The 115,343-nt window shown below is 47.5% G+C and carries 97 protein-coding genes, 2 pseudogenes and 1 riboswitch (1 of these 100 running past the window's edge); of the genes and pseudogenes, 79 read left to right on the plus strand and 20 right to left on the minus strand.

Annotated features, from left to right (window positions below; translation table 11 throughout):
- Positions 1-555: 555 nt before the first annotated feature.
- Together EWH91_RS00010 and EWH91_RS00015 are read right to left on the minus strand one after the other, a co-directional pair.
- Positions 556-2,676, minus strand: coding sequence for an SA1320 family protein (locus tag EWH91_RS00010; protein ID WP_129927937.1), 2,121 nt, complete (start codon positions 2,674-2,676; stop codon positions 556-558).
- 47 nt (positions 2,677-2,723) lie between these two features.
- The gene (locus EWH91_RS00015; protein WP_129927938.1) at positions 2,724-3,587 is read right to left on the minus strand and encodes a DUF1672 family protein; all 864 of its coding nucleotides are present in this window, start codon (positions 3,585-3,587) and stop codon (positions 2,724-2,726) included.
- Positions 3,588-4,341: 754 nt separating this feature from the next.
- Between EWH91_RS00015 and EWH91_RS00020 the strand changes: the two genes are divergently transcribed.
- The gene (locus tag EWH91_RS00020; RefSeq protein ID WP_129927939.1) at positions 4,342-5,061 is read left to right on the plus strand and encodes a hypothetical protein; all 720 of its coding nucleotides are present in this window, start codon (positions 4,342-4,344) and stop codon (positions 5,059-5,061) included.
- 687 nt (positions 5,062-5,748) lie between these two features.
- Entirely contained in the window at positions 5,749-7,470 is a 1,722-nt protein-coding gene (locus EWH91_RS00025) for a purine-cytosine permease family protein (RefSeq protein WP_129927940.1), read from the plus strand.
- A 78-nt stretch (positions 7,471-7,548) separates the two neighbouring features.
- Here the strand turns inward: EWH91_RS00025 and EWH91_RS00030 are convergent, their stop codons facing one another.
- Entirely contained in the window at positions 7,549-8,361 is an 813-nt protein-coding gene (locus EWH91_RS00030) for an ATP-binding protein (RefSeq protein ID WP_129927941.1), read from the minus strand.
- A 750-nt stretch (positions 8,362-9,111) separates the two neighbouring features.
- Here EWH91_RS00030 and EWH91_RS14900 point away from each other — a divergent pair.
- The 7 genes from EWH91_RS14900 (at position 9,112) to EWH91_RS15150 (ending at position 15,899) form a co-directional block, all read left to right on the plus strand.
- Positions 9,112-11,142 carry a dipeptide ABC transporter ATP-binding protein gene (locus EWH91_RS14900; RefSeq protein WP_129927942.1) on the plus strand — a complete coding sequence of 677 codons (2,031 nt, stop codon included), beginning with the start codon at positions 9,112-9,114 and terminating at the stop codon, positions 11,140-11,142.
- Positions 11,143-11,234: 92 nt separating this feature from the next.
- Positions 11,235-11,480 (plus strand): hypothetical protein, encoded by a 246-nt coding sequence (locus EWH91_RS00040; RefSeq protein WP_129927943.1) that lies wholly within the window; start codon positions 11,235-11,237, stop codon positions 11,478-11,480.
- Positions 11,481-11,483: 3 nt separating this feature from the next.
- Entirely contained in the window at positions 11,484-12,833 is a 1,350-nt protein-coding gene (locus EWH91_RS00045) for a tripartite tricarboxylate transporter permease (RefSeq protein ID WP_129927944.1), read from the plus strand.
- A gap of 123 nt (positions 12,834-12,956) precedes the next feature.
- A complete protein-coding gene (locus tag EWH91_RS00050) occupies positions 12,957-13,538 on the plus strand; it encodes a uracil-DNA glycosylase family protein (RefSeq protein WP_129927945.1) in 582 nt (193 codons plus the stop codon).
- A 66-nt stretch (positions 13,539-13,604) separates the two neighbouring features.
- A complete protein-coding gene (gene uvrC / locus EWH91_RS00055; protein WP_129927946.1) occupies positions 13,605-14,699 on the plus strand; it encodes an excinuclease ABC subunit UvrC in 1,095 nt (364 codons plus the stop codon).
- A gap of 31 nt (positions 14,700-14,730) precedes the next feature.
- A complete protein-coding gene (locus EWH91_RS00060; RefSeq protein ID WP_240697207.1) occupies positions 14,731-15,588 on the plus strand; it encodes a hypothetical protein in 858 nt (285 codons plus the stop codon).
- A gap of 200 nt (positions 15,589-15,788) precedes the next feature.
- Positions 15,789-15,899 (plus strand): hypothetical protein, encoded by a 111-nt coding sequence (locus tag EWH91_RS15150; RefSeq protein WP_483315811.1) that lies wholly within the window; start codon positions 15,789-15,791, stop codon positions 15,897-15,899.
- Positions 15,900-16,115: 216 nt separating this feature from the next.
- On the opposite strand, the pseudogene EWH91_RS00065 reads toward EWH91_RS15150, so the two are convergent.
- Positions 16,116-16,346: pseudogene (locus EWH91_RS00065) on the minus strand (helix-turn-helix domain-containing protein); the annotation flags it as partial.
- Positions 16,347-16,915: 569 nt separating this feature from the next.
- On the opposite strand from EWH91_RS00065, the gene EWH91_RS00070 reads away from it, so the two are divergent.
- The 5 genes and pseudogenes from EWH91_RS00070 to EWH91_RS00095 form a co-directional block, all read left to right on the plus strand.
- Positions 16,916-17,488, plus strand: a complete 573-nt coding sequence (locus EWH91_RS00070; RefSeq protein WP_129927947.1) for a ComF family protein — start codon at positions 16,916-16,918, stop codon at positions 17,486-17,488.
- Between the two features lie 22 nt (positions 17,489-17,510).
- Positions 17,511-18,047, plus strand: a complete 537-nt coding sequence (locus EWH91_RS00075; RefSeq protein ID WP_129927948.1) for a hypothetical protein — start codon at positions 17,511-17,513, stop codon at positions 18,045-18,047.
- A gap of 307 nt (positions 18,048-18,354) precedes the next feature.
- Positions 18,355-18,543 carry a hypothetical protein gene (locus tag EWH91_RS00080; protein WP_240697208.1) on the plus strand — a complete coding sequence of 63 codons (189 nt, stop codon included), beginning with the start codon at positions 18,355-18,357 and terminating at the stop codon, positions 18,541-18,543.
- A gap of 147 nt (positions 18,544-18,690) precedes the next feature.
- Positions 18,691-19,677, plus strand: coding sequence for an IS1595 family transposase (locus tag EWH91_RS00085; RefSeq protein WP_129927949.1), 987 nt, complete (start codon positions 18,691-18,693; stop codon positions 19,675-19,677).
- Between the two features lie 439 nt (positions 19,678-20,116).
- Positions 20,117-20,692: pseudogene (locus tag EWH91_RS00095) on the plus strand (YdeI/OmpD-associated family protein); the annotation flags it as partial.
- Between the two features lie 152 nt (positions 20,693-20,844).
- On the opposite strand, the gene EWH91_RS00100 reads toward EWH91_RS00095, so the two are convergent.
- The 8 genes from EWH91_RS00100 to EWH91_RS00130 form a co-directional block, all read right to left on the minus strand.
- Positions 20,845-22,143, minus strand: coding sequence for a (Fe-S)-binding protein (locus tag EWH91_RS00100; protein ID WP_129927950.1), 1,299 nt, complete (start codon positions 22,141-22,143; stop codon positions 20,845-20,847).
- Positions 22,140-23,549: an FAD-binding oxidoreductase gene (locus EWH91_RS00105; RefSeq protein ID WP_129927951.1), complete on the minus strand. Its 1,410-nt coding sequence runs from the start codon at positions 23,547-23,549 to the stop codon at positions 22,140-22,142. Before EWH91_RS00105 ends, EWH91_RS00100 begins: the two co-directional genes overlap by 4 nt.
- Positions 23,550-23,818: 269 nt before the next feature.
- On the minus strand, positions 23,819-25,075 hold the full coding sequence (locus tag EWH91_RS00110; RefSeq protein WP_129927952.1) for an L-lactate MFS transporter: 1,257 nt from the start codon (positions 25,073-25,075) through the stop codon (positions 23,819-23,821).
- A 177-nt stretch (positions 25,076-25,252) separates the two neighbouring features.
- Positions 25,253-25,993 (minus strand): LytR/AlgR family response regulator transcription factor, encoded by a 741-nt coding sequence (locus EWH91_RS00115; RefSeq protein WP_129927953.1) that lies wholly within the window; start codon positions 25,991-25,993, stop codon positions 25,253-25,255.
- A gap of 3 nt (positions 25,994-25,996) precedes the next feature.
- Positions 25,997-27,631, minus strand: a complete 1,635-nt coding sequence (locus EWH91_RS00120) for a sensor histidine kinase (protein WP_129927954.1) — start codon at positions 27,629-27,631, stop codon at positions 25,997-25,999.
- A gap of 89 nt (positions 27,632-27,720) precedes the next feature.
- The gene (locus EWH91_RS00125; RefSeq protein WP_129927955.1) at positions 27,721-28,728 is read right to left on the minus strand and encodes an acyltransferase family protein; all 1,008 of its coding nucleotides are present in this window, start codon (positions 28,726-28,728) and stop codon (positions 27,721-27,723) included.
- A 548-nt stretch (positions 28,729-29,276) separates the two neighbouring features.
- Positions 29,277-29,423: a hypothetical protein gene (locus EWH91_RS14365; RefSeq protein WP_165364192.1), complete on the minus strand. Its 147-nt coding sequence runs from the start codon at positions 29,421-29,423 to the stop codon at positions 29,277-29,279.
- Between the two features lie 32 nt (positions 29,424-29,455).
- The gene (locus EWH91_RS00130) at positions 29,456-29,926 is read right to left on the minus strand and encodes an RpiB/LacA/LacB family sugar-phosphate isomerase (RefSeq protein ID WP_129927956.1); all 471 of its coding nucleotides are present in this window, start codon (positions 29,924-29,926) and stop codon (positions 29,456-29,458) included.
- Positions 29,927-30,234: 308 nt separating this feature from the next.
- On the opposite strand from EWH91_RS00130, the gene EWH91_RS00135 reads away from it, so the two are divergent.
- The 3 genes from EWH91_RS00135 to EWH91_RS00145 are packed head-to-tail and all read left to right on the plus strand — an operon-like array spanning position 30,235 to position 32,772.
- Complete coding sequence (locus tag EWH91_RS00135; RefSeq protein ID WP_129927957.1) at positions 30,235-31,137, plus strand: metal ABC transporter solute-binding protein; 903 nt, start codon at positions 30,235-30,237, stop codon at positions 31,135-31,137.
- A gap of 26 nt (positions 31,138-31,163) precedes the next feature.
- On the plus strand, positions 31,164-31,934 hold the full coding sequence (locus EWH91_RS00140) for a metal ABC transporter ATP-binding protein (RefSeq protein WP_129927958.1): 771 nt from the start codon (positions 31,164-31,166) through the stop codon (positions 31,932-31,934).
- A 25-nt stretch (positions 31,935-31,959) separates the two neighbouring features.
- Complete coding sequence (locus EWH91_RS00145; protein WP_129927959.1) at positions 31,960-32,772, plus strand: metal ABC transporter permease; 813 nt, start codon at positions 31,960-31,962, stop codon at positions 32,770-32,772.
- 28 nt (positions 32,773-32,800) lie between these two features.
- Here the strand turns inward: EWH91_RS00145 and EWH91_RS00150 are convergent, their stop codons facing one another.
- Positions 32,801-33,667, minus strand: coding sequence for a CvfB family protein (locus tag EWH91_RS00150; protein WP_240697209.1), 867 nt, complete (start codon positions 33,665-33,667; stop codon positions 32,801-32,803).
- 395 nt (positions 33,668-34,062) lie between these two features.
- Between EWH91_RS00150 and EWH91_RS00155 the strand changes: the two genes are divergently transcribed.
- The 4 genes from EWH91_RS00155 to EWH91_RS00170 all read left to right on the plus strand — a co-directional run bounded on the left by EWH91_RS00155 (position 34,063) and on the right by EWH91_RS00170 (position 40,146).
- Positions 34,063-36,972 carry a 2-oxoglutarate dehydrogenase E1 component gene (locus tag EWH91_RS00155; RefSeq protein WP_240697210.1) on the plus strand — a complete coding sequence of 970 codons (2,910 nt, stop codon included), beginning with the start codon at positions 34,063-34,065 and terminating at the stop codon, positions 36,970-36,972.
- Positions 36,973-36,989: 17 nt separating this feature from the next.
- Positions 36,990-38,228, plus strand: coding sequence for a 2-oxoglutarate dehydrogenase complex dihydrolipoyllysine-residue succinyltransferase (gene odhB / locus EWH91_RS00160; protein WP_129927962.1), 1,239 nt, complete (start codon positions 36,990-36,992; stop codon positions 38,226-38,228).
- 171 nt (positions 38,229-38,399) lie between these two features.
- Entirely contained in the window at positions 38,400-39,122 is a 723-nt protein-coding gene (locus EWH91_RS00165; RefSeq protein ID WP_129927963.1) for a Crp/Fnr family transcriptional regulator, read from the plus strand.
- An 88-nt stretch (positions 39,123-39,210) separates the two neighbouring features.
- Positions 39,211-40,146: a thermonuclease family protein gene (locus EWH91_RS00170; RefSeq protein WP_129927964.1), complete on the plus strand. Its 936-nt coding sequence runs from the start codon at positions 39,211-39,213 to the stop codon at positions 40,144-40,146.
- 117 nt (positions 40,147-40,263) lie between these two features.
- Here EWH91_RS00170 and yvfG read toward each other — a convergent pair whose 3' ends face one another.
- A complete protein-coding gene (gene yvfG, locus EWH91_RS00175; RefSeq protein ID WP_129927965.1) occupies positions 40,264-40,506 on the minus strand; it encodes a protein YvfG in 243 nt (80 codons plus the stop codon).
- Between the two features lie 29 nt (positions 40,507-40,535).
- Positions 40,536-41,204 (minus strand): B3/B4 domain-containing protein, encoded by a 669-nt coding sequence (locus EWH91_RS00180; RefSeq protein WP_129927966.1) that lies wholly within the window; start codon positions 41,202-41,204, stop codon positions 40,536-40,538.
- A 290-nt stretch (positions 41,205-41,494) separates the two neighbouring features.
- On the opposite strand from EWH91_RS00180, the gene EWH91_RS00185 reads away from it, so the two are divergent.
- The 6 genes from EWH91_RS00185 to lepB (EWH91_RS00210) all read left to right on the plus strand — a co-directional run bounded on the left by EWH91_RS00185 (position 41,495) and on the right by lepB (EWH91_RS00210) (position 47,029).
- Positions 41,495-42,025 carry a methylated-DNA--[protein]-cysteine S-methyltransferase gene (locus EWH91_RS00185; protein ID WP_256359825.1) on the plus strand — a complete coding sequence of 177 codons (531 nt, stop codon included), beginning with the start codon at positions 41,495-41,497 and terminating at the stop codon, positions 42,023-42,025.
- A 66-nt stretch (positions 42,026-42,091) separates the two neighbouring features.
- Positions 42,092-42,994, plus strand: coding sequence for an amidase domain-containing protein (locus EWH91_RS00190; RefSeq protein ID WP_240697211.1), 903 nt, complete (start codon positions 42,092-42,094; stop codon positions 42,992-42,994).
- Positions 42,995-43,138: 144 nt separating this feature from the next.
- Positions 43,139-43,612 (plus strand): tRNA (uridine(34)/cytosine(34)/5-carboxymethylaminomethyluridine(34)-2'-O)-methyltransferase TrmL, encoded by a 474-nt coding sequence (gene trmL, locus EWH91_RS00195; RefSeq protein WP_129927967.1) that lies wholly within the window; start codon positions 43,139-43,141, stop codon positions 43,610-43,612.
- Positions 43,613-43,771: 159 nt separating this feature from the next.
- Positions 43,772-45,667: a PrkA family serine protein kinase gene (locus EWH91_RS00200; protein ID WP_129927968.1), complete on the plus strand. Its 1,896-nt coding sequence runs from the start codon at positions 43,772-43,774 to the stop codon at positions 45,665-45,667.
- A 52-nt stretch (positions 45,668-45,719) separates the two neighbouring features.
- A complete protein-coding gene (gene lepB / locus EWH91_RS00205) occupies positions 45,720-46,289 on the plus strand; it encodes a signal peptidase I (RefSeq protein ID WP_129927969.1) in 570 nt (189 codons plus the stop codon).
- A 176-nt stretch (positions 46,290-46,465) separates the two neighbouring features.
- Positions 46,466-47,029, plus strand: a complete 564-nt coding sequence (lepB, locus tag EWH91_RS00210) for a signal peptidase I (protein ID WP_129927970.1) — start codon at positions 46,466-46,468, stop codon at positions 47,027-47,029.
- 137 nt (positions 47,030-47,166) lie between these two features.
- Here lepB (EWH91_RS00210) and yhbH read toward each other — a convergent pair whose 3' ends face one another.
- A complete protein-coding gene (gene yhbH, locus EWH91_RS00215; RefSeq protein WP_129927971.1) occupies positions 47,167-48,324 on the minus strand; it encodes a sporulation protein YhbH in 1,158 nt (385 codons plus the stop codon).
- Positions 48,325-48,734: 410 nt separating this feature from the next.
- Here yhbH and EWH91_RS00220 point away from each other — a divergent pair, with 410 nt between their 5' ends.
- The 5 genes from EWH91_RS00220 (at position 48,735) to EWH91_RS00240 (ending at position 53,880) form a co-directional block, all read left to right on the plus strand.
- Positions 48,735-49,409 (plus strand): HAD family hydrolase, encoded by a 675-nt coding sequence (locus EWH91_RS00220; protein WP_129927972.1) that lies wholly within the window; start codon positions 48,735-48,737, stop codon positions 49,407-49,409.
- Between the two features lie 129 nt (positions 49,410-49,538).
- On the plus strand, positions 49,539-51,281 hold the full coding sequence (locus tag EWH91_RS00225; protein ID WP_129927973.1) for a phospho-sugar mutase: 1,743 nt from the start codon (positions 49,539-49,541) through the stop codon (positions 51,279-51,281).
- 157 nt (positions 51,282-51,438) lie between these two features.
- Positions 51,439-53,016, plus strand: coding sequence for a peptide chain release factor 3 (locus EWH91_RS00230; RefSeq protein ID WP_129927974.1), 1,578 nt, complete (start codon positions 51,439-51,441; stop codon positions 53,014-53,016).
- Positions 53,017-53,272: 256 nt separating this feature from the next.
- Positions 53,273-53,617 (plus strand): hypothetical protein, encoded by a 345-nt coding sequence (locus EWH91_RS00235; protein WP_129927975.1) that lies wholly within the window; start codon positions 53,273-53,275, stop codon positions 53,615-53,617.
- 23 nt (positions 53,618-53,640) lie between these two features.
- A complete protein-coding gene (locus tag EWH91_RS00240; RefSeq protein ID WP_129927976.1) occupies positions 53,641-53,880 on the plus strand; it encodes an RNA polymerase sigma factor in 240 nt (79 codons plus the stop codon).
- A gap of 109 nt (positions 53,881-53,989) precedes the next feature.
- Here the strand turns inward: EWH91_RS00240 and EWH91_RS00245 are convergent, their stop codons facing one another.
- Both EWH91_RS00245 and metE read right to left on the minus strand, forming a co-directional pair.
- Positions 53,990-54,400, minus strand: coding sequence for a DUF1259 domain-containing protein (locus EWH91_RS00245; protein WP_129927977.1), 411 nt, complete (start codon positions 54,398-54,400; stop codon positions 53,990-53,992).
- Positions 54,401-54,623: 223 nt separating this feature from the next.
- The gene (gene metE, locus EWH91_RS00250; RefSeq protein WP_129927978.1) at positions 54,624-56,930 is read right to left on the minus strand and encodes a 5-methyltetrahydropteroyltriglutamate--homocysteine S-methyltransferase; all 2,307 of its coding nucleotides are present in this window, start codon (positions 56,928-56,930) and stop codon (positions 54,624-54,626) included.
- A gap of 91 nt (positions 56,931-57,021) precedes the next feature.
- Positions 57,022-57,138: riboswitch (SAM riboswitch) on the minus strand.
- Positions 57,139-57,302: 164 nt separating this feature from the next.
- Between metE and EWH91_RS00255 the strand changes: the two genes are divergently transcribed.
- From EWH91_RS00255 to EWH91_RS00410, 34 genes are all read left to right on the plus strand, one after another.
- The gene (locus EWH91_RS00255) at positions 57,303-59,165 is read left to right on the plus strand and encodes an EAL domain-containing protein (RefSeq protein WP_129927979.1); all 1,863 of its coding nucleotides are present in this window, start codon (positions 57,303-57,305) and stop codon (positions 59,163-59,165) included.
- A 144-nt stretch (positions 59,166-59,309) separates the two neighbouring features.
- Positions 59,310-60,593: a protoglobin domain-containing protein gene (locus tag EWH91_RS00260; protein ID WP_240697224.1), complete on the plus strand. Its 1,284-nt coding sequence runs from the start codon at positions 59,310-59,312 to the stop codon at positions 60,591-60,593.
- A 239-nt stretch (positions 60,594-60,832) separates the two neighbouring features.
- Positions 60,833-61,798, plus strand: coding sequence for an AAA family ATPase (locus tag EWH91_RS00265; RefSeq protein WP_129927981.1), 966 nt, complete (start codon positions 60,833-60,835; stop codon positions 61,796-61,798).
- Positions 61,795-62,991: a DUF58 domain-containing protein gene (locus EWH91_RS00270; protein ID WP_129927982.1), complete on the plus strand. Its 1,197-nt coding sequence runs from the start codon at positions 61,795-61,797 to the stop codon at positions 62,989-62,991. Before EWH91_RS00265 ends, EWH91_RS00270 begins: the two co-directional genes overlap by 4 nt.
- Positions 62,984-65,269 (plus strand): transglutaminase TgpA family protein, encoded by a 2,286-nt coding sequence (locus EWH91_RS00275; protein ID WP_129927983.1) that lies wholly within the window; start codon positions 62,984-62,986, stop codon positions 65,267-65,269. Before EWH91_RS00270 ends, EWH91_RS00275 begins: the two co-directional genes overlap by 8 nt.
- Positions 65,270-65,420: 151 nt before the next feature.
- Positions 65,421-66,836 carry a SpoVR family protein gene (locus EWH91_RS00280; protein ID WP_129928310.1) on the plus strand — a complete coding sequence of 472 codons (1,416 nt, stop codon included), beginning with the start codon at positions 65,421-65,423 and terminating at the stop codon, positions 66,834-66,836.
- A gap of 256 nt (positions 66,837-67,092) precedes the next feature.
- Positions 67,093-67,248 (plus strand): hypothetical protein, encoded by a 156-nt coding sequence (locus tag EWH91_RS14370; protein ID WP_165364195.1) that lies wholly within the window; start codon positions 67,093-67,095, stop codon positions 67,246-67,248.
- Between the two features lie 246 nt (positions 67,249-67,494).
- Positions 67,495-68,352 carry a 3-hydroxybutyryl-CoA dehydrogenase gene (locus tag EWH91_RS00285; protein WP_129927984.1) on the plus strand — a complete coding sequence of 286 codons (858 nt, stop codon included), beginning with the start codon at positions 67,495-67,497 and terminating at the stop codon, positions 68,350-68,352.
- Entirely contained in the window at positions 68,339-69,142 is an 804-nt protein-coding gene (locus EWH91_RS00290) for an enoyl-CoA hydratase-related protein (protein ID WP_240697212.1), read from the plus strand. The genes EWH91_RS00285 and EWH91_RS00290 overlap by 14 nt, the downstream gene beginning before the upstream one ends.
- Before the next feature lie 73 nt (positions 69,143-69,215).
- Entirely contained in the window at positions 69,216-70,400 is a 1,185-nt protein-coding gene (locus EWH91_RS00295) for an acetyl-CoA C-acetyltransferase (protein ID WP_129927985.1), read from the plus strand.
- An 89-nt stretch (positions 70,401-70,489) separates the two neighbouring features.
- Positions 70,490-72,079, plus strand: coding sequence for a long-chain-fatty-acid--CoA ligase (locus EWH91_RS00300; protein ID WP_129927986.1), 1,590 nt, complete (start codon positions 70,490-70,492; stop codon positions 72,077-72,079).
- A 39-nt stretch (positions 72,080-72,118) separates the two neighbouring features.
- Positions 72,119-72,886: an electron transfer flavoprotein subunit beta/FixA family protein gene (locus tag EWH91_RS00305; RefSeq protein WP_129927987.1), complete on the plus strand. Its 768-nt coding sequence runs from the start codon at positions 72,119-72,121 to the stop codon at positions 72,884-72,886.
- Positions 72,887-72,949: 63 nt separating this feature from the next.
- Positions 72,950-73,921 carry an electron transfer flavoprotein subunit alpha/FixB family protein gene (locus EWH91_RS00310; protein WP_129927988.1) on the plus strand — a complete coding sequence of 324 codons (972 nt, stop codon included), beginning with the start codon at positions 72,950-72,952 and terminating at the stop codon, positions 73,919-73,921.
- Between the two features lie 25 nt (positions 73,922-73,946).
- Positions 73,947-76,148, plus strand: a complete 2,202-nt coding sequence (locus EWH91_RS00315) for a heterodisulfide reductase-related iron-sulfur binding cluster (RefSeq protein WP_129927989.1) — start codon at positions 73,947-73,949, stop codon at positions 76,146-76,148.
- Between the two features lie 79 nt (positions 76,149-76,227).
- Entirely contained in the window at positions 76,228-78,006 is a 1,779-nt protein-coding gene (locus EWH91_RS00320; RefSeq protein WP_129927990.1) for an acyl-CoA dehydrogenase family protein, read from the plus strand.
- A gap of 822 nt (positions 78,007-78,828) precedes the next feature.
- Positions 78,829-79,344, plus strand: a complete 516-nt coding sequence (locus EWH91_RS00325) for a PTS transporter subunit EIIC (protein ID WP_129927991.1) — start codon at positions 78,829-78,831, stop codon at positions 79,342-79,344.
- A 17-nt stretch (positions 79,345-79,361) separates the two neighbouring features.
- Entirely contained in the window at positions 79,362-81,284 is a 1,923-nt protein-coding gene (locus EWH91_RS00330; RefSeq protein WP_129927992.1) for a glucose PTS transporter subunit IIA, read from the plus strand.
- 180 nt (positions 81,285-81,464) lie between these two features.
- Positions 81,465-83,858, plus strand: a complete 2,394-nt coding sequence (locus tag EWH91_RS00335) for a glycoside hydrolase family 31 protein (RefSeq protein WP_129927993.1) — start codon at positions 81,465-81,467, stop codon at positions 83,856-83,858.
- 617 nt (positions 83,859-84,475) lie between these two features.
- Positions 84,476-86,299: an ABC transporter substrate-binding protein gene (locus EWH91_RS00340; RefSeq protein WP_165364196.1), complete on the plus strand. Its 1,824-nt coding sequence runs from the start codon at positions 84,476-84,478 to the stop codon at positions 86,297-86,299.
- Positions 86,300-86,363: 64 nt separating this feature from the next.
- On the plus strand, positions 86,364-87,356 hold the full coding sequence (locus EWH91_RS00345; protein WP_129927995.1) for an ABC transporter permease: 993 nt from the start codon (positions 86,364-86,366) through the stop codon (positions 87,354-87,356).
- 6 nt (positions 87,357-87,362) lie between these two features.
- On the plus strand, positions 87,363-88,280 hold the full coding sequence (locus EWH91_RS00350) for an ABC transporter permease (protein ID WP_129927996.1): 918 nt from the start codon (positions 87,363-87,365) through the stop codon (positions 88,278-88,280).
- Position 88,281: 1 nt separating this feature from the next.
- Positions 88,282-89,313, plus strand: a complete 1,032-nt coding sequence (locus tag EWH91_RS00355; RefSeq protein WP_129927997.1) for an ABC transporter ATP-binding protein — start codon at positions 88,282-88,284, stop codon at positions 89,311-89,313.
- The gene (locus EWH91_RS00360) at positions 89,300-90,310 is read left to right on the plus strand and encodes an ABC transporter ATP-binding protein (protein WP_129927998.1); all 1,011 of its coding nucleotides are present in this window, start codon (positions 89,300-89,302) and stop codon (positions 90,308-90,310) included. The genes EWH91_RS00355 and EWH91_RS00360 overlap by 14 nt, the downstream gene beginning before the upstream one ends.
- 39 nt (positions 90,311-90,349) lie before the next feature.
- A complete protein-coding gene (locus EWH91_RS00365; protein WP_129927999.1) occupies positions 90,350-91,207 on the plus strand; it encodes a MurR/RpiR family transcriptional regulator in 858 nt (285 codons plus the stop codon).
- 13 nt (positions 91,208-91,220) lie between these two features.
- The gene (locus EWH91_RS00370) at positions 91,221-92,285 is read left to right on the plus strand and encodes a serine hydrolase domain-containing protein (RefSeq protein ID WP_240697213.1); all 1,065 of its coding nucleotides are present in this window, start codon (positions 91,221-91,223) and stop codon (positions 92,283-92,285) included.
- A 14-nt stretch (positions 92,286-92,299) separates the two neighbouring features.
- Positions 92,300-92,425 carry an anhydro-N-acetylmuramic acid kinase gene (locus EWH91_RS14685; protein WP_240697214.1) on the plus strand — a complete coding sequence of 42 codons (126 nt, stop codon included), beginning with the start codon at positions 92,300-92,302 and terminating at the stop codon, positions 92,423-92,425.
- 5 nt (positions 92,426-92,430) lie between these two features.
- A complete protein-coding gene (locus tag EWH91_RS00375) occupies positions 92,431-93,387 on the plus strand; it encodes a GNAT family N-acetyltransferase (RefSeq protein ID WP_129928312.1) in 957 nt (318 codons plus the stop codon).
- A 109-nt stretch (positions 93,388-93,496) separates the two neighbouring features.
- A complete protein-coding gene (gene murQ, locus EWH91_RS00380) occupies positions 93,497-94,402 on the plus strand; it encodes an N-acetylmuramic acid 6-phosphate etherase (protein ID WP_129928001.1) in 906 nt (301 codons plus the stop codon).
- A gap of 31 nt (positions 94,403-94,433) precedes the next feature.
- Positions 94,434-95,366, plus strand: coding sequence for an N-acetylglucosamine kinase (locus EWH91_RS00385; protein WP_165364197.1), 933 nt, complete (start codon positions 94,434-94,436; stop codon positions 95,364-95,366).
- 45 nt (positions 95,367-95,411) lie between these two features.
- Positions 95,412-96,563, plus strand: coding sequence for an exo-beta-N-acetylmuramidase NamZ family protein (locus EWH91_RS00390; RefSeq protein WP_129928003.1), 1,152 nt, complete (start codon positions 95,412-95,414; stop codon positions 96,561-96,563).
- Positions 96,564-96,584: 21 nt separating this feature from the next.
- Complete coding sequence (nagZ, locus tag EWH91_RS00395) at positions 96,585-98,165, plus strand: beta-N-acetylhexosaminidase (RefSeq protein WP_129928004.1); 1,581 nt, start codon at positions 96,585-96,587, stop codon at positions 98,163-98,165.
- Positions 98,166-98,196: 31 nt separating this feature from the next.
- Positions 98,197-98,907, plus strand: a complete 711-nt coding sequence (locus tag EWH91_RS00400) for a PIG-L deacetylase family protein (RefSeq protein ID WP_129928005.1) — start codon at positions 98,197-98,199, stop codon at positions 98,905-98,907.
- Between the two features lie 60 nt (positions 98,908-98,967).
- Entirely contained in the window at positions 98,968-99,936 is a 969-nt protein-coding gene (locus EWH91_RS00405) for a GNAT family N-acetyltransferase (protein ID WP_129928006.1), read from the plus strand.
- Between the two features lie 187 nt (positions 99,937-100,123).
- The gene (locus tag EWH91_RS00410; protein ID WP_129928007.1) at positions 100,124-100,450 is read left to right on the plus strand and encodes a TFIIB-type zinc ribbon-containing protein; all 327 of its coding nucleotides are present in this window, start codon (positions 100,124-100,126) and stop codon (positions 100,448-100,450) included.
- A gap of 62 nt (positions 100,451-100,512) precedes the next feature.
- Here the strand turns inward: EWH91_RS00410 and EWH91_RS00415 are convergent, their stop codons facing one another.
- Together EWH91_RS00415 and EWH91_RS00420 are read right to left on the minus strand one after the other, a co-directional pair.
- Positions 100,513-101,334, minus strand: a complete 822-nt coding sequence (locus tag EWH91_RS00415; RefSeq protein ID WP_129928008.1) for a Cof-type HAD-IIB family hydrolase — start codon at positions 101,332-101,334, stop codon at positions 100,513-100,515.
- Positions 101,324-102,097 (minus strand): DeoR/GlpR family DNA-binding transcription regulator, encoded by a 774-nt coding sequence (locus EWH91_RS00420; RefSeq protein ID WP_129928009.1) that lies wholly within the window; start codon positions 102,095-102,097, stop codon positions 101,324-101,326. The genes EWH91_RS00415 and EWH91_RS00420 overlap by 11 nt, the downstream gene beginning before the upstream one ends.
- 196 nt (positions 102,098-102,293) lie before the next feature.
- Between EWH91_RS00420 and EWH91_RS00425 the strand changes: the two genes are divergently transcribed.
- The 13 genes from EWH91_RS00425 to EWH91_RS00485 form a co-directional block, all read left to right on the plus strand.
- Positions 102,294-105,122 carry a sigma-54-dependent transcriptional regulator gene (locus tag EWH91_RS00425; protein WP_165364198.1) on the plus strand — a complete coding sequence of 943 codons (2,829 nt, stop codon included), beginning with the start codon at positions 102,294-102,296 and terminating at the stop codon, positions 105,120-105,122.
- 226 nt (positions 105,123-105,348) lie between these two features.
- Positions 105,349-105,780, plus strand: coding sequence for a PTS sugar transporter subunit IIA (locus tag EWH91_RS00430; protein ID WP_129928011.1), 432 nt, complete (start codon positions 105,349-105,351; stop codon positions 105,778-105,780).
- On the plus strand, positions 105,780-106,277 hold the full coding sequence (locus EWH91_RS00435; protein WP_129928012.1) for a mannose/fructose/sorbose PTS transporter subunit IIB: 498 nt from the start codon (positions 105,780-105,782) through the stop codon (positions 106,275-106,277). Before EWH91_RS00430 ends, EWH91_RS00435 begins: the two co-directional genes overlap by 1 nt.
- Before the next feature lie 60 nt (positions 106,278-106,337).
- Positions 106,338-107,150 (plus strand): PTS mannose/fructose/sorbose transporter subunit IIC, encoded by an 813-nt coding sequence (locus tag EWH91_RS00440; RefSeq protein ID WP_129928013.1) that lies wholly within the window; start codon positions 106,338-106,340, stop codon positions 107,148-107,150.
- A 14-nt stretch (positions 107,151-107,164) separates the two neighbouring features.
- Positions 107,165-108,025 (plus strand): PTS mannose transporter subunit IID, encoded by an 861-nt coding sequence (locus EWH91_RS00445; protein ID WP_129928014.1) that lies wholly within the window; start codon positions 107,165-107,167, stop codon positions 108,023-108,025.
- 93 nt (positions 108,026-108,118) lie between these two features.
- A complete protein-coding gene (locus EWH91_RS00450; protein WP_129928015.1) occupies positions 108,119-108,574 on the plus strand; it encodes a DUF986 family protein in 456 nt (151 codons plus the stop codon).
- A 500-nt stretch (positions 108,575-109,074) separates the two neighbouring features.
- Positions 109,075-109,278 carry a cold-shock protein gene (locus EWH91_RS00455; protein ID WP_129928016.1) on the plus strand — a complete coding sequence of 68 codons (204 nt, stop codon included), beginning with the start codon at positions 109,075-109,077 and terminating at the stop codon, positions 109,276-109,278.
- A 227-nt stretch (positions 109,279-109,505) separates the two neighbouring features.
- The gene (locus tag EWH91_RS00460; protein WP_129928017.1) at positions 109,506-110,054 is read left to right on the plus strand and encodes a beta-class carbonic anhydrase; all 549 of its coding nucleotides are present in this window, start codon (positions 109,506-109,508) and stop codon (positions 110,052-110,054) included.
- A 121-nt stretch (positions 110,055-110,175) separates the two neighbouring features.
- The gene (locus EWH91_RS00465) at positions 110,176-110,370 is read left to right on the plus strand and encodes an alpha/beta-type small acid-soluble spore protein (RefSeq protein ID WP_129928018.1); all 195 of its coding nucleotides are present in this window, start codon (positions 110,176-110,178) and stop codon (positions 110,368-110,370) included.
- A 126-nt stretch (positions 110,371-110,496) separates the two neighbouring features.
- Positions 110,497-111,639 carry a DUF445 family protein gene (locus EWH91_RS00470; RefSeq protein WP_129928019.1) on the plus strand — a complete coding sequence of 381 codons (1,143 nt, stop codon included), beginning with the start codon at positions 110,497-110,499 and terminating at the stop codon, positions 111,637-111,639.
- Between the two features lie 93 nt (positions 111,640-111,732).
- Positions 111,733-112,572, plus strand: coding sequence for a Cof-type HAD-IIB family hydrolase (locus EWH91_RS00475; protein WP_129928020.1), 840 nt, complete (start codon positions 111,733-111,735; stop codon positions 112,570-112,572).
- Positions 112,573-112,749: 177 nt separating this feature from the next.
- The gene (locus EWH91_RS00480) at positions 112,750-114,027 is read left to right on the plus strand and encodes a metallophosphoesterase family protein (RefSeq protein ID WP_129928021.1); all 1,278 of its coding nucleotides are present in this window, start codon (positions 112,750-112,752) and stop codon (positions 114,025-114,027) included.
- On the plus strand, positions 114,024-115,343 hold the 5' portion of the coding sequence (locus EWH91_RS00485) for an ATP-binding protein (RefSeq protein WP_129928022.1). Its footprint extends 1,467 nt past the window's final position; 1,320 of the gene's 2,787 nt are visible here — the first part of the coding sequence; it begins with the start codon at positions 114,024-114,026; the stop codon falls past the right edge of the window. The genes EWH91_RS00480 and EWH91_RS00485 overlap by 4 nt, the downstream gene beginning before the upstream one ends.

Here is a 115,343-nt window from a genome sequence, read left to right on the forward strand (position 1 = left end):
AAACCCTTCGTAAGTACATGCCTATATTATATTACAGGTGAGTTTCAACATCAAGCATAGTTATCCACAGATGTGTGCCTATGGATAACTTTTGGATGACCTATTATGCACATGTGGATAATTTAAATAAATCCCTAGAACAAGGGATTCTTTTAATCGCTCACTTGAAAGATTGTGCCTACAACTGTCGAAGTCGAGTTTAACTAAATTTAGTTTACGATGAACAGATATCACGGAAAGCCCATGGTGCAACGGGTAGCACGGCACGGGAAACACAGTGGTGAGCACTTCCCGGGCTGCTCGGGATTCCCGAAATGCAGATACACAGAAAAGGAGAAGTTCTCTAAGGAAGTAGATGAGGCTTCAATTATTTGGAAGCTGGGAATTCCTCGACTTGGTCAGGTTAATAAAATCCTGAAAACATAGGGTTTTTACAGTGGCAGATGTGGATCTGAAACATGCGACTTTTAAGCTGCTTTGAGTTCATAGTTCAGTGCGGGATATCATTCAGAAGATGTTTCTTGTGAGTGATCGTTTAACTACTTTTACCCGGGTTTATGGGATTGCAGCACGAGAAACATCCTCGTGGAGGAGCTGTATATTTTTCAGCACGCTTCTCGATGTCTCACAGAGGGCGGTTATCGATTTGGCTTCCTGACCGGATAATTGATAAACAATATCCTGGAAGAGCAGGGCGGTTTCATCGAGAATATCGGAGGCAGCAGTGTTGTACAGGGCGACATAAGAATAGTTGTTGGAATCAAAGATTGCCTGATCTATAAAGGGTTTATACTGCTGAATGAGCGCCGGTACATTAGCTTTTAAATGGTTGATTCCGGTCCGAAGCCCTTCAATTGTATTTGCAAATTCGTCGAGCGGTTTTAATGCCTGTTTGACCTGCAACCGTAGCCTGTCGTCCCAGTCGGTAAATAATCCAATCAAGATGGCGGGCGGACTGGAGTACCAGACGCCATAACTCGCCGCTTTAACTGTAGCAGAGGTGGCCTCTGTAATTGTTTCTAAAGCCCATAAATGCCCGGTAAGAAGAGTGGACAATGGAGTGATTGCCCTGTTAATCGAGGCGGATAAACGGGTCATTGATCCATTGAGATGCCGTTCTTTGGTATTCATTCCATAAGGTAAATCGCTGGATGACTTCAGCTGAGTATGATCAGCCGTCGGGATCGTGACAGATCCGCTTTGCAGGGAACCCTGATTGATTCCCTGAGCAAGAGACTGATCTGCCGATTGAAACTGATCACCAACGGCCTGGACCTGCTTCTGGAATTTAACGAGCTGCGCCAATAACTGATCTTTGTTCTGCCCGACAATTTGGAAATGATTATAGAGCTCATCGACAACGGCATCGGCAAGCCCTCTTGCTTCATCCGCCAGAAGGCGAGGGATGACCTCCCTGGTAAATTTATCTGCAAAATTGACTAAATCATCGATTTCCATTTTTACATTCCGTAAAATTTTTTGAGCCTCACGCAGTTGATCGCCGACATGAAAGGTTCTAATGGTCATATATTCCAGCAGTTTATCCGGACGATTTTTAACCGTTTTTTCAATATAAAGGCAATATGTTTCCGCCTGAGATAACAAATGGATCAGGTGGTCGATGATTCCTTTTGTCACATACCCGCCTGTTGTGATCCCTTTGAACCAGGATGTATTGCCGAAGCTGTTTTCGAGAATATCTTCGAATTTGCGTTGAAGCTCATTCAGCCGCGCAGGCATACGAGCCTTGACGTCGATGACAATTTCGGTGGCATGATTGATGTATTCAACCACATACCCAATTCGGCCAATGACTCCGTTTTTCAATGCATCCGACAAGGCGGTTATGCTCTCCTGGTTAATGCTGATCCTTTCCCAGGAACCGCTTCGATAAAGTGGCTCTCCGCTCCAGATACTCGTCACAATATGATCGTCCGCCGCAATATAGATCTTTCCATAGCCGGGTTGTCCTTCAATCCCCACATTGATCGACTGATTGTCCGGGCTGTCACCGATATACCCGGTGTGGTTTGAGCCAAATGCCCGGGAGAAATGGGGAATCCCATTGTTGATCCGATAAATGTTTCCGGGGAATCGATCGTTTAAATTGAGTGCTTCTTCGCCACGTGTCAGTCCATCGTACTTGCTGAAATAGTTGGTTACGTTGGCATAATTCTGATCAGCTTTAACCTGTCCTTCGGGTAAAATCGCAGGATTCAGTGTTACCGCTTTCACCTCAGGGTAATGAACACCCACCGTATTCGCTAAGGCTCCGCCAAGCGAATTTCCGCAGACGGATTGAACCCCATATTTTTCGTTCATATCTTCAAAATAGTCACGTGCAGCTTGTAATTGCGCGGGATCATAGTTGCTCAGGAGCTGGACATTGGTGAGCATATCCTGAATGCCATATTCTGATTTCATTTGAGTACCCTGGTAGACGATGGTAAATTCTCCAGATTTGATATTTTGTACAGTCATGGCGTTGAGACCGGTTTTTAATTCTGATCCATCTTCTTTAATATCAATAATATCAATAACTCTGTAATTTTTCCCGTTAACTTTGACAATATCAGCATCATCATAGTGTTGGTAAGCATGGAATCCGGCTAACTCTACTAAATCTGGCTCAGTAGTTTTATTTACCTCAGCTACTTTCTGAACTATTATTGGCATTAAGTTATTCCCCCTACCGGATAATTATTTTTCTACTTCTATTATTGCTAATTCTTTATAATCTCGTTAGGGACTCCCCGTTCTAATGTATTCTCTCTTGCCGCTCTTCCAGTTCTTTTACCAATACGATTATCATGAAGGAGTATGCTATAGCTACCTGGTGGCAAGTTATCCATCTTCTCAACATCGGAAACTATATTTTTAAAAATATTATTGTCTGGTTTTGTACCTGGTTCTTTCATAAACAGTTGCAGCGTCACAAAAATTAAGGTTGGATCGAGATTTACATTTGTTAATGCTTTTTTCCATTCCTCGCGGGTCCAATCTGGATTTGTAAGATACATTTCAGTTAAATTGGCTTCAAATGCATCATCTGTAATGTTTATATAATAATAGGGTGTACTAAATCCATGACCTCCTACTTTTTTCACAGCCTCATCTCTCCTGCCTACAACAGGATTTTTCGATATAAATTCTTTTAAATAGTTATCCAGATTTTGAATTTCAGTATTATAAACCATTGCATAAATTCCACTAATTATATCGCCTTCAACCTGACCTTCTTGCGACCAAACCTTGTCAGTCAACACTTTATTTGAGGCGACATCGATTGGAACAACCGCAAATGTGTAAAAATGTGGCTCACCCACCGATTCAACAAATACCGTGACACCGTCAATATTCCCGACCAGGTTATGAACGATCACTTCGGTTTTATATTTCTCTCTAAAAAACTTTTCCACTGCATGAACGACTTCATTTCGATGGGCTTCGGCTATTTTATCGGTTTCTACTCCACCTTCAAGATCATAACCCTGACCGGTGTAGTCCTGGACACGGGCAAAGACATTTTCATTTTGTTCATTCCGATTTTCTCCGGTGATCGAATTTGGATCGTTTGTCTGATTCATAAACGAGCAACCTCCCAGTAATAACGATATACATATAATTGGCGTTAATATTTTTTTGTGTTTCAAAGTGGGATCCTCCTCAGATGAGGTCTGCAGATATGTAAGCGATTACGAATATGAAACAATTGTAGAACATTATGTGAAAGATGTGTATTGTCAGCTCATATTCTCATCAAAAATCAGTCTATAGAACTATGGGGGAAGGGAGGTCAAAAGTAACGAATTGAGGAATTAGTCCAGGTAACATTGGTAACATTAGCTGCAATATGCCAAATGAACACCCACCGTATTCGCTAAGGCTCCGCCAGGTGAATTTCCGCAGACGTATTGTACACCGTATGCTTTATTCATATAGCCACGTACGGCTTGTAACTGTGCGGGATCATAGTTGCTGAGGAGCTGGGCATTGGGGGAACATATCCTGCATGCCATATTCTGATTTCATTTGGGCGCCCGGTAGACGATGGTGTAGTCGCCTGTTTCGACGTTTATCGTCATTATTTGGAGTGGTAAAATGAAAATATTGAGTGAAATTCAGATGAATTCAAATTCAATAGACAATGTATGAAAAAATATCTCAAGTAGTTTGTTAATGCATAAGTGCAGAGTTTTGGTTTGTTGAACTTTATATGTAAGCTTTTAAAAAAATTGATGAACTACGCGGCCGTAATAGAACAACTGCTATGATCATAATTCAACGACTTTGATGCTGAACAAGGCGAACCATTATACTAACAATAAAGAGGTTACAGAAATGGACAAAAATTCTGATGAATTTTTAAGTGCCTTTAATCGAATTGAAAAACAATGCAACAATATATTGAAAACAACATCATATATACCGTTTTCACACTTGATAGATGAAGCTGCTAAGCAAAATAAGGTTGTGAAGTATTATGAAAAGCCATTAAAAGCATTTGCTGATCTTCGTAACGCGATCGTGCACAATGAAATAGAACCGGGATATGTTCTTGCCGAACCACATGATTCAGTTGTTAAAAATATTGTGGAAATAGCAAAGAAACTCAAATCGCCAGAAATTATTGGCAATGTAATCCACCAGAAGATCAGCTCATTTTCTACAGAAAATGAGCTGGATGATGTACTTACAGAAATTGAACATAATAATTTTACCCAATTTCCTATCTTTTCACATAATGGATTTGAGGGACTTCTTACTGAAAACGGTATCACGTATTGGTTAGCTGCAAATATGAAAGAAGATATTATTTCATTATCCGAAACGAAGGTAAAGGATATTTTGTCTTGTGAAGAGAGTAAAGAAAATTATCGGTTTATTAATCGAAAAACTCCCATCTATGAAATTGAAGGATACTTTCAAAAATTTATTAATAACGGTCAAAACAATGGTTGTTTGCTAATCACGAACGATACTAAGCGTGTAAAAGAAGCAAAAGACATTTTGGGTATTGTGACCCCTTGGGATTTAACCAAGATAAATAAGCTTAAGTAAAAATTTGTCAATTGCAGTAAACCTGAATTTTGCTTGCATACGTAATGGCTCAGGGCTACGAGCGAAATGGTAATCACACCCAAGTTTCTGGTTTTGAACCTAAACTTGGAGAGAATCCTCAGGGTCTCTCTGCGCTTTTAAACTTTTTACGAACGCCCCTTCTATTTTCGACGGGTTTTGGATGATTTTCAGGTCACGTGTTGTCTGAATATTATAATTACCGAAAAACGGGATTGGTTCAGCAAACCCTACATAAGCTGATGCTGGCTTTTTTCCTCTTCCTCGTAAACACCGTTCATGACTCAAGCGGGCCCGATCATTTGAAAGCAGTGCCTCACTATTGTATAGTGTAAATGAAACAATTTTTCATTTGTTAATCTGCGATTGAAAATATTTCTTTGGCAGCATTCATATTTCATGATCATATCAGTCCGTATGATCGTGCCCATTTCGATTTATCCCTCCTGGTTTTCTTCTGAAGCAAGCGCCAGCCAAAACAATTTCACAAGATTTGAGTTATAAGCATTTTTTCTGCACGATACTCTGTTGATCCGATTCGTTAAGAACCCTGAATGGGTACTCTTTGCCGGGAAGGGCAAAAAGGTCTTCAATTGTGGATCACACTCGCCATTTTGTCTGAGTGTCTAATAAATAAGGAGGAATCTCACAATCTACAATTCTTTATCATTGGAGAAGGGGAATGAACAGGAAGAGATACTGGAGAGCATACCTGAGCAGGATAAACCTGTATCAAAGTATAAAGCGCAGAAACTGTCTTACTTTCTTGGGTTGTATGGGGGCGAGCACGTCTCCGGAACGGAATTTGTCGTTGGCGCCAGCCTGGTTTTATGGGGCGTCAGTATCGGCGATGTCATTCTTGGCTTGATTATCGGGAACGCGCTCGCAGTCCTGACCTGGGGGCTGATCTGTGCACCGATTGCCACCAGCACCCGGCTGACGGTTTACGCTTATCTGAAAAAAATCGCCGGTCCCTGGATGCAGAAAATCTATAATATTGTAAATGGAATCTTATTTGTTTTCTTTTCCGGAGCGATGGTCACCATCTCTGCGTCGGCGATCCGTGTGCTGTTCGGTCTGCCGCCGCAGACGCACTGGTATCCGACCAATGCCGGCTTTGTTGTACTCGTGCTCTGTGTTGGTTTCATTGTCTCGACGATTGCGGCTTTCGGATTTAAATCGGTGGCGCAGTTTTCATCTGTCTGCGCGCCGTGGCTGCTATTGATTTTCATCGTTGGAGCCATCATCGGTGTCGCACAGATTGTGACTCTGGTTCCGGGATTTGACCACATTGGTTCGTTCTCCGATTTTCTCAGCCTGGCCAATCAGTACATCTGGGTCATCGACTCGGAAAACAGTCAGGGGCTGAGTATCTATCACGTGATCGCCTACGCGTGGCTGTCAAATATGATTGCGCATGGTGCGCTCAGCGATATGGCCGTGCTGCGGTTTGCCAAAAAAAGTTCCTATGGATTCGCGTCAGCGGTCGGCATGTACTTCGGGCACTGTCTGGCCTGGATCTGCTGCAGCATCATGGGGGCGTCTTCCGCCTTGTTACTGCAACAATCGATTACACAAATTGATTCCGGAGCAGTGGCCTTTTACACACTCGGTTATACTGGCATCATCGCCGTGCTGATTGCCGGCTGGACCACATCAAACCCGAATATTTATCGGGCGGGGCTCGCTTTTCAGACGATTTTCACTCAGTTTAAACCGCGAAAAGTGACTTTCTGCACGGGCCTGATGATGACGGTTGTCGCCTGTTTTCCGTTTGTCTTTACGAAACTGCTCGACTTCACCACCTATCTGGGTATTATCGTTGCTCCAATCGGCGCCATTGTCGTTGCCGAGCACTGGATTTTTCAGCCAATCGGTATGACCCGTTTCTGGTCCCTTTATAAGGGTTCCAGACTGAATGTACCGGCATTTGCCTCATGGATGCTGGCCATTGCCCTGTCCCTCGCCATGAATTACTTTAATGTTCTTCATCTCTTCTTTCTTCCGGCTGTTTCCTGGATTGCGGCTCTGTTCCTTTATATCGGTCTGGCAGCAATCGGAGGAGCAAGGGAAAAATATCCCGAAGAACAGGCACTGGATGAGGAGATCACAAAAAGGGTCATCCACGAACAGGATAAAAAGGCGCTTAAAGAACAGGAAATACGTAATAAGAAAGTCACGGCGTCCCCTGCCGGATGGATTACGGGGATTATTGGTATATTGGCTATTGTCGACCTGGCTGCGATCATGGTACTGTCGATTGGCGTCTTCGTTGGATCCGTCGACTTTACAGCTTTCAGAAACATCAGTTTTGGCCTGACGATTGCCTACTTTATTTTTGCGATCATTTGGATCCGCCGGCATGAAAGGGCGAGCCAGGCGAATTCCTGATCATTAGCTATCGACAAAAACGGCTTTCCCGGTTTTATTTCCGGGAAAGCCGTTTCCTATGCTCCGGTTCGCCAGGCTTTATTGTTTATCATCCTCGATAAAGCGTGCAAGGCGATAGCTGTAGTCACCGTCTAAGTGGACAAGATCCGCTTTGGACATATTCTCCAGAAAACGGTCGATAATTTTAGGACCGTAATCGAGATAGAGTTCTGAGATTGATCGATTTGTCGTTACCAGCAGACTTTTCGATAATCGCGCATTGAGTATGGCGAACATGAGCTCTTTTGTCCATGGCGTAATCCCTTCTGCACCAACATCATCCAGAATGAGCAGATCGGCATCTGCGATGAATGTCATGAGTTCGCGCTCTGTGAGCGTACTTTCTTTCGCCCAGGTTGATTTAAAGATGAGCTTTAGAGCCGGGACATCAATAAATAAGCACATTTTATGATACTTCTGGTCAAGCAGTTTACTGATTCCTACGGCCAAATGCGATTTGCCCAGGCCGGGTTTGCCGTAATAAATCATTCTCGCCGGCTTATTTTCTCCTATCTTTTTAACAAATGCAATAGCCTGTTCGACCGCATGGATCTGTGACGCATTCTGGACAGAAAAGTTTTTTAGCGTCGCCTGTTTTAAGGCATCGTTGATCGTCGACAGTTCGGAAAATCGTTCACGCTTGATTCTGTCGGCCTCCTGTACCGCCTGCTGAGACAACGAGCAGTCACAATGCTCGGTGATCGTCGTCCATGAACCTTTTCGTGGCCCGCCGACCATGCGCATTTTATAAACATTCAACGCTCTGCCGCAATTGCGGCAATGCGTGACATCGACTAAGGTTCGCTTCAAATCAATGCCGTCTGCATTAAAGAGATCAGCTATGCGACGCATGATAACACCAGCCTTTATGAGATGGATTAACGCTGCACATATTTCTTAGCTTATTATTCCCCCGAAAGACGCGCGCACTTCGAACGATGGAGCCGAAAGCTGGCGACGCGTGCGGCAGCAAAAAAGTAATCAGAGAGACGATGGATAGATCGCGAGGGGAGAGGGCAGTGCCATATCCTGCTTCAGCGCTGCATCGTTCAGCTCTTCTTGCCACTGTCCGGGCAATGGGGAGGAAAGCAGATGCAGGCGTTCCCTATGCCTCAATACGAGGTCGTCCTGATCTCTTCGGCCACCGATGATACGGGTTCGCCCCTTGCCATCCGTTCGCGTATAGCCATCTTTTCTCCATCTGTATAGATTAATAGCTGCAGTGCAAGGGCAGTGCAGCCAGATTTTTTCCTGGATCACTTGCTATTTTAGTGATAACCATTATCAATTGCAAGGGCGGGTCAGCAAAGAAGAGAAAAATAGTTTAGTGAAAATCAGTACCCTTTTCATTTTGCTCAGGGTTTGTGTTTGAAGATTAATTGTTTATCAGCCACCTGAATAGTCACAAAACTGTCATGGATAATACGTGCTCGGGGGAGGATATTGATTGAAAGTGAGAACCATTATCACTATAATTTTAAGTATACATGTGATGAAAGTCACAATGCGCTGAGAGCAGTTCATGATGTTCAATCCATTTATATTAAAAATACAGTGATCGACGATATAGAAACAAGAGAACTATAGAAAAGAGGGAAAATCATGGAGGAAAAAGCTTTACTCAAAATTGAAGATTTGCATCTTTCTTTTGACACGTATGGCGGCGAAATTCAGGCTATTCGCGGAGTGAATTTGTCACTTCGAAAAGGTGAGATACTCGGCCTCGTCGGTGAATCCGGCTCTGGAAAATCAACACTGGCAAAGGCAATTATCGGCTTGCTTCCTAAAAATAATACACGAATTAAGAAAGGGCGTATACGGTACAAGGGATTAAACCTGGCCGGGGCGAAAGAGCATGTCCTGCAAAGTGTTCGCGGACGAGGGATTTCGATGATTTTTCAGGATCCCATGACTTCATTGAATCCGACGATGAAAGTCGGCAATCAAATTATGGAGGCTGTGAAGACGCATCAGAATCTTTCGGGCACTGAAGCGAAAGAGAAGGCTTTGCAGCTGCTACAACGGGTCGGAATCAAGGATGCCGATCTGCGAATGAAACAGTATCCGCATCAATTTTCCGGTGGCATGCGGCAGCGAGCGATGATCGCGATTGCATTGGCCTGTAAACCCGATATTTTGCTTGCTGATGAACCCACAACAGCGCTTGATGTCACTGTTCAGGCACAGATTATCGAACTGCTGAAGGATATTCAAAAAGAGAACGGCATGTCCATTATTTTTATCTCGCATGATCTCGGTGTGATTGCGAATGTGGCGGACCGGGTAGCCGTCATGTATGCGGGAAAGATCGTTGAGATCGGCACATCAACGGATATTTTCTATCATTCCAGGCATCCCTATTCGTGGGGGCTGCTCAGTGCAACACCCAGTCTGGAAACAACTGGTGATGCACTATACACCATACCAGGCTCTCCGCCGAATCTGCAGCAACCCATTCAAGGTGATGCGTTTGCACCGAGAAATAAATATGCCATGAAAATCGATCAGATCAAACAACCACCGATGTTTCGGGTTTCCGATACTCATTTTGCCGCAACCTGGTTACTGCACCCCGAAGCGCCATCCGTAGATGTGCCGGAGGAGATTCGCATGCGCATGCAGCAGGCCGGGAGTAAGCAACGACTCGAACACAAGGAAGATGAAAAAATAAAGCACTCAGGCAAAGTCATGCTTGAGGTCAATCATTTGAAGAAAACCTTTTTAAATGGGAGAAGCCCGTTGCACGCCGTTGATGATCTTTCACTCAAACTGTATCAGGGAGAGACTTTTGGCCTGGTCGGTGAATCGGGATGCGGCAAATCGACCCTGGGACGAACCATCATGGGCATCTATAAAGCGTCGGGCGGCAACATACGGTTGGAAGATCAGTCGATTGGCAATCATCATGGCAAACAAATGAAACGTGCGTTCCATCAACAGGTGCAGATGATTTTCCAGGATCCCTACTCTTCGTTAGACCCGCATTTAATCATTGGTCAAATTATCGCGGAAGGAATAGTCCTGAATAATCTTGCAAAATCCAAAGAAGATTTAGAACAGCAGGTTGCCGAACTTCTTACAACGGTTGGTCTGGAACCGGGCTTTGCCAGACGCTATCCGTATGAACTTTCCGGTGGTCAGCGTCAGCGCGTGGGTATCGCCCGGGCACTTGCCGTTAAACCGGAGCTGATTATTGCTGATGAACCTATCTCTGCTCTGGATGTTTCCATTCAGGCCCAAATTGTCAACTTATTAAAGAAGTTACAAAAAGAACGCGGACTCACACTTTTATTCATCGCTCATGACCTTTCCATGGTCAAGTATATAAGTGATCGGATCGGTGTGATGTACGCGGGCAAGATCGTCGAACTCGCGCCGGCAGATGATCTGTATCAATGCCCGCTCCACCCATATACAAAGGCATTGATTTCGGCGATCCCGCAGGCGGATCCACTTCGCGAGCAGCATAAAAAAAGATTGATCTTTCAGCCGGATCGTCAGAAGACAGGAGAGACAGCGAAGAAGAGACTGCGCCAAATCATTCCCGGACATTTTGTCTCCTGTGACGAGAGTGAAGTATCCGTATTGAAGGATAAGTATGAGCGGTTATCTCAGTCTAAAATACGGGGTTAAATCATGATTGAGTGCCTGATAAAGATCGTGGTGAAAAAAAGAGCTCACACGCCTGCTCCTGCCTGCTGAATCAGAAAGGAGAATCGTTATCGATGACTGCACGTTCAAAACACGATTCCGAAATGATTGAAATATGGGATGATGTCGTTCGGATCAGGGATCTTGTGCTCGCGATTGCGATCAACAGCATAACAACATTAGGCGGTTATTTTGCCGCACCGGACCATGCGCCAATGCCACTCTTATTTGGCTTAATCGGAGCGGTGATCGGGTTTATGATTTGCTCACTTTTCATTAAACCAAAACGCATTTTTGAAAAGTCGGAAAGGAAGAAATAACGGATGGATCTGGTTCTTTTAGCCGAAATGATCGTTGCAGCGGTTGCAGCTGCACTTTTATATACAATTATTGGCATCATCCCGGGGACGGACGAAACGGCCGTTCTGGTTCCCGTCACACTGATCTTAGTGCTCGCCGGTGTTCAACCCGTCGTTGTCCTCTGCTTTTTTATCTCAGCTGTGATTGCCAATAACTTGATGGATGCGGTACCTGCCGCCGTTGTCGGAATTCCCGGCGGCGTTATGGCAAGTCCGCTCGTTGGTCATGCGCTGTTACTTAAACGAAAGGGGATGGCCGACCAGTCGCTGCGCAAAATGGCCGGGGGTTCACTGATCGGCGTACTGGTCAGTGTTCCGGTCAGTCTGCTGCTTGCAAGAAGTCTGATCCCGCTTGCCGAAGCCATTAAAGCGTACGCCAACCCGCTCTTCTTTGCCGGCGCCGTTTTACTTGCCTTGCTGAGTAAGAATAAGGTACTGGCACTTGCCTCCATTCTCCCTTTCACACTGCTCATTGAAGGGCTGCGCTATCTCTATTGGGGCATCGGCATTGTACCAAAGGGAACCACGGTGTTCATTTCGTTCTTTCTCGGCATTACGATTGGGCCGATCATCCTGACTCTGTTTGAGCTCCTGAATAAAGAGAAAAGAGAACAGATGAAGTGTGATCAGCCGCGCAGGATTACCCTTCAGAAAGTGCCCTTCGAATGGAAATCGCTCAATCCGTTTCACGCGTTGAAAAAGCAGGAATGGGTCACAAGCGCCGGAGCGTCATTGGTCAGCTGTTTTACTTTTATTCTCAGCCCGGTCGGGATGACGACACTTCTTGGCGAACTCTTTTCAAAACGAACGCAGGATCCGGTTGAACGGTCGGTACTTGCAATTACAACGATGAATGCACTGGCAAACGCGACCTATCTTTCCGGGACGCTGATCCCGCTGATCGCGTTAGGCATCCCCCTTTCTCCGGTTGCCATAGGTCCTGCTCATGCGCTGTTTGACGCGCCGCCAGTCTTTACTGCAACCCGCAATATGCATCATATCCTTTCACAGGCCGATTTCATCTGGGCGACAGTGATTGGCGCCGGCGTTGCACTCATGGTCACGTATACGCTGGCAATCAAATATGCGCAATCAATTTGTGCCTTTGTGTTTAAACGGATTCCCCACGAAGCCATCCTCGGCCTGTTTTTCGCTTTCGTTCTCCTGCTTGCGTATATGGATGCGGGTTGGATGAATATCGGCGGCGTTATGCTGATTGGACTTTTTTCCGGACTGCTTCACCGCTGGGGTGTGGGTTACGGGATATTATTCATGGTCCTGTATGCGGCGCCATGGCTCGTTTTGGTATTCTGATCAGGATCCGTTCCGGGGGCTGCGCCCGAAACATTCGCCGTGCTGATGCGCACAGGGTGCAGGATGGATCACTGACCGGCTCTTTTATTTTTGCCAATGAACCAGATTCAGGAGGTAACGAAGATGGACGTGTTAAAAGATCTTTTTAATCAAATAAAAGCAGATCCTGAAAATATTCGTTTCACAAATAGAAACATCGATCCGCTCTACTATGCCGCTCCAACAGCAAAGCTGTTGATCATCGGGCAGGCTCCGGGTGAGATCGCGCAGAATACAAAGATAATATGGAATGATCGAAGTGGCGTGCGGTTACGGGAATGGATGGGTGTATCAGACGATACTTTCTATCATTCGGGGAAAATTGCCGTGCTTCCGATGGATTTTTATTTTCCCGGCAAAGGGAAGAGTGGCGATTTGCCGCCGAGGAAGGGATTCGCGGCAAAGTGGCATGATCCAATCATCAGGGCGATGCCGGACATCGAGTTAACTTTATTAGTCGGCTCCTACGCACAAAAGTACTACCTGAAGACGCATTCAAAAATGACATTAACTGAAATTGTTAAAGATTATCGCCGTTATTTACCTGACTATTTTCCATTGGTTCATCCGTCACCACGAAACACTATTTGGATAAAAAGAAATCCCTGGTTTGAGGACAGCGTCTTACCGGATTTGAAGAAATTGATTAACCGGATTTTATCGTAAATCCGAATCGAACCGTCTATATGTGCTGATTCAACCGACAGATGATGAAATGCGGAGGTGAAATAGATGAATCAGGTGATTCGAGATAAACTTTCCTTGCTTCCGAAACAGCCCGGTTGTTATCTGATGAAGGATTATCGTGGTACGGTCATTTATGTTGGAAAAGCAAAGATCTTAAAGAGACGCGTACACTCTTACTTCATCGGCAAACATAATCCAAAGACGGAGAAATTAGTGAGTCAAATTGTTGATTTTACGTTTATCGTGACTGCATCTAATGTTGACGCACTCATTCTGGAAAATAATTTAATTAAAAACTATCGTCCTAAATACAACATTTTGCTGAAAGATGATAAAAGCTATCCTTATATAAAAATAACGGATGAGCGCAATCCAAGGCTCATCATTACTAGACAGGTAAGCAAAGATAAGGGAAAATATTTCGGCCCCTTTCCCAATGTAAGTGCCGCTAATGAAACAAAAGCATTGCTGGACCGTCTCTATCCACTAAGACGGTGCCCGCTTACCGCGCGGCGCCCCTGTCTCTATTACCAGATTGGCCGATGCATTGGGTGTTGTGCCAGAGAAGTAAGCGAAGAAGAATATCGCCAGGTAACGCGTAAAATCGTTCATTTTTTCCATGGCGGGTTCAGAGCGGTTGCGCGAAAATTAAAAGAAGAGATGCGGGAGGCCTCGGATCGTTTAGACTTTGAGAAGGCCCGGGATCTCCATGATTTGATCTCTTGTATTGAAGCGACGATGGACAGGCAGTGCATCAATAACCTGGATTTCGTCGATCGCGATGTGTTCGGTTTCGCTTTTCAGAAAAGCTGGCTATGCGTGCAGGTTTTCCATATTCGCTGCGGGAAATTAATACAGCGCGCAGCTTCATTCTTTCCCGTGTATGCTGAGCCGGAAACGGGTATTCGTACTTATCTGGGACAATTTTATTTAGGCCATCGCCATATCAGGCCAAAAGAAATCTTAATGCCGGAATTGGATGATGATAAAACGATCCAGGAATTTCTGGGCATCCGTTTGATCCATCCCAAACGGGGCACGAAAAAGAATCTTGTACAGATGGCCTGCCAAAATGCACGCATCGCGTTGCAAAATAAGCTGTCATTATCGAAATTGGAATCAACGGGCATTAAGAACTGATTATTGCCCGTTCAAAGGGGGCATCTGGGTTATGTCCTGTTCTCATATAAAGAGTAAAACCCTCTCTTCAAACAGAGGGGATGCAAAGCAATTAATGGAAGCCTTTATCGCATCCGGTGCGTATAAACGGCTAAAAGAACTTGAAAGGGAAGGGAAGGCACTTCGAGATCGTGTGCGCTGTTGTCTCAGCAGTGGTGAATCAAGAAGGTACGAAATTGGCAGTCATCTGGTGGCGAAGTTCATTCCTAAAAAAATTTATCAATATGATTACACTGGACTTAATGAGTATCTGTATAATCTTGGATTACTCCAGAGGCTGACGATACTGACCAGTCGCAATTTGAATAAAGACCAGCAACTGCTGGACTTATTTGAACCGTACCACTTAACTCCGGAATATTATGTGAAGCCCTCTTTTAATCGGGCGGGGCAGGAACTGATAAAGAGTGAGCAAACACCTGAAGTGAATTTGACTCTGAACGATGCGGCAATAAGAATCAGCCGAAATCGCAGTCATTTAAAAGCCGTAAAAGCTGAGTATGACAAGCTGAAGGATGAATTGGCCAGATCCAGTCAATTAGCTGTGGAAAAGAAAGTGACCTATAAATATGGCTCATTATCCCTTCTTCGAAAACCCCTGCGTTATCGGTTCACGCATCGTTCAAATCAAAGGATGATTCATGCGTTAATTGAATTTGGGAAACCAGACTTTGATGGCATTGAGCATTACATGTTTAAAGGAATCATTAAAAAGAGCGAATTTGAGGCATTCAGGAAGCTTAAGGATATTCGATTAGATTTTGTTATTCTTGACTTGGATGATGAGGCGAAGATGCAGAATTATTTCCACCGAAAAAGGGCCAGGCATTTACTCTTTTTGAATGAGTGAATGAGAAGGCCGTGACAGCTTTTTTTGATTGATAAGTGATTAACGCCCGCGACTCGCCACTTTAGTGGCGGGAGGTTCACTTTGTGAAAAAGAATCGAATCATGGGTGAATCTGGCTGTTCTAAAGCCTGAATGAATAAGACCATTGACGTTGAAAAAAACGGTTTATAAGTGAAATCTGAGAAGTGTGCAGAAGTCGGCATGCCAGATGAACTTATAAATAAGTTTGAAGAACGTCCCGACTTGAAAACAGCTTTTGCCGCCCTGACGTCAAGGCGGCAAAAGGGGAAATTAGACTTCGCACAAAAATAAAAGAACAGGCATCAGTACGGAGCCACGTATCGCTCACAACTGAACCCGTTCCCTTGTCCATGGATTAGTCTGTCCATTTTGATGAGGTTTATTCAGGCATCAGACGGTGAACGTGGAGCGAGCAATTGAACTCGTTCCCTTGTCCGATTTTCATAGATTTTCTGGAAACTACTTTACCAAACTCTGTCTTATTTCACGGATTTTAGCGAAGAGCCGAAAGAGCTGGCTGGTGTCAGCGTAGTATCGATAGACAAAGAGGTAGTCATGATTACGCTGTTGAACCCTGCCCCGCCTGATTTCGCGAGAGATGGTACTACGACTGCGATGAAGCAGACGGCTGATTTCGGCTTTTGACTTACCAGCGTTCAAATACGCTTCAATTGTGCCTCTTTCTTCTGGTGTGAGTTGTTGGTAATGCTCGGCAGTGCTATTCTTAGATTGGGTCATGGAGATTTCCTTTCTTTAGAGTTTTGCCACTTTAAGTTTAGGTTTCCATGGCCTATTTGTGTAATCTTGATGTGTTGCACTTAGATTTTAAATCCGGGTTTTTAAATGAGTATACTCTTAGCTCATATCACCCTTCCATCAGTAACATAAATTAGTTATAATATAGGTGCAGGGAATATACGTTCGTTGTGTTGATGGCTTCATCTGGCCAAAATGTGGCTGCATCAAATTTTATGCGACCATGTCGGCGGCTTCCGCTTTATTTTTACCTCAAGTAGGGTCATCAAACACTTCTACCGTAGGAAATGTTATGGAAAAGACCCATACCCGGCCAGAGAAAATTGTTCTGGGCAATTTATCTGGCGGCTAAAGATAATCGAGGTCTCTCGCCAGTCCTGCTATGCGTCAACACCAACTATCATGAGCTGACAGAATAATCAGGTGAATTATTGATAGTTTCCTATATGTGGATATTAATGATCAAACTGGGACGACTGCTATTCTATTTTGAATCTATCTTTAATATTTTCAAAATGTACTCACATTGCTGAGAAGCGGAGAGAATATCGATGAATGTATCTATTAATCCTGAAAAAGTCGAAGGATTTTGGGATGAAGGCTATACTTTAGATAGGCATACTAAATATAGTACGTGTATTGGATACGATGATAACGGACACCCTATGTTTGACACAATAAGAACAGGACTGGGTGAGGTTCTTTATAAGTTTAAATATCAGGGGAACCACGAAAAGCTAAATGATATCATGGAATTTGTTGTTCCTTTTCTGAGAAAGTGGAATACATTAAGTTCAGTTGACTTTGTAGTTCCAGCACCTTTTTCTAAAAACAGAGTGTATCACCCAGCAAATGAAATAGCAAAACGGATCTCAGGGGTCATCGGCAAGCCATATGAAGATGTACTAAAAAAGACAACAAATACTGAATCAAAAGATCTCACGGAGAAGAGTCAAATCAGGGGAACAATAGTTATAATAAAAAAGCCGAGGCGTCCACATAATATACTACTTGTTGATGATTTAATTGCTTCAGGAACTACTTTAAATGAGTGTACAAGAGTGTTAAAATCAAACGGATGCGATAAGATATTTGTCATTGCAATGACGAGAACCAATAAATAAAGTTGAATGGAGGGTAAATTAAATGAAGGTTTTTGTTGCAGGACCCAGAGCTATATCAAAGTTGAATAGCAATATTGTGTCGCGACTAAAAAATTTAATTGACCGCAACTTTATGGTACTGGTTGGTGATGCAAATGGAATTGATAAAGCAGTCCAAAATTTTTTTAGCGAAAATAATTATGACAAAGTTCGTGTGTTTTCAAGCAATGGGAAAGTGCGTAACAACTTGGGGAATTGGAATGTTGAGTGTGTCAATGTACCAAGTGGGGTTAAAGGATTTGACTTTTACGCAGCTAAAGATATTGAGATGGCTAATCATGCAGATTACGGTTTTATGATATGGAACGGTAAGAGTAGGGGGACGTTCACTAACATAGTTAACTTAGTGAACCAGAGAAAAGACGTTTTAATTTACTTCACTCCACATAAAAAGTTTTATAAAGTAAGTACACCAGAAGCGATTAATCAATTGTTAAAGATTCGGGACCAGGAGCTAACTAATAATCCAGATAGAGCTTCTGAAATTAAAGCAACTAATGAACAAGTATCACTGTTTTAAGACCAGTTATAAAAAAGCAATTGTCTCATTAATGATATTAAGATAGCAAATAAGTTTTGCAATATTTCTCCTCATAGCTTCGACAAAGCCTTATCAAATCAATGTTTTGACCACTATTAACCCCGAACACCGATATCAACAGAAAATCTAATGTATAAAATGAAACTTAAAATACTTCACCATGCATACATTTTGCAACAACACAGTTCCTTTTATTCTGGTTATTCGTTAGTAGAAATTTTTTGGTGAAAATTCTTTTAGAACTTATGAGTCTTTCAGATGCAAAGAAGTTATGGAGGTTTACAGAATGCACGCGACGTCATCGCTGGAACAGCAGAATATCGAAAAGTACATTTTTCAAATCTTGTGCGATGAACTGGGAATAAAGCTTTCAGCCAATCCGGTCGTCCATGTGGAGACGCAACGATTCAGCCGGATTTTTATTCTGAGGAAAACGGGATTATTGGCGAAGTGTATGCACACATTGGTTCATTAAAACCGCTGCAGCAGAAAAAGATGCTGGCAGACATTTTAAAAATGCTTCTTTTAGAATGGCTGTGTTAATTTTTAATGTTGGTTTTTGCCAAATAGGAACAATTGTTCTATACTGTAAGTAAGGAACAAACGTTCGAGGTGATTCTCAATGGCATCCATTCATGAGACATTGGCAATGATCCAGCAATTAAGTGAAACAGATAAAAATCGACTTCTTCAGGCACTTTCCCAACAAATGCAGGAATCCGTTAAATCCAACGAACCGCTGATCAAGGATATCCGTGAGCGAAGAAACGAAGAAGGATTCCTTTGCCCAAATTGTGGTTCAAAGCGGGTCATTCGTTTCGGTACTTATTCTGTTCAAGGGGTGAAACGCCAAAGATACCGCTGCTCTCAATGCCATAAGACCTTCACTGATCTGACTCGGACGCCCCTGGAGGGGACCTGGTATTCGGATAAATGGATTCCGTTCATTGCAGGAATGATCGATGGACTGTCATTACGCAGACAGGTAGTGTCCCTTGAAATTTCTTTTCCTACCGCATTCCGCTGGCGTCACAAGGTTTTAGCGGCTTTACAACGTCTCACTTCAAAACCGTTTAGCGGCATTATCGAGATGGATGAAACCTACTTTCTGTATTCTGAAAAGGGAACGAAACAAACGCTACGACTGCCTCGAAAACGAGGTGGACATTCTGCAAAACGAGGCATCAGCCATGATCAAGTCTGTGTTTTAGTTGCACGTGATCGTCAGGGAACCACCTATATGCACATGATGGGACGTGGTCGGCTATTAACGCGCCAGTTGGACAAAGCGATCAGTCCGCTCCTCTCAAGCGACAATGTGCTCTGCACGGATGCCTGGCGTGCGTTTAACACTTATGCGAAAAATAAAAAACTGCCTCATTATCGATTTAAGTCGACCGAAAAAACACGTGTGATTAAAGGGATTTATCATATTCAAAACGCGAACAGTTACCATAGTCGGCTCAAACGCTGGATGATCCGCTTTAACGGAGTTGCGACAAAGTATCTTGACCATTATCTGGCGTGGTTTCACTTTCTGGATCACATGGGATTTGAAAATACAGATCATACGGTCAGAACTATGATGGTGACGGCGTGTACCGCTTAAATTTTTATCGAGAAAACAACATTAGATTTAAACACAGCCTTTAGAATAGATAACGCATCGTAAGTATCGAAAAATGATAGCGATCTGTGATGATACGGTATTTAAAGCAATCACTGGGAAGTCATGGGGAGCTGCCTGTTTTAAAGCCTTCGATGTGGAGATTATAAACATTGATATCGGGACAAATAATCGGGAGTTATTAATGGCCGCTCAAAAAAGACAGTATAGATGATCAGGTGCATGAGTTTAACATTTTGAGAGCAGAGGTTTATTTCCAGATATCTTGAGTATTGAGTAGACCTGTCATTGAAGTCATTCGGCTGGATGGGACAAGGGATTTCGATTATCCTAAATAATATAAAAAAATTTGAGAATGACAGTTCCTGATGACCCGCCGATTGTAAAACTGAAGAGAAGGGTGCTTCTTGATGACGGATAAATTGAACGCAAAAGTGATGATTTTTTAAACAAACCCAGCAAGTGGGCGGAATGCTATAAACGGTTGCGCATGATCGTTCTTGACTGCGGGCTGACCGAAGAGTTTAAGTGGAAGCATCCGTGTTACACGTATGAGAGGAAAAACATCGTATTAATCCATGGAATTAAAGACTATTGCGCGCTGCTGTTCCACAAAGGGCGCTGTTAAGGGATCCGCAGGGGATTCTCATCCAGCAGACGGAGAACGTCCAGGCGGCGCGGCAGATTCGCTTCACCAGCGTTCAGAAAATCATTGAAATGGAAGCCATCGTGAAAACGTATATTCAGGAGGCCATTGAAGTTGAAAAGGCTGGTTTGGAAGTGAAGCTTAAGCAGCGTGCCGACTTCAGCATGCCAGAGGAACTCAACAATAAATTTGAAGAACGCCCTGGCTTGAAAACGGCTTTTGAAGTTCTGACGCCGGGACAGCAAAAACCATACATACTGTTTTTTTCTAAATGCCAAAAGATTTGCGATCCGAGTGTCAGAAATTGAAAAATATATCCCGGGAATTCTGAATGGCAAGGGATTAACCGATTGCGTATGCGGGCATTCGAAAATATCCGAATTGTTACGGATCTTCTTCGATAAAACGAATGACAGGCGGGACGGACCATCAGTTAGACGAATAGCCGCGGAGCCGGCCGGATCTATTCGACATCCGTACTGAACGGAAAAACGTTCCTCCATTCACCCCTTTTCCAGTCCGCAGGCTTCGGCAAGCAGTTCGACCAGGTGGAGCGCCTGCATGCGGTCCTGCAGTCCTTCACGCTCTATTCCGGCTTTCATCTGCAACAGGCAGCCCGGATTGGTGGTCACGATCAGTTCAGGATCGCGGCTTTTGACATCAGCCATTTTGACGTCCAGAATTTTCATCGATTCGTCGAACTGGACGACGTTGTAAATTCCGGCGGAACCGCAGCAAAAGTCCGGATCGTGCAGTTCGCGGAAGTCGATGCCTTTGATCCGGCGGATGAGCTGTCTCGGTTCGTCCCTGACTTTCTGGACGTTGGTCATATGGCAGGAGGGCTGATAGGTGGCACGCTTACGAATTTCCTTATTAAACGGCAAGTCCAGCTTGGCAAGGAGAACGCTGATATCGATCGCGTGGTCGGCGAATGACTGAGCACGTATCTGCCATTCCGGGTCATCGGCAAACAGGGCCGGGTATTCATGGAGCAGGGCGCCGCAGCCACCGGCCGTGTTAACCACGTAGTCGAAGGCTTCCTGCTCGAAGGCTTCAATATTTTTCCTGGCGAGTTCCCTGGCCTGATCATCACGCCCGCCGTGCAGATGGAGTGCACCGCAGCAGGTCTGTCCGTCTGCTGCAACCACGGTACAGCCGCCCAGCACAAGAAGTCTCATTCCCAGGTCGTTAATCCGATCGAATAGGGCATCCATGATGCAGCCGGTGAAGAAGCCGACTTTATAACGGGGCGCCTGTTGCGGTTCCAGCCTTTTCGGCCGCCTGCGACGGCGGACCGGAGCGGTTGCTGCCGGGAGGGTCCGCTCAAATGTAGCAAGCGACTCAGGCAGACTGTTCAGCAGGCCGGTCTTCTCAACCAGTCGGCGCACACCTGATTTTTGATAGAACCAGAGCAGCCCCGCACCGGTGCTCATCACCTTCTTTCTGGGAAAAACATGGTTGTAGAACAGATTTTCTTTGAAGACTTCCATCCGGGACTGTGAGGGCCTGTTATGCTCATGCAGGGCAAGTTTGGCCGATTCAAGGATCACTCCGTAGGGGACGTTGGTCGGGCACGCGGTCTCACAGGCGCGGCAACCGAGGCACAGATCGATCGGGTCTTTCAGCTCATCGAGTGAAATTTTGCCTTCGGCGGCCATTTTTACGAGGTTAATCCGGCCGCGCGGCGACTGGGTTTCTGTGCCCATGGTCTTGTAGGTTGGACAGGCCGGCAGACAGGTGCCGCACTGGATGCAGGTGAACGTTTCATCATAGGCGAGTTTGTCTTTCGGATTCGGGTTCATTGCGACAGCACCAGCTTCTGTCCGGGGGCAGGGAAAATTTTTGACGGGTTCAGTATGTTATTCGGATCCCAGGCCAGTTTAATCCGCTTCATCATATCCAGTTCAACCGGGCTCAGTTCCCAGGGCATATACGCACGTTTCATCGTTCCGATCCCATGTTCACCGGACAGGGTGCCACCGAGGTCGATCGCCGCGTGGAAGATCTCTTCAATGGCTTTTTGCACCCGTTTCATTTCTTCACGGTTGCGCTTGTCACAGATGATGTTCGGATGGAGATTGCCGTCGCCGACGTGTCCGAAGACGACCAGATCAATTTTGTATGTGTTGCGGATTTCCTGAAGCCGGTGGCAGAATTCAGCAATTTTACTGCGGGGAACTGTGGCATCCTCTGATATTTTCGTTGGCTTTTTCGAGGCAATGGCCGGGGAGACCAGCTTGCGCGCTTTCCACAGCTTGCGGGCCTCCTCACTGGAATGGGCAATTTTTACCGAACGGGCGGCCATGTTTTTCGCAAGCGAGCGGATGCGTTCTGCTTCATCTGCCACGGCGGCGGGATGACCGTCGAGCTCAATCAGAAGGATCGCTTCGGCATCGACCGGCAGATTCTGGGGCTGGTAGGCTTCAACCGCCCGTATAGATGCCTGATCCATCATTTCTACTTTTGCCGGCAGGATACCTGACGTCAGAATCCGGGTCACGGTTTTCCCTGAGTCGACAAAATGGTCGAAGGTCAGCATCATTGTCTGTGTGGATAACGGACGGGGGAGCAGGCGCAGCGTCGCTTCGGTGATGATGCCGAGTGTGCCCTCCGAGCCGACGATAAGTTTGGTCAGATCATAACCGGTGACGTTTTTTACCGTGCGGCCACCGGTCCGGATCACCTCACCTTGCGGGGTCACGACTTTCAGGCCAATGACGTAATCCTTGGTCACGCCGTATTTCAGGCAGCGCGGACCGCCGGAGTTTTCGGCCAGATTGCCGCCGATGGTGGAAAAGTGAGAGCTTCCCGGATCCGGGGGATACATCAGGCCGTATCTGGCAGCGGCATCATCCAGATCGGCTGTGATCACGCCCGGCGAGACGACGGCAACCAGATCTTCACTGTCAATCTTTAGTGTCTTGCTCCATTGCGAAAAGTCCAGCACCATGCCGCCTTTGACTGGCAGCGGACCGCCGCTGAGGCTGGATGCCTGGCCTCTCGGTGTGACAGGGATGCGGAGCTGGTTCGCCAGCTTCATGACAGCGGACACTTCGTTTTCATTTTTCACCTGAAGGACCACATCGGGTTTATAGAAGCCAAATGATGCATCATAGCCATAGCTGACCAGATCTGCCTCTTTAGTTAAAATTCGTCCGGGTTTGATGATGCGACGCAGCTGTTGAACAATTTCAGTTTTCAGAACCAATGGGATCACACTCCCTGATTTATTGCAAGCGATTACAAAACGGTCATTCTATTCTTATCTTATTATTAAACGGCTGGCAAGTGATCTGCTCAGGCGCCAATTTTTTTCGTACGATTGACGTTTCACTTTATTATGAGCTATTGAGTACATAACGATGACCAAACAATAAATGATCGTTTTTCCAGTGCGGTAATATCCTCAACTCGAACATCTGAAAGGCAAAAAAAAAACGCGGCTCCAGTCATTGGAGCCGTGCCTGTAACATTCGATTAATAAGCCTGTCTTTTGCGGTACTGTTCGCGCCGCTGTTCTTCTTTCCGGACAGCTGCCTTTTCTTCCGGGACATGGAGGGTGAGCGCGACGATGAAAGCCAGACTGCAGAGGATTGCAATCAGGTTGAACGTCGGGGCAAAGCCACCGAGCAGACCCGAAATAAAGGAGGCAGACAACCCGCCTAATCCGAATCCCTGATAGATGATGCCGTAGTTACGGGACTGATTTTTCAGTCCGAAGAATTCGGCCACGATCGTTGGAAAGATCGTGATGTTGCCGCCGAAGCAGAAGGCGACGAGCGAGACACTGATAAAGAACAGGACGGCGTTGAGCGTGACATGACTGATGACCACTGCGGCGATGGCTGTGATCAGCAGGGCACCGGCCACGACTTTCAGGCGGTTCATATAATCCGATGCCGCTCCAAGCACCAGCCGACCGGCCGTATTCAGCAGAGCGACCAGAGCAACGGCGTTGGCAGCGGTTGCGGCGTCAAGTCCGGCGAGGCTGATCCCAATGTTTGAGACACTGCCGATCATATACAGTCCGCTCATGCAGGCGGTAAAGAGAATGAAGAACAGGAAGTAGGCTTCCTTGGTCTTCAGCATGTCTTTTACTGAATAATCACGTTCAGCAGTGGCTGTCTGCTGCGCACTCTTTTTTGCTTCGAGGACCGGTGCCTGTCTGACCAGAAGAAGTCCGGCTCCGAGCAGGACGAAGGAAATCAGGCCCCAGTACAGGAAAGCCAGGGAAACGCCCGAGTGTTCAATGAGAAACTGAAGAACATATTTAAACAGGACACTGCCGATACCGTAAGCGCCGATGGCAATACCGGAGACGAGTCCTTTTTTCTCCGGATACCACTGGATCGCATTCGAAAGCGTGGTCATATAGGCAATACCGTTTGCAGCACCGACAATGATGCCGGCGGTGATATAGAGCATCCACAGTTCAGTATCGAAGGCCGTGATCACAAGGCCCGCGCCCATGCCGATGGCGGACAGGGCCAGCAGACCGCGGATACCCAGCTTTTCCTGGATCTTACTGGCAGACAGCGTCGACAGGCTGAGTGCGAAGCTCATAATTGAAAACGTTGTGGCAACGGCTCCCACGTTCCAGCCGAATTTATCTTCCAGAGGCTGGTTGAATAAACTCCATGTATAGATCGTTCCTAATCCAATCATCACAATTACGGTGCCGATCAGGATCGGCCAGCGAGTGACCTGCATGTCATTTTTACGTTCTGCATCCATTGAAATCTCCCCCTTATCCGAGGTAGGCACAGGCAGCAAGGCAGCTCTTTCCCTTGCCTTGTCTCTGTTTCAAGGGCCATCACTTGTTGTCTCATGCCTCAATTAGAATTATACCTGCGGAATTGCTTCAGAAAGCGATTTCATCATGAGATGCGGGTAGAGTGGAATGAATGACCGTTACAGATTCATAAGCTGCCGGAATGTTTTTGTATTGCTTCTGCTGACCGGAATTTTGGTTCCCAGATCTTTTAACTGTACAAGATAGGTCTGGTTGAACCAGGGGATGATTTCGTGTATTTTACTCAGATTGACAAGATATGAGCGGTGGCAGCGGAAGAACTGGTCCTTTGGCAGCTGATCATATAATTCGGAAATACTTTTATTGATGATATAATGACTGTTTTTCGAGTAGACGTCGGTGACTTTCTCCTGAGCTTCGGCATAATAAATATCGTTGACGTCAGCGACAATGATTTTCTCGTCTTTTTTCAGATTGATCCGGACCGGGCCAGGTGAGGCTGCAGCTGCTTTTCCTGATTGAGCCGGCTGATGGTCCCGCCTCCAGGCTTCTTCAACTTTTTTCAGGACACCGGCGATCCGCTTCTCGTCATAAGGCTTGAGGATATAGTCAAAAGCTTCCAGTTCAAAGGCCTGTGCGGCGTGTTCTTTATAAGCGGTGGTAAAAATAATATAGGGCGGCTTGCTGAATTTATGGATATTACTGGCGAGCAGCATGCCGTCTAAAGACGGAATGTTGATATCGAGAAAAATGACATCTGTCTCATGGCTCTGTAAAAATTTCAGAACGTCCAGTCCGTCTGAAAAGGTATCTGTGATGTCAATTGAACTGTAGGTTTCAATCAGATACTGGAGTTCTTCCATTGCCGGCTGTTCATCTTCAACAATAATCCCTTTCATCACTTACACCTTCCTGATATCGAAATAGACCTGCGTACCGGGAGACAGACGGCGGATTACCAGCCCATTGCCGAAAACAAGTTTGACGCGCTGGTGGACATTTTTCAGACCAATTTTTTTCTCCGGCAGCTCGTCATGATACAGATTCTCGACCACTTTCGGATCGATGCCGGTGCCTGTATCTTCCACGCTGATCCGGATACTGTCCGCAAGGTCTTTAACGGAAATGGTGACCCGACCGGGTTTTCCTGATTTTAAAACCCCGTGTTTGATCGCATTTTCAACAAGCGGCTGGAGGATCAGGCAGGGAATTCTGACGTTCACATCGTCAACTTCATAGTTGATATTCAGACGGTCACCAAAGCGAGCTTTTTCAATCGCCACATAGTCGCGGACCTGACCGATTTCCTTCTTGATATCGATTAATTCTTCGGTATGGTCGAGATTATAGCGCATATAGTTCGCCAGTGTAATGATCAGCTCCCGGGCCTGATCCGGTTTTCGGCGTATCAGTGAGGCAATGGTATTCAGCGCGTTGAACAGGAAATGCGGATTAATGGAGGTCTGCAGGGCCTTGAGTTCCGCTTTGTTCGCCGCTTCCTTCATCTGTTCGAGACGTGAAATCTCCACCAGCGTCGAGATGATCTGTGACAGGCCGATGGCCATGGTTTGTGTGGCGTGGCTCATGACATAGGCTTTCTTATAGTAGATTTTAAGCGTTCCGATCACGCTTCCATTTTCTTTCAAAGGAATGATCAGCACATCCTGGATGCCGGGAATATGGTGTTCTTTTTCCAGGTGTGACACGGTGATCTTTCCACTTCTGATGGCCTGCTTTGTAATCTCGCTGACCACATGACCACCGATCGGATAGCGTTCCTTGCCGAAACCGACATAGGCCAGCACATGCTCCGTGTCGGTCATGGCCGTGGCATCGGCATGAATCTTGTCCTTGATAATGGTACAGATCTGTTTCAGTGATTCGCTGTTGATCTTTCTGAAATAGGGCAGGGTTTCATTGGCGATGTCCAGTGACAGTTTCGCCTGTCGTGACGCGATCCGCTCCTTTTCACCTTCGATACTCTGGATTAAAAGGACGATCAGGCCGATGTTCAGTTCTCCCATGATCATCGGAAAGGCGATCTGCGAGACGATACCTGAACCGACACCGGGACTGGTCATCAATAGGATCAGAACCATGGTCAGGATTTCGCAGAACATGCCGGTTGCAATCCCGTAAATCCAGCGCATCGATTTTTTCACTTTGTTGTGAATCAGTCCGGAGACGATCCCGGCAACTGAACTGGTGATAAAACAGGGGAGAGCCGTCACGCCGTCGATATCTATCAGGTAGCGGTGCAACCCGGAGATCAGACCGGTCGTGATGCCGGGAATCGGACCGAACAGAATCCCGCTCGAAACGATGGTAATGATCCGTGTATTGACCAGTGAGCCGTCGACCGGTATCCCGGAATACGAACTGAATACGGCAAACGCAGTGAATATCGCGGTGATAACCATCATCTCAAAGCGTGAATGGCTTTCCTGCTGAAAAATTTCTTTAAATCGCGGAATACGGGTCAGTAAAAAGAGAAAGATCAGGAGCAGGGCAGCCCGCTCAAACAGGCGGATCAGCATTTCAGATGAAGATATCGTGACGATCCCTTCCTCCTCCGATATTATCTTCAGTTTAGCAGATTACAGCGGATTTCGCCTGAAAAGCCGGGTCACATTCGGGCCGGAAATCGGGATAATCGTGGGATTCGGGTCTCGACAAGCGGTTCTGTAAACAGGCGTACCGGCCGGCTTGCAAGAAAATAGCAGAGCGCGACCGAGGCAAGAAACAGGAATCCGTATTGATAAAGATCTTTGATTTTTTCATATACAGGCAGCAGGACCACGAGTTTAATAAAGAATCCATGAAGCAGGTAGATGTACAGGGTATTCTTCCCGAGAGGGGTGAACGACATCTTTCTCCGCGGGATCAGCATCATGAAAGCAAGAATGGCGATGCAGGTAATGCCGTACATGGACAACCGTGTCAGTCCGCCACTGAGCGCGGAGAAGCCAAATGTATGATAAGAGGAATCAAACAGCACCCAGTCCTGAAGCGCTTTTGGAAAAACAAAATGTGTGGCTGCGTAAAGGGCGGCCAGAGTCAGTACACCCAGAGGTCTGCTCCATCTGAAACGAAGCAGTGCTCTGAAATTTTCCGACTTCAGCAGATAGCCGAGATAAAAGAACGGGAAGAACGCCAGCGTACGGGAGGCACTGAATTCCGTACCGATCCCGTCAAAAAACCCGGCACTGATACCGACCAGTACGGCGACGGGCAGACCGAATCGGCCGAGACGTGAGAAGGGGATCACCATCAGTTTCCAGAAAAGCATACTGATGAGAAACCAGAGTGTCCAGTGCGGCGTCACGAGACTGAAAGTGAAGTGGTCTTCGTAGCCCGTCGCGTAATAAAAAATGGAGTAGAGTAACTGAAAGATAAAGTAGGGAATTAGCGTATGTCTTGCCACATGGCGGACATACCCAGGTTTATTAAAATGCTTTGAAAAGAAGCCTGAGATCAGGATAAATGCAGGCATGTGGAAGATAAAAATGAACGTGTACAGCGAATCCACTACCGATATATTTGATTTCAATTGAGTCAGACTGTGACCAAAAACGACAAGCAGAATCAGAAAAAACTTTGCATTGTCAAAATAACTGCTTCTTTTCTTTGACATCGTGCAATTTTCTCTCCTTTTTTCCCTGATATGAATAGAGTTTCGTATGCAGGTATTCCGGTGTAAGTCTTGTAATCAAGTGATAAATATTGTGCAATGTATTTGTAATAACTGTTACAGGTTAACGGACTGTGAATCGCCTGCAAACGTTATGATCACGCTTGCTGCAGCCCCATGAGTTCAACTGACAATCAGCGGGAGATGCGTGCGGGTTAAAATGCAGGCGTTCTGTCGTAACGCCTGCATGAGCACGTCCTGTGTGCCCGAAACACCTCCATTAATTGAAGTTTCACTAAATATTTTCATCGCTTTTAATGAGATAAAAAAGCCCCTTATGTTCTCTTTCAGAAGGCGCGTTTCGTGCGATCAGATGAAGAGAAAACTAAGAAGCAAACTATGTTATAGCACATTAGAAAAGGAAAGAAAAGAGAAGTAAAACAGTTGCATTTATCAGATTTTCATGAGCTTTGACTGCAAAAAGAGGAGTTCAGTCAGATCGGGGAAAGCGCGTGCTGTATCTGATCCGGTGACGATACAGAAGCCTTCTGTTATGTGGCGTATTCAGTCAGGCGCCCGGGTAATCCGTTCTCTTCGCCTGACTTGCTGACCCGGCAGGAGTCTTGCGCCTTACGCTCAAATTCATGAAGGGTAAAATCAACATTTAGCGTGAAAAAGCGGAGCATCAGCCCGTTCAATGAGCTGATGCTCCGCTTTTCTATGCCCCTGATCAGATTCCAGATAGTTTCTTCAGATGCTTTTCGGATATGGCTTTCACTTTTTTCACGCGTCGGACATATTTTTCCACATCGGTTATCGGATCGGTATGCATCCACACATTGACGATGTCAAGGGCAATGCCGGAACCGATAATTTTACCGCCAAGGCAGAGAACATTGCTGTCCGTATGCTGGCGGGCAAGTTTTGCACAGAACGGATCCTGGCAGACAGCTGCCGTCAGGCCATATATCCGGTTTGCAATCAGTGCACTCCCGTAGCCCACGCCGTCTACGAAGATGCCGCGTTCTGCTTCTCCGCGGGCAACCGCGAGTGAAGCCGGATAAACGTAATCGGGCAGATCACAGGATGCCTTGCTGCCTGTTCCAAAGTCAGTGACTTCGTGGCCCTGACTTTCCAGCCATTCTTTAATTTCCCCTTTCAATTCAAATCCTGCATGATCACTTGCCATGGCAATTTTCACTGTTCATGCCTCCAGTATGTTATTCATTCCTGATTTTTCCTTTCTATCATATCATCCTGCGGCTCGTCCTGCTGATGCATGCCTTCTGTAGAAAGCCAGATGTCGCCAGAGGCCTTTTTTCTGAACCTCTTTTCTGCAAAAAAATTTATACCTTCTTAAAGTATGAAGAAAAGTATGAAGAAAAGTATGAAGAAAAGATTCAAGGCATAGGCTTGACAAAGTAAATCGAAAACATTACCATTTAGTGTACAGTAAATCGTAATAATTACGTTTTAACCATTTCCAGACAGAGGATCAGGAGGAGAAGCATGCGGAGCTTAGCGGGGAAGTCTGTGCTTTTGTGCAGTGTACTGATTCTATTCACGGGTTTACTCGCAGGTTGCGGGAGCGGACGTGCCGGATCCGGCGGGTCGGACTCCCGAATACACATTGTCGCCGCAGAGGATTTCTATGGTGAAGTAGCAAAAGCAGTCGGCGGTGATTATGTTCATGTTACATCGATTATCCATCATGCGAGTGCTGACCCGCATGATTTTGAAATGACGCCGGATGTTGCACGAAAAGTGGATGGAGCTTCTGTCGTTCTTTATAATGGTGTCGGTTATGACGGCTGGATGGATGAGCTGGTAGATGCCGGAAGCCGTGATAAGAAAATCATACGTGTAGCAGAGGATATCCTGAAGAAGAAGAACGGTGATAATGAACATGTCTGGTACGATCCGGAGACCATGCCGAAACTGGCGGATTACCTTGCATCTGTTCTGTCAGACATTGATCCGGATCATGCAGATGTTTTTAAAAAGAATGCCCAGGCATATCAGCAGGACATTCGGCCTGTGCGGGATCTGGTGCATCAGCTGAGTGAAAAAACATCCGGTCAGCGTGTCGATGTTTCGGAGCCTGTTTTTGACTATATGCTCGAAGCTCTGGGTTACAGGATCAGTAACAGTCACTTTAAGCAGGCGGTGGAAAAAGGAACAGATCCTTCTCCGCAGGACATCACAAAGATGAGAAAAGATATGGAAGAAAAGCGGATCGCCTTTTTCGTCAGCAATATTCAGGAGATGAGCCCGACCGTTGAAAAGATGGTTGCCCTGGCAAAGCGGAATGATCTCCCTGTTGTGGAGGTTACGGAGACGCTCCCTGACGGAAAAGATTATAAAATGTGGATGCTGGATATATTAAAACAGGTAGAAAAGGCCCAGAAATAAAGCGTGAACGAGAGGAGGAGATCTGTGTGAGCGGTCAATTGCAGGTGAAGGATCTGACGGTCGGGTTCGGTGGCGAAACGATTCTTGATCATTTGTCTTTTCAGGTGTCAGGTGGTGAACTGCTGGCGATTATTGGTCCGAACGGAGCCGGAAAGTCCACCCTGCTGAAAACCATCATCGGGATGATTAAACCCCGGGAGGGAACGGTAAAACTCCATGATAACAGGAGAAATGCAGCGATCGGCTACGTCCCTCAGTCACGGATGATCGATGAAGAAACGCCGATTTCAGCGAAGGACTTTGTTTCTCTCGGTCTGTCGTCACGCTTCATCCCCTGGCTTTCAGCTAAAGAGCGCCTGACGGTAAAAAAAGCGATGATGATGACCGAATCGATTCATCTGGCCAAAAAATCGGTTGGGAGGCTGTCCGGCGGTGAGCGGCAGCGCCTTTTTATTGCTCAGGCCCTGGTTCGCCATCCGGATTTCCTGATGCTCGACGAATCAACGGCTAATCTTGATCCGAATGCCCAGGAACAGATGATGCAGCTGGTTCGTCGATTATGTAAAAATCAGGGTATTGCCGTTCTGTTTATCTGTCATGATCTGCATATGGTCCATGAATATGCTGATCAGGTTCTGTTCATGTCGCGCGGCCACTATGAAATCGGCAGTGTGAATGAAGTACTTGGCGGGAAGGCCCGCGACTGGCTGTACCATGCGACGGATGAAGAAAAGCCGGAAAAGTCAGGACTGTTCAGAGAGAGAGAAGCCGGCCAACTGACCGATCGTATCTATTAATCTCGTTTTCCCGGAGGATGGATTTATGTTTCAATATGATTTTATGCAGCATGCCTTTGTTGCGGGGACACTCGTCGCCCTGATGTGTGGTGCAATCGGTGTTTTTGTCATCGCCCGCAATTTGTCATTTATTACGCATACCTTTTCGCACATCGGTTTTGCCGGCGCGGCATTTGCTGTACTAATCGGAATCAGCCCGCTGAGCGGGCTTCTGCTTTTTACCATGATCAGCGCGTTGTTCATCGGTCAGATGGGGGTGCGGATGTTCCGCCGCGATGCGTCAATCAGTGTGATTCTGAGCCTTTTTCTTGGGCTGGGTATTCTTTTTCTTTCTTTATCCAATAAGCAGGCAAACTTTACGACCAGCATTCTGTTTGGCAGTGTGATTGGGATCAATGTCCGGGATGTGCGTGAGATCGCCGTGCTGTCGTTTATTGTCCTGCTGCTGATTGCCCTGGGTTACCGCTGGCTGAAGTTTGATTCCTTTGATCAGACGGGGGCGGAAGCGGCAGGCCTTCCGATCCAGCTGATTTCCGTCGGCTTTCTGCTGCTTCTGTCGGTGGCTGTCAGTGTCACGGTGCAGATCATCGGGGCACTGCTTGTTTTTGCCCTGATGACCGTTCCGGCAGCAGCGGCCCGCTGTTTTGTCCGGTCGATTTTCGGGATGATTATCCTGTCGTCGGCTCTGGCCGTTCTTGGTGTCTGGTTCGGACTCGTCATGAGTTACTACACCAATGCACCGGTCAGTTTCTTCATTACGAGTTTCGAAGCGGCCATGTATTTTATCGGACTCGGATTCAGACGTCTGTATGCGGAACGGAATGCCATGCAGGAGTGAATAAAGGACCGGCAGAATTGCCGGCCCTTTATTTCTCAACGAGATAACTCCACCCGTCTTTTTGAACTAATTTGCCTTCTTTCATCAGCTTTCCAAGGGCCTTTTTAAAATCACCTTTACTGATTGAAAAATGTTTGCGGATATCTTCCGGAAGGCTTTTATCCGTATAGGGCATGGTCCCACCGCGGCCCCTCAGATACTCCAGAATGCCAGCCGCATGCTGATCAATCATCTCAAAGCTTCGCGGGAGCATGGAAAGCGTGATCCGCCCGTCTTTTATCCCGGTTACGCGGCCATGGAACGTGCGGCCGATCCGCATCTTCCTGTCGGATTCTCTCCGGTGAATGAAGCCCAGATACCCATCTTCGGTAATAAAATGCGCGCCGTCTGCCATCAGCCGGTACACGGTCGCTTCAGTTTCTTTATTAAAGAAACTTTCCGGAGCAGGGATCGAGATGACGTTCATGATCGACTCATTTGCCGGTTTTGCAAACAGCCTGTCTTTCTTATCCAGCATCAGACTCAGGTACAGGCGGTCTCCTTTCTGTGGCCACTCATCGAGAGATTCCGGCAGATCATCCTTCGAGAACAGAATATCTTTATGAATGCCAATATCGACAAATACGCCATATCGTTTATGCACGGAGACAACCGGTGCCCAGTCATAGATGCCGATTCTGATTTTCGGAATCGTCATCGTCGCTGCAAGACGTCCCTGATGGTCCTGATAAAGGAAGACTTTCTGTTTTGCTTGTTCGTCCACCGGCTCGATGGCGTCATTCGCGTGCATCAGAATCTCCTGCCTGCCGTCGGTCAGAAAATAACCGAACGGTGCTTTATGTGCCAGGTCAAGTGTCACAACCGTACCCGCTTTTAATGGTTCCAACCTGTCCACCTTCTTTTCATCGGGCCTGCCTGTTTCTTAAACTTTGCTATCACCCGTCTCATTATACCATGTCTGAGTCAGCCGGGCTTTAGGACGCAGGCGTTATCTTTTCGGCTGCTATGAAAATGGGGCGATTCACAGAGCGATTTTGCCGGATGTCCGGAATAGAATAGATAGAACCGATAGTTACAATATCTTTTGCGGATTGTCAAGAGCTGCAGCACAGATCATGCATGAAAACGATAACAAAAACACATCATTTCATAATATCGTAACAATTTAAACTTCAGAAGCTCTATGCTACAATAAATCTGCAAGCGGATATTCACAGTTTAGTCAAATTATTGCTGATGTTTCGAACAAGGGGAAAGTGTGACTCAAATACTCTTAGGGAGCGATGTGCATTGACGGCAAATGAGACGTTAGATCGCACAAATCCATGGCAAAGTTTTTCACGTCTGAATCTCGGTTATGTTGATGAACAGTATGATAAGTATCTTGATGATCCGGAAACCGTTGATCCGACCTTACGGCGCGTCTTTGATAAATGGGGCAGACCGAAAACGATCGACGGTGTTCCTGCCGCGTCTCACACGGTTCTGGACAATGAGGGAGCCGGAGATCCATTTGATCTGGATCAGGTGGTAGGTGCTGTCCGGCTGGCTGACAGAATCCGGGCATACGGGCACCTGCTCGCTCATGTCAACCCGCTCAGCGACATGCGCGTGATTGAAACACATTTAATGGATCTGGCTCAGTTTCATTTATCACCGAAAAAATTGAAAGCGATTCCGTCAAAAGTGATCTGGCCGGAAGCACCGGCGAACGTCCGGAATGCACTGGATGTGGTCGGCTATCTGCGGGATCTGTATTCCCGGTCTCTGGCCTATGAATTCAGTCACGTCCAGGATTTACGAGAGAAGAACTGGTTGAATCGGGCAGTTGAAAGTAAGCGCTTCCAAAATCCTGTTCCGGACAGGGAAAAAATAAATCTGCTTAAGCAACTGGTTAAAGTAGAAGCGTTTGAGCATTTTCTTCATAAGACGTTTGTTGGTCAGAAACGTTTTTCCATCGAAGGACTGGACGTTCTCGTTCCAATGCTTGATAAACTGATCCAGTTTGGTGTACATGACGGATCGCGGCAGGTTGTGATCAGTATGGCACATCGCGGCCGGCTGAGCGTGCTTGCGCATATCCTCGGAAAGCCTTATGAAAAGATTCTGGCAGAATTTGTCCATGCGCCGATCAAGAGCATGGTGCCTTCTGAAGGCTCAAAAGGGATCAATTACGGCTGGACAGGAGATGTGAAATATCATCTCGGTGCAGCCAGAGAAATCGATGAGGTCAATAAAAAATATCCGTTGCAGTATATGGGCGAAACAGATGACGACGGCATGTTTCAGGTTAAATTAACACTGGCGAATAACCCGAGTCATCTGGAAATGGTTGATCCGGTCATAGAAGGATATGCCCGCGCCGCGCAGGATAATCGACTGAAAGAAGGCTATCCTGAGCAGGATACCGGCAAGGCGTTCCCCATCATGATCCATGGTGATGCGGCCTTTACCGGTGAAGGCATTGTAGCGGAAACGCTGAATCTCAGCCGGCTGAGCGGATTTAATACCGGCGGCACGATTCATATCATTGCGAATAACCAACTCGGGTTTACAACCAACCACGAAGACGGTCGCTCCACAGCCTATGCCAGTGATCTGGCCAAAGGCTATGAAATCCCGATCGTTCATGTCAATGCCGACGATCCGGAGGCCTGCCTGACAGCCATTCAGCTCGCCTTCGAATATCGAAAGACATTCGGGAAGGATTTTCTGATTGATCTCTGCGGATACAGGCGATACGGTCACAACGAATCCGATGATCCTTCCGCGACGCAGCCGATTCTATACCAGGAGATCCAGAAGCATCTGCCGGTTGCCCGGCTCTATCAGGTCAAACTGGAAAGGGACGGGCTGGCAAATCCGGAAAAACTGAAAGATTATCAGAAGCACCTGAATGATAAGTTTCAGAAGATTTATCAGGCTGCACGCGATAAAGAAAAAGATCTTAAGGAAATCCCTTTTCCTGATAAGCTGGCGCAGCCTTTAACCTATATCCGGACAGCTGTCCCGATTGAGACGCTGCGGGCACTGAATCAGGATCTGCTCGACTGGCCGGAAAGTTTTCATGTTTATCCCAAACTGGCGCGCATTCTCAGACGACGCGAAAAGGCACTGAATCCCGGGCACCAGCTGGACTGGGCAACTGGCGAATCCCTTGCTTTTGCTTCCATTCTGAAAGACGGTACGCCGATCCGCTTTACCGGTCAGGATGTAGAAAGGGGCACATTCGCCCAGCGTCATGCGGTATTTCACGATGTTAAGACGGGTGTCACCTACTCACCATATCATCATCTGAAAGGCGTCAGAGCAACTTTTGATATTCATAACAGCCCGCTTTCTGAGACTGCGGTGATTGGGTTCGAGTACGGCTATAATGTGTTTGCGCCGGAGACTCTGGTCATCTGGGAAGCGCAGTTCGGTGATTTTGCCAATGTCGGCCAGGTCATGTTCGACCAGTTCGTGACGGCCGGGCGTGCTAAATGGGGTCAGAGGTCCGGGCTGGTACTTCTTTTGCCGCACGGCTATGAAGGGATGGGGCCGGAACACTCCAGCGGTCGACTGGAACGTTTTCTGCAGCTGTCGGCGGAAAACAACTGGGTGGTTGCCAACCTGACAACGCCGGCTCAGTACTTCCATATTCTGCGCAGGCAGGCGGCGATTCTCAATACAGATGTCGTCCGTCCGCTTGTCATCATGACACCGAAGAGTCTGCTGCGTCATCCGAAAGCCACTTCTACTCCGACGGATCTGGCTGAAGGGCATTTTAACAGCGTACTTGAAGATCCGCTGACGAATGGAGATCCGGATCAGATCACGCGTGTGGCGCTGTGCAGCGGGAAAGTAGCCGTTGATCTTTCTGTCGAGATCGAAGCCTCCGCAAGCCGGCCGGACTGGTTGAAGATCCTCAGGGTGGAGGAACTGTATCCATTCCCGGAGAAAGATCTGCAGGCTTATTTCAGTCGCTACCGGAATCTGAATGAAATTGTCTGGCTGCAGGAAGAACCAAAGAATATGGGGGCCTGGAGTTATGCAGAGCCGCGGATCCGGAAAATTGCGCCGAAAGGCACCCGGCTCAGCTATATCGGCCGCCCGTCCCGCTCCAGCACGGCGACCGGCGAACCCAAATTCCATAAACAGGAACAAAAAAGGATCATCAGTGAAACATTGCATAAAAATGAAAAAGCAGGGCAAGAGTGATTCGGGAGGGGATCAGGTTGATTGAAGTAAAAGTACCGGAACTGGCGGAATCCATTACAGAGGGAACGATTGTCAAATGGCTGGTCGATGTCGGAAACAAGGTCAATCAGGGTGACGATATCGCGGAAATTGAAACGGATAAAGTGAATATTCAGATCAGCGCGGAGCATGCCGGTGTTCTGAAAAAAATCGAAAAGAACGTTGACGATACCGTTGAAGTCGGCGAGGTTATTGCCCTGCTGGATGAAAATGGCGCTGAGGAGCCATCCGGGAATGCAGCCCCGGCGCAGCCTGAAGCAAAACCGGAAGCAGCAGTTTCTGCACCGGCACCGGTAAAGAAGGAACAGCAGGCGCCTCAGCCTGCCGCTGCAGCAGGTGGTAATGTGGCGATTGCTTCGCCTGCAGCGCGGAAACTCGCGCGCGAGAAGGGCATTGACCTGAGTGCGGTTCACACTGCTGATCCGCTGGGCCGGCTCAGGGCAGAGGACGTGGCAAAACAGGCGGCAGCACCGGCACCGAAGCCGGCTCCTGCTGAAGATCCGACTAAACCGGTCGAACGGATTAAAATGACCCGTCGCCGTCAGACCATTGCTGGGCGGCTGGTTGCCGTGCAGCATGAAGCAGCGATGCTGACGACATTTAATGAAGTCGATCTGACAAACGTCATGGCCATCCGCAAAAGACGGAAAGAAGCCTTTATCAAAGCGCATGACGTCAAGCTGGGCTTTATGTCCTTCTTTACCCGGGCGGTGGTCGGCGCCCTGAAGAGTTTCCCGCTGTTGAATGCTGAAATCAGCGGCACCGATATTTTAGTTAAGAAATTTTATGATATTGGGATTGCTGTTGCAACAGATCAGGGCCTTGTCGTGCCGGTTGTCCGTGATGCCGATCGGCTGACGTTTGCGGAAATTGAACATGAAATTAAGGATCTTGCGGTCAGGGCGCGGACAAACAAGCTGACTCTGAGTGATCTTCAGGGGGGCACATTCACGATAACCAATGGCGGCACATTCGGTTCTCTCCTGTCTACACCGATTATTAATGCACCGCAGGTAGGTATTCTCGGCATGCATGGGATTAAGAAACGTCCGGTGGCCGTGTCGACTCCGGATGGAGACAAAGTGGAAATCCGTCCCATGATGTACATTGCACTGTCCTATGACCATCGCATTGTCGACGGCAGTGAGGCGGTCCGTTTCCTCGTTAAGGTGAAAACCCTGCTCGAGGATCCTGAAACGCTCCTGCTTGAAGGTTAAGGTCAAATCCGTCCAGTTAAAAAAGTTGTATGATTTTCGTCACACTTTTCACAAAAAAAGTGGAACGTTTTCCTGTATAATGAAAACAAGGGTTCCATGGGCAAAAGGTGTATCGTCAGCATACTGATCCATGACCTGGCGGGTACAACTTTGATTGAAGGTGTGATCAGAATGGAAAGAACCTTAGATCCTGTTCAGGATCAGATGACCAATACAGCAATGTTTTCAGAACAAAACCTGGATCTATTGAAGAATATGATGACGGATGCGGCGTTTAGAAAGGGTTCCCACATTTACTGGGAAGGCGATGCGTCGGATAAACTCTACTATATGAAGTCGGGCCGGGTCAAACTGTACAAATCGGCTTTTGACGGAAGAGACCTCGTGCTTCACTATTTCACACCGGGGGACTTATTCGGCGAGCTGGCCTGCCTCGGCAATGACGAACATGCCTTTACAGCAACTGCTGTGACAGACTGCCAGATCGGCGTCCTGTCAGGAAGGGATGTGGAACCGCTGCTGCTGTCTAATCCGGGACTCAGCTTCGATTTTATGAAATGGATCGGACTGATGGACAGATACACGCAGATTAAACTGCGCGATCTGCTCTTCTACGGAAAGAACGGCGCGCTGGCCTCTACGCTTCTGCGCATGGCACACGGCTATGGGGAGAAGAAAGAAGACGGCATCCATTACGTGATCAGTCTGACCAATTCAGACCTCGCGCAGCTGATCGGTTCCACACGCGAAACGGTCAACCGTATGCTTCAGGCATGGAAGCGGGATGGAGCGATTAATTATTACCATGGTTCCATCGTGATTAAAGATATTGGCTATATTAAAGCCATCTGCCACTGTGAAGATCGTTGTCCGATGAACATTTGCCGATTATGATAAAAAATTATGATAAAATAGGAAGAGGAGCGACCCTTTCGGGCGGTCGCTCCTCTTTCATTCGATTAAATAATTCAGGTGATGCAATATGAAAAGATGGTTTAACCGCATCCTCTGTGCCCTGTTCTCCTTAGTTCTTTTAGCAGGCTGCGCGGAACCGGCCACAGAGGATACATATTCGGACCGTTCTGCGTCTTCGGATGCTGCATCCGTGCAGCAGAATGAGTCCGGGGACCAAGAGGCGCAGAGTCAGCCGGCTGAAAGCAGCACATCGGAAGCAAAAAAGCCTCATGACGCCTCTTCTGCTGCAACTTCCAGGCAGGCGAAGGTGCCCGGTGTCCCGGCGAAAGTGGTTAAAGTGGTTGACGGGGATACCTTACAGGTGATTTATGAAAAAAAGGTCACCACGATCCGTGTCCTTCTGATTGACACGCCGGAAACCCATCACCCACGGCTTGGGGTCCAGCCATTCGGTCCGGAAGCCAGTCAGCATGCAAGAGACCTGCTGCAGGGAAAAACCGTTCATCTTGAAGTGGCGGTGAACGGAGGACGTGATAAGTATAACCGCCTGCTTGCCTATGTTTATGTAGACGGGAAATCTTTTGCTGAAGAGCAGCTTTCACGGGGTCTCGCCCGGGTGGCTTATGTTTACCCGCCCAATACGAAGTACGTGGATCAATACCGTCAGGTGGAGGCTCAGGCCAGGTCGAAACATCTCGGCATATGGTCTGTTCCTGACTATGCCCGTTCCGACGGCTACCATCCGGAAGTGGTCAAGGGAACAGAAGCTTATGAGAGGGCGCAAAACAGTGGAGGTTCTTCTACTGCGTCATCCGGCGGCGGGAAAAATCAGTTCGCACCGGACGGGTCCGGTAATTGCGGCGGGGCAATCAAAGGCAACGCGTCCAGCCGCGGGAAAATCTATCATATGCCGGGCAGCGCCTATTACGATGTGACGAAAGCCGAGGCCTGCTTTAAAAGCCGGGACGCAGCAACAAAAGCCGGATTTCGCGCCGCAAAATGAGTGGGCGGTGCCAGCAAAGAGTGGAAGCAGATCCTGGAAACGCCGACGCCCGGCCCGCTTTGCTGACTCCGAGGATGTAAAAATCCGGAGTCGGCTTTTGCCGAAGACCGGATCGGGTTACTGCTGTTGCTGTTGTTTCTGAAGAACTTCTTCGTTGACCGCCTGATAAGCTTCATCAAGATGGCGTATCCGGCGAATCAGTTCGAAGTTCTTATTGATTTTGTCCTGAATAATGGCTGAAACGACGGAATGGTAATAGCTGTTCATGGACTGGACAGGAGTAAGCCGGTTTCCGTTTTTTTTAATTTGTTTTTTCAGCGCCTTTTTAAAGTAATCTACACTGAAAAGATGTGAATCCATGTTGTGACACTCCCAATTCAGGTTTTTCATTAGCTGATGACGGACCAGGTGTTTTCGCCGCCGTGAATCTGGGTGAACATGCCGGCGACCCTGGCCGTCATTTTTTTTGCTTCATCTTCAGGCATGGAAGGACGAAGATAGGCGATCTGCAAAGCGTCTGTCGTCTGTTCTGTCACGCATGTCCGCCGCGAGTCGACCATCGGGCTTCCGAAGGCGCCCTTACTGTCTTTTGAGAGAATTTTATGATCCATATGCATCACTCTCCCATTTAAGCCGTCATATTGGTCATCATCGCTGCCGATGGTTATTTGAACGGGACCATGAATCTGGTTCAGGTCATAGATGCCGAAAGGAATGCTGTGCTGCACGCTGAAGAAGTTATTCAGGTCGACGGCCGAATGAATTCTGTGCGGTGCGCCGTCTCTTTTTATTTTCCTGAGCAGTGCTTCCTGTGACGGGCGATACCGTGACGGATCTGTTCCGCACCTTTTAAAGATTGCCCGCCATTCTCGGACTCCGGGGATATCAGCGATCGGACGGTTCTCAAGAGACAGCTGAATATTTTTGTAAAACAGAGGCAGCCGCCCGCTGATCAGTGGCGGCATCTCGGAAATGACAATATGATTGTAGCGGATACACCCGACCTTAAAGCCGGGGACCCGCTGCTCAAGTTTTTCAGAAACCGATAGTTGAAACATCACGCCGCCTCCTTTTACTTTCTGATTCAAGTGTACCACAAACGCGGACATGAGCTTTACAAAAATTACCGATTCAGATATTGTTAACAGCGCCCGGCAGGCAAGAAAGCCCGTGAAGGGATTCACGGAATGCATGCCGATAAGCCGGCCCTTTTTTATCAGAATCTCAGTGAGCATGCTCGCCACTTCAGTTGTGGGATGAATCACTGAGCCTGGACTCTATTTTGATTGATACTTTCTTATTTTTGTGACAAAAGCCTGAAAGGGCAAAGATCAGGGGGGAATGAATAGTGGGAAACGGAGAATCTCTCAGCGCCTGTACACTGGATACACCGGTCGGAGCGCTGACGCTTGTTATGTACGGCGACAGTCTCTGCCGGATTGCATTTGGCAATCTGAATGAAACAAGGCAGGATCTGATCAGCCGGGCCAGACGGATGAACCTGCCGGAAGATGTAAAAGTCGATGATGAAGCGTGTGCCCCTGCGGTCAGACAGATCAGAGAATATTTTGCGGGGACGCGTAGAGGATTTAATCTGAAGTTGATGCTGAAGGGCACTGATTTTCAGAAAAAAGTATGGGCGGCGCTTGCCAGGATTCCTTATGGGCAAACGCGTTCATATAAGGAAATTGCAGAAAGCGCCGGCCGCCCCAAAGCCGTGCGTGCAGTAGGCGGGGCCAATAACAGGAATCCTCTGCCGATTGTCATTCCCTGTCACCGGGTCATTGGTTCAGATGGCTCCCTCGTCGGTTACGGTGGCGGTCTGGATTGCAAGAGAAAGCTGCTTCAGTTTGAAGAAAAAGAAAGCAGCAACAAGTGAATGATTCTGCCGGTTCATGAATGTGCTGCTCCTGACATAAATATGTGAGGAAAGCGGGGGATCTAGATGGACTGGCGGACGATTCTTGAGGAACATGTTCGAACGGCATGTGGCAGGTGGATCACTGATGCACCTTGGACAGACTCGGTTATCGACATGTCCGAAAAAGCTGCTCACGCAAGAAAAATACGCACCTTGAGTGAGCAGCAGGCGCAGATTGAAAAAGTTCTGGTTCATGCCCGTGTCACAGATCTTGAGGAAAAACGTGAGGATCAGGTCGTCTATTATACACTGCACTCCGAATGGCTGATCAGGCAGACGGGCGGGCTTTATCTGGAGGAACGCGTGGAGGACCGGGAGGCCGTTCTGCGCGGGTCACAGATTGCGCTTGATCGCCTGCGTCCGCTGCCTGAGGCGCACGCTTCGGCCAGTGCGAATCAGGAGGGCTCGCGTCAGGCTGAGCCAGAGATTTCCCGACCGGCATATGATCGGCTGAAGGCGGTCCGCTATGCGGAACTCTGGTGGAACAGGCGAAATCCTGATTATCCTCGAGTTGAAAATGACTGCACAAATTTTATTTCTCAGTGCCTGCATGCAGGAGGTATTCCCATGTGGGGGGCGCCGGTTCGAAGCAGAGGCTGGTGGCACAGCCGGACCAGCTGGAGCTACAGCTGGGCAGTGGCGAACAGCCTGCGCTGGTATTTAAGCAGAAGCGGGAATGTTATGAAAGCTGTTGAAGTGGACAGTGTGTATAAACTCGTTCCCGGCGACGTGATCTGTTATGATTTCGAAGGCGACGGGCACTGGGATCATAACACCCTGGTCACGTCAATCGCTCCTTCCGGTTCACCGCTCGTGAATGCGCATACGTATGATGCGCGGGCACGGGACTGGGCTTATACCGACTCACCTGCATGGACAGAACGGATCAACTATAAATTTTTCCGGATAGACGGTCAGAGTGACTGAGCATGCGGCTGGATATGATATAATGAGACAGGTTTACTCAACAGAAGTATAGAATCGGCCGCTGACTGTGGCCGCTTTTTGCTTACTCTCAATGCTTACTGGAACATGTTCCGGAAGATTGTGGTTTTAGAGGTGTTAAGGTTTATGACTATTCATATTGTGCTCTATCAGCCTCAGATTCCGCCCAATACGGGTAACATCGCCCGTACATGTGCCGGGACACACAGCTCACTTCATCTGATCCGTCCGCTCGGGTTTTCAACTGATGACAGGCATCTGAAGCGGGCGGGACTGGATTACTGGCCATCGGTTGATTTGCATTATTACGACTCGCTGGATGATTTTTTTGATCAGAACAGGCCTCGCGAATATTATCTTGTGGAAACGGATGGCAGCCGTCCATACAGTGCTTTTGATTATAGTAATCCGGCGAAGGATTATTACTTCTTCTTCGGACGTGAGACAACCGGTCTGCCCCGGGCTTTTGTTGCCGCGCACAGGGACCGGTGCGTCCGCCTGCCGATGACAGACAAAATCCGTTCGTTCAATTTATCCAATTCAGCGGCAATTATCATCTTTGAAGCCCTGCGTCAGCAGCACTTTCCCGGATTGTCCTGATTCACACTTTCCCTCATCACATAAGTTTCCCCTGAAAAAATGCTTATCCTGCTGCTGATTTCTGATGGATCAGACAGACCGGATAAGTTTTATATGAAAGATTGACCGCCTGCCGCATACACTTTATTTACATAGGTGAATCTTTTCTGGGGGGATACGATGAACTTTCTGGATAAACTGAAACAATTCCGCGATTATGAAGAGAAGCTGAAATGGGAAGGAACTTTTGCAGACTACCTGGAATTGGTAAAACAAAATCCTGTGATTGCTCAATCTGCACACTCAAGGATCTACCAGATGATTGTTTCTGCGGGTGTGACAGAAAAAGACGGTCATAAATATTACCACTTTTTCGATGGCCAGATTTACGGCCTGGAAGAGGCGATTGAGCGGCTTGTTGAAGAATATTTCCATCCTGCGGCGAAACGGCTGGACGTCAAGAAACGGATCCTGCTGCTTATGGGACCGGTCAGCGGCGGCAAATCAACCATTGTGACGCTGCTCAAACGCGGTCTGGAAAACTATTCCTGGACGGATGAAGGGGCGATTTATGCGATTAAAGGCTGCCCGATGCACGAAGATCCGCTGCATCTGATTCCGACCCATCTCCGCGAGGATTTCTTTCAGGAGACGGGCATCCGAGTGGAAGGCAACCTTTCACCGCTGAATGCGATGCGTCTGGAGAAGGACTATGACGGGAAGATTGAGAAGGTGCCGGTTGAGCGCATCTTTCTGTCTGAAGACAAGCGTGTCGGAATCGGAACGTTCAGCCCTTCGGATCCGAAATCACAGGATATTGCTGATCTGACCGGAAGCATTGATTTTTCCACGATTGCCGAATTTGGTTCGGAGTCTGATCCGCGGGCCTACCGTTTTGACGGAGAACTGAATAAAGCGAACCGCGGACTGATGGAATTCCAGGAAATGCTGAAGTGTGACGAGAAATTTCTCTGGCATCTTCTGTCTCTGACACAGGAAGGAAACTTCAAGGCCGGTCGGTTCGCCCTGATTTCGGCAGATGAATTAATCGTTGCCCATACCAATGAAACCGAATACCGTACCTTTATCAGTAATAAGAAAAATGAAGCCCTGCATTCCCGCATGATCGTGATGCCGGTTCCTTATAATCTGAGAGTTTCCGATGAAGAAAAAATCTATCAGAAACTGATTTCCGAAAGCGATGTGGCTGATGTTCATGTGGCGCCGCATGCGCTGCGCACTGCTGCGGTTTTCTCGATTTTAACGCGCCTGAAAGAATCCAAGAGCCGGGGGATTGATCTGGTTAAGAAGATGCGCCTTTACGATGGAGAGATCGTTGAAGGTTATCATGCGGCTGATATTAAGGAACTCAGGAACGAGTTTTCTGATGAAGGGATGGGCGGGATTGATCCGCGCTATGTGATCAACCGGATCTCCTCAGCAATTATTAAAAAAGGTGTACCGTCGATCAATGCCCTGGACATTTTACGCTCGATCAAAGAGGGACTGGATCAGCATCCTTCCATTTCAGAAGAAGACCGGGAACGCTTCACCGGGTTTATTGCCACGGCCCGCAGGGAATATGATGAAATGGCAAAACGCGAGGTACAGAAGGCCTTTGTCTATTCCTTTGAAGAATCTGCAAAGACGCTGATGGATAATTATCTGGATAATGTTGAGGCTTACTGCAATAGCAACAAAATTTTCGATCCGATCACCGGGGACGAAGTGGACCCGGATGAAAAACTGATGCGCTCGATCGAAGAACAGATCGGGATTTCAGAAAATGCAAAAAAAGCCTTTCGGGAAGAGATCCTGATTCGCATCTCTGCCTATGCTAGAAAAGGGAAACGATTCAATTACCAGTCGCATGAACGGCTGAGGGAAGCCATTCAGAAAAAGCTGTTCGCCGATCTGAAAGATGTCGTTAAAATTACGACATCCAGTAAGACGCCCGACGAAACACAATTAAAACGAATCAACGAAGTGATTACAAGACTTGTTGATGAATACGGTTATAATTCCACATCGGCAAACGAATTACTAAGATATGTAGGCAGTCTGCTAAACCGCTGATCTTCAGATGGTGGAAAGCAGCGGCGTGCTTCTGAAAAGCAGGGGGCAGTCGATGGACGGTGTGTGGAAAGAGACAGTGTCGTGGATAAAAGCAGTGGTGATCGCAGCGGTGATTGCTCTTCTCGTCCGCCATTTCATTTTCAGCAATTATATGGTACGCGGCGAGTCAATGATGCCGACGCTTCAGGACGGCAATCGACTGATTGTGAATAAAATCGGTTACCGGATAAGTGAACCGCACAGATATGACATTATTGTTTTTCATGCCAGTGAAAATGTGGACTATGTCAAAAGAGTAATCGGCCTTCCGGGCGATTCGATCGTCTATCGGAATGATACGCTCTATTTGAACGGTGAACCTGCAGAGGAAAACTATCTGAAAGCTTATAAAAATCACCTTCCTGACGGGACGAAGCTAACCGGTGATTTCAGCCTGAAAAGTCTGACCGGAAAAGCGCGGGTACCGGAGGGAAAATTGTGGGTGATGGGGGATAACCGGCAGAACAGTGAAGACAGTCGTGACTTTGGTTTTATTGATGAAAAATCAGTCGTTGGGAAACTTGCCTTTCGTTACTGGCCATCGAGTGGGTGGGGGACAGTTCCTCTCCTCTGGACGAAGTGAATCAGAGATCCCGGCAGCGCCTCAGAAGATCAGGCGCTTTTTAAATTTGAAAATAGTATGCAGCAATGCTTGTTTATCCTGTTTTTGTCATGTACATTAAAAGAGGTTAAGAAAATTTAGCAGAAGAATATGCCGTGTCAGCGACAGGGAATTGAAGATGAGGAGCCTAATCCTAAATGAGTAAACAGAAAAAGAGAAATGAGGCCTGGGCATGGGTCCGCGCAATCGGTATTGCGATCCTGGTCGTCATCATCGTGCGGAGCTTTATCCTTGGTAATTATATCGTTGACGGCCCCTCGATGATGCCGACTCTGTATAGCGGAGATCGCCTGATTGTCAATAAAATCAACTATAAGCTGAGTCAGCCGGACCGGTTTGATGTCGTGATCTTCCATGCAACAAAAAAGGACGATTATGTCAAACGGATTATCGGTTTGCCCGGAGACACGATAAAGTATGCGAATGATCAGCTTTATATTAATAATAAACCGGTCAATGAACCTTTTCTGAAGACGTCGAAAAAGGAGCTGCTGAGCAGCCAGCTGACCTGGGACTATACCCTTGAGGGATTGACCGGAGTTGCGAAAGTACCGTCAGGAAAGTATTGGGTGATGGGGGACAACAGGCAGAACAGTGTGGACAGCCGGATTTTCGGATTTGTCGATCAGGACCAGGTGGTCGGAAAAGTCGATCTGAGATACTGGCCGATGAACCGTTTCGGTATCATACACAGTTATTAAGTCTGACCATGTTAAGGGCTTTTGGTTCTGCATGAGTCCGACCATAACGAAAACCCGGCGCCGTCGCAGGCTTTGCTTTTCTAATCCCTTTTTTGCATAAAAAGGCGCCCGGACACATCCGGACGCTTTTTTAAGTTTCAGATGGCTGCCTGTTCGCCGTCTTTTTTAAAAAAGTATTTCATGGCGTGATAGACATCGCTTTTCTGTTTGAGAATAAAAGAATGGAAGGCATCGTTCTTTATTGTCCGGTAAGCACTCATCAGTGTGCTGGAACGATGATACGGATTGATTTCACCATATCCGAAAAAGTCCGTGACCTCCATGATCTCATTGACGAGACGGATACACTTCGGATTATCAGAGGAGAGGTTATCTCCGTCTGAGAAGTGGAAAGGATAAATATTATATTTTGCGGGCGGGTAGGAGTCCTGGATCAGCTCCAGCGCTTTGATATAGGCCGATGAGCAGATGGTGCCTCCGCTTTCACCCTTGGAAAAGAAGTCTTCTTCACTGACGATGGTCGCTTCGGTATGATGCGCGATGAAACGAATGGTCACCTTCTCGTATCGTGTCCTGAGAAAGCGGGTCATCCAGAAGAAGAAACTTCTGGCGATATATTTTTCCCAGACCCCCATCGAACCGCTTGTATCCATCAATGCCAGCACGACCGCACGGCTTTCCGGCCGAACAATGGTTTCCCATGTTTTAAAACGCAGATCTTCTTCACGGATCGGATAGATTTGCGCTTTGCCTGATTGAGCGTTTCGGCGGATAGCAGATAAAATGGTCCGCCTTTTATCAATATTTCCCATCAGCCCTTTACGGCGAATATCTTTGTAGTCGATACTTTCAACCATAATATCCGGTTCCTGTTTCCGTTTCAGTTGTGGAAGTTCCAGTTCTCTGAAAAACAGATTCTCTATTTCCATCATCGAGACATTTGCTTCATAGTAATCAACGCCTGGTTTGTCGCCCGCCCCTTTTCCTTTGCCTGCGCTCTGTCCGGTTTTCTTACCTGGTGCTCTGGCAATCACGTCACCGACTTTACTGTTTCCTCTGCCCTGACCGACGTGTTTTGCTTTTTCGTAGTTATAATGAATTTTATATTCGTCAAGAGAGCGGATCGGTATTTTGGTTGTTTTCTGGCCGTCGGAAAGGATAATGCTTTCACTGCTGATCAGATCGGGCAGATTGTTTTTTATAGCTTCTTTTACTTTTTCTGTGTGTCGCCGCTGATCCTGCTCACCTTTTTGATGAAGATCCCACTGTTCTTCGGAGACTAAAAAGTTCTTCACACACATTTCCTCCCTTTTTATCTGATATTTGCTGTTTCTTTGACCGGCAAAGGTGGATTATTTTAGTTTATGCGGCAAAGATGAAACTTTGCCTCTTTTCGGATGTCTCTGTCATTTTTCTCCGGACGGACCCCGCCTGTTTTTACGGGATAAAGGAAAACGTCAATCAGTGGGGGCGGGCGCACAGGACGTGCCGTGCAGGCGTTTGGCAGGATGCGGCGTATTTAGCCTGCGCCCTCACTGATTGTTTGTTGAACCCACCGGGCTTCTGCGGACCGTTAACCCTCGCCTGGCCTGTTCGTGTAAGATGTCGGAGAACATGCGCTTTTGCGAAGAATTTGCGTCTTTTCTTTCACAACCTGTCAGTCATGGTACAATAAGCTGTAGAAAAAAATGAAAGGTTGAAATGTATGATCAAAGCCATCGTGTTTGATTTTGACGGAGTCATCTTAGACAGTGAACGCATTATGTACCTGGTCATGCAAAACATGTTTGCCCAATATAATGTGGATCTTCCACTCAGCCTCTGGAGCCAGTCAATCGGCACACAGGACGGATTTGATTCACTGAATTATCTTCAGCACCAATGTCATAAGACGATTGATCGTAAAGATTTTTACGCCCGGAGGAATCAATTATTCAATAAAATGGTGGATCAGGAGGAAGTTCTTCCAGGGGTCCGGTCAATTCTTCAGCAGGCGGAGCAGCTCGGGCTGAAAGTGGGACTTGCCACCAGTTCGCGCGGTGACTGGCCGCGCCGTCATCTGAAGCGGCTCGGACTGACAGATTATTTCAGCACGATTAAATCATGGGATGATGTCGTCAGTGTGAAACCGGATCCGGAACTTTATATCCGCTCACTTGAGAGCCTGCAGGTGGCGCCGAAAGAAGCAATTGCGATAGAGGATTCCTTTAATGGCTCCCTCGCGGCCAAGAAAGCGGGCATGTACTGCATTGTTGTCCCGAACGCCGTAACGAAACAAATGCCGTTCGGCCATGTGGACGGCTGTTTTAAATCGCTTCAGGATGTCTCAATTGAGAAACTGATCCATTATTTCACTCCTGATCAGGAACTGGAGAAGTGAGGCCCTGCCTGCCGGGATTTCACCTTTTTTCAGAAAAATGGCGAATGACCGCAGAGTTTGATCTATATTTGATATATAATAGAGACAGATGTGTCCATGAACAGGAAGATAGTAGATGAGGTGAACAGGATGGACTGGAAAAAGGTTTATGAGAAATGGCATGCTGATAAGCACCTGGATCCTGATCTGAGAAAGCGTCTGGAAGCGATCGCAGACGATCCGGAAAAGCTGGAGGATTGCTTTTACAAGAATCTGGAATTTGGAACCGGTGGCATGCGCGGGGAAATCGGTCCCGGCACGAACCGGCTGAATCTGTACACAGTACGTAAAGCGACGGAAGGTCTTGCCAGATTTATCATGAACGCCGGCGAGGACGCCGTGAAAAGAGGGGTGGTCATTGCCCATGATCCGCGTCATTTTTCTGCGGAATTTACGCTTGAAGCAGCGAAGACGCTGGGTGCACATGGCATCAAAACCTACATTTTCGATGCCCTTAGGCCGACGCCAGTTCTTTCATTTGCCGTGCGCTATCTCCATACGTATTCCGGGATTGTGATCACCGCGAGCCATAATCCGCCGCAATACAATGGCTACAAGGTTTACGATGAATTCGGGGGTCAGCTTCCGCCAAAAGAAGCGGACGAAGTCATTAAGTTTGTGTCTTCTGTTGAGGATGAGTTGACGGTTAAAGTTGGAGACGAGCAGGAACTGAAGAAAAAAGGTTTGCTCAAGGTCCTTGGTGATGAAGTTGACACGGCCTACCAGGATCATCTGAAGACTCTGTCTCTTAATCCGGACATCATTAAAAAAGTTGGTTCGGATCTTAAAATTGTCTTCACACCACTGCACGGATCCAGTTATCATCCCGTTGTGAACGGTCTGAAAAACTGGGGATTCACCAATTTCACGGTCGTCAGGGAACAGGCTGAACCGGATCCTGAATTCTCAACCGTCAAGTCACCGAATCCGGAGGAGCATGCGGCTTTTAAAATCGCCAGGGCCTACGGAAAGAAACTGGATGCGGATATTCTGCTCGGTACGGATCCGGATTCCGACCGTCTCGGTGTCGTCGTAAAGAATGATGCGGGTGAATATGTCGTCCTGACCGGTAATCAGACCGGTGCGGTTCTTCTGAATTATTTACTGACTCAGCGGAAAGAAAAAGGGACACTTCCGAAAAACGGAATCGTCGTTAAAACGATCGTGACCTCGGAAATCGGGCGGACGATTGCTGCCGCATTTGGCATCCCGACGGTCGATACGCTGACCGGATTCAAGTTCATCGGTGAAAAAATTCATCAGTATGAAGTCAGCGGGGCCCATACGTTCCTCTTTGGTTATGAAGAAAGTTACGGCTGCCTGATCGGTTCGTTTGTCCGGGATAAGGATGCCGTGCAGGCTGCCTTATTCGCGGCCGAAGCAGCTGCATACTACAAATCAAAGGGCAAGTCGATTTATGATGTGCTTCAGGAAATCTACCAAAAGTACGGCTATTTTAAAGAAGGACTGGAATCACTGACCCTGAAGGGGATCCAGGGCAAAGAAGAAATCAATGCCATTATGGATGATTTCAGAAACCACCCGCCGGTTGAAGCGGCAGGGGCTTCTGTCAGTGTAATTGAAGACTACAAAACATCCGTCAGGACCGATGCGAAAACCGGATCAAAAACAGCGATCACGCTGCCTGTATCCAATGTCCTGAAGTACAAACTGAAGGACGACTCATGGTTCTGCCTGCGTCCGTCAGGCACTGAACCCAAAATCAAGTTCTACTTTGGTGTCCGGGGCACGGATGCAGAAGACCGTGACCGGAGATTCACTGCACTGAAGAATGATGTGATGAATCGCGTGCACGGCCTGGTCAATAAGTGACAGGTCAGTTTTACGGATATACTTTGCATAAAAGAAAGGCATTCGCGAAAGAAAAAGAGCCTGATGTCGGTCAGGATGTCACCTTGCCCGGCCCCGGGCAGCGGGTGCCTTTTTCATGGGTACTGTTCAGAAGGTCTTATGGATTCAGGAGGAATTTATGACAGCAATAGAGCAGGAAATCAGGAGGCGGCGCACGTTCGCCATTATCTCGCACCCGGATGCGGGTAAAACAACACTGACCGAGAAACTGCTGCTTCTGGGTGGAGCGATCCGGACCGCAGGGTCAGTCAAGTCGCGCAAAGCGGAGAAATTCGCAACATCAGACTGGATGGAACTGGAAAAAAAGAGAGGGATTTCAGTGACATCAAGTGTGATGCAATTTGAATATGACGGCTATAAGATTAATATTCTGGATACACCCGGTCATCAGGATTTCAGTGAAGACACCTACCGGACCTTGATGGCCGTTGACAGTGTGGTGATGATCATTGATGCGGCAAAGGGTGTCGAACCGCAGACGATCAAATTGTTTAAGGTATGCCGTGACCGGGGTATTCCTATTTTTACTTTTATCAATAAACTCGACCGCCAGGGGAAAGATCCGCTTGAACTTTTTGAAGAAATAGAAAGTGTACTTGGCATTGAATCTTATCCGATCAACTATCCGATCGGTATGGGGCAATCGTTCCGCGGCGTCTACGACCGGCGTGAACATAAAATTGAGTGGTATAACGATAAACGCGAACGCCAGGTCCAGCAACTCGGTGAAGTAGATGAGCTGACCGATATTCTGAAAGATACGATTGATGACTATACGCTCAGTCAGCTGGAAGAGAATCTGATGCTGCTGGACGAAGCGGGCAGCACGTATGATTATGAAGCGGTCAAAACCGGTAAGCAGACGCCTGTCTTTTTCGGCAGCGCGATTTCCAGCTTTGGTGTGCCGACTTTCCTTGAGCATTATCTGAAGATGGCACCGGATCCACAGCCACGTCAATCGAGCGGAGGACTCATTCAGCCGGATGACGCGTGTTTTTCAGGCTTTATTTTCAAGATTCAGGCGAACATGAATCCCGCTCACCGTGACCGTATTGCCTTTCTCAGAATCTGTTCGGGAAAGTTTGAAAAAGGCATGACGGTGTATCTCGACCGGACGGGGAAGCAGTTGAAACTTGCTCAGCCTCAGCAGTTTTTCGCCGACAGCCGTGAGCTGATCGACGAAGCCTGGCCGGGCGACATTGTCGGGTTGTATGATACCGGCTTTTATCAGATCGGTGATGCCGTCTGCAGCAGTAAAGAGACATTCAATTTCGGCGCACTGCCGCAGTTCCCTCCGGAGCATTTCGCCAAAGTTCGGGCGAAGAATGCAATGAAGCAGAAACATTTCCTTAAAGGCGTCAGTCAGCTTGCTCAGGAAGGGGCAATCCAGGTGTACAAGACGCCCTTTGAAGAAACGATCCTCGGCGTCGTCGGCACGCTGCAGTTTGATGTGTTTGTCTATCGGATGCAGGCGGAATACGGTGTGACTCTCGATATTGAGCGCATGCCGCATCAGGTGGCAAAGTGGATTGTAAACCGCGACGACGCAGAAGCGCTCCGCCGCAATTCGAATAACCTGGTTGTTACGGACTATAAGGGGCGGCCGGTCATCATTTTTGAAAATGACTTCACGCTGCGCTGGTTCAGGCAGAAACATCCGGACGTTGAACTGAGGGATTCGAGTCATAATATGTAAAAGGGCGGATTTCCGCCTTTTTTTTTACAAAGCGGAAAACAGTATGAGAAAGGCATTTTTGTAGGCCGTGCCGGTTATGGACAAATAAAGTGGAATATTCGAAAGAGCGTAAAAATTGAAGGAATCAGCCTGATTGAGAGATATATCAGCCGATTTGGAGGTTTATCAGCCAATCTGGGGATTTATCAGCCTATATCCAAGTTTTATCCGTCAATCAAATTTTTTATCAGCCGGAACGACGACAGGTCTTTTGTCCGTGAGATTACGTTCTGCTCAGTATGTGATGATTGGGGTAACGATCCTGAATCTCTTATTCGTCTGTCTGACTCCTCTTCTCCTCTCCGGGGGGATGACAGAGTCTTCAGATCAGGTGGAGGTGGTTGCCCGGCTGACAGGGACAATATGCTCCATTCTCTTTCCTTCCCTTACGGCTATGCTGGGCTTCATCATGATCCTCATACCTGTCGCCGCCTATTTTCTGATGCGGCCTGATTTCCGGCCTTTTGTATGGATTCTTGTTATGGTGCTTGTTGCTGCGAATCTGATTGCGGTTTTACTGCTGCGTACCCGGGGCGTGCGCCTGTATGATCATCTGGAGTAATAAGGAGAGGATTCGGTCCTGTTATGATGTCTGATTTGGAGCTGATCAGCCTCGCACAGAAAAAGAACAGACAAGCCTTTGCACAACTTTTTCGCAGGTACTATGCCTTTCTGTTTCACTATCTCCTGAAGCTGATTTTTGATCGCGAGACAGCGGAGGATATCGGAAGGAGAACGGAAAGGATGGTAAACAGATCAGACGGTTCATTCAATGGATCGCCTCCGGAACGGTACCCGGCCTCATGGATCAAATGGCACGGGTGACCGGCAGATGTGAAACATGAGGCTATTGCATGTAGACAAAAACCTTCTCCATCACGGAGAAGGAAAAAGAAATGCATCATGAAGGTCAGTACATATTACCCTGAGTGAGTCATCGAGATTTTTTAAAGAGGCCGGCTTCTACTGCGGCTTCAAAACTATTTCTGGCAAACTGGAATGGATCCCCTATATTTTCCCAGTGCATGTACATTAACCGCGGTTCATCAAACAGCCAGTGATTATGAACAGCTGTTACGATCAGACCTCTTTTTCTTAATGCAGTCAGAAACGGATTGATTTCCTGTTGAAGAATAACCGATTCACCTAAGTTAAGGGTTTCCCCTCTTTTACTGTTTTCAAACGAGAGGGCAAAAGGGAGTGCCAGAGGTGAACGGGTTCGGCGGTTCAGAATGGTCGCATTTATATTTCTGAGCCGTTGAACCACACAGGCTGGAGTAGACGTAATCACTACTCCGCCAATAATATCTGCAAGTTTTTGACAGGTTGATGAGGTTGATGACATATACACATCTCCAATTCATTTTGATAGTGTATGGTATGTGAATGGAAGACAACCCGTCCGGGCAAATCAGTGTTATGTTATAAAAGGGTGAGTGTCTGAGACTTATGACAGACCCTGCTCAGGCTCCCTTATCCCTGGCAGCGTTTTTTGATGCACTTCTGCTGAAATGTTTATACTTAAGCAAAAAAAAGCCGCCATCACGGCGGCTTTCGCATTTTGATCCTTATTTTCCAACTGTATTTTCGAGTTCCGCACGCACTTCACGGGCAGCTTCAACCATGTTTCTGAGAGCCGGAATCGCTTCTTCCGGTTTGCGCGTTTTCAGACCGCAGTCCGGGTTGATCCAGACGATTTTCGGATTGAGCACCTTCAGCGCACGTTCGGCGTAGGACTTCATTTCCTCAACGCTCGGAATACGCGGACTGTGGATGTCGTAAACGCCAAGTCCGATGCCTTTTTTATATTCAAAGTCTTCAAAAGTGGAGATGATTTCCCCATGGCTGCGGGCCGCTTCGATTGAAATCACATCGGTATCGAGTGCATCAATGGCACCGATGATTTCATCGAATTCCGAGTAACACATATGGGTATGGATCTGTGTATCATTATTAACGAATGACGTGGCGAGCCGGAATGCATATACGGCATCATGCAGGTACCCTGCCTTCTTTTCTTCCTTCAGGGGCAGCCCTTCGCGAAGCGCTGGCTCGTCGACCTGAATCATCCGGATATCTGCCTCTTCCAGGGCGTGTACTTCTTTTTTCAGTGCAAGTGCGATCTGATTAAATACAGTCGCCTGACTGATGTCATTTCGAACGAAGGACCAGTTGTAAATTGTAACCGGACCGGTGAGCATGCCCTTAACCGGCTTTTTTGTCAGCGACTGGGCATAGGCACTTTCCCTGACCGTCATTGGCCCCCGCCAGGCGACATCGCCGAAAATCAGCGGCGGCTTGACGCAGCGCGAACCATAAGACTGTACCCAACCGAAACGGGTAAAGGCAAATCCGGCCAGCTTTTCGCCAAAATATTCGACCATGTCATTACGTTCAAATTCGCCATGAACGAGTACATCAATGCCGATATCTTCCTGAATGTCGATCCATTTCGCTATTTCATCTTTAATAAACCGGTCATATTGATCCTGCGACCATTCGCCCCGGCGCAGTCTGCGACGCGCGAGGCGAACTTCTTTAGTCTGCGGAAAACTGCCGATGGTTGTGGAAGGCAGGGGAGGAAGCTTAAAAGCATCCGCCTGAATAGCCTGCCGCAGTTTCCAGGAACCGGGACGTGCCGGCAGTTCCTGGTCGAGATGACTCAGTTCCTTCTGCACCTCTTTATTGTTGCGGTGCACGGAAGTTTTCAGAGCAGAGAGTTCTTCATTGTTCTGCCGGAAAGCGGCGGCGGCAGAAGATGCGCCCTCGTTCAGCGCATGAGCCAGCACAACGACCTCGTCAAGCTTTTCATCGGCGAAGGACAGGGCACCTTTCAATACAGGATCCAGTTCCCTTTCGTTTTTGACGGTTACGGGAACATGAAGCAGGCTGCACGATGGAGTGACCCAGAGTTTGTCCTTTCCTCCGACCGCATCGAGCAGGCTCTTCAGTTCACTGAAGGTCGCCTGCAGATCTGCTTTCCAGACATTGCGTCCGTCAATGACACCGGCGGCCAGCACTTTGTCCTGCGGGAATCCAAACGTCTTTACTGCTTGCAGATTGGCTTCTTTTCCGTAGATGAAGTCCAGTCCGATGCCGTCAACTGGCAGGTTGACAACGGTCTGATAGGCGTCAACTGCTTCAAAATACGTCTGAAGCAGGATCGACAGACCCGGTGTGCCCGCTTTAATCCTCTGATAGACGTCCTGGAAGACGGACACGTCCTCTTCCGGCAGCGTTTTTACAAGAATCGGTTCATCCAGCTGCACCCATTCCGCTCCGGCAGCCCGTAATTCATTCAGGACCTGGATGTACAGCGGAATCAGTGCATCCAGGAGCGTCTGAAAGTGATCCCTGTCGTACCCCTTGGAAAGTTTAAGCAGGGTCACCGGTCCGACAAGAACAGGTTTGGCTGTGATACCGAGTTCTTCTTTTGCTTCGTTGAACAAATGGAGCAGGCGATTTTCGGTAATAAACGGCTTCGTCTCATTACTGATTTCCGGTACAATATAGTGATAGTTGGTGTCAAACCATTTGGTCATTTCTGAAGCTTCCGCATCTTTGGTGCCGCGTGCGATTGAAAAGTAAGTCTCAAGGGAAACCTGCTTTTCTCCCGTGTTGAACCGCTCAGGAATCAAACCGAATAAGACTGCGGTATCCAGAACGTGGTCATAGAAGCTGAAGTCTCCGACCGGAATCAGATCCACACCGATTTCTTTCTGCTTCTTCAGGTTATGCAGACGCAGCTTTTTCGTTGTTTCCAGAAACTCACCTTTGGAGATCTTTTTTGACCAGAACCGTTCCAGAGCTTTTTTCCATTCCCTTTTTTCTCCGATTCTCGGATAACCGAGATTGGCACTCAATACATCTCCCATGCTCTCATCCTCCCGTTTCTTCGTTTTTTCTCTAAAGGTGCAAAATTAAAAGCCTCTCTGAACCAGAGAGGCTTAAACGTTCATCAGCACCCTCTTATTTCTCAAAACTTCCTGTTCGAAGTTTTGCTGGAATTGGCACCTTTTTCATAAAAGATTGAAAGGTTGCCGGGCTTCACTGGGCCAGTCCCTCCGCCGCTCTAAATAAGAGTTACATTTTAAGTTTACAGAAATTTTAGCATGAAACCGGGTATCCGTCAATGCCGGAAATGAATTTACCACAGATGTAAACAATTGATTCTCAGGCGACGATAATAAAAATGTGTGTGTGTTTAACCACAGTCAATCCATGACGACAGACAAGCAGGTGGCAGCATGAAGAAGGCAATGGAAAGATGGAAAAGTGAACTGAAAAAAGTGGACGTACACATCGATACTGATGATGAACGGTTACAAGTACAGATAAAATTGATCGGGCTGACTGCTCTTGATCTTAGAATACTGAAATGGGCACAGCCGGGAATGAAGGTATGTTTCGGGCAAATAATGGATGACTTCATGAGGATGATTGAGGCGTTTCCGGAACTTAAGAGTCGGGAGGATCCCGGTGCATCAAAAATCCTGAAACAATTATTCTATGACCAGCTGGTCTTCATTTTCAGCGGGCAGATTGATCGATCGGTTGTGCAAATATGCAGAAGGAAAGCGTCTATCCTTTTTACTCATAAAATGACTTCCTCTTACTATCTTGCCTGTCTCTCTCACCTGAGACATCTGACGGCAGAGGCTGCCTTCCGAAAATGGAAAACCGTGTTTCAGCTGACACAGATTTTAACTTCTATGGATAAAATGATGAGTTTTGAACAGCAGCTGGTCATTGAAGCCTATCAGGCGTGCGTAAGAGAAGCGGAGAATCAGAAAGAAAAAGCCATGCGCTATAAGGCCTATCATGATACACTGACCGGTCTTCCAAACCGCAGAAGTGCAGATGAGGCCATCCGTATGACCCTTGATTCGGCGCGCAGAAACAGCAGGACGTGCGCCCTGTTTACCATCAATATTGATCGATTCAAGATGGTGAATGAAGTATACGGCCGTCATTGCGGCGATCTCTTTCTTCAGACAGCTGCCCGGCGTCTGCAGCAGGCCATTAAGTCCTATGACACGAAGCTGTTCCGGATCAACAGTGATGAGTTTTGCGTACTCTTGCGCGATGATCTCAGCCGTGAAACGCTGGCTTCACTGGCCTCCCGGATGGTCGCCATTTCCGGTCAGGCATATATGATAAAAGGGCGGGAAATCTTCGCTACCGTCAGTGTCGGCATTGCCTGCTACCCGCGAGACGGAGAAAATGATTTGCATCTTCGAACGAGTGCGGAAGCCGCACTGAGAGAAGCAAAACAGGGGAAAACCGGCTTTTTCTTTTACAATAATGAACTGCATAACCGTCAGCTTCAGAAGGCGGGGATCGAAAATGATCTGCACAGCGCGTTACATAAAAATCAGTTTCTTCTCTATTATCAGCCCCAGATCCGATCAGGGGATCGGAAAATCATTGGAACAGAAGCCCTGATCCGATGGAGCCATCCTCAATGCGGACTCGTTTCTCCGAACGGGTTTATTCCCGTCGCAGAAGAGACCGGGCAGATCCGTGAAATAGGGAACTGGGTCATTCAGGAAGCCTGCAGACAGATGAAAGCCTGGCAGGATGCCGGCAGTTGCAAAATCCCTGTCTCGGTCAATCTCTCTTTCAGCCAGTTCCATGATGACCAGCTTCCTGAATACATCCGGCACGTGCTTCAGGCAAACGGACTGGACCCTCAGTATCTGATCCTCGAAATAACCGAATCCATGATGGCGGAGGATTTCAGACATTCAGCCCGGATGCTTCGTGAAATCAAAGATATGGGGATTAAAGTCAGTGTGGATGACTTCGGGACAGGTTACAGTTCACTCAGCTATCTGAAGCATCTGCCGGTCGATCGTATTAAGATTGATCGTTCATTTGTGACGGACATCGCGCAAAATAAGCGGGATAAAGCGATTGTGGCTGCCATTGTTGATCTGGCGGAACATCTCTTAATTGAAGTCATTGCTGAGGGTATCGAAAATGAAGAACAGCTCCATGCCGTCGAGCAGTGCCGCTGCCGTGCGATCCAGGGTTTTTATTACAGCCGGCCGCTTTCATGCGGAGATTTCCAGCGCTATATGATGACCGGTGGCGGTGAGATTTCATAAACAATATCGGAACACCGGAAATTGTCGCACTTCTGTCACAGGAAAAACGCTTTCTGACTCCCCGATAAAAGCAGATAACGGGATAGACTGTAATTAACTGCTATTATGCTCTGCAAGAGTGAAGAAGGAGAGATGTTGAGAGAAATGCGTTTTCGAAAAAGACAGATTGAAAGCGACTGGCGGAGTGAAGCCAAAAAGGAAAGCGTCAGGATCCAGGTGCAGGATCAATCGGTACGTGATAAGCTGAATATGCTGGATATGACGGCTGAGGACCTGCAGTTTCTGAAAGCAATCCGTCCTTTTGCTGAGAAGGACATTAAAGAGATGGCGCGAAACTTTTATGCCAGCTTCTATCATATTGAACCGTTAAAACAGATTATTGATCGATACAGTTCGATTGAGCACTTGAGTCAGACCCTGTCCGTTCATGTGATGGAGTTTTTCTCAGGAACGATCGATGATGCCTTTATTGAACGCCGGTATCAGGTCGGGCAGATCCACTATCGGATTGGTCTGAAACCCGCTTATTATATGGGGACGTTCCAGAATCTGCAGAGAAGTCTGACCGATCTGATTTATACGATCACAAAGGATCCATCTGCTACCCGGCGCATGATCCATGCACTCAATAAAATGATCAGTTTTGAACAGCAGCTCGTCCTTGAAGCTTATGACAGGGAATACGAACAACAGCTCAGACAGGAATACGAAGTGGGAAAAGACGATCTCAAAGCAGCTATTACAGGTGTCAGCAGTGATTTGAATAAGCTGTCCGGCAATACTCTGGAAACAGTAAAAAATCTGCAGGATCATTTTCAGTCGGTCAGAAAATCCGTCCTCAAGAGTATTCAGGAGGGCCGCCGTGCCCGGCTGAAAGCATCTGACGGCAGGAACCGGCTGGAGCATCTCTTTAAACAGGTCGGAAAGGCCGGTGAGTCTGTGAGAAATCTGGGAAATATGGTGCATGTACTCGAAACGTCCGGCCAGGAAATCAGCCGGGTTTCGCTGCTTGTTAAAAACATCTCGGAACAGACCCACATTCTGGCCCTGAATTCGGCGATTGAAGCCGCAAGAGCAGGAGAAAAGGGCAAGGGATTCCACGTCATAGCGGATGAAGTGAAAAATGTCGCTGAGGAAACCCATCAGGCGATGATCGACATATCGGATAGAACGGAGCACTCAACCCATGTTACTGAACGGGTCATCCGTTCCCTGAAGCAAACGACCCTCACCATCGAGAACGGCATGAAACAATCCGGAGAAACCAGGCAGAAGCTTCAGGACATGATCCAGTTTGTTGATACCACCAGCCTCCTGTCTGAAGGCATCGGTAAGCATGTTGATGAACTCGTTCATCTGGCAGAGCAGCTGGCCGGCCGATCGGCATCGTTGAACCAGTCGGCGAATCAGCTGATGCAGAAGCTGTGACGGGTCACTCCGAAGTTCGGGGCGATTCCCTGACCTCCTGACTGTTTTATACAATCAAAATCAGACCGAAAACAGGGAGATCATGCGAAAGGTTTCATGATCTTTTTTTTACTCTTTTTGTCATAAAAAGTGACAACATCATGACGGGAAAACCGATTGTTGGAAATGGATACGGTAATTTTGTACAATTAATTTATTGGTTGAAATAGTCAGAACATATCGAGAAACGGGGAAACGCCATGAACCAAAATTCTGATGCACATGATCTGATTTCAGAAATGATAAAAAATGTCGAGACGGTTGTGATCGGGAAACATACGGCAGTGAAACTGATTACTCTGGCGATGCTTGCGGGCGGACATGTTCTGATCGAAGATATTCCCGGTGTCGGGAAAACCAGGCTGGTCCGTGCCATGGCCCGCTCAATCGGAGCGAAGTTCAAGAGAATTCAGTTTACCCCTGATCTCCTTCCTTCAGATATCACGGGACTTTCCATATATAATCAGAAAAGCGGTGAATTCGAATTTCGTCCGGGTCCGCTGATGGGCAACATCATCCTTGCAGACGAAATTAACCGGACGTCCCCGAAAACCCAGTCAGCACTGCTTGAAGGAATGGCGGAAGGCCGGATCACAGTAGACGGTGTGACTCGCCAGTTGCCTGAGCTGTTTTTTGTTATGGCGACGCAAAATCCGATTGAATATGAGGGCACCTATTCTCTTCCGGAAGCACAGCTTGACCGTTTCCTGCTTAAACTCTCTCTTGGTTATCCATCGAGAGAGAATGAACTTGAACTTCTCAACCGGATGTCGGGGAAGGATCCGCTTGAGGATCTCCGTCCCGTTCTTTCAGTAGAAGATATTCTGGAGATGCGCCGTGAAGCGCAGCAGGTTTATGTCTCGGACGGGATTAAAAATTATCTGCTGGATATTATTACGGCGACGAGAAATCATCCCATGATTTATCTTGGCGTGAGTCCGCGGGGGACGCTCAGTATGATCAGCGCCATCCGTGCCCGTGCTTTTATCGAGCAGCGTGATTTTGTCGTTCCGGATGATGTCAAAGCAGTCGCCCCTTATGTACTCAGTCACCGGCTGGTGATGAAACCGGAAGCGGCTTATTCCAGTCTGACGGCAGAGACGGTCATGCACGAGATCCTGGATCATGTGAAAGTACCGGTGCGAGATAAGGAATCGGTTAAATGACGCCTCTTCACATGTTCTTTCACCGTTTAACGCACAGCGCATGGTTACATTATGGTACCGTGCTTTTCGTCCTCGGTCTGATGTTTGCTTTTGCCCTGGCTCAGGGGAGCTTTATCAGCTGGTTTCTCTTTTATGTGTTTTTACCCATCGCTCTGTATATCACATTACTGATGTTCTATCCACGTCAGTTGATCCATCCGGTGAGAACTTTTCAAAATCAGCAGCTGCATGCCGGTGACACGCTGAAGATCAATCTGATTCTAAGCAGAACACATGCTTTTCCCTTTATCCTGCTGTCTGTTACGGACGGGCCTGATGATTCAGAGGAAAGCGGGTCGGCAAAGGTTCACACCGGCGCGTCGTTCTGGTCCGGGAAAAGCGTGACCGTTCACTATGCCATTCCTGAGATCAGACGCGGAGAGCACCGGTTTTCTACTGTGCAGGTGAATATTGAAGATCCCCTTGGCTTTTTTAAACGGAAACTGATTCTGCCCTGTCCTCAGTCTGTTCTTGTTTTTCCAAAAATCAGTCAGATCCGGCTGAATGACCGAAGGATGGGAAACGTTGACCCCAGGTTTACCTCACAGGACATCGATCTGTCCCAATTCAGTGGCATAAGGGCCTATCAGCCCAATGACAGGATATCCTGGCTTGACTGGAAATCAACCGCGCGCAGCGGTCGGCTGGTAAGTAAGCAATTTGATCGCGATCTGGAACGGCACGCCTCCATCGTTCTTGTGGTCAAAGACCATGATTCCGGTCCGGTGTTTGAACGCAGCATTTCTTTCACTGCATCGTTTGTGAAAATGCTGCTGTCGGCAGGATACACCGTGCGGCTGGCCTGCAGTAATCGTCAGGCACCGGCCTATTTACGGGGTGATGTAAAAAAGGGGATGCAGGAAGCAGGGAGACTGCTCGCCGGTCTGACCCGGCAGGATGCTCTGCGAACAGAAGATGTACAGCTTGCCGTGAATAGCAAAGTTGCCGGTTTTGCAGTCAGTACGGATCCGGCCCTGGCGGCTGCCCTTATTGAGTTTGCCCGGGCAAAAAAACAGCGTCAGACCCTTTTTCTTGTCACCGATCGGCCGGGAGACGCTGATATTGGCCGGTTTGCTTCCCCTTATCTTTCTCTTTTTGTTGTGGCACATGATCATTTTGACAGTCTGATTCAAGCGAGGGATAAAAATGGCTGATTCGTCAAAAAAATGGTCTCAGACTGTGATATATATACTGGCTGCAGTCATTCTCTGGCTGTGTGTGAAGCCAGTGACTGTCCTGACGATTCTCCGGTCGGAGACGCTGCTTTTTACTTTTATTGCGGGCCTGATGCTCCTTCTCTATTTTCGCCTTCCCGGCTGGATCTATCTGGCAGCCGGCGCGGGTATGATTTTTTTCAGCGTTCATTTTTATTTCTTCAATGCTACACCGCTTTTTGCTTTAAGCTGGATCCGTGACGCCGCAGGAGATATTGTTCATAATGCGGCCCTGGTCTGGAATGGTCAGCTGTTCATTTTGTCCGATTTGTTTAGTGCGTTCTTATTCTTTGTCATGGTCTGGCTGATCTGCTTTACGGTCCGGTACTGGCTGAGAAACGGACATATCTTTCTGTTCCTCTTTCTGGCTGCTGTTGCACTTTCTGTTGTCGATACGTTTACGTTCTATGATGCGACCCTGGACATGATCCTTGTCACAGCCCTGGGTCTGGTCATTCTGGGTATCAGCAAATGGGTTGAACTGAAAAGCAGCGGGACGGGATCGAAAGCCTCTTTCAAAGCATGGGTTATGACGGTTTCAGCTGCTGCGGCAGGGGTCCTCCTGCTTGGGATACTTGCGCCAAAAGCCGAGGCTCAGTGGAACGGCCCCGCCCGATATCTTCAGAACATCGGATTCGGCAATATGAACCAGAACGGCGCCTTTTTTTCAAATGGACAGAGGATCGGATATGATGCGGACGATACGGCGCTCGGCGGATCACTTTCTATGGATGATACCCCGCTTTTCACAGCCTATGTGACCGGAACAGGAAATTACTGGCGTGTGTCTTCAAAAGAGACCTACACCGGCAAAGGCTGGGCGGATAATCATCCCTATTATGTTCCACTGATTCATTTTTCAGATGTATCCGATGCAATGACTCTTTTTGAAGAAAATACCGGAACGTCAAAGGAATCGGCCAGAATCACCTTTTCCAGTAACAGTCCTGCTGTTCTGCCCTATACCGGCCAGCTGAGTGATATCCGGGTACCGGGCAGAAGGCTGAAGCTCGCTCCGCTTTCAGGGCAGATTCTGACGAGTGAGGAAACACGGGCGCGTACAGAGCAGATCAACTATCTGGAACCGACATTTCGAATAGACCGGCTCAGGCAGGTGACCGCTGAGTCCGCAGGCAGTCAGGATCCGGAAAATATCCGAAAGACCTATCTCCAGCTGCCTGAACGTCTGCCTTCCCGCGTGAGAGAACTGGGGACGAAGCTGACCTCGGGTGAATCTAACCGCTATGATCAGGTCCGCCATGTTGTCGACTATCTCAGATCTTCCCGGTTCACGTATTCCATCGATCGTGTGCCGCGGCCATCGCAGAATCAGGATTATGTCGACCAGTTTCTTTTTGAATCCAAGATCGGCTATTGCGACAATTTTTCAACTTCTCTCGTCGTGCTTCTGCGTTCAGCCGGCATTCCGGCACGCTGGGTCAAGGGGTTCACGACGGGTGAATACACCGGGCAGGAGAATGCGACCATGATCGGAGGCAGGTCACAGCTGACCTCTGCCTATGAAATAACGAATGCCAATGCCCACTCGTGGGCCGAAGTCTACTTTCCGGGCAGCGGCTGGGTCACTTTTGAGGCAACGCCGTCTTTTAATAATCCGAATCAATTTGTTCATTCTGCAACAGGAAGCGGGACGCAGGCTCAGGAGAACGGACAATCTGAGTCCGCATCTGGGGTGCAAAATCAGCAGAATCCGGCGCAGCAGCAAAAGAAGCCGGCGCAAAGTCAGCAGAACACGCCGCAACAGAAGAAAAAAGACGGGGCGAATGTGCAGGTAAAAGGCGAGGATCAAAACCGGTTTCCATTCTTTCCGGTTGCACTTGCGGCCAGTGGCATACTGCTTGCGGCGGGGCTTGTTTATCTGATTCTGACACGCAGAAAATGGATGGCGGCTTACTATTTACGGAAGCAGAAGAAGATGATTGTCCGGGATGGAACGACATTCTGTCAGGCTTTTGAAAATCTGTCCCGGCTGCTTCGGATCAAGGGGTTTCGCCGAGCAGATTCACAGACTGTCTATGAGTTTTCGACCATGGTTGACCGGATCCTTTCCGGCCATGACATGAAGCAGCTGGCCGGGTATTATGAACAACTGATTTACTCTGGACGGGCCGATCTGCCTGCCGGCGAGCAGCCCCGGATCAGCCGCCTGTTCCGCCGGGTACTTCGAAAGCTGTTCCTCCTGAAGCAAAAAACGTAAATAAGAATATAATTCTTGCCGCAGAAAATAATTGATTCTGCGGCTTTTTCTTTCAGGTCTCGTTCAGTGTGGACGCCGGGTTCGGTATATTCTGCTACAGGTCGTTCATAGAATGAAGCAAGACTATTTGCCTGAGAGGGTGCTGCGCCTGATGAATACAGGAGACCTTAAAGCGCTTGAGCGTTCCATTGACGAAATTACTGAAATCGCAGAAGGATTCGGACTTGATTTTTATCAGATGCGCTACGAAGTCTGTCCCGCAGAAATTATCTATACATTCGGGGCGTATGGCATGCCTGCCCGCTTTTCCCACTGGAGCTTCGGCAAGCAGTTTTACAAAATGAAGATGCAATATGACCTTGGCCTGAGCAAAATCTATGAGCTGGTGATCAATTCTGATCCGTGTTATGCCTTTCTGCTGAATACGAACAGTCTGATTCAGAACAAAATGATTGTCGCCCATGTTCTGGCTCACTGCGATTTTTTCAAAAATAATGTGCGGTTTATCAATACACGCCGAGATATGGTTGAGAGCATGAGTGCGACAGCCGAACGGATTCACCACTATGAAGAGACCTATGGCAGAAAAAAGGTGGAAAAATTCATTGATGCGGTCCTTGCCATTCAGGAACACGTGGATCCGCGGATTATCAGAAAGGGCGACTGGCTGGATAATAAACCGGGGAAGCCGGTTAAGAAAAGGCGCCGCCCATTGTCTGCCTATCAGGATCTGTTAAACCTGGATGAACCGGAAGACGTGCCGAAAGAAGAAGAGAAAGCCAAATTTCCGAAGCGTCCGGAGAAGGATCTGCTTTTCTTCATTGAGGAATACAGCAGGATTCTTGAAGACTGGCAGCGGGATATACTGACCATGTTGCGTGAGGAGATGCTGTACTTCTGGCCGCAGCTTGAGACTAAGGTGATGAACGAAGGGTGGGCTTCTTACTGGCATGTCCGGATCATGCGCGAACTTGATCTGACATCCGACGAAACGGTCGAATTTGCCAAACTGAATGCCCAGGTTGTGCAGCCGTCTCAGAGAGGTCTCAATCCCTATTATCTTGGCCTGAAAATCTTTGAAGACATTGAGGAGCACTATAACCATCCCGATGAGAAGATGAGAGAAATGGGGGTTACAGAGGGATCCGGACGCGAGAAACTTTTTGAAGTCCGTGAACTTGAATCCGATCAGTCTTTTATCCGCAATTATTTATCCAAAGAGCTGGCGGGACGGGAAGATCTCTTTCTCTTTGAAAGAAAGGGTGATAATTACACCATCACGGATAAAGACTGGCGAAATATCCGTGATCAGCTTGTCTCCATGCGCGTCAACGGGGGATTCCCGTATATTGTGGTAGAAGACGGAGACTACCATGAAAATGGGGAACTTCTTCTGTACCACCGATACGAAGGGATAGAACTGGATGTTCGTGATATGGAAGGCGTCCTTAAATATCTTGTTCAGCTCTGGGGCCGGCCGGTTCACTTGCATACGGTTATTGAGGATCAACCGACACTTTTCAGCTGCGAGAATGGGGAAGTCAAGCGCAAAAAACTTGAGCAATAGAAGCGGATATCAGCGGGGGTTTTCCGGGCGCACAGGACGTGCTTGTGCAGGCGGGATAAAATGTGTCTAATATTTGAACTTTTTAATTGACAAACAGGTTTTCAGTCCGTATGATTAAATTAATCTCAAACAGATAGTTTGAGATCCTCCTCCCAGTTAGGTTATTTATTCACTTGAAGACTGGTCTTCACCATTTCAAACAAACCTGTGCATGGAATTAAAAGTCTGTGAATCTGTCTTTTCATGACAGGCCTTCATGAAAAACATATCGACGATCAAAGATCAAAAACAAAAACTTCTCAGTAACGATCACTATTACCTGTCTGCCATCTTTCAACTGAATAATCGTTTGTCCATTCATGCCTTCTCAAAAAGATCCGAGTGGAAAGCTGCGCTCAGCATGGCTTCCTGACGGATGCAGACCGCATGGAATGATGAAAAACATCTGACTTTTTCGCACAATAAAAAAGAAAATGAAATCATTTTAAGGATGATCACAAGGGCAATTAAGGCTAAGCCATCGCCGGAAGGCATGCTTTGTCAGGTCTTCTTCATGGCTAACAGATCCTGAGGAAGAAAAGGCATGTAAATGAAAGCGATTACATTCGACAAATATTGATATGACCAACCAGATTACGGTACTCAGGGAGGAGCATTCATGCCAATTCATACAGTAGCAGTTATCGGTTCGGGCCAAATGGGTGCGGGTATCGCTCAGGTCATGGCTCAGGGAGGGAAGAAGGTATTACTGAACGACATAACGGAGGAGCGGATTCAGAAAGGAAAGGAGCGTATCGCCGATCACCTTGCGCGATCAGTGAAAAAAGGGAGGATCACTGAAGCCGAAAGAGGAGGGGTGCTCGAAAACATTCATGTCGCTGCAGATATTGAAGCAACAGCCAGTGCTGATTTTGTTATTGAAGCGGCGACGGAGGACCCGAATATTAAGAAGCGTATTTTCCGGCAGCTGGATCAGCTGGCCGGTCAAAAGGCCATTCTGGCAAGCAATACGTCATCCATCGCGATAACGGAAATCGCCTCGGTGACCCGCCGGTCCGGTCAGGTCATAGGTATGCATTTTTTTAATCCGGTACCGGTCATGAAACTGGTTGAAGTGGTCAGAGGACTGGATACATCGGAAAAGACGCTGCAGACGACCCTGCATCTTGCCGAAGCATTGGGAAAAGTACCTGTTAAAATTAATGATTTTCCCGGGTTCGCAGCGAATCGGATTTTGCTGCCGATGATTAATGAAGCGGTCTATTGTGTCTATGAAGGCGTATCCGGAGCAGAGGAAATCGATCAGGTGATGCGGCTTGGCGCTAATCATCCGATGGGACCGCTTGCCCTGGCGGATCTGATTGGACTGGATACGTGCCTGTCCATTATGGAAGTGCTCTATCAGGGTTATGGCGATCCAAAATATCGACCCTGCCCGCTGCTCAGAAAGTATGTGCAGGCCGGATGGCTCGGCAGGAAAACAGGCAGAGGGTTTTATCACTATGAAAAAGGATGAGTTGATGGATAACAAACCTGTCGAAGTGTCCGTCGACGGTGCAGTCGGTAAAATGACGATCAGTCGTCCAGGAGCGCTCAACGCCCTGAACAGCCGGGTGATCCGCGAGCTGGCAGAAGCCTTTGATACATTTGCGGGCCGCTCCGATATCCGTGCAGTGATTCTGACCGGCTCCGGTGAGAAATCTTTTATAGCCGGTGCAGATATTGGCGAAATGAGCGCCATGAATCCGGCTGAAGCCAGGCAATTTTCAGCAGCCGGTCATCAGCTGATGGCGCAGATAGAACAGTTTGAAAAACCGGTCATTGCCGCGGTCAATGGCTACGCACTAGGTGGCGGATGTGAACTTGCGCTCGCCTGTGATCTGCGGATTGCCAGCCGGAATGCGCGTTTCGGTCTGCCTGAGGTGAGTCTCGGGATCATCCCCGGATTCGGCGGGTCGCAGCGACTGCCGAGACTGATCGGTGAAGCACCCGCAAAAGAACTGCTGCTCACCGGTGTGCCGGTGAGCGCCGAACGTGCTTATCAGCTCGGCCTTGTCTCCGCGATTACGGATTCCAGGCAGGAACTGGATCATCAGGCTGCTCAACTGGCGCGGACCCTTGTCAGCCGTTCACCGGTCGCTGTCAGCCGGCTGAAACAGCTGATCCGGAAGGGCATGGACTGTGACCTTGATACGGCACTTGAACTGGAAATCAAGACATTTGAAGCCTTATTCCATACTGAAGACCGGAGCGAGGGTATGGCGGCTTTTATCGAGAAGCGCCAGCCCCGTTTTCCGGGGAGATAATCAGACAGTTAAAATTTGAACCGGATCGCCTTCGCCTCATGCGTGTGCTCTGGTTTAAAAGGGTGGATGAATCATGAGAGAAGTGGTTATTGTGGGTGCGGCGCGGACACCGATCGGCAGTTTTGGTGGCGGACTGTCGCGGATTTCCGCGACCGAACTGGGTGCTGTTGCAGCCAGGGAAGCGGTGCGGCGTGCCGGTATCTCTGCGGACCGAATTGACGACGTCATCATTGGCAATGTGCTGTCTGCCGGGCTTGGCCAGAACATCGCCCGTCAGGTCAGCCTGAAAGCAGGCATTCCGGAAACAACGCCCGCACTGACTGTCAATATGGTCTGCGGATCCGGTTTGCGTTCGGTTATTCTCGCGGCTCAGTCGATCGCGCTCGGGGAAGCAGACACGATTCTGGCCGGCGGCACAGAAAATATGAGTCAGGCCCCTTTTCTGCTCGAAAATTATCGATGGGGTCACAAGATGGGTGATACGCGGACGGTGGATTCCATGCTCAAAGATGCACTGCTGGATGCGTTCAGCCAGAATCATATGGGGATCACGGCAGAAAACATCGCGGAGCGCTGGAAAATCAATCGAGAAAGACAGGACGCCTTTGCGGTAAACAGCCAGAAGAAAGCAGAAGCGGCTCAGAAAGCCGGACATTTCGATGCAGAAATCATCCCGGTCGAAACGCAGGTAAAGCGGGAAAAGGTGATCATCAGTACAGATGAACACCCGCGGCATGGGACAACTCTCGAAAAACTGAGCCGTTTACGACCTGTTTTTAAGAAAGACGGCACAGTGACGGCCGGTAATGCCTCCGGAATTAATGACGGCGCCGCCATGCTTGTTCTGATGGCACGTGAGGCAGCGGAGGCAGCGAGCCTGGATATTCTGGCCACTGTTAAAGCTTATGCAAATGCAGCGCTGGATCCGGCGATTATGGGTTACGGCCCGGTTCCTGCCTCGAAAAAAGCATTGAAAAAGGCCGGCCTGACAGTTGATGCCATCGACCTTTTTGAAATCAATGAAGCCTTTGCGGCTCAGTCGATCGCGGTTCTCGATGATCTTCATCTGGATGAGCAAAAAGTCAATATATCCGGCGGTGCCATCGCGCTCGGGCACCCGGTCGGAGCCTCCGGAGCCCGGATTCTGGTGACTCTGCTCTATGGAATGAGGCGGACAGGGGCAAAGTCAGGTCTGGCATCCCTGTGTATTGGCGGTGGCCAGGGGACGGCCCTGATTATTGAGAACATGGATTTCTGACAGGAAAATGGCTGCCTGTCCTCGTCAACGAATAAAACTGAGCGGCTCAAAGAGGTTTCTAACTCGTACCACTCATTAGGAGGATTCCGATGAAACACCATTTGTTTATTCCGGATCTGCTGGAGAGGGCGGTGAAATATTATCCGGACAAAACGGCCGTCATTGATGGTGACGTTCGCCTGACCTACCGGCAGTTTCAGAAACGTGTCAACCGGCTGTCCAACATGCTGACAGCGCTGGGTGTAAAAAAAGGTGACCGCATCGCCTATCTTGCGCCCAACACACTGCAGATGCTCGAAGGTATGTTCGGTGTCATGCAGATCGGCGCAGTGACGGTGCCGTTAAACACGCGACTGATTCCCGCGGATTATGCATATATTTTAAATCACAGCGGGGCCCGGATATTGATCACCGACGGAGATCTGGTACACCTCGTGGATCCGGTTAAAAAAGATCTGGAATTTGTCGAACATTTTCTGCTTCTTCCATCTCCTGAACGTGATGAAAAGGAGGGATGGACCAGCTATGAGCCTTTCCTGAACCGATTTTCGGATGAACGTCCGGAAATTCCGGAGATGGATGAGCTGGATTTGTCCTGTATCCTGTACACCAGCGGGACGACCGGGCGTCCAAAAGGTGTGATGCACTCACACAGAAGCCTGTTTTTTAATGTGCTGAATTCAATCATTCATCTGCGCGTATCCGATGACGATGTTCTGCTCCATACCCTGCCGCTTTTTCATGTCAATGCCTGGGGCACGCCATTTACATTTACTGGTATGGGGGCCACTCATGTGATGATTCGGAAAATCGATCCCGCACATATCTTTAATCTTGTCCGCAAAGAAAAAGTCAGTGTGGCCTGCATGGCCCCGACTGTCCTGAATATGCTGATCCATGATCCGAAGGCAAAAGAGGCGGGGAGGGGGCAGAAGGTACGCGTGATCATCGCCGGGTCTGCGCCGCCGCCTTCCTTTGTGAAGCATGTGGAAGAATTTTTAAAATGGGAATTTATTCAAGTCTACGGGATGACAGAAGCAGCGCCGTTTCTCACGGTGTCTCAGGTGAAGTCTCATATCGATCAGGATGATGTCAGCCGCTGGCGGATCAAGGCGAAAGCCGGCATGGCCATGCTGAATATGGATATCCGTGTGGTTGATGAGCAGGGGCGGGACATTGCGACTGATGGATTGCAGATCGGGGAGATTGTTGCCCGTGGAAACAGTGTGATGGAAGGTTATTGGCGCCAGCCGGATGAGACGGATAAGGTACTGAAGAACGGCTGGTATCATACAGGAGACATGGCAACGATTGACGAGGAAGGGTACATCGAAATCGTCGACCGCAAAAAGGACATCATTATCAGTGGCGGAGAAAATATCTCCTCGATTGAAGTGGAAGGTGTGCTTTACAGGCATCCGGCCATTCTCGAAGTAGCGGTGATTGCTGTTCCTCACGAAAAGTGGGGTGAGGTGCCTCATGCCATCTGTGTTTTGAAAGAATCGGCGGGCGCAGGCGAAGAGGAACTGATCTCTTTCTGTAAAGGCTTGCTGCCCTCGTTCAAAGTGCCGAAATCCTTTTCGTTTGTCCGTGAACTGCCAAAAAATGCCTCAGGTAAAGTACAGAAAGTCAAACTGCGGGAACCGTTCTGGGCCGGTAAATCGAAGAAAGTGAACTAGACGCAGCCTGTCATTACAGGTTAAGGAGTGATGAGTCCCATGAATATCTGGGTATGCATGAAACAGACGTTTGATACTGAGGAAAAGATACAGATCAAAGGCGGAGTGATCGATGAAGCGGATGCCCGCTTTGTGATCAATCCATACGACGAATACGCCATTGAAGAGGCGATCAGGATCCGTGATGCACAGGGCGGCGAGGTGACGGTGGTCACCGTCGGACCGGATCGCGCCGAGAGCGCCCTGCGAACCGCCCTGGCCATGGGGGCGGACAAAGCGGTCCTCATCGATGAGGCGACCCTTCCCGGCACTGATGAATGGGTTTTGTCGAAGGTCCTTTCACAGCTGATCGGGCGTCATCCATTTGATTTGATCCTCGGCGGCAATTTTGCGATCGACAGCGGATCCGGGCAGGTCGCGGTCCGTCTGGCAGAAGAACTGAACATGGCCCATGTCGGAGCGGTCACAGGCTTTCAGCTCAGTGGCAGCCGTTTCACAGCCGAAAGAGACGCGGAAGGAGATACTGAGGTGGTTACCGGTACACTGCCCGTACTCGTCACCGCGCAGCAGGGACTGAATGAACCACGCTATCCGACTCTGCCCGGGATTATGAAAGCAAAGAGAAAACCAGTAGAGCGTCTGAGTCTGAGCGATCTGGGTGCAGTGAAGGATCTGGCAGAAAAAACCGCCGTGTCTGGAGTCTTTCTGCCCCCGGATAAAACCGCCGGCCGAATACTCGAAGGTGAGCCGGATGATCAGGTCAATGAACTGGTGCAAGTCCTGCGTGCGGAGTGCCATCTGGTCTGATCCGCTGCTTCATAACCCCATATCAGGGGCGCTCCCCTGATGAAATGACAAAGGAGGATGAATATGAGCAAAAAAGCACTGGTGTTTGCAGAACAGAAGGCCGGGAAGCTCAGAAACGTGTCTTTTGAAAGTCTGACAGCAGCTAGACGCCTCGCCGAAGGAGGAGAGGTGTCGGCAGTCCTTTTCGGAGACGAAACAGGTGAAAAGGCGCAGGAGCTGGGCCGATACGGTGCCGACCGTGTGTATGTGATCACTCATGACGCCCTGAGAAATTACACACCCGACGCCTTCAGACAAGCCTTGCTGCGGTTAATCAACCATACCGCACCGGATTTGATTGTTATGGGACATACCAGTATCGGGAAAGATGCAGCTCCCGGAATCGCCGCCCGTCTCGGACTGGGCCTGGTGACCGATTGCACCGATGTCCGGGTAGAGGACGGCGAGCCGGTCTTTGTCCGGCCGATCTATGCCGGCAAGGCGTTCCAGAAGAAAAGGTTTGTGGAACCGAAGTATTTTTTTACAATCCGCCCAAACAATATTCAGCCGGAAGAAGCGGTTCGAATTCCTGAAGTGATTCCTTTTGACGTCGAAATAAAAGATATCCGGACAACGGTGAAAGAAGTGGTCCGGCGGGCTGCTTCCGGAGTGGATCTCAGTGAAGCCGCCGTGATTGTCTCAGGCGGACGGGCGGTTAAAAGCGCTGAGGGCTTCAAACCGCTTTACGAACTGGCAGATGCGCTCGGCGGGGCAGTCGGTGCCTCACGTGCCGCCTGTGACGCCGGTTACTGTGACTATGCGCTTCAGATCGGGCAGACTGGGAAAGTCGTGACGCCTGACCTTTATATTGCCTGCGGGATTTCAGGAGCGATTCAGCACCTGGCAGGCATGTCGCAGTCGAAAGTGATTGTGGCGATCAATAAAGATCCTGAGGCACCGATTTTCCAGATCGCCGATTACGGCATTGTCGGAGATCTGTTTGAGATTGTTCCGAAGCTGACAGAAGCATTCAGAAAAGTCTTGTCGGAAAAATAATCGAAACAAGCCGGGAGTGACTGCGATGCTGCAGCTGATTCATTTTCTGCTCTTTGTACTGGTGACCGGTTGCGGAATCTATTGGACAGTGAAGGTGATCTGTCATCGTTATGATTATATTAAACTGGGGAAAAAAACGCCCTTCCGCCATGATTTCCGGGAACGGTTCTCCGCTTTTGTCACGCAGGTATTCGGGCAGAAAAAACTATTGAAAGATCCGAAAAGCGGGATTATGCATATCGTTATTTTTTACGGTTTTATCGTGCTTCAGTTCGGTGCGCTGGATATTATTTTCAAGGGATTGTCCGGGCATCACCTGCCGATCCCGGGCTACCCTTTTTTTCTGCTGTCCCAGGAGATAACGGTCGTGCTGGTTCTGATTGCCGTGAGCTATGCTTTTTATCGTCGTTATATTGAGCGGCTGAAAAGGCTGAAGCGAGGCTTTAAGCCGTCTCTGGTTCTCATTTTTATCGCTGCCCTGATGCTGTCGGTGCTGTTCACATCCGGGTTTGACCATCTGCGACAGGACGGAGCACCGGCCCCGCTCACCCCTGTTTCTTCGCTGATTGCGACCGGGTTCCAGGGCCTGTCACAGGAGGCGGCAACAGCATTTTATTACATTGCCTGGTGGATGCATCTATTGATTTTACTCGCTTTTGCCCTGTATGTTCCGCAATCCAAGCACTTTCATCTGATTACCGCTCCGCTCAATATCTTTCTGCATCGCACCGGTCCTGACGGCAGGCTGCGTTCGATTGATTTTGAAAATGAAGAGGCAGAGTCGTTTGGGACAGGTCGAATTGAGGATTTTGAGCGAAAGCAGCTCCTGGATCTGTATGCCTGTGTGGAGTGCGGGCGCTGTACCAATATGTGTCCGGCCGCGGCGACCGGCAAGTTTCTCTCGCCGATGCACCTGATCACGAAAATGCGTGATCATTTAACGGAAAAAGGCTCGGCTGTCACGTCAAAGTCGCCCTGGATCCCCGTCGATCTGACAAAGAAAACGGTGCATGCAGTTCAGATGGAGCGCCATTACCCCGGCACCTGGCCGGAAAACCCGCTGTCTCAGGAAGCGGCAGCCCGGGAAGACGCGGACCACCCGCTATCCGGCAAGGCGACCGGGCCGGCCGGGCCGGTCACAGATATCCGGCCCACTCTCCACTGGCAGCACGACACATGGGGAAAGACGTCGGACCGTTCGGCAGAAGATTTGCAGTTGATCGGCGATGTGATTACCGAGGAGGAAATCTGGGCCTGTACCACCTGCCGTAATTGTGAAGATCAATGCCCGGTCGCAAATGAGCATGTGGATAAAATTATTGATCTGCGCCGCTATCTGGTTCTGACTGAAGGAAAAGTACCTCAGGAGGGGCAAAGGGCCATGCAGAACATTGAGCGCCAGGGAAATCCGTGGGGCATGAGCCGCAATGACCGGGCAAACTGGATCGACGGCATGGAAGTCCCCACGGTGAAAGAGCATCCTGATTTCGACTATCTCTTTTTTGTCGGCAGCATGGGCTCCTACGACAACCGCAGTATCCGGATCACACGCGCCTTTATCCGCCTGCTCCGGGCTGCCGGTGTCAACTTCGCCGTGCTCGGCAATGAGGAGAAAAGTTCCGGTGATACCGCGCGCCGTCTGGGTAATGAGTTTTTATTTCAGCAGTTGTGTCAGGAAAATATCGCGATCTTTAAAAAATACAACGTAAAAAAAATCGTTACAGCCTGTCCGCATACGTTCAATACATTTAAAAATGAGTATCCGGAATTCGGGCTGCAGGCCGAGGTGCTGCATCATACCCAGCTGCTGGATCAGCTGATCCGGGACGGACGCCTGAAGCCAGAACATCCGGTAAATGAACGGATCACCTACCACGATTCCTGTTATCTGGGCCGATACAACGGTGTGTATGATCAGCCGCGGGCTATTTTGAAAGCGATTCCGGGCGTTGAGCTGGCAGAAATGAAACGGTCCCGTGAAAACGGGATGTGCTGCGGAGCCGGGGGCGGCATGATGTGGATGGAGGAGACAGCCGGCAAACGCATCAATCTGGCACGAACAGAGCAGGCGCTTGAAGTCAGGCCGGACACCATCAGCAGTGCCTGCCCCTACTGTCTGACGATGATGGACGACGGAACCAAACTTAAAGGCGTTGATCAACATGTCCGGACGCGGGATGTAGCGGAGCTTCTTGCAGAATCGGTATTTGGAGCAGAGCAGTCCTGATTTCAGACGAACCGAAGAGGCCCTGCCGCCCGGCAGACATGCAGCACGGTTTAAGACCATTTCAGAAGGGAAGAGGAACATGACTCTAAAAAGAAAGGGAGCTTTTGGTGCGGCCTTTTTGTTTACCGAATCACCCGGCAGTGCTGTGACACCGGAAGGCTTCACGGAGGAACAGATGATGATGGCAGAGACCACACGGCAGTTTATTGAAAAATCGGTTGTGCCGCACGATCAGAAAATCGAGGGACTGGACTATGAACTGACGCTTCGTTTACTGAAAGAGGCCGGATCGCTCGGACTGCTCGGCGCCGATGTGCCGGAAGCGTTCGGAGGGCTTGGCCTGGATAAAGTCAGTGCGACCCTGATTAATGAATCACTGGCAAAAGCTTCATCTTTTGCCCTGTCGGCATCGGTCCATACAGGGATCGGCACGCTGCCCATTGTGTTTTTCGGCAGTCCGGATCAGAAGAAAAAATATCTGCCTGAACTTGCGGCAGGCACGAAAATCGCTGCCTACTGCCTGACTGAACCCTCGTCCGGGTCAGACGCACTCAGCGCGAAGACGACCGCGCGACTGTCGGATGATGGAAAATACTACGTGCTGAACGGAGAAAAGCAATTTATCACGAATGCCGGATTCGCCGATATCTTCATTGTTTATGCCAGAATTGACGGGAAGGGTTTTTCAGCGTTTATTGTTGAACGGAACTGGGACGGGGTCAGTCTCGGACCTGAAGAAAAGAAAATGGGTATCAAGGGTTCGTCGACTCGTCCGGTCATTCTCGAAGATGTCCGAGTACCTGCCGGGAATCTGCTTGGTGAGGCAGGGAGGGGCCATGTGATTGCATTTAACATTTTGAATATCGGCCGCTTCAAGCTCGCCACGCTCGCTCTTGGCTCAGCAAAAGAAGTCATCGCGCTCTCCACGAAGTTCGCAAATGAACGGGAGCAGTTCGGCAGACCGATCGCCAGTTTTCCTCTGATCCGGGAAAAACTGGCGGACATGAACATTCGGACCTATGCGCTGGAAAGTGTAATTTATCGCACAGCCGGGCTAATCGATCAATCCCTCGCCACGCTTGACTACAATAGTCCGGACTCGGGGAAACGGTCTGCAAGCGGCATTGCTGAATACGCTATCGAATGCTCGATCAACAAGGTTTTGGGTTCGGAAACCCTGGATTTTGTAGCTGACGAAGGGGTTCAGATCCATGGCGGCTATGGTTTCATTTCCGAATATAAAATTGAACGAATCTATCGTGATTCCCGCATCAACCGGATTTTTGAAGGGACAAACGAAATCAACCGGCTGGTCATCAGCAGCACACTTCTGAAAAAGGCCGCAAAAGGAGAATTACCGCTGCTTCGCATGCTGGGCACACTCGAATCCGATATCGAAGCACTCATCCGGAAAAAACCGGCGCCCGGAGCATCCGGCACAGAGGAATATCTCGTTGCCGCCTCGAAAAAGATCTTGCTGTATGTCCTCGGACTTGCAACCCGTAAGTTCGACCAGCAACTGCAGCAGGAACAGTTGCTGATAAAATACTTTAGTGACATGATGATCGCTGTCTATACGATGGAATCGGTCCTGATCCGGTCCATGCAAATACAGGGAAAAGAAGACAGACGGCCGGATGTGCTTACAGGCGACATGATGAAGGTGTATGTTCATGAATGTTTTGAAAAAGTCACATCTCTGGCTAAAAAAGTACTGGCCTATCTCGAAAAAGGGGAAACGCTGACCGGGCGGCTGATCACTCTGGACGAGGTGGCTGTGCAGCTGCCGATTGACTCATTAAAACTGAAAATGCAGATTGGTCAACGCGTCGCAGAAGCAGGAAAGTATCTCACCTGACAGGCTCAACTGCAGATCAGGAAAAACGCACATTCTGAAATGGAATGTGCGTTTTCCCTGTGGCAGCGAACCGGCTATTTCAGCCGGTTTCAGAATATATCAGCCAAATTTCAGCTTTTCAGCCAATCTCAGAATAAATCAGCCACATCTCAGCTAATTCAGCCGGTTTCAGAATATATCAGCCGAATATCGGCTAATTCAGCCAATCTCAGAATATATCAGCCGAATCTCAGCTTTTCAGCCAGTTTCAGAATAAATCAGCCGAATCTCAGCTATTTCAGCCAGTTTCAGAGTATATCAGCCGAATTTCAGCTAATTCAGCCGGTTTCAGAATATATCAGCCGCTTCTCGGCTAATTCAGCCAATCTCAGAATATATCAGCCGCATCTCGGCTTTTCAGCCGGTTTCAGAGTATATCAGCCGCATCTCGGCTAATTCAGCCAGTTTCAGAATATATCAGCAAAATCTCAGCTAATTCAGCCAATCTCCGAATAAATCAGCCGAATCTCAACTTTTTTCAGCCAATCTCAGAATATATCAGCCAAATCGATGGTGCAGGCTCATCCTGCCCCCCAACACGGCCTGTGCGCAGCAGAAGAATTCTACATCAGTGTACTTCTCACATCACGTGTGGCATTCTTTCCCCTGTTAAAAAAAATGACAATATATGAAACGGATTGTCTGATTATCCGTCCTGCCTTCGTTTTTTGGTATAAAATAGAGGTGATTTATCATTTTTCAAACAGAGTTGTCAGATAAAGTTACAGGAAAGGAGACAGACTGAAGTTTTTTTAAAAATAGTCATCAGGAGGGAATGTAAAAATGAAGAAGATTTATAAACGCATCGCTGCCGGTTTGATCTATCCTTTATTAGCCGTTATCATTTACGCCTTCTTCCAATTACTTGCATTGACCGGTTTCGGGGGATTCAAAGGTGTGGCGGACACATTCGGTTTCTTTCTTCCGTTTACCTTATCTGTCGGCCTTGCTGCAGGGATTTCCCGTGACAACAGCGGTGCTTCAGCACTTGCCGGCTGTGTCGGCTATCTGGTTTTCTGCGCTTCTCTGACCTCTATCATTCAGTCAAAACTCGTTTTTAACATGATCACACCGATTCAGATTGGGGGATCGACAGCTTCGACTCTCAGCTTCTTCTTCCTCTGTGCCTGTATTACCGGAATCACTGCCGGCTGGCTATATAACAAGTTTTATAACATTCACCTGCCTGAATGGCTCGCCTTTTTCGGAGGAAGACGTTTTGTTCCGATTATCACGAGTGTCTATGCCCTTTTTCTAGGGGCGTTTGTCGCACAGATTGTCCTGGCACATATGAACTAAAAAGGGGGGGAAAAGCCATGAGAGGTTTGGGTAGTCTGCAACGATTAGGTAAATCATTAATGCTGCCGATCGCAGTTCTTCCTGCGGCCGGTCTTCTGAACAGGCTGGGCGCAGGTGATGTCTGGAATATTCCGTTTATCAACGCCGGAGGGAATGCCCTGTTCAGTTACCTGGCTTTACTGTTTGCGATGGGTATTGCCATAGGTCTGTCTAAGGATGGAAGCGGATCTGCCGCAATCAGCGGAGCCATTGTGTATTTCATCCTGAATTTTGGCGCGACAGGTGTGGATAAAACGATTAACATGGGCGTCTTTGCCGGATTCATCGCCGGATTATTTACGCCGATCCTTTACAACAGATTATATGATAAATTTACAGGAAACCCCTATTTCAATGGGAGGCATGTGGCTATTCTGGTTAATGCAGTGGCTGCGATCCTGCTCGTCCTGCTTTTCGGTCTGATCTGGCCTTACATTCAGAACATCCTGGATAGCGTGAATGGCTGGATTACCTCAGCGGGTGCACTTGGTGCAGCTGTTTTTGGATTTGCCAACCGCATGTTGATCCCAACCGGTCTGCATCATGTTCTGAATACTTATCTGTGGTTTGGTTTCGGAACGTTCCATGAAGCGACGGGGGACATTAACCGCTTTTTCGCGGGTGACCCAAGTGCCGGAACGTACCAGGTCGGCTTCTTTCCGATCATGATGTTCGGGCTTCCCGGTGCTGCACTGGCAATGGTTCTGACCGCGAAAAAAGACAGACGGAAAGAGACTTTTGGCATGATGCTTTCCGTTGCGCTGACGGCGTTTCTGACCGGGATAACCGAACCCATCGAATTTTCATTCATGTTTCTCGCCTATCCTCTGTATGTGGTTCATGCTCTGCTCGCCGGTTTATCCGGCCTGATCACCAATCTGCTCGGAATTAAGCTGGGTTTCAGTTTCAGCGCCGGAGCAATCGACTTCATGCTGAATTTTACCCAGGGGACAAGAGCCTGGGAGCTGATTCCCATCGGGTTGGTCTTCTTCCTTATCTATTTTGTTATTTTCTATTGGGCAATTAAAAAATTTGATATTAAAACGCCCGGTCGTGGAGATGAAAGTTTATTCGCTTTTTCAGGCCCAGGTACGGTTAGTGATCAGGCAGAGATTGATTCAAAAAGAAACACGGTTCAGGACAAATACCAATTTATGGCTGAAAAAATCTTTGACGGCATTGGCGGGGACCGTAATCTTGATCAGATTGATTACTGTACTACCCGTCTGAGACTGAAACTGAACGATACCTCGCAGGTTGATGAACAGGCGATAAAACGTGCAGGAGTGCGTGGTGTCTTCAGAATTGATAAAAGAAATCTCCAGATTATCATCGGGACTGAGGTGGAATTTGTTGCGGATGCATTGAAAAAGATGATTGGCCGTCCATCGAATCCTGCCCATTCGAAAGAAGGCGGGAAAAGTCATCCTGAAAACGGGACGGAGCGAGTCTTTGCCCCTGCAACAGGTGAACTCGTACCATTGACAGACGTACCGGACCCGGTTTTCTCACAGGGCATGATGGGGCAGGGAATCGCCATCCGACCTGAAAATGGTATTTTTGTTGCACCGGCAGACGGTGAACTGGTTCAATTAGCTGAAACAAAACATGCTTTCGGTATACGGACGCGGCTTGGAGAAGAAATCCTTGTTCACATCGGGCTTGATACCGTGAACCTTAAGGGTGAAGGATTTCAGACATTTGTAAAAGCAGGCGATCATGTTTCTGTCGGACAGAGAATCATTAAAGGGGATCTGGACATCATCCGCAGCCAGGCAAAATCTGATCTGAGTATCATGGTCGTGACCAACAGTATGGATCACGCATTCACCATGGAATGGAAAAAGCCGGACAGAGCCGTTGCCGGAAAAACCCTGCTCTATCAGGCACGCCGGAAATAACTGATCCTCTCTGCCTCCAATTTAATAGGAGTCATCAATCAGGTCCTGATATCAATGATCGATATCAGGACCTGATTTTTCTCTTTTCCGCTTGTTGTCACTGATTGGGTGCTGTGCTATCATGCTAGTGAAAGCGATTTAATGAGTAAACGTTTACTATGCAAGGATGGAGGGATCCGGATGTTTGGAAAATTACAGACATTTAAGCAAAAAGGCAGTACCATTGATATCGAATTTGAAGATAAAATGGTCAGCATCGAGGTCATCACGCCATCAATTATTCGATTTTTTGCACCGTTTGCTGCAGAACGACGGCCTTCAAAGGCGATTGAAGATCTTCATCCACATCCCGGAGTTTTTACGGTCAGGCAGGAGGACGGCAAGGTAGTTCTTCAGACAGAGACGCTTATTGTTCAAATCTCGGACACTTTCAAGGTGGATATTTACGACCTGGAGGGTCACCTGCTCAGTGCCGATTACCGGGGTCATGGGACGGCTTTTATTCGCCGGGGATCTGGAGAGGGACTGGAACTTGCGGCTGAAGAAGGGCACAAAATGGAAAAAGAGTCGGACAGGTTTAAAATCCGCGTGAAAAAGCAACTGGGGAAGAACACATACTTTTATGGATTCGGCGAAAAAACAGGCCCTCTGAATAAAAAAGGATACCATTACAGGATGTGGAATACCGACGACGCCAGTCCGCACGTGGAACGTTTTGAAAAAATGTACAAATCGATCCCCTTTTTCATCACCTTAAAAGATAAACAGGCATTCGGTTATTTTTTCGATAACACCTATGAAACGGTCTTCGATCTTGGTAAGGAAAACAGTGACTATTATTCTTTTGGTGCTGTAGATGGTGACCTGAATTATTACTTTATTTTCGGACCGTCTGTCAAAAAGGTGGTCGGTAACTATACGTTTCTGACCGGAACGACGCCTCTCCCGCAGATGTGGACGCTCGGTTATCAGCAGAGCCGCTGGGCTTACACACCGGAGAGCAGGCTGCGGGAGGTTGCCGATACCTTTCGTAAAAAGGATATTCCATGTGATGTTCTGCATCTTGATATCGATTACATGGACGGGTATCGTGTGTTCACATGGGATAAGAAGAAATTTGAAGATCCGGCGAAAGCGCTGGCAGAGCTGAAAGCGCAGGGTTACAAAGTCGTGACGATCATTGATCCGGGCGTTAAAAAGGACAGGGGATACAGTGTTTACGATGAAGGAATGAAAAATGGATACTTTGCGACGGACAAAGATGGGATCCCCTATGTCAACCGCGTCTGGCCCGGTGATGCACTCTTTCCCGATTTTTCAAATAAGAAAGTCAGAGACTGGTGGGCGGCTAATCAGAAAATCATGACGGATACAGGGGTAGCGGGTATCTGGAATGACATGAATGAGCCGGCCAGTTTTAAGGGGCCTTTGCCGGACGATGTTGTTTTTCATAACGATGGAGTCGAAACGGATCACCGCGAAATTCACAATGTCTATGGACATTATATGTCTCAGGCGACCTACGAGGGACTGAAAAAGGCGACAGGCAAACGCCCCTTTGTCATCACCCGTGCCTGCTTTGCGGGAACGCAGAAATATGCAACCGTCTGGACAGGCGACAATCAGAGTATGTGGGAGCACTTGAGGATGTCTCTTCCGATGCTGATGAATCTCGGCCTGAGCGGTATTGCTTTCTGCGGGACCGATGTCGGTGGATTCGGATGGGACGGCTCGGCTGAACTGCTCTCCCGCTGGGTTCAGGTTGGTGCGTTCACGCCGCTGTTTCGTAACCACTCCAGCATTTTCACGCGTGATCAGGAACCCTGGGCGTTTGATGAACAGACGGAAGCGATCAACAGAAAATACATTAAACTGAGGTATCAGCTGATCCCGTATCTGTACGACATTCTGCACGACGAAGAATCAACCGGACTTCCTGTGATCCGGCCGCTCCTGCTGCACTATCAGAATGATCCGAAGACTTATGAGATTAATGATGAATTTCTGTGTGGAGAGAGTCTGCTTATTGCACCTGTTGTTGAACAGGGAGCAAAGGCACGCCTCGTTTACCTTCCGGAAGGGGACAGCTGGATCGATTACTGGACGAAGGAGAAATATGATGGGGGACAGTATATCACCAGGGAAACACCGCTCGACATCTGTCCGATTTACATTAAAGCAGGAAGCTTTATCCCGCTTTACCCGGTACAAAATTATATCGGTGAAAAGAAGATAGACCGGCTCACTCTGGATATCTATCTTCCGGATAAAGGGTCAGCTGCCACCTATACCCATTATCAGGATGACGGGGAAAGCTTCGACTACCGGAAAGGGGTATATAATCTCTATACATGGGAATTCAGTCGTGATGGCAGGGGGGTATCCATTAAACAGACTTTAGCGCATTCGGGATATGATCCGTCTTATCAGTCCATCACATTGATCCTGAATCAGACCTCACCTGAAAAGATTCTGGCGGACGGCGTTCCTGTACCCTTTGTGACGAACAACGGTAACACTTCATTTACTGTGGGAACAGATATCTCGAAGATCCGCGTAACATGTAAAGAATAAGGATGATCATATATAATTCAAAATAAACGATCGGCAGACATTGCCGCTTGATATCTGTCCGATTTACATCAAACCTTATTCAGGCTGATGCGAGTAGTGAAATGCTGTAAATCCGCCTGGACAGGGAGCAAGCAGGATATGCCAATACCTGTCAGTTTTATAGGTGGATGTCTCGGAAGTTCTTGTTGATAGCAAACCTGCTAACAAGTAGCAGGAAACGGAATAGAATTCCGGACAGGCGGTGCAACCGGACTGACTGAAAAAATTATAGAAAAATAAATTCGAGAATCATCATAATTCTTAAACCTTCAATTAACACTCAAAATTGAAGGTTTTTTAGTACATGATTTCGACAGGTTTATAATTTTCTAAAAAATGTATGTCATAAAACCTTACAATTACATAGACAAAATAAACGGAGAAAACTAAAATGTAGCTAATCATTGAAATAATATTTTACATATGCCAAATGAATCTGGCATAAAATATTATATTCTTAATGTTCAATTATGGATCCGTAAGACTTGAACATGACATCTTTTCAGGGGGGGGGACACATTCAATCGGGCGATCTACTAACGTACCGGGCTTTTAAAAAGAGAAGGAGGAAAGAAAAATTGAAGGTAATTAAACGGATTCCAATGTTCATGTTAATTGCACTACTGGCTTTTTCAATGACTGCGTGCGGTAATTCTTCATCCAACAATAATAATAACGCAAAATTCACAACAGTCTATTATTACCACCCGATTTCTCCCGGTGCACCTAAAAACCCATATAACGCAACGGGAAATTCATTCACGAGTTTTAATAAGATGCAGCTTGCCTGGGCCTCAGGATTGGCAACGGATCTGAATAAATTCTACCCAGGGCTGGCAAAGTCATGGAGTGAGAGCCCAGATGGAACCAAAGCTACCATTGAATTGCAGCCTAAGGCAAAATGGTCGAATGGCAAACCGGTAACTGCGGATGACGTGAAGACTTCAATGGCGATTGCATTTACTCAGGGAACGGCGCAGTCCTTCTCACTTGGAAGCGTGAAAGTTTTATCTGAGAAGAAGCTGGAGCTCTCCCAAGTACCTGGCGGAAAATATAAAATGTTCATGCACGATGCGCTGCAGCAAACAGTGGTGCCTGATTTCCAGTATCGCAAATTACTGCCGAAGGATATCTGGACCATCATTGAAAAGTCCCAATATACAGGTGACGATAAAGCCAAAACGGCTACAGCTAAAACGGCACAGGAACAGTTGACGAAATTAGGGAAGAGTATCACCAAGTTCGCACCAAAAACTGACATTTCAGCCGGACCATTCGTACTAAAACGTCTGAATCCCGGTGAAGCTTTCTTAGTAAAAAATAAATATTTCTATGCGGCAGATAAGGTCAAAGTTGGCAGTGTTTCCCTTCGCAACTATACCGGCAACCAGCAGATTTGGAACTATTTGATTGCCGGACAGCTGGATGCGACCCCATTTACTTCAATGCCGAAAAACATCTTGAATAGTGCGTTGAAGAAAAAAGGTAATCAGAAGGTTGTCACACCAACTTATGTCGCTGCAGCCCTGGCGTTTGACCAGAAATTCTATCCATATGGTAATGTCAACGTACGAAAAGCACTGGCTTATGTCATTGACCGGGAGGCTGTCCAGAAAGTTGCTGAACCGGTTGTCGGTACGCCGTCAAAATATACAGACGGTATCACAGACAGCGCAGCGTCGGACTGGGTCGATGAATCCACACGGTCGAAGATGGACACTTATGATGTGAATCTGGACAAAGCTACTTCACTTTTGGAAAAAGAGGGTTTTAAAAAGCAAAATGGCAAATGGATCCTGCCAAATGGCAAGCCCTGGTCAATGGATATTCACGTGGTCAACGGCTTCAGTGACTGGATTCAGGGCGGCAAAGTCATCGCCAGTCAGCTGACCAAATTCGGTATTGATGCGAAGCCGACGATTGTAAGCAGCTTTGCACAGTATCAGTCGGACATGGCAGCTCAAAAATACGCTGTTGGCTTCTGGCTCGATTCTCTGAGTGCCAATATGTATACGGCATTTGCCAGAATTTATGGTACGCCTGATGGTTATAACGTGGTAAACAGTAAGCTTGCTTATTACAGTCAAAAAGATAAGACGAAGGGCAACTGGATCGGGCTTCCGGAAAAACTCAAGATCTCAACAGGTGAAACGATCAATCCCGGTGAGTTGACTTATGAGATGAACCAGATGAAGCCTGAGAATCAGAAGGATCATGTACAGAAGCTCGCACTGGTAACGAATGAATATGTCCCAATGATTGAAATCTGGGATTACACGCATGTTCAGTTTGTTAACACGGATCGATTCACCAACTTCCCTGTCAAAGATGAAGGGCTAATGAACAATATGCCAGGCGTTTGGATGTCGTTAGGTTATGTCACACCTAAAACTTCAAAATAAAAAAAGAGGGTCACAACCGGATGAATGTTATAAGGAGTAGAAACACAGGGGGGTGCAGCATTTTATGAAAGATTTTTTAATCCGCCTTGTATGGCGGATTTTTTCTGGCATTCTAATGGTTCTTGCCGTTGCCTCGCTGACATTTTTCCTCGTCCGTTTGATGCCGGGTAACCCGGTGGATGCGCAGTATAATCAGCTGATTATGCAAGGAATGACGCCCGTTCAGGCAGAGAATCAGGTGAAAGTCATGTACGGTTTTATTCCTGATGAACCGCTGGATGAACAATTTATTCATTATATTTGGAACCTGTTGCATTTTGATTTTGGGCAATCCATCTCGTATGAAGGGATCGGTGTAGCCCACATTATCGCGAACGCGGCGCCCTATACATTGATTTTAGTGTTTATCGGTTTGATCACAAGTTTTCTGATTGGTGTGCTCGCCGGGGTCATTGCGGCAATAAAGCGTTCATCACCACTCGGGACTTCCTTAACTGTTTCTGGATCTTTACTGCATGGTGTTCCACAGTTTGTCATGGGGCTACTGCTGGCTTTCTTATTTACAACCTTGTGGCCAATTCTGCCATTTGGCGCGCCTTATGATTCATCAATTGATCCTGGCTTCAATGGGCCGTTTATTTCATCGCTAGTCAGTCATGCGGTCCTTCCTGTGGTCACATATGCCCTGTCAAGTTACGGAGGCTGGTTATTAACGATGAAATCCAGTGTTATCACGGTACTCGGGGATGATTTTATCCTGGCATCCGAAATCAGAGGACTGAAATCTTCAACAAGAATTGGCTATATCGCTCACAACGCGATCCTGCCGCTGTTCACTTTATTTACGCTGTCTATCGGCTTTATGTTTGGAGGCTCTATCTTTATTGAGAACATCTTTGATTATCCAGGCCTGGGTAATTTGCTGCTCAAAGCAATTGATGTTCGAGATTATCCATTAATGAGCGGGGCTTTTCTGCTAATCACGATAGCTGTTATTATTTCAAACATTGTCACAGATTTTCTTTATTCCATTGTTGATCCCCGGATTAGGAGGTAGGTTAGTATGACCACAACGGGAACAATTAAATCTCTCAAACCATTTAAACCCAAACCTTACAAGGGGCAATCTTTCTGGAAGGCCGCATGGAAGTCAATTACACGGAAGACGAGCCGTATGGTGGGCTTTATCATTATTGTCATGTTTACTTTGATGGCGATTGTTGGCCCTTACTTGTACCCGCCTCATCTTCCCAGTGATCCGAATGCAATTTATGCGCCAATAAGCTGGAAGTATCCGCTCGGCACGGACTTTGAAGGAACAAGTAATCTTGCATTAATCGTAACAGGTGCTCGTTATGTGCTGCTCGCTGCTGCGTTTGGCGCGCTGTTTACAGTCCTTTTCGGCACTGTGCTGGGATTGATCTCCGGTTATTTTATTGGCTGGTCTGATTCCATCATCATGCGTATTACTGATTTCTTTTTGACAGTTCCCACTTTTCCGCTTCTCGTCGTTTTGTCTACAGTTTGGAATTTCGGCCATCCTCTGGCAATGGGGTTCATTCTTGGTATTACCGGCTGGGGTGGTATGTGCCGGGCGGTCCGGTCACAGACTTTGTCCCTGCGCGAAAGGGGCTTTGTTGAAGCAGCAAGGGGTCTTGGGCTGTCTTCCTTCTATATTCTGTTCAGGGAGATTCTCCCGAATGTCAGCTCTTATATTGGTATGAACCTTCTGACATCGATTACGGGTTGTATATACGCGGAAGTCGGCTTGTTTTTCCTTGGTGTTGTACCCTTCCACGTGAACAACTGGGGCGTTATGCTGAATATGGCCGTATTCTCAGCTGGAGCCATGTCCAGTCCCGGCGCTCTGCCGTATTTACTTTCTCCTCTTCTTGCCCTGTTGCTTCTGACACTTGGCATTGTCCTATTCCTGGACGCAGTTGATGAAATGTTCAATCCACGGTTAAGAGAGGATGCATGACATGGCAAAAAGCTCAATAGCGAATGTCAAAAATGTTAATGAAGAAAACGGGGCGGATATTGCAATCAAAGCTAGACAGATTAACGTGGTTTATTCGACGCCAACTGGTGATATTCCGGCCGTCCGCAATGTTGATCTGGACCTGCCGAAAGGAAGTATTACGGGGATAATCGGTGAATCCGGATCGGGCAAGTCAACCCTGATTATGGCCATCATGAATGCTGTGACAAAGCCAGGGAAAATTCTGAGCGGTTCGGTTATTTTGAACGGCCGGGTAGATATGCTGAAACTGAGTACTGAACAACAGAGAAATATCAGGGGTAATGAAATCGGCTTTGTTTTCCAGGCTGCGCAAAATTCATTAAATCCGCTTCGACGAGTCGGTCAGCAAATTCTTGATCTTGGGCGATCCCATGATGTGAAGGATCTGAGAGGCCTGATTAAATATGCAAAAGAGCTATTAACACGTCTGGGTTTGGACGCAGACCGGGTACTTGCTTCCTATCAGCACGAACTTTCGGGCGGCATGAGGCAACGGGTAGGCATTATGTTTGCCCTTGTCCTTAAGGCTGATATCGTGTTTCTGGATGAGTCAACGACGGCGCTGGACATGTTGTCGCAAGCCTCTGTTCTTGAAATTATTCGAGAGCTTCAGAAAGAGAAACATTTGACGATAGCCCTGGTGTCTCATGATATAGGCGTCGTCGCGGATCTGTCGGAAAGAATTGAGATTTTTTACGCAGGTGAAATTGTTGAGGAAGGTGAGACACGAAAGATTCTTGCCGATCCGCAGCATCCCTATACCCGTGGGCTGATCCGCGCGATTCCGAGAATTTCCGGTAATATTGACGCTGCTGAGCCTTTAAAAGGCTCACCGCCGGACTTTAAGACCTACCAACAACCCGGATGTCTTTTCTATGACCGATGCCCGATTCGAACAGACTCATGTCTGAAGGAAAGACCAAAGCTCGTCAATATAGAAGATTCTCATAAAGTCGCTTGTTTTAGGGTGGGTGTTCATGATAGAGATTAAGAATTTGGAAAAAGTTTTCCATATCAAAGCAAAATTTTCAGATAAAAAGACCGTACACGCTGTTCGAAAAGTGAATCTGATTATCCCTGATGGTGGAGCAATTTCTTTGATCGGAGAATCCGGCTGTGGGAAAACGACTATTGGGCGCATGCTCTGCGGGCTGGAAAAGCCAACAGCAGGATCAATTATAATCAATGGTCAGGATATCTCAAAATTAAGACGCGGAGCACGGTCAAAGCTTCTACAGAAAATCCAGTTGATTCAACAGGATCCTTATCAGGCGCTGAATCCAACCCACACGATTTATCAAATGATGTCGGCTACGTTAAAAAAGGTGGCTAAAGAAAAGAAAAAGGGGCGGGACTGGGTCCGCTGGAGAATGGATGAATTGCTGAATCTTGTCGGTCTGGATCCGTCCACCATCCTGTTTAAATACCCACATATGCTTTCAGGTGGTCAGCGGCAACGTGTGATTATTGCAAGAGCGCTGACCGTTGAGCCTGAAATCCTGGTTGCCGATGAAATCGTGTCAATGATTGATGTGTCGCTGCGTCTTGGTATTTTGAAACTTTTGCGCAATCTCAGAGAACAATTTAATATTTCCATTCTATTTATTACGCATGATGTAGCATCAGCCCGTTACCTTGGGGAAAATACGAAGCTATACGTCGTTTACAAAGGTATGATTATTGAAAGGGGCCACACTGAGCGCGTTATCCGGCAGCCGCGTCACCCGTATACCCAGGCACTCCTGAGTGCAATGCCAATTCTGAAAGGGATTGAGAGGGCCGGGAGTGACCGTTTCGTTCTGACTTCGCAATTCAGGCAAAGTGTTCAGGAGCCGGCCGGATGTCTTTTCGCCGATCGATGCCCGTTCAGTCAACCTGTCTGCCGGGATAAGCGTCCGGAGTTGACTGCTGAAGGCGAAGGGGCAAGCGCATGCTTCTTCCCGAAAGTTCGTAAGGTCGCGGCAGTTGCGGTCAATCAAGGTGTTTAAAAAAATTGGCATGAGCTGAACGTAAGATAAGGTGATGACATGTTAAAAGGCGGTTTAGCCAGACTCAGACAATCCTATCCGGCATTAAATCCATCTGAACAAAAGGCGGCAAAATTCACACTGGATCATCCTGAACAAATGCTTCAGATGACCGTTAGTGAGCTGGCAGAGGCAAGTGGATCCAGCCAGTCGGCAATTATTCGTCTATGCAAAACGCTCCGAATGAAAGGATATCAGGAGCTGAAGCTGTGCGTGGCCGGAGATCTGAAGGATTCTTCGTCGACTGGCGATGAATATAAAGAGATCAACCCAAACAGTGATCTTCCTACGGTCGTTGCATCAGTCTCAAACAACACGATCTTTTCGATTAATGAAACCCTGAAAGTGCTCGATATTCAGAAGCTGCAGCAGGCCATAGATTTGATCGAAAGGGCACATCGAATCGACTTTTTCGGAACGGGGGCGTCACAGCTGGTTGCCTGCGACGCGCAGGTGAAGTTTATGCGTATCAATAAGGCTTGTACTGCCTACGCCGATAATCATTTGCAGCTGACGTCGGCGGTCACCTTAACGAGCGGTGATGTTGCCGTTGCTTTCTCCAACTCCGGAGAAACCTACCAGACGATCGAATGCATCAAAGCTGCTAAGCAGTCAGGCGCGAAAACGATCGGGATTACCCGATACGGGAATAATACGCTTGGTCAACTTGTCGATTTTCAAATTGGGATTGTGTCGACGGAATCGGATGTCCGAAGCGCGGCGACCACTTCGCGAATCGTTCAACTTAATCTGGTTGATATTATCTATCTGGCGGTAGCGGGCTATCAATACGAATCGTCGCTGAAATATTTGAATCGGTCGCTGGATGCAATTAAAAATAGTTTTCGAGTGAAGTGACAGGAGCATAATGATGAATTTTCCATCCTATAAATCAATTGACCAATTTTTAACAGATGAGGTATGCGCCCATCAAATCCCTGGAGCAGTCTACGCAGTGATTAATCGGCAATCGACGCTTGCTGAAAATGCTATCGGCTACACTCATAAAGATGAGAAGATTCCAATGGCTCTTGATACTCTGTTTGATCTTGCCTCGTTGACGAAGGTTTGTGCGACCTTGCCAAGTCTATTATTGCTATTGGAGCAGGGAAAACTGGACATTGATGATCCGGTTCAGCTGTTTTTCCCGGACGAGGCGAACAGAGATCTGACTTTAAGGGATCTTCTGACACATACGAGCGGTTTCCCGGCTTCAGTTCCTTTTTACCAATATGGCTGGAGCAAACAGGAGGTACTGAGATATATTCTTTCCCTGAACACATTAACAGGTAAGCAGGTCGTCTACAGTGATCTGAACTTTATTTTGCTCGGCTTTCTGGTTCAACGCCTGACCGGGCAATCGATCGATGTATTCGCTGACGGACACGTTTTCCAGCCGTTGGGAATGACCAGCACGGGTTTCAATCCGAAGGCGGATTTGCGGACGATTGCGCCGACAGAATGGATGCCGAAAGTGGGACATTACCAATGGGGAAAAGTTCATGATGAGAATGCCTTTTATTTTGGAGGTGTCTCCGGCCATGCCGGTTTGTTTTCAAATCTCCATGATTTAAAAATCTATGTCCGTATGTTGATGAATGAAGGCAGGACCGATTCGGGAGCTTACTTTCTATCTCCCGCGACGTTAAGGATGAGCAGAAGAAATTACACAAAATCACTAGGCAAAAATCGCGGGATTGGCTGGCAACTGGTAGACGACCGTTTTTCTCCGGGTGGATACTTTGTCTCGAAAGAAAGTTATGGTCATACAGGTTTTACGGGTCCGTTTTTCTGGATTGATCCTGTTGCAAATCTCGGTTTTATCTTGCTGAGCAATCGGGTCCATATCAGCCGTCAGATTAATATGAATCGTATTCGCCGAATCTTTGTCAATCTGGGGATGAAAGAATGGACAGAGCAGGACAAAACTGTTTGATCAGGGGCGAGAAGATGGCAGAACAGTATATCGTCTGGTTGATATCCGGGACGTCCGTGAATGGTATCGATACGGCCCTGACACGGATTGAAGATCCTCCTTCAATAAATGATAAGACGACTGGGCGGGAAGGAAAGTGAGAGCAATGAAGTATAGTCCCCTTTTACGGGATCGTGCGGAAGAGATGACGGCACTCTGGAATGCAGAGCTTGGCTGTGATTTCCCAATGCGGAACGAACTGCTGATCCAAAATAGTTTTGAAGATGATAACGTACTAGAGAGAGGCTCTTTTCTTGCCATTGATGAGGCCGGCGCAGTGGCCGGATTTATTATTACCAAAATCTATAGCGAATCTATTCCCGTCCCTCTTAATCGTTCAATTGGATGGATCCAAGTGTTATTGGTTGCGACAAGGAACCGGGAAAAAGGACTTGGTTCTGAATTATTGCGACGAGCGGAGAAAGAACTGGCAAAGGCAGGAGCAAAAAAGATTTTATTAGGGAAAGACGTCTGGCACTATTTTCCTGGCATCCCTGCTCAATACCGGGAAGTCAAGCAATGGTTCATGAAAAGAGGATATCATTCTGACGGGATGGAGTTTGATTTGCTAACGGAACTTTCTGTTTTGCAAGTGCCCGAAGTTGACGGCGCTACATTTCAAATTCTTGATCCGTCTGATAAGGACCAGCTTATCGAATTTCTTCATCGCAATTTTCCCGGCAGGTGGGAGTATGAAGGTATTAAATATTTTGAAAGAGGTGGAAATGGCCAGGAATTCGTTGTTTTGAAAAAGCAGCAACAGATGATTGGGTTCTGTAGAATTAATGGACCATTCTCTGCACAGATTGCACAAAATGTTTATTGGTCGCCTCTCTTCCCAGACGGTCTGGGCGGTATGGGGCCGCTTGGTATTGCCCGCGGTGAGCGTGGCAAAGGTTATGGTTTTGCAATCGTTTGTGCTGGTTTGGCGTATCTTGGCCAGCGCGGATTAAAGCATATCGTCATTGACTGGACACAGCTTCTTGATTTTTATAAGAAGGCAGGCGCACATCCATGGAAAGCATACGCCACCTTTTCTAAAGAGCTTAATGACGATCGGTAACATGCAGGTCAGATCTCTTTGATCACGCCATGTCTAATGGAAGTCCTGATAAGTCCGATAGTCAGGACTTTCAGCTTTTAATAAGAGTTTCCAAAAGGATGGTTTTTTGATGCTGGATAAACTGACGACAGAAGCGAGAAACACGAAGACAACAAACCTCGACAAGATGAGTATTTATGAGATATTACGCTGCATGAATCTTGAGGACCGGAGTGTGCCTCTTGCAGTGGAGAAAGAGCTGGGAAAAATTGAACAGGTTGTGAAACAAGCCATTCGATCCTTGCATTCGGGAGGACGGTTAATTTATATGGGCGCTGGGACAAGCGGACGACTCGGTGTTTTGGATGCTGTAGAATGTGTTCCGACCTTTAGTTCACCTCCTGGCCAGGTCATCGGGTTGATCGCCGGTGGGGATCGCGCTTTGATTGAGGCTGTTGAAGGAGCGGAGGATGATGAACAGTTGGGCGAGTCAGACTTAATAACCAGCCAACTGACAGAAAAGGATTACGTCATCGGTATCGCGGCCAGTGGCAGGACGCCCTACGTTATTGGCGGATTGCGCTATGCCCGCAAGATCGGTGTACCTACCGCCAGTATCAGCTGTAACTGTGACGCCGAAATCAGCAAGTTTGCCGATGTAGCGATCGAAGTGGAGACCGGACCGGAAGTGCTGACCGGCTCAACGAGATTGAAAGCCGGAACGTCTCAAAAAATGGTTCTGAATATGATTTCGACGGCTTCGATGATTGGTCAGGGGAAGATCTATAAAAATTTAATGGTCGATGTGCAGCCAACCAATGCGAAACTTGTTGAACGTTCAAAACGCATCATTGCAGAGGCCACCGGTGCTGACCTCGCGACCGCGGAGAAGTATTACGCCGATTCACGGCAAAATGTTAAGGCAGCGATCGTTATGCTTCTCCTTCACTGCCCGCTGAGCGAAGCGCTTGATCGCCTCAGATTGACAGATGGATTTATTCGGAAAGCATTGAATACAGAAAACCAGCAAAATTAAGCAAAGAATCAGCTGGAAGAAGGTGCAATTGTTGAAAAAGATTTATCTGGCGATTGACGGGGGCGGGACGAAAACAGATGCAGTCCTCTTTTCGAATAGCGGCAAGATTCTCTCCCGTGCAATCGGAGCGGGTACCAATCCAAATGGCATGGCTTTCGATCAGGTTACCGATCATTTTCGAAAGCTTTTTTTAATATTATTCGACGGTCAAAGGGTGACTCGCCTTCAAGGCTGTTTCGCGGGATTGTCCGGAGCCGATCATCCTGTATTGACTCAGCGACTGACCAGAAGCATTCAGGCTGCCTGTCCGGCAGACATCGCTCATCTTCAGGTTGGAAATGACGCGATGAACGCGTTGTGGAGTGGGACGGACGGAAAACCGGGAATGGTTGTCATTGCAGGTACAGGGTCCATTGCCTATGGCTTACATGAAGATGGTCGGTCATTTCGTATTGGTGGGTGGGGGTTTCTGTTTGGTGATGAGGGAAGCGGATATGATATCGGCCGTGAAACGATTCGTCAGGTACTGATGGAATATGATGGAAGGCGGCCTGCGACAGCATTAACCGGCCAGGTGAAAGATTACTTTCAGGTTACGGCTATTCCGGACATCATTCCGATCGTCTATCAGGCCAGGAAAGATAAGATAGCCGGTCTGGTTCCGCTTGTTGCTGAATCTGCAGAACTCGGTGATTCATGTGCCCGAAAGATACTGGATAAGGCGGCAAATCAGCTCATCCAGCTGATTGGAAATGGATTGGAACATTTTGATACACCGCCTCAGGTCGTTCTGACCGGCGGTGTGTGGAAATGCATCCTGATCAGGCAAAGGGTTCTTCAGCAAATGAATCGTTCATTTGTGTTTCCTGCATGTCCGCCGGTCTGGGGATCAATGGCCAGGTGTCTAAACGAGTGGGAACAATCGAATGATCAGATTTCGGAACTTTTAAAGAAGCAATTGTAATGGATTTACAATCACATTATGAGATTTATGAAATGAGGGAGGAATATGATTCATCCAGGGGTCGAAATACTTCTTCAGGAACAGCTTAACCTGTTGAAGGGGAGACGGATAGGTCTTCTGACCAATATGACAGGTCTGGATCATCGGATGCGGTCGACTATTGACATATTTTATGATCATCCTGATATACACCTTACCGCTTTATTCGGACCTGAGCATGGGATCAGAGGGGATGGGCAGGAAGGCAAACAAGTTCAGAATTATACGGATCCGTCTACACAGCTTCCGGTTTTCAGTCTCTATGGAAAGAGCAGGAAACCAACCAGGGATATGTTGTCCGGCCTGGACACTATTGTCGTCGATATACAGGATATCGGCGTCAGATATTATACATTTATCTCAACATTGAGTTATGTCATGGAGGCCTGCATGGATGAAGGGAAAGAAGTCGTTGTCCTGGACCGGCCGAATCCTGTTAATGGAGTTTACAGAGAAGGGAATATACCTGAAGCCTCTCTGCGTTCTTTTGTCGGATTACATGCCATTCCGAACAGGCATGGATTAACGATTGGTGAACTCGCCTTAATCTATAAACATCTTTTCGGGATAAATTGTTCGCTGAGCGTTGTACCCATGAAGGGATGGAACAGATCGATGTTTTTCAGAGATACCGGGATGTGCTGGGTTCAGCCTTCACCTAACTCAACCGGTCAAATCATGGCCGTGTTATACACGGGTATGTGTCTGATCGAAGGTACTGAATTATCGGAAGGAAGAGGGACCACCCGTCCATTCGAAGTCGTCGGTGCCCCGTATATCGATGGAAAAAAGCTGGCCGGAGGATTTAATGAATTACATTTGCCGGGTGTTTTGGCCAGACCCACGAGTTTCGTTCCCTGTTACTCAAAATATAAGGGTCAATTGTGTTATGGTGTACAGATTCATGTTCTGGATCTCACTCAGGTTCAGTCTCTGAAAGTTGGCGTGTATCTGTTAGGCCTGATTGCAGATATGTATCCCGATCAGTTTATGTTCAGAGATGAGACAAATGATCGGTCCATGTTTCATTTACTTGCAGGGAACAGGAGATTAAAGCAAATGGTCAGAGAAAATAATTTTGGGGATTACTTCGATCAATGTCAGGACGACTGCAGACAATTTACTGAAAAAGTTACTCCCTTTTTTCTCTACAAATGAGCGTTATCAGGAGGCGACAAGATGACATTTCAGGATATATCGAAGCAAATCGGCCAGCTGATGGTGTTTGGATTCCCAGGTCAGAAGATGACGGCAGAAATAAGAACACTGATCCATGAACACAGCTTGGGCAGCATCATACTTTTCCCGCGTAATATTGAGGGCCCGGAACAGGTTCGTTCTTTGACTCTGGAACTGCAAACTGAAGCAAAAAGGGCAGGATTAACGCATCCTCTCCTGATCTGTACAGACCAGGAGAACGGAACAGTTAGAAGGCTGAAGAAGGGTTTTACTGTTTTTCCCGGTTCGATGTTAACAGGTGCGACCCATAATCCAGCTCTTGCAGCGGAAATCGGCAGACGAACCGCGGAGGAAATGAAAGAAGCTGGAGTCAACTGGGATCTGGCTCCGGTTGTCGATGTCAATAATAATCCACTGAATCCTGTTATTTCTACACGTTCATTCGGCGAGGACCCGGATGAAGTAGCTGAAATGGCAGAAAACTTTATGACAGGCATGCAGTCGGCAGGCGTCATCCCGACACTTAAACATTTTCCCGGACATGGGGATACGAGTGTTGACTCTCACCTCGATCTTCCTGTCATCGACCATGATATGAAGCGGCTAAACCGGGTGGAATTAATCCCTTTTAAAAAATGTATTCAGGCCGGTGCTGATGTTATTATGTCTGCCCACGTTTATTTTCCGGCGATTGAAAAACAACCGGGCGTCCCCGCTACGCTTTCCAGAAGTGTTCTTACCGGTTTATTAAGAAATCAATTACATTTCCAGGGCGTAATCACAACGGACTGCATGGAAATGAATGCAATCAGTGAAGGCGTCGGTACGGCTAATGGTGCGGTTAAAGCGCTTCAGGCCGGTGCGGATATGATTATGATCTCCCACACGTACAGTAAACAGCAGGAAGCCTTAAATAAAGTGCTTGCCGGATTGAAAAACGGCCTGATTGATGAAACACAGCTTGTTCAGTCAATCAACCGAATTCATGTGCTGAAGCAAAAATATCTGAGCTGGGAAGATGCCTTGAAACGTGAAACCGTCCAAGTAAAAACAGGAACCGATGAGAATAAGGCATTTGCGGACTATGTATACAGTGAAGGGGTATCAATCATCAGAAATTCAAAAAAGATCATTCCATTTTCTGCGGATGGAAAGACTTTGTTCATTTATGATACGCACATTTCCTATACAAACGTTGAAGACAAAAAAGATCATTTATTATTTCTTGAAGGTGTCATTCGATCGGTAGCGCCATCAGCTGATATTTTTGATGATTCTGATCCGAAACTGTATGAAGTTTTTGATGAGATGGCAAATGGAGAACGTTCGTATTCTGGTATCGCCGTTCTGACTTCATCGATCGCCGGGAATGATCAGCGTGTGGAAAAATTAATGGACTTAGAAAAAGCAGGGATACCCATGGTTGTGATCGCCGGGAAAAGTCCATATGTTGTCCGTCACGTGCCGGACAACATACCTTGCATCTGTACGTACGAACTGACGGAACCCGCATTAAAAAAAGCGATAAAAGCCCTGTTTGGTATGGATGTGGCGAAAGGCATTCCACCTGTAACGCTCTGAACGAAAAAAAGAAATCCCGGAGGTTAATCATATGGAAAAAAATTTACTTATCGTAGGCGCTCACTGTGGTGATGGTGAATTGCAGGCAGGTGCGATAGCGAATAAATATGCAAAGGCAGGTTATCATGTCACTTTCCTTCATCTTACTGCTGGAGAAAAGGGCAATCCGCCGGGAATGAGTGTTGAAGAATATCGAAAACAAAAAATAGAAGAATCGGAGGCATGTGCCAAAGTATTGGGTGCAGACAGCATGACGCTTGATTATCGTGATGCGGAACTGACATTCAGTGATGAAATCATTACACGTATTGCGAAATGTTTCAGAAAGCTGAAACCGGCACTGGTCATCACCCACTGGGTGAACAGTATGCATCCTGATCATGCTCTATGCCCGAGACTGGTGAATCATGCCTGGCTGAAAGCAGCACTTCCCGGTTTTGATTTAGACGGACTGCCGCCTCATGGGATGAAAGGGTATTTACATAGTGAAAACTGGGAGGACATGGAAGGCTACGTTCCGGATATCTTCATTGATGTATCAGACGAGTTCAATACCTATCTCGAAGCGTTGTCGAAGTACTGGTTCATTATGCACTCGAAAGATTTCAGATATTATGATTATTACAAAGCGCTTGGCACCATCAGAGGCTGCCGGATTAAAAAGCAATATGCACAAACACTGAAGTACCCGGCCGGAGGGAATGTCCGGGTAGGGCAGGAAATACCGGGATTGTCATTGTAAGACATCTGATTGTGAATTTTAATCATATCAAAATTGAAAAACGATGCTGGAGTGATAAACATGGTAACTTATCGAACGTACCTCCCAGGGGACGAGAAAAAAATTACCGCATTATGGAACGACACACTGCTTTATGATCCGGTCACTCCGGACCGTTTCCGGAGACTGGTTTTACTGGATGCCAATTTTGATCCGGAAGGCCTGCAGCTGGCATTTGATAACGGACGCCTTGCGGGCGTGCTTTACGGACTCAGACGGCGCCTGCCGATGAGCGGAACGGATCTTGAGGAAGGTTCAGGCTGGATTCCTTTTTTCTTCGTTGATCCGGAGTATGAAAGGCAGGGCACAGGCGAAGAACTGATGGACAAAGCCTTTGAATTTTTTAAAAAACACCAGGTGGTTCATGTTTTCTTTTCCTCATATGCACCAAATTATATTGTTCCCGGTATTGATGAGACGCATTATGCCAAAGGTTATGCTTTTTTGAAAAAAACGGGTTTTCAGACCCTCTATTCACCTGTAGCGATGGATGCCAGCCTGGTTGAATTCACGTTGTCTGATGAAATACGTTTATTGATCCGGGAAAGAAATAAAGAAGGTTATGTCTTCAGAAAAGCACAGGATCGGGATCTGGCTCAGCTCATTACTTTTGCCGACACGGTATTTAATCCGGACTGGGGACGCGCGATCAGAGAAGGTGTCCCTCAGGGACTGCCTCTGGATCGAATCTGGGTTGCATATTATCAGGATCAGCTCATTGGTTTTTGCCTGCATGGCGGTTATGAAGGCATTCCGGAACGATTTGGCCCATTCGGTGTGGATCCCGCTGAACAGGGAAAGAAACTGGGTAAAATCCTGCTTCATCTATGCCTGTACGGGATGAGGGCAGAAGGTTGTCATAGTGCCTGGTTTCTCTGGACTGGAGAGAAAAGTCCCGCAGGCTATCTTTATAGAAAAACAGGTTTTAAAGTCACGAGAAAATTTCATGTGATGAAAAAGATACTGGATGATAAGCCCTTTCATGAATAACAGGTAAAATCCCGCTGCAGATCATGTTTCCTGCGGGATTTTTTATGCTTGCAGGCGTATTTTGCGATAACCCGAAGTAAGCCTTCATTCGGTGGTTGAAAATTGTTGTGTAAGCGCATAACTCTATCTTTTGTTATAATAAATCTGAGGATTATCCAATTAAAACTCCGGAAAGGGGCCTGATACATTGAATTGTCCTGTTTGTGAAGATGTAAGAATGAAAGAAGTGGAAAAGGACGGTGTTCTGATTGATCTCTGCCCGAACTGCAAAGGAGTCTGGCTCGACCGCGGCGAGCTTGATAAGATATCCAGGAGAGTAAGAGAGGTAAGAGAGCCGTTTAATGAATGGTATGATCATGATGATGACTTTGACGATCATTACGACAGACGTGACAGTCGGGATTATAAGCGATATGATCATGACCATTATGATGATCGAAGAAAAAAAGGGTACTATCCGCGCAGGAAAAAGAAAAAATCAGTTATGGATATGCTTGGTGACATCTTTGATTAACAGACAAATCCGGCACGTACCGCAGACTCGGGCATGCCGGATTTTTGTTTTTTTTTGAGCTTTTAAATCAGGTGCAGGTCTTTAAGCCCCTGTACGATACCGTCCTCATCGTTGGACAACGTGACCCTGTCTGCTGATTTTTTCACTTCATCGGGCGCGTTTCCCATGGCTATGCCAATCGATGCGAATTTCAGCATATCTACATCATTAAAATTATCCCCGAAGGCGAGCGTCTCCTCTTTCTTCACATGATAGTGTTTTATTAAGAGAGCAAGAGCTGCCGATTTGCTGGCGTTTTGCGCGGCAATTTCAAGATAAGTCGGTTTTGATCTGTAAAAGGCAGCCGGCAGGTCTTCTTTTGTCAGTGCATTCTCAAGAGCAATGATATCTTCAGGCGGCCCCATGCAGAGGAGCTTGTTGATCGGAGGATAAATGGATAATGGTTGTCTGCCGAAATCAAATATTTTAAAGGGGGTGCGGGCAATGCGATGTTCCTGTTCGATCCACTGGTTTTCAGGTGAGACGACCAGCCATTGATTCAGACTGTAGGTGCTGAAGCTGATGGATGGGAAACGTTTACAAACAAGCTGATAAATGTCTTGAACCACGTGACGGTCCATTGAAATATTTAATAACGGCTGATCCGGTCCTTCAGGATCAGGTGTATCCAGAACAAGCGCTCCGCTGTAACTGACAATCGGCTGGCGGATGCCCAGTTCTTCCTGAATGGGAAGGATTCCGGCTGGCATGCGTGCGGAAACGAGAATAAACGGTATATTATGATCAGACACTTCCCGGATAGCATCCCGTGTCCCGGAACTGATTCTGTGGCTGGAATTAAGCAGCGTCCCATCAATATCACTGAAAATGAGTTTAATGGTCATTTATTTCTTCTCCCGTCGTTATGATTTGTGTGCCCGCTTCGCCTGCTTTCAGTATAAAGGCGGAAGAGGGCTTTGTATTCGTAATGATCATGTCAACCTGTTCCCAGTCCATGCCTCTGAACCGACTGTGTTTTGAAAATTTATTGTCTTCCGCAAGGACTATCGTCTGGCCGGCACGGGTGGATACGGTTTCATTAACGGCTGCATCATCGCGGTCATCATAGTAGAAACCATCTGATGTAATGCCCGCTGTCCCAAGAAAAACGGCATCAAAATGGATACGATCCAGTTGCTGCAACGTCTGTAAATCAAAAAAGTACCTGTTCGCTGCATTCAGAACGCCGCCAAATAAAAAGACATCGGCTTTAGTCTGGTTGGACAGAATCTGTGCAACATCGAGGGAATGTGTGTAAATCGTTGATTCCGTACCCAGTGCCTTTGCCATACAGGAAACAGTTGTGGAAGCATTTAAAAAATAGTGCCCGTTTTTTTGTAAAAATCCCAGTGCCATTGAACCTATTTTTATTTTTTCTGCCGAATATTGCTGCAGCCGGTCACGGTAAGCGAGTATGGTCTCCTGAAATTCAGGAAGTGCGATCCCGCCGTGGGTCCGTATGGCTGCCTTCTGTTCAACCAGCTTGATAATATCTCTTCTTGCTGTGTCCCGTGATACATGATACTTCAGACAAATGTCACCAACCGACATGGTTCTGTATTTTTTTAAATGTTCAAGGATCCTGACCAGCCGTTCCTCCTGATACATTGAATACCCTCCTCTCTATTAAGTAATTATAAGCAAAATAGCAAGCAATATCAATGAAAAATAAATAATATATAATGAATTGTAAGTAAATGAAAAATCTAATTAATACACTTTGTGATAAAATAATAGTATAAAAAGCGATTACATGAGCGGCGGGCGGGAGTGTATCCATTTTATTGATACGGAGGCGAATCAGATGAAAAGGATTGATCGTATTTATCAGCGCCTGAAGGAAAGATGCGAAGAGCTGACGAAAAAACAGCTTCTTGAGAAAGAAGGCTTTTCGGCAAAGGAACTTTCTGATGATCTGAATATACTGCGCAACAATGTCAGTATGGAATTGAACAATCTTGTACGGTCCGGACAGGTGATTAAAATCAAACAGCGTCCCGTGCTCTATATTCCCAGAGACACTGTACGTAATAATTTTGGAACGATCGTCGACCAGACGATTTTGGATATTCCTTCGCTTAAAGAACGGTATCTTGCTAAAAAACCTGCCGATATCGAGAAAAATAAAGATCCTTTCAGTCTTCTGATCGGCTCAGACGGCAGTCTGAAAAAAATTACCGGTCAGGCCAAAGCGGCTGTTGTTTACCCGCCGCGCGGACTTCATACATTAATTCTCGGGCCGACGGGATCAGGGAAAATGCTGTTTGCTCACATGATGCACAGCTACGCAAAATACATGAAACGGATGGATGAGGACTCGCCGTTTGTCGTTTTCAATTGTGCAGATTATTATAATAATCCGCAGCTTCTGATTTCACAGATTTTTGGTCATGTAAAAGGGGCTTTCACAGGCGCAGAAACGGATAAGCAGGGACTTGTTGAAAAGGCTGACGGCGGCATCCTGTTTCTGGATGAAGTGCACCGCCTGCCTCCGGAAGGACAGGAAATGATTTTCTATTTTATGGATACCGGACACTTCAACAGGCTCGGTGAGACCGATAAAAGGAGACAGGCGCACGTCCTGATCATCTCGGCAACGACCGAAGATCCATCCTCCTCTTTCTTAAACACGTTTTTACGGCGCATACCGATTACGATTACGATGCCCTCCTTTCATGAACGTCAGGCAAAAGAGAAAGTGGATCTGACGGAATATCTGCTTTCCAAGGAAGCGAGGAGGATTCATAAAGAAATCAGAGTGGATGAAAATGTGATCAAAGCCCTGATCGGCAGTGTGACCTACGGGAATGTCGGTCAGCTAAAATCGAATATTCAGTTCGTCTGTGCTCAGGGATTTCTGGACAGCATGGGCAAACCATTTGTAGACCTTCATTTGAAAATGCTTCCTCAGGAAATGAAGGAAGGCTTTAGTCTGATCTCAAGAAATGTGAAGGAAAATGAACAGATATCTAACGTGGTGGGACAGACCACAGTCATTACCGGAGAAGGAAGTAAAGATCTTGTCGAAGACGATGTTTATGAACTTCCTTTTGACATGTACAAAATTATTGAGGACAAGGCCAATCTGCTCAAGCAGGAGAATGTGGATCCGGCTGAAATCAACCGGTTCGTTGCAACCGATATTAAAATCCACATTAAGAGTTTCTATCAGCAGATTTCCAAGAGCCCGAACAGGAAACTGGCCAAACTAGTTGACAAAAGGGTCATGAATCTGGCTGAAGAATTACGATCACTGGCCGAAAGCATGCTGAACCGGACGTTTAATGACAAATTCCTATATTTCATCAGTCTGCATTTAGATGGGTTGTTGAAAAGAAAGAACCGGCCTGCGGCGGGCATGCCTTCCCCCCATGACAGACTGATTGATGAACAGGCGGATGAATATCTCGTTGCAACAAAAATGAAAGAAATCATTGAAGATAAATTTAATCTCACGCTGCCGAAAATTGAAATCATGTATCTGGCTATTCTCCTGGACTCAGCTAAAGAGCTGAATAATAAAGGCAAGGTAGGAATTGTAGTCGCGACCCATGGGGACAGTACCGCATCGTCCATAGTCGGTGTGACGCGCGAACTGCTGGGTGATTACAATGTCAAAGCAGTGGATATGCCCCTTGATGTCAGTTTTCATGTTATCCTGAACGAGATTGTCGCTGCGGTGAAAGCCGTTGACCGTGGAGAGGGTGTGCTGATGCTGGTCGATATGGGTTCCCTGTATTATTCAGAGGATAAGATCCTTGAACGGTCCGGTATCCCGATTAAGTCGATTGATAGAGTGTCCACACCCATGGTCCTGGATGCTGTTCGAAAAGCGAATTTTCTTGATATGGATTTGCCTGCGATTTATGATTCTCTGAAAAATCCTGAACGTACGGAAGAAGATGAAGTGATCAGCCATTCCGAACGGATACAGGAGAAAAAGAAAGCGATTCTGACCATCTGTTCAAGCGGACAGGGGACAGCCCGCAAAATTGAAGAACTCATCCGATCCTACTTAAACGATTTAACCGATGAACCCATTAAAGTGATTCCGCTTTCGATCCTGAACCTTAATCAGCAGGCACAGGAACTGAGAAAAAAATATCATATCGTTGCGTCCATTGGCGTGAAAAAGCCGAATATTGCAGCTCCTTTTATTTCACTGGAGCATTTTATCGAAGGTGAAGGCCAGTCGATTATTGAAAAAGCGGTGCAGGGCCAGAAAGTGACTGGCCAGAAAGATTCCAATAAGATTGTGCGCAGTCTCTGTGAGGACAGTCTGAAGAAAATGCTGACTTATTTAAATCCATGGCGTGCGATTCCGACTCTGCTCCATTTCTGTCATCAGCTGGAAAGAGTATGGTCTGTCCATCTCAAGAATACGGCCACCCTGCGCATTGTGGTGCATACCGCCTTTGCACTGGAGAGGGCCATATCCGGTGACGTGCTTCATTATTCCGGACCGGTTTCGGATGAAAAAAGAGATTGGCTGAAAAAGGTAAGAAAGGCATCGGAGGTTATAGATAAGGAGCTGAAGATCCACCTGTCTGATGAAGAACTGTATTATCTTGTCGACCTGCTTCAGGATGAATTCAGTACGGCACTTCAGAACGCGAACGATCAGACAAAATAATCAGTGTATTAAATCACTGTTTAAGGCCGGATAGTGTATCAGCACACGTTCTGACGGACGGACTTTTATATTATTTTTATGGATAAGTGTATCAATAAGGATACATGTAAGGACATCTCGCCCTTTTATCAAAGGGTTCCTGATGTCTTTTTTTTAATACATAAACTGGCATGGAAATTGCTTATTAAAAGTGTACAGCTGATACGAATGGAAGGAGGGGTGAAAAATGATAGCGCTTATCATCGCCACGCACGGTGCTTTTTCCCGTGAGATTGTCAAGTCGGCCGAAATGATCTTTGGCAAACAGGAAAATGTGGCGACCGTCACCTTTTCTCCGGGAGAAGGTCCGGATGACCTAAAGAGAAAATACGAGGATGCGCTGCACGGACTGGATATTCGCGATGGACTGCTTTTTATGGTTGATCTGTTTGGTGGAAGCCCGTTCAATGCAGCATCAAATTTCGCAGCCGGCAAGGAAAATATGGATGTCATTACGGGACTCAGCCTGCCCATGCTGATTGAATGCTTCTCTAAACGGGATTCACTTAATCTGGAAGCACTGGTGGATGAAATGAGTCAAACGGCAGTTGAAGGGGTTAAGTCCCTGAATAAGACACTGGGTGAAGCTGAAAACGATTCGGGAGAGGATGATTTTTAATGATTATCAAATTAGCAAGAGTAGACTCACGATTGATTCATGGTCAGGTTGCCACAGTCTGGACAAAGGAAACCGGTGTCAAACGGTTGATTGTCGTGAATGACGATGTGGCAAAGGATAAGGTTCGCAGCACTTTATTAAAACAGGTCGCTCCTCCTGGTGTATCAGCTCATGTCGTTGATGTAGATAAAGCTGTAAGGGTCTACAATAATCCGAAATATGCAAAGGACCCGGTCATGCTTCTTTTTACAAACCCGACTGATGTGCTTCGCATGATCGAACAGGGTGTACCGATTCATTCAGTAAATATTGGAAGCATTGCTTATTCAGAGGGAAAGACCATGATTACGAATGCCGTTGCCGTTGGTGCGGATGATATCAAAGCATTTCATACGTTGCATGATCGGCAGGTTGAACTTGAATTAAGAAAGGTGCCCTCGGATAATAAGGGGGATATTATGCCGTTACTGAAAAAAGTGGAAGGAAAGGAAAGCTGATTGAGATAGGGTTAAATGAAATATTACCATAAATCATCCTGTTTTTAGGAGGGGAAAGTGATGGATGTTTCTGTGATTCAGATTATCCTCGTCTTTTTAGTGTCAAGCATCGTCGGGATGGGGTCGATTCTGGATGAATTTCAGACGCACAGACCGTTGATAGCCTGTACATTAATCGGCCTGGTCCTTGGAGATATGACGACAGGTGTTATGATCGGCGGTACACTGGAAATGATCGCGCTGGGCTGGATGAATATTGGCGCGGCTGTCGCACCCGATGCGGCACTGGCTTCAATCATTTCAACCATTCTGGTTATCGCCGGAAATCAGGATATTGGAACAGGTATTGCGCTTGCGATTCCGCTGGCTGCCGCCGGTCAGGTACTGACGATTCTGGTTCGTACCATTACCGTTGGTTTTCAGCATGGTGCCGACCGCGCTTCGGAAACGGGAAATCTGCGTGCCATGGACTGGCTGCACATATCCGCCCTGTTTCTTCAGGCACTGCGTATTTCGATTCCGGCCATCATTGTTTTCGCAACTGTTGGTACATCGGCAGTCAAAGATATGCTCAATGCCATTCCTGATGTTGTCACCGGTGGTTTGAATGTTGCAGGTGGTATGATCGTCGTTGTAGGTTATGCAATGGTGATTAATATGATGCGCGCCGGTTACCTGATGCCGTTCTTCTTCCTCGGATTTGTCGTCGCTGCATTTACCGACTTCAATCTGGTTGCCCTGGGCGTCATCGGTCTGGTCCTTGCCATTGTCTATATTCAGCTGAGTCCGAAGTACAATAAACCGGCTGCAGCAACATCGGGAAATAGTAATTCAGGTTCTTCAGATGATGACCTTGACGATGAACTGGACTAAAGGGGGTTAATCTCATGAGTAACGAAACTGCAGCTGCTGCAAACGGCAGCGTAAAAAAACTGACAAAACGTGACTTGTTCTGGGTATTCGTCAGATCAAATTTTCACCAGGGATCCTGGAACTTTGAACGCATGCAGGCACTGGGTTTTGCCTTTGCAATGACGCCGGCCATTCGAAGGTTATATCCGGCCGGAAGTGAAGAACGCAAACAGGCGATGAAGCGTCATAATGAATTTTTTAATACAACACCGATGATGACAGCACCGATTCTTGGTGTGACGCTTGCACTTGAAGAAGAAAAAGCGAATGGAAAACCGGTTGATGACGCAGCGATTAACGGAATAAAGGTTGGCCTTATGGGGCCGCTCGCAGGTGTCGGTGACCCGATCTGGTGGGGTACCGCCCGTCCGGTACTCGCTGCACTGGGCGCCGGAATTGCTATGTCCGGTAACATTCTTGGGCCTATTCTCTTCTTCGTCCTCTGGAATGTTCTGCGCCTTGGCTTCAGATGGTGGGGCGTCGCTTATGGTTACAGAAAAGGTGTCGATGTCGTCTCCGACATGGGTGGAGGTCTTCTGCAGAAGCTGACTGAAGGCGCTTCAATTCTTGGCCTGTTTGTGATGGGTGCCCTGGTCAATAAATGGACAACAGTGAACATCCCGGTTGTTTTATCACGTGTAAAAAATCCGGAAACCGGTAAATATACGGTAACGACCGTACAGAATATCCTCGATCAGCTGATGCCGGGAATCGTACCACTGCTGCTCACCTTTATCTGCATGTGGCTGCTGAGGAAGAAAGTCAATCCACTATGGATTATCTTTGGCTTCTTCGTCATCGGCATTCTTGGTTACTGGGTACACTTCTTTAAATAAATGAGGCTTGCGGGGATCGACAGGACTTGTCGATCCCTGTATTATAGGATCTGTTTTACAAATCCGGTTTGAAGAAAAAACGGAGGATAAAAAATGACCCTGACTCTGGTTGTTTTATTAATCATCATCGCCGGTTATACCGCTTATCTGATTTACGATGAATGCGTGAGCCTATGGATAAAAGGGAAGACGGTACTCACTGTCAGATTAAGGAAGAGAAGTTTTGTTGACCAGCTTATTCTCGCCGTACTGGTTGTCATTCTCTATATATCCAATCGGCTGCAGAATAACAGTGCTACTATTAACCTGCTGCTGCTTATCCTTGCGGGGCTGCTTCTGCTTTATGCCTTCGTCCATACACCGAAAGCACGCTTTAAGGAGACAGGATTCCTTTATGGCTTTCAGTTCATTGAATACGATAGTATCAAGAACATGAGGCTGTCCAAAGATGGCGTACTTGTGATCGACACCGATCGCCGCCGCGTCTTGCTCTTTGCCAGAAAGATCGAGGATCTTGAGCAGATTCTGAAGTTACTTCAGGAAAAATGACCGGCCCGTGACCGGGAAATACGGTGATGCTGTTGACATTTACCTTTATTACGTATAGTATAGTAATGGCCTAATGTGAATGATAAGAATATTCGTTTCGCCTGTCCGGTGAAATGGATATACTGTCTTTTAAAAAATGGATTGAGGGATAGTATGAAATATCAGGGGATATTGCGCTGAATCATACTGGCTCGGTCAAGGAACCGTAAGGATGGAAGAGAGGTAGGGCTTTCGTTGTTTCGGCGCCGGAATGTGTAATGATGCTTTTGTTTTTGTTTGTTTATGTTAGGCTCAAATTTGATTATTCGTATGATAAATCAGGACATTTATGATTCACGTGTCGCAAAGAATGATCAATGTGGAGGTTTTTTATTGATAATCTTTACGATATGTGAATTTTTTACTGACATGGGCAGAATCTCCGGTTTCCGGCAGACGCCTCTCGGATAAAACATGCGCATATATAAAATATTTTTAGTTAACTTTAGGAGGTTTTCTTTTTGAAAACAGGTACAGTAAAATGGTTTAACGCGGACAAGGGATTCGGCTTTATTGAAGTTGAAGGCGAAAATGATGATGTATTCGTACATTTCAGTGCGATTCAGGGCGACGGCTTCAAGACGCTTGACGAAGGTCAGGCCGTTCAATTTGAAGTAGTCGATGGCAACCGTGGACCGCAGGCCGCTAACGTGACAAAGCTGTGATCCGGATTTTCTGAAAAAGCTGTCCTCCGTAATCGGAGGGCTGCTTTTTTTTTGAGCAATCGGCTGGAATTATTTGCGAAATTTTTTTATACTTTTAACACCTGTAACATGTCAATGAAAAAAAACATCAGAAAAAAAACGAAACCTCTGGCTGTGTCAAAGACTTACCGGTCAGCGGGCGTTTCTTCACAATCATTCATGATAGACTGAATCTGGAGGGGTGGATTTTGTCACAGCTTGAGAATATTTTGGCTGATAATAAAAAATTTGTTGAAAATAAAGGGTACGTGCCCTTTGAAGCCGGAGGAAAGCCCGTCAAAAAAATGACGGTGGTCACCTGTATGGATTGCCGATTGATCGAGCTGCTGCCGCAGGCTTTGCACTTAAAAAACGGCGATGCGATTATGATCAAATCTGCCGGGGGCATGGTTGAAGGACCCTATAGCAGTGTGATGAAGAGCATTCTTGTCTCTGTCTACGAACTTGGTTCTGAAGCTGTTTATATTATTGGCCATACAGACTGCGGTATGCATGGACTTCATGGCAGTCAAATGGTTGCAGACATGCAAAAACGCGGAGTCAGTAATCACGATTTTGAAAAAGTGCGAGATGCCGGAATTCAGCCTGATCAGTGGCTGGGCGGATTTGATGACGTAGCCGATCAGGTAAAAGACAGTGTCGATATTGTAAAAAGCCATCCACTCTTTCCGGATGATACTCCGGTATACGGCCTTGTTATTGATCCGTTAACCGGTGAACTCAGGCCTGTAGCATAAAGTGCGATCATCACTTCTTTTAGCCAATTGCCGGTTCATTGATTTCAAAAAATTACCAGGCTTTTTGGGAATATAGAAATCAGGTGCTGAGCAAAATAGGCTTACAAGGGAGGTGAAACACATGGCAAATTCAAATCAGTTAGTCGTGCCAGGTGTACAGCAGGCGCTTGATCAGATGAAAGCAGAAATTGCCGGCGAATTCGGCGTAAACCTTGGACCGGATACCACTTCAAGAGCGAATGGTTCGGTCGGAGGCGAAATTACGAAGCGGCTGGTTGCGCAGGCACAGTCTCAGTTTGGCGGTTTCCAGAAATAAAAAAAGTATGCTCTGTCAATAGTAAAATTAAATGGGAGCGGCATCTGCCGCTCCTTTATCTATAGGCATCGTCTTTTCTCTCTGTTAAAATAAGAGCAGAGTCTGTCGGAAAAAGGAAGTCGTGCCTTGCATACATTTTATCAGATTTTTATCCCTGTGATGACCGGTGCGCTGGTCGGCGGGCTGACCAATCTGCTGGCGATTAAAATGCTTTTCCACCCTTTTCAGTCGATTTATATCGGGAAATGGAAACTGCCATTTACTCCTGGTCTGATCCCCAGACGCCGCAAGGATATCGGGGTAAAGCTGGGTCAGCTCGTGATGCGGCACCTGGTCACTGCGAAAGGGATTAAAAATAAATTAACGGATACCGGGTTCGTAAAGTTGCTGAGCAGACGGGCGGTTGAAAAGGTCTCTTTTTTTCTGGACAGTAAGCGGACAGTGCAGGACGTGCTGGACGGATTGCATCTGAAAACCGGACAGGCTCTTCACCTTGAGGACGCTGTGAATCAGCTGAGCAGGACACTCATACAGGCCTTTCTGGATGCGAACCGGGATAAAAAGCTTCACACCCTGCTTCCGGAGCAGACTTTTCAGATGCTGGAACGCCGCCTTCCGGATCTATCGGATCTTATCGTTGACGCATTATTACATAATCTGGAAACCGAAAAGGGAAGAACGCTGATTGAAGAGAGCATCACGTCATTTATCCACAGCCGGGGGTTCTTTGGTGAACTTTCCCTGAAGCTGATTGGCGGGAGCCATCTGACAGAGCGCCTTTATCCTGTGGTCTTGCAGTTCGCCGGATCTTCTGAGGTGCGACATAAAGTCCTGAAATTTCTCAGAGAGAAAGCAGCCGGACTCAGAGAACAGACTCCCGCTGACATTCTGGACAGGCTGGGTGTGGACGCCGGAACAGTGTCTGATGGCGTCGCCAAAGTGGTCCGGCGTGTTTTGACCGGCCATTCGATGATGAATCAGCCCGTGCAGCAAATCACCTCTCCGGTCAGAAGTCAGATTCTGGATCTTGTTCCCACTATGCTGGCAGGATTTTTATCGGTAGCAGCCGCCCATATCGGATCAATTCTGGAGGCTTTTCAACTGGAGGATATGGTATCCGATCAGGTGAACCGGCTTTCCCTTTCAGAACTGGAACATATGATTTTTTCCCTTATGAAAAAAGAATTGAATATGATTGTCAACCTGGGTTATCTGCTTGGCGGGCTCATCGGTGTCATCCAGGGGGTCCTGATGATTCTCCTGTCCTGACCGGACAAGAGACCTTGTTCTATTTACTGTTAACATGACATAAGCTTTCAACAGGAATGAGGTAACGAATGGATTCCAAAAAGGGGGAGGACCTTGGTATATCGCTTATTGGCTCTTGACATCGACGGGACTCTTTTAAACGGGAATAACCGGCTTGACCGGCAGACGAAGGAAGCTGTTTCTTATGCAAAAAAGAAGGGGATTATTGTTACTCTGGTTTCCGAAAGGCATTTTCATTCAGCGGCCAGGGTTGCCCGCACGCTAAAGCTGAATCATCCGATTATCGCACACAATGGCGCATTTGTCTCCTCATCAATGGATCACCCGGTATATACCAGCAAAATGGATCACAGTGTACTGATTCAGCTTGTGGAATTTCTTGAGACGTATCCGTGTCAGATTCAGATTTCCCACGAAAGGCTGTCGATCAGTAACCGGCCCCGTCAGAAAAATCTGATTGCAAAGATGACCATCGGCATGAACGAACCGCTTTTTTATCCGGTTACTTATGTAGATACGCTCAGTCAGTATCTCCTTGAGAATTACGAAGGAGCAACGGATGTGAAGATAAAATTGAAGGATGAGACGGTGATGGATGAGATTGAAAAAGCGATGGGGGACTATTTCCCCTCACTTGACGTCAGAAGAGAATCACCATCTGACCTGACACTGGTACGGCAGGGAACATCTAAATTTAACGGACTGCTTTTCTTTGCAGGACAGCTGGGGGTACCACTTCATCAGATTGTGGCTGTCGGCGACGGACCGGAAGATGCAGAAATGATTGAAAAAGCGGGTCTTGGTGTGGCGATGCGAAATGCGTCGAAGGAAGTGAAGGCGAAGGCCGACTGGATCACCCGTTCCAATGATATGAACGGTGTGGCTTACATGATAAAAGAAGTTTTTCGCAAGCAGCTGCGCGTACGTTTATAACAGAACTTATTCAATCCCCGGAAACGGGGCTTTTTTACATATTTTAAGAAAACACGGAATTTTTGCGGGGAAAAGGTTCAGAAAAACAGGTTTGATGATTTAACAGAACATGTGATCGTATGACTTGATAAAGTATGGTAAAATAAAAAGCAAATGAGCGAGGAGGAAGAGGAAAGGATGATTCGGTTTATTCACGCAGCTGACCTGCACTTGGACAGGCCGTTCGAGGGGTTATCAGATCTTCCGCGCCCTCTTCATGAACGGGTCAGGAACAGTACCTTTAAAGCACTTGATAAGATGGTGGACATTACGCTTTCGGAACAGGCTGATTTTCTGATTATTGCCGGGGATATTTTCGACAGCAGCCACAGAAGCATTACAGCGCAGCATCGTTTTATCCATGCGATGAAGAAGCTGAGTGAAGCTTCTGTTCCCGTATACCTTGTTTTTGGAAATCATGATCATCTTGATGATCCCTGGAATCACCTGAGGCTTCCCGAAAATGTGCATGTTTTTTCTGATAAACCGGAAATGATTCCCTTTCAAAAAAAGAACGGGGAGCGGGTGCATCTGTACGGATTCAGCTATCGCCAGCGCAGAATCAGGGATAACATGGCTGCGCGTTATCAAAAGGAAGACGGTGCCGATTACCATATTGGCATCCTGCACGGCGCCCTTCGAAAAGGTAACAGGGAAGATACGTATGCCCCGTTTTCGCTGAAAGATCTGACAGAAAAGGATTTTAATTACTGGGCGCTCGGACATATACACAAACGGATGCAGCTCTCCCCTGAACTGCCCGTCTGGTACCCGGGAGATACCCAGGGCCTTTCGGTTAAGGAAACCGGCGATAAAGGGGTCTCCCTGGTCGAGCTGAATGGTATGGAAGCACATGTACGCTTCTGTTCAACAGCGGACATTATCTGGATGCGAAAGGGGATCTCCATTCAGGGGGAATTAACCGCAGACACGCTCGAGTTGAAAATCAGTCAAATCAGAGAGGAGATGCGGCGGACGGATGAAACCGGTGTGTTTCTCCTCCTTGATCTGTCAGTTGCCGGTTCAGATCAACATTTTGAGGGCACCGAAGAGCTATTTCAGGAGCTTTTGGATGCGATGAATGAGGATGAAACATACCGGGATGATTTTGTGTGGCTGCTAAGCGGTGTGGTTCGCTTTATGCAGCAATGGGATCCGGGTCAGATCCTTAAGAGCCCGCATTTCCTCGGTGATGTTTTTCGATTGATTGAAAGTGACCAGGCGATCCATGAAGCGCTCAGTCCGCTGCTTCAGCATCGGCTGGGCAGGCGTTATCTTGATGCGCCTGATGAAGAAACAGCTGCCCGTATCAAAGCAGAAGCGGAACAGATTCTGGCTGAATCTCTGTTTCCCGGATCTGCCTCAGGAGCAGCTGAAAGGGGGGCGGAGGAGTCCGGCAGGCTCCGCAGAAAATGAAGATTAAATCACTGGAAATCGACCGTTTCGGCCGTTTTGAGAGGCAGAAAATCCATCTGACCGGCCAGGCGCTGACCGTTGTCTATGGCGAGAATGAGTCAGGTAAATCGACAATCATGCAATTTCTCCTGGCGATACTTTTTGGCTTTCCCCAGAAAAATGCAATGAGTCGATGGATGGATGAAGGCGATGAAAATCTGACAGGTGGAACTGTGCTTTTTACTTCTGATGACGGGCGGCTCTGCCGGCTTAAGCGAACCTATACGGACAACGGACGTCCGCAGCTGCTCATCGGCGATCAGAAAGCCGATCTCGGAAAATGGCTGACCGGGGTCGACCGTCTGCTTTATCAGAATGTATTCTGCTTCGACCTGACCGGCCTTCAGGGGATTGAGAAGAAAAGACCGTCCGATCTGAACGATCTGCTCCTGGGTGCAGGTATGACCGGTACCCAGGTGTTAACTGAGCTGGAACAGCAGCTGGCTAAAAAATGTGGCGAACTGTTTAAAAAGGGCGGTAAGAATCCCGATCTGAACCGTCTTTTCCGTGAACTTGATGCCACGGGGGCAAAAATAGGAAAATGGGAACAGAAACTGTCTGACTTTCTCGAGCTGGAAGAGAGAATCAGACAGCTTAAGGAAACGATTAAAAAATGCGAAACGGAGAAAAAGGAAGTACAGACCCGCTACCGCGACTGGACCGCTTTTACTGCAATCAGGCCCCTGATCATCCGCGCCCGTGCAATTGACGCGGAGATCAGGAAGCTCGGCCCGGTCCGCCCCTTCCCGGAAGACGGAAAGGCGCGTTATGAGGACATACGCAGACAAAAAGATACGCTGGAACGGGAAGTCTCCGAACGGGAGGAGCAGATCCGAGAGACAGGTGATCAGATTGGCGCCCTGTCTGTCCGGACAGACTGGCTGGCTGAAGAGGGCAGACTGACAACCCTGTTCCGTTCAGCTGTGCGTGATGAGCAGAATATGGGTGAAGTCCGCCGGCTGCATGAGGAACTTGCGGAAAAGAAATCGGCTTACCGGCAGCACGTGAGACGCCTGGGGCCGGATTGGGACGACTCCCGTGTGGCTTCGGCAGATGTGAGTCTGTCATTTCTGAAGACGTTTAAAGAGAAATCGGAACTGTGGAAAAAGGCGGCAGAAGAGAAAAGAAGAGCAGATGACATCCGGGAAAATCAGAGTGAGGCAGTCAGACAGCTGACAGATCAAGTGAAAATAGTACAGCAACAACGGGCATCAGCTTCCGGGGGCGATCGCGCAGACAGGAGAGGCGGCAGGCAGGCGAAAATCAGCCGTTTCACT

Source organism: Sporolactobacillus sp. THM19-2 (genome assembly GCF_004153195.1).
Taxonomy (GTDB): Bacteria; Bacillota; Bacilli; order Bacillales; family Sporolactobacillaceae; genus Sporolactobacillus.

Excerpts from the sequence above, each read along its gene's own strand:
- EWH91_RS00010 (WP_129927937.1), bottom strand. The coding sequence starts at position 2,676 with ATGCCAATAATAGTTCAGAAAGTAGCTGAGGTAAATAAAACTACTGAG.
- EWH91_RS00015 (WP_129927938.1), bottom strand. The coding sequence starts at position 3,587 with ATGAATCAGACAAACGATCCAAATTCGATCACCGGAGAAAATCGGAAT.
- EWH91_RS00020 (WP_129927939.1), top strand. The coding sequence starts at position 4,342 with ATGGACAAAAATTCTGATGAATTTTTAAGTGCCTTTAATCGAATTGAA.
- EWH91_RS00030 (WP_129927941.1), bottom strand. The coding sequence starts at position 8,361 with ATGCGTCGCATAGCTGATCTCTTTAATGCAGACGGCATTGATTTGAAG.
- EWH91_RS14900 (WP_129927942.1), top strand. The coding sequence starts at position 9,112 with ATGGAGGAAAAAGCTTTACTCAAAATTGAAGATTTGCATCTTTCTTTT.
- EWH91_RS00040 (WP_129927943.1), top strand. The coding sequence starts at position 11,235 with ATGACTGCACGTTCAAAACACGATTCCGAAATGATTGAAATATGGGAT.
- EWH91_RS00045 (WP_129927944.1), top strand. The coding sequence starts at position 11,484 with ATGGATCTGGTTCTTTTAGCCGAAATGATCGTTGCAGCGGTTGCAGCT.
- EWH91_RS00050 (WP_129927945.1), top strand. The coding sequence starts at position 12,957 with ATGGACGTGTTAAAAGATCTTTTTAATCAAATAAAAGCAGATCCTGAA.
- uvrC (WP_129927946.1), top strand. The coding sequence starts at position 13,605 with ATGAATCAGGTGATTCGAGATAAACTTTCCTTGCTTCCGAAACAGCCC.
- EWH91_RS00060 (WP_240697207.1), top strand. The coding sequence starts at position 14,731 with ATGTCCTGTTCTCATATAAAGAGTAAAACCCTCTCTTCAAACAGAGGG.
- EWH91_RS15150 (WP_483315811.1), top strand. The coding sequence starts at position 15,789 with ATGCCAGATGAACTTATAAATAAGTTTGAAGAACGTCCCGACTTGAAA.
- EWH91_RS00070 (WP_129927947.1), top strand. The coding sequence starts at position 16,916 with ATGAATGTATCTATTAATCCTGAAAAAGTCGAAGGATTTTGGGATGAA.
- EWH91_RS00075 (WP_129927948.1), top strand. The coding sequence starts at position 17,511 with ATGAAGGTTTTTGTTGCAGGACCCAGAGCTATATCAAAGTTGAATAGC.
- EWH91_RS00080 (WP_240697208.1), top strand. The coding sequence starts at position 18,355 with ATGCACGCGACGTCATCGCTGGAACAGCAGAATATCGAAAAGTACATT.
- EWH91_RS00085 (WP_129927949.1), top strand. The coding sequence starts at position 18,691 with ATGGCATCCATTCATGAGACATTGGCAATGATCCAGCAATTAAGTGAA.
- EWH91_RS00100 (WP_129927950.1), bottom strand. The coding sequence starts at position 22,143 with ATGAACCCGAATCCGAAAGACAAACTCGCCTATGATGAAACGTTCACC.
- EWH91_RS00110 (WP_129927952.1), bottom strand. The coding sequence starts at position 25,075 with ATGGATGCAGAACGTAAAAATGACATGCAGGTCACTCGCTGGCCGATC.
- EWH91_RS00115 (WP_129927953.1), bottom strand. The coding sequence starts at position 25,993 with ATGAAAGGGATTATTGTTGAAGATGAACAGCCGGCAATGGAAGAACTC.
- EWH91_RS00120 (WP_129927954.1), bottom strand. The coding sequence starts at position 27,631 with ATGCTGATCCGCCTGTTTGAGCGGGCTGCCCTGCTCCTGATCTTTCTC.
- EWH91_RS00125 (WP_129927955.1), bottom strand. The coding sequence starts at position 28,728 with ATGTCAAAGAAAAGAAGCAGTTATTTTGACAATGCAAAGTTTTTTCTG.
- EWH91_RS00135 (WP_129927957.1), top strand. The coding sequence starts at position 30,235 with ATGCGGAGCTTAGCGGGGAAGTCTGTGCTTTTGTGCAGTGTACTGATT.
- EWH91_RS00145 (WP_129927959.1), top strand. The coding sequence starts at position 31,960 with ATGTTTCAATATGATTTTATGCAGCATGCCTTTGTTGCGGGGACACTC.
- EWH91_RS00165 (WP_129927963.1), top strand. The coding sequence starts at position 38,400 with ATGGAAAGAACCTTAGATCCTGTTCAGGATCAGATGACCAATACAGCA.
- EWH91_RS00170 (WP_129927964.1), top strand. The coding sequence starts at position 39,211 with ATGAAAAGATGGTTTAACCGCATCCTCTGTGCCCTGTTCTCCTTAGTT.
- yvfG (WP_129927965.1), bottom strand. The coding sequence starts at position 40,506 with ATGGATTCACATCTTTTCAGTGTAGATTACTTTAAAAAGGCGCTGAAA.
- EWH91_RS00180 (WP_129927966.1), bottom strand. The coding sequence starts at position 41,204 with ATGTTTCAACTATCGGTTTCTGAAAAACTTGAGCAGCGGGTCCCCGGC.
- EWH91_RS00190 (WP_240697211.1), top strand. The coding sequence starts at position 42,092 with ATGGACTGGCGGACGATTCTTGAGGAACATGTTCGAACGGCATGTGGC.
- trmL (WP_129927967.1), top strand. The coding sequence starts at position 43,139 with ATGACTATTCATATTGTGCTCTATCAGCCTCAGATTCCGCCCAATACG.
- EWH91_RS00200 (WP_129927968.1), top strand. The coding sequence starts at position 43,772 with ATGAACTTTCTGGATAAACTGAAACAATTCCGCGATTATGAAGAGAAG.
- lepB (WP_129927969.1), top strand. The coding sequence starts at position 45,720 with ATGGACGGTGTGTGGAAAGAGACAGTGTCGTGGATAAAAGCAGTGGTG.
- lepB (WP_129927970.1), top strand. The coding sequence starts at position 46,466 with ATGAGTAAACAGAAAAAGAGAAATGAGGCCTGGGCATGGGTCCGCGCA.
- EWH91_RS00220 (WP_129927972.1), top strand. The coding sequence starts at position 48,735 with ATGATCAAAGCCATCGTGTTTGATTTTGACGGAGTCATCTTAGACAGT.
- EWH91_RS00225 (WP_129927973.1), top strand. The coding sequence starts at position 49,539 with ATGGACTGGAAAAAGGTTTATGAGAAATGGCATGCTGATAAGCACCTG.
- EWH91_RS00230 (WP_129927974.1), top strand. The coding sequence starts at position 51,439 with ATGACAGCAATAGAGCAGGAAATCAGGAGGCGGCGCACGTTCGCCATT.
- EWH91_RS00240 (WP_129927976.1), top strand. The coding sequence starts at position 53,641 with ATGATGTCTGATTTGGAGCTGATCAGCCTCGCACAGAAAAAGAACAGA.
- EWH91_RS00245 (WP_129927977.1), bottom strand. The coding sequence starts at position 54,400 with ATGTCATCAACCTCATCAACCTGTCAAAAACTTGCAGATATTATTGGC.
- metE (WP_129927978.1), bottom strand. The coding sequence starts at position 56,930 with ATGGGAGATGTATTGAGTGCCAATCTCGGTTATCCGAGAATCGGAGAA.
- EWH91_RS00255 (WP_129927979.1), top strand. The coding sequence starts at position 57,303 with ATGAAGAAGGCAATGGAAAGATGGAAAAGTGAACTGAAAAAAGTGGAC.
- EWH91_RS00260 (WP_240697224.1), top strand. The coding sequence starts at position 59,310 with ATGCGTTTTCGAAAAAGACAGATTGAAAGCGACTGGCGGAGTGAAGCC.
- EWH91_RS00265 (WP_129927981.1), top strand. The coding sequence starts at position 60,833 with ATGAACCAAAATTCTGATGCACATGATCTGATTTCAGAAATGATAAAA.
- EWH91_RS00270 (WP_129927982.1), top strand. The coding sequence starts at position 61,795 with ATGACGCCTCTTCACATGTTCTTTCACCGTTTAACGCACAGCGCATGG.
- EWH91_RS00275 (WP_129927983.1), top strand. The coding sequence starts at position 62,984 with ATGGCTGATTCGTCAAAAAAATGGTCTCAGACTGTGATATATATACTG.
- EWH91_RS00280 (WP_129928310.1), top strand. The coding sequence starts at position 65,421 with ATGAATACAGGAGACCTTAAAGCGCTTGAGCGTTCCATTGACGAAATT.
- EWH91_RS14370 (WP_165364195.1), top strand. The coding sequence starts at position 67,093 with ATGAAAAACATATCGACGATCAAAGATCAAAAACAAAAACTTCTCAGT.
- EWH91_RS00285 (WP_129927984.1), top strand. The coding sequence starts at position 67,495 with ATGCCAATTCATACAGTAGCAGTTATCGGTTCGGGCCAAATGGGTGCG.
- EWH91_RS00290 (WP_240697212.1), top strand. The coding sequence starts at position 68,339 with ATGAAAAAGGATGAGTTGATGGATAACAAACCTGTCGAAGTGTCCGTC.
- EWH91_RS00295 (WP_129927985.1), top strand. The coding sequence starts at position 69,216 with ATGAGAGAAGTGGTTATTGTGGGTGCGGCGCGGACACCGATCGGCAGT.
- EWH91_RS00300 (WP_129927986.1), top strand. The coding sequence starts at position 70,490 with ATGAAACACCATTTGTTTATTCCGGATCTGCTGGAGAGGGCGGTGAAA.
- EWH91_RS00305 (WP_129927987.1), top strand. The coding sequence starts at position 72,119 with ATGAATATCTGGGTATGCATGAAACAGACGTTTGATACTGAGGAAAAG.
- EWH91_RS00310 (WP_129927988.1), top strand. The coding sequence starts at position 72,950 with ATGAGCAAAAAAGCACTGGTGTTTGCAGAACAGAAGGCCGGGAAGCTC.
- EWH91_RS00315 (WP_129927989.1), top strand. The coding sequence starts at position 73,947 with ATGCTGCAGCTGATTCATTTTCTGCTCTTTGTACTGGTGACCGGTTGC.
- EWH91_RS00320 (WP_129927990.1), top strand. The coding sequence starts at position 76,228 with ATGACTCTAAAAAGAAAGGGAGCTTTTGGTGCGGCCTTTTTGTTTACC.
- EWH91_RS00325 (WP_129927991.1), top strand. The coding sequence starts at position 78,829 with ATGAAGAAGATTTATAAACGCATCGCTGCCGGTTTGATCTATCCTTTA.
- EWH91_RS00330 (WP_129927992.1), top strand. The coding sequence starts at position 79,362 with ATGAGAGGTTTGGGTAGTCTGCAACGATTAGGTAAATCATTAATGCTG.
- EWH91_RS00335 (WP_129927993.1), top strand. The coding sequence starts at position 81,465 with ATGTTTGGAAAATTACAGACATTTAAGCAAAAAGGCAGTACCATTGAT.
- EWH91_RS00345 (WP_129927995.1), top strand. The coding sequence starts at position 86,364 with ATGAAAGATTTTTTAATCCGCCTTGTATGGCGGATTTTTTCTGGCATT.
- EWH91_RS00350 (WP_129927996.1), top strand. The coding sequence starts at position 87,363 with ATGACCACAACGGGAACAATTAAATCTCTCAAACCATTTAAACCCAAA.
- EWH91_RS00355 (WP_129927997.1), top strand. The coding sequence starts at position 88,282 with ATGGCAAAAAGCTCAATAGCGAATGTCAAAAATGTTAATGAAGAAAAC.
- EWH91_RS00360 (WP_129927998.1), top strand. The coding sequence starts at position 89,300 with ATGATAGAGATTAAGAATTTGGAAAAAGTTTTCCATATCAAAGCAAAA.
- EWH91_RS00365 (WP_129927999.1), top strand. The coding sequence starts at position 90,350 with ATGTTAAAAGGCGGTTTAGCCAGACTCAGACAATCCTATCCGGCATTA.
- EWH91_RS00370 (WP_240697213.1), top strand. The coding sequence starts at position 91,221 with ATGAATTTTCCATCCTATAAATCAATTGACCAATTTTTAACAGATGAG.
- EWH91_RS14685 (WP_240697214.1), top strand. The coding sequence starts at position 92,300 with ATGGCAGAACAGTATATCGTCTGGTTGATATCCGGGACGTCCGTGAAT.
- EWH91_RS00375 (WP_129928312.1), top strand. The coding sequence starts at position 92,431 with ATGAAGTATAGTCCCCTTTTACGGGATCGTGCGGAAGAGATGACGGCA.
- murQ (WP_129928001.1), top strand. The coding sequence starts at position 93,497 with ATGCTGGATAAACTGACGACAGAAGCGAGAAACACGAAGACAACAAAC.
- EWH91_RS00390 (WP_129928003.1), top strand. The coding sequence starts at position 95,412 with ATGATTCATCCAGGGGTCGAAATACTTCTTCAGGAACAGCTTAACCTG.
- nagZ (WP_129928004.1), top strand. The coding sequence starts at position 96,585 with ATGACATTTCAGGATATATCGAAGCAAATCGGCCAGCTGATGGTGTTT.
- EWH91_RS00400 (WP_129928005.1), top strand. The coding sequence starts at position 98,197 with ATGGAAAAAAATTTACTTATCGTAGGCGCTCACTGTGGTGATGGTGAA.
- EWH91_RS00405 (WP_129928006.1), top strand. The coding sequence starts at position 98,968 with ATGGTAACTTATCGAACGTACCTCCCAGGGGACGAGAAAAAAATTACC.
- EWH91_RS00415 (WP_129928008.1), bottom strand. The coding sequence starts at position 101,334 with ATGACCATTAAACTCATTTTCAGTGATATTGATGGGACGCTGCTTAAT.
- EWH91_RS00420 (WP_129928009.1), bottom strand. The coding sequence starts at position 102,097 with ATGTATCAGGAGGAACGGCTGGTCAGGATCCTTGAACATTTAAAAAAA.
- EWH91_RS00425 (WP_165364198.1), top strand. The coding sequence starts at position 102,294 with ATGAAAAGGATTGATCGTATTTATCAGCGCCTGAAGGAAAGATGCGAA.
- EWH91_RS00430 (WP_129928011.1), top strand. The coding sequence starts at position 105,349 with ATGATAGCGCTTATCATCGCCACGCACGGTGCTTTTTCCCGTGAGATT.
- EWH91_RS00435 (WP_129928012.1), top strand. The coding sequence starts at position 105,780 with ATGATTATCAAATTAGCAAGAGTAGACTCACGATTGATTCATGGTCAG.
- EWH91_RS00440 (WP_129928013.1), top strand. The coding sequence starts at position 106,338 with ATGGATGTTTCTGTGATTCAGATTATCCTCGTCTTTTTAGTGTCAAGC.
- EWH91_RS00445 (WP_129928014.1), top strand. The coding sequence starts at position 107,165 with ATGAGTAACGAAACTGCAGCTGCTGCAAACGGCAGCGTAAAAAAACTG.
- EWH91_RS00450 (WP_129928015.1), top strand. The coding sequence starts at position 108,119 with ATGACCCTGACTCTGGTTGTTTTATTAATCATCATCGCCGGTTATACC.
- EWH91_RS00465 (WP_129928018.1), top strand. The coding sequence starts at position 110,176 with ATGGCAAATTCAAATCAGTTAGTCGTGCCAGGTGTACAGCAGGCGCTT.
- EWH91_RS00480 (WP_129928021.1), top strand. The coding sequence starts at position 112,750 with ATGATTCGGTTTATTCACGCAGCTGACCTGCACTTGGACAGGCCGTTC.